At 62.4% G+C, this 106755-nt stretch carries 93 protein-coding genes, 1 tRNA gene, 2 pseudogenes and 2 riboswitches; of the genes and pseudogenes, 40 read left to right on the forward strand and 56 right to left on the reverse strand.

The annotated features are described in order from the left end of the window. The first annotated feature begins 44 nt into the window (after window positions 1-44). The 4 genes from ccmB to C5J24_RS29600 all read left to right on the forward strand — a co-directional run bounded on the left by ccmB (window position 45) and on the right by C5J24_RS29600 (window position 2338). Complete coding sequence (gene ccmB / locus C5J24_RS29585) at window positions 45-704, forward strand: heme exporter protein CcmB (protein WP_037081467.1); 660 nt, start codon at window positions 45-47, stop codon at window positions 702-704. An 89-nt stretch (window positions 705-793) separates the two neighbouring features. Beyond that, on the forward strand, window positions 794-1564 hold the full coding sequence (locus tag C5J24_RS29590; RefSeq protein ID WP_105423182.1) for a heme ABC transporter permease: 771 nt from the start codon (window positions 794-796) through the stop codon (window positions 1562-1564). 4 nt (window positions 1565-1568) lie between these two features. Next, window positions 1569-1739 (forward strand): heme exporter protein CcmD, encoded by a 171-nt coding sequence (gene ccmD, locus C5J24_RS29595; RefSeq protein WP_105423184.1) that lies wholly within the window; start codon window positions 1569-1571, stop codon window positions 1737-1739. After that, window positions 1736-2338: a DsbE family thiol:disulfide interchange protein gene (locus C5J24_RS29600; protein WP_105404541.1), complete on the forward strand. Its 603-nt coding sequence runs from the start codon at window positions 1736-1738 to the stop codon at window positions 2336-2338. Before ccmD ends, C5J24_RS29600 begins: the two co-directional genes overlap by 4 nt. 401 nt (window positions 2339-2739) lie before the next feature. On the opposite strand, the gene C5J24_RS29605 is transcribed toward C5J24_RS29600, so the two are convergent. From C5J24_RS29605 to C5J24_RS29645, 9 genes are all read right to left on the reverse strand, one after another. Continuing rightward, window positions 2740-3327: a DUF2585 domain-containing protein gene (locus C5J24_RS29605; protein ID WP_105423186.1), complete on the reverse strand. Its 588-nt coding sequence runs from the start codon at window positions 3325-3327 to the stop codon at window positions 2740-2742. After that, a complete protein-coding gene (locus tag C5J24_RS29610; protein ID WP_105423188.1) occupies window positions 3324-4007 on the reverse strand; it encodes a septation protein A in 684 nt (227 codons plus the stop codon). Before C5J24_RS29610 ends, C5J24_RS29605 begins: the two co-directional genes overlap by 4 nt. Before the next feature lie 64 nt (window positions 4008-4071). Next, on the reverse strand, window positions 4072-5673 hold the full coding sequence (gene ftsY, locus C5J24_RS29615) for a signal recognition particle-docking protein FtsY (RefSeq protein ID WP_105423190.1): 1602 nt from the start codon (window positions 5671-5673) through the stop codon (window positions 4072-4074). Window positions 5674-5688: 15 nt separating this feature from the next. Then, window positions 5689-6975 carry a tRNA (N(6)-L-threonylcarbamoyladenosine(37)-C(2))-methylthiotransferase MtaB gene (gene mtaB, locus C5J24_RS29620; RefSeq protein ID WP_105423192.1) on the reverse strand — a complete coding sequence of 429 codons (1287 nt, stop codon included), beginning with the start codon at window positions 6973-6975 and terminating at the stop codon, window positions 5689-5691. Further along, window positions 6972-7907 carry a diaminopimelate epimerase gene (gene dapF, locus C5J24_RS29625; RefSeq protein WP_105423194.1) on the reverse strand — a complete coding sequence of 312 codons (936 nt, stop codon included), beginning with the start codon at window positions 7905-7907 and terminating at the stop codon, window positions 6972-6974. Before dapF ends, mtaB begins: the two co-directional genes overlap by 4 nt. Before the next feature lie 114 nt (window positions 7908-8021). After that, on the reverse strand, window positions 8022-8612 hold the full coding sequence (locus C5J24_RS29630; protein WP_105423196.1) for a biliverdin-producing heme oxygenase: 591 nt from the start codon (window positions 8610-8612) through the stop codon (window positions 8022-8024). Window positions 8613-8684: 72 nt separating this feature from the next. Next, complete coding sequence (locus C5J24_RS29635; RefSeq protein WP_105423198.1) at window positions 8685-9779, reverse strand: MBL fold metallo-hydrolase; 1095 nt, start codon at window positions 9777-9779, stop codon at window positions 8685-8687. Between the two features lie 63 nt (window positions 9780-9842). Beyond that, on the reverse strand, window positions 9843-10280 hold the full coding sequence (locus C5J24_RS29640) for a type II toxin-antitoxin system VapC family toxin (RefSeq protein ID WP_105423200.1): 438 nt from the start codon (window positions 10278-10280) through the stop codon (window positions 9843-9845). Then, a complete protein-coding gene (locus tag C5J24_RS29645) occupies window positions 10280-10522 on the reverse strand; it encodes a type II toxin-antitoxin system VapB family antitoxin (RefSeq protein WP_037081435.1) in 243 nt (80 codons plus the stop codon). The genes C5J24_RS29640 and C5J24_RS29645 overlap by 1 nt, the downstream gene beginning before the upstream one ends. A gap of 295 nt (window positions 10523-10817) precedes the next feature. Here C5J24_RS29645 and ffh point away from each other — a divergent pair, with 295 nt between their 5' ends. The 5 genes from ffh to trmD all read left to right on the forward strand — a co-directional run bounded on the left by ffh (window position 10818) and on the right by trmD (window position 14549). Further along, window positions 10818-12398: a signal recognition particle protein gene (ffh, locus tag C5J24_RS29650; protein WP_105403861.1), complete on the forward strand. Its 1581-nt coding sequence runs from the start codon at window positions 10818-10820 to the stop codon at window positions 12396-12398. A gap of 14 nt (window positions 12399-12412) precedes the next feature. Continuing rightward, window positions 12413-12727 (forward strand): chorismate mutase, encoded by a 315-nt coding sequence (locus tag C5J24_RS29655; RefSeq protein ID WP_046665132.1) that lies wholly within the window; start codon window positions 12413-12415, stop codon window positions 12725-12727. Window positions 12728-12805: 78 nt separating this feature from the next. Continuing rightward, on the forward strand, window positions 12806-13171 hold the full coding sequence (rpsP, locus tag C5J24_RS29660; protein ID WP_105403860.1) for a 30S ribosomal protein S16: 366 nt from the start codon (window positions 12806-12808) through the stop codon (window positions 13169-13171). 119 nt (window positions 13172-13290) lie between these two features. Further along, on the forward strand, window positions 13291-13857 hold the full coding sequence (rimM, locus tag C5J24_RS29665) for a ribosome maturation factor RimM (RefSeq protein WP_105423202.1): 567 nt from the start codon (window positions 13291-13293) through the stop codon (window positions 13855-13857). Between the two features lie 5 nt (window positions 13858-13862). Further along, window positions 13863-14549: a tRNA (guanosine(37)-N1)-methyltransferase TrmD gene (gene trmD / locus C5J24_RS29670; protein ID WP_105423205.1), complete on the forward strand. Its 687-nt coding sequence runs from the start codon at window positions 13863-13865 to the stop codon at window positions 14547-14549. 131 nt (window positions 14550-14680) lie between these two features. On the opposite strand, the gene C5J24_RS29680 is transcribed toward trmD, so the two are convergent. Then, entirely contained in the window at window positions 14681-15427 is a 747-nt protein-coding gene (locus C5J24_RS29680) for a sulfite exporter TauE/SafE family protein (RefSeq protein WP_105423207.1), read from the reverse strand. A gap of 263 nt (window positions 15428-15690) precedes the next feature. On the opposite strand from C5J24_RS29680, the gene rplS reads away from it, so the two are divergent. Beyond that, window positions 15691-16245, forward strand: coding sequence for a 50S ribosomal protein L19 (rplS, locus tag C5J24_RS29685; RefSeq protein WP_046605196.1), 555 nt, complete (start codon window positions 15691-15693; stop codon window positions 16243-16245). A gap of 66 nt (window positions 16246-16311) precedes the next feature. On the opposite strand, the gene C5J24_RS29690 is transcribed toward rplS, so the two are convergent. Further along, window positions 16312-16812, reverse strand: a complete 501-nt coding sequence (locus C5J24_RS29690) for a nuclear transport factor 2 family protein (protein WP_245446853.1) — start codon at window positions 16810-16812, stop codon at window positions 16312-16314. 135 nt (window positions 16813-16947) lie between these two features. Then, complete coding sequence (locus tag C5J24_RS29695; protein WP_105403856.1) at window positions 16948-18228, reverse strand: MFS transporter; 1281 nt, start codon at window positions 18226-18228, stop codon at window positions 16948-16950. Window positions 18229-18395: 167 nt separating this feature from the next. Here C5J24_RS29695 and C5J24_RS29700 point away from each other — a divergent pair, with 167 nt between their 5' ends. Continuing rightward, window positions 18396-19190, forward strand: a complete 795-nt coding sequence (locus C5J24_RS29700) for a transporter substrate-binding domain-containing protein (RefSeq protein WP_046637386.1) — start codon at window positions 18396-18398, stop codon at window positions 19188-19190. Between the two features lie 4 nt (window positions 19191-19194). Then, window positions 19195-20013, forward strand: a complete 819-nt coding sequence (locus C5J24_RS29705) for an amino acid ABC transporter permease (protein ID WP_105423211.1) — start codon at window positions 19195-19197, stop codon at window positions 20011-20013. A gap of 85 nt (window positions 20014-20098) precedes the next feature. Here C5J24_RS29705 and ppk2 read toward each other — a convergent pair whose 3' ends face one another. Continuing rightward, a complete protein-coding gene (gene ppk2, locus C5J24_RS29710; RefSeq protein WP_105403853.1) occupies window positions 20099-21013 on the reverse strand; it encodes a polyphosphate kinase 2 in 915 nt (304 codons plus the stop codon). 323 nt (window positions 21014-21336) lie between these two features. Between ppk2 and leuC the strand changes: the two genes are divergently transcribed. After that, entirely contained in the window at window positions 21337-22746 is a 1410-nt protein-coding gene (leuC, locus tag C5J24_RS29720) for a 3-isopropylmalate dehydratase large subunit (RefSeq protein WP_105403852.1), read from the forward strand. A 256-nt stretch (window positions 22747-23002) separates the two neighbouring features. Here leuC and C5J24_RS29725 read toward each other — a convergent pair whose 3' ends face one another. Then, the gene (locus C5J24_RS29725) at window positions 23003-23554 is read right to left on the reverse strand and encodes a L,D-transpeptidase (RefSeq protein ID WP_105423213.1); all 552 of its coding nucleotides are present in this window, start codon (window positions 23552-23554) and stop codon (window positions 23003-23005) included. A gap of 213 nt (window positions 23555-23767) precedes the next feature. Here C5J24_RS29725 and C5J24_RS29730 point away from each other — a divergent pair, with 213 nt between their 5' ends. After that, window positions 23768-24451 carry a response regulator transcription factor gene (locus C5J24_RS29730; RefSeq protein WP_046637381.1) on the forward strand — a complete coding sequence of 228 codons (684 nt, stop codon included), beginning with the start codon at window positions 23768-23770 and terminating at the stop codon, window positions 24449-24451. 9 nt (window positions 24452-24460) lie between these two features. Continuing rightward, on the forward strand, window positions 24461-24916 hold the full coding sequence (locus tag C5J24_RS29735; protein ID WP_105403850.1) for a cyclic nucleotide-binding domain-containing protein: 456 nt from the start codon (window positions 24461-24463) through the stop codon (window positions 24914-24916). A gap of 195 nt (window positions 24917-25111) precedes the next feature. On the opposite strand, the gene C5J24_RS29740 is transcribed toward C5J24_RS29735, so the two are convergent. The 6 genes from C5J24_RS29740 to tesB form a co-directional block, all read right to left on the reverse strand. Continuing rightward, window positions 25112-25915, reverse strand: a complete 804-nt coding sequence (locus tag C5J24_RS29740; RefSeq protein ID WP_105423215.1) for an exodeoxyribonuclease III — start codon at window positions 25913-25915, stop codon at window positions 25112-25114. 113 nt (window positions 25916-26028) lie between these two features. Beyond that, window positions 26029-26685 (reverse strand): outer membrane lipoprotein carrier protein LolA, encoded by a 657-nt coding sequence (locus C5J24_RS29745; protein ID WP_105423217.1) that lies wholly within the window; start codon window positions 26683-26685, stop codon window positions 26029-26031. Window positions 26686-26759: 74 nt separating this feature from the next. Continuing rightward, complete coding sequence (locus C5J24_RS29750) at window positions 26760-29459, reverse strand: DNA translocase FtsK (RefSeq protein ID WP_105423219.1); 2700 nt, start codon at window positions 29457-29459, stop codon at window positions 26760-26762. 243 nt (window positions 29460-29702) lie between these two features. Next, window positions 29703-31130: an ammonium transporter gene (locus C5J24_RS29755; RefSeq protein WP_105423221.1), complete on the reverse strand. Its 1428-nt coding sequence runs from the start codon at window positions 31128-31130 to the stop codon at window positions 29703-29705. 29 nt (window positions 31131-31159) lie between these two features. Then, the gene (locus tag C5J24_RS29760) at window positions 31160-31498 is read right to left on the reverse strand and encodes a P-II family nitrogen regulator (RefSeq protein WP_105403846.1); all 339 of its coding nucleotides are present in this window, start codon (window positions 31496-31498) and stop codon (window positions 31160-31162) included. 224 nt (window positions 31499-31722) lie between these two features. Further along, window positions 31723-32607, reverse strand: coding sequence for an acyl-CoA thioesterase II (gene tesB, locus C5J24_RS29765; protein WP_105423223.1), 885 nt, complete (start codon window positions 32605-32607; stop codon window positions 31723-31725). Between the two features lie 84 nt (window positions 32608-32691). Here tesB and C5J24_RS29770 point away from each other — a divergent pair. After that, window positions 32692-33909, forward strand: a pseudogene (locus tag C5J24_RS29770) (ubiquinone biosynthesis hydroxylase); the annotation flags it as partial. A 19-nt stretch (window positions 33910-33928) separates the two neighbouring features. Here C5J24_RS29770 and C5J24_RS29775 read toward each other — a convergent pair. The 4 genes from C5J24_RS29775 to C5J24_RS29790 all read right to left on the reverse strand — a co-directional run bounded on the left by C5J24_RS29775 (window position 33929) and on the right by C5J24_RS29790 (window position 36500). Next, a complete protein-coding gene (locus C5J24_RS29775; RefSeq protein WP_037081395.1) occupies window positions 33929-34117 on the reverse strand; it encodes a Trm112 family protein in 189 nt (62 codons plus the stop codon). An 11-nt stretch (window positions 34118-34128) separates the two neighbouring features. Beyond that, window positions 34129-34806, reverse strand: a complete 678-nt coding sequence (locus C5J24_RS29780; protein ID WP_105403843.1) for an LON peptidase substrate-binding domain-containing protein — start codon at window positions 34804-34806, stop codon at window positions 34129-34131. Window positions 34807-34957: 151 nt separating this feature from the next. Continuing rightward, on the reverse strand, window positions 34958-35932 hold the full coding sequence (trxA, locus tag C5J24_RS29785; RefSeq protein WP_105423227.1) for a thioredoxin: 975 nt from the start codon (window positions 35930-35932) through the stop codon (window positions 34958-34960). A gap of 58 nt (window positions 35933-35990) precedes the next feature. Continuing rightward, window positions 35991-36500 (reverse strand): prolyl-tRNA synthetase associated domain-containing protein, encoded by a 510-nt coding sequence (locus tag C5J24_RS29790; RefSeq protein WP_105423229.1) that lies wholly within the window; start codon window positions 36498-36500, stop codon window positions 35991-35993. A gap of 309 nt (window positions 36501-36809) precedes the next feature. Between C5J24_RS29790 and C5J24_RS29795 the strand changes: the two genes are divergently transcribed. The 5 genes from C5J24_RS29795 (at window position 36810) to C5J24_RS29815 (ending at window position 42389) form a co-directional block, all read left to right on the forward strand. After that, window positions 36810-37268 carry a (2Fe-2S)-binding protein gene (locus C5J24_RS29795; RefSeq protein ID WP_037081390.1) on the forward strand — a complete coding sequence of 153 codons (459 nt, stop codon included), beginning with the start codon at window positions 36810-36812 and terminating at the stop codon, window positions 37266-37268. 3 nt (window positions 37269-37271) lie between these two features. Then, window positions 37272-39425: a xanthine dehydrogenase family protein molybdopterin-binding subunit gene (locus C5J24_RS29800; protein WP_105423231.1), complete on the forward strand. Its 2154-nt coding sequence runs from the start codon at window positions 37272-37274 to the stop codon at window positions 39423-39425. Window positions 39426-39438: 13 nt separating this feature from the next. After that, on the forward strand, window positions 39439-40092 hold the full coding sequence (locus C5J24_RS29805) for an Isoquinoline 1-oxidoreductase subunit (RefSeq protein WP_105423233.1): 654 nt from the start codon (window positions 39439-39441) through the stop codon (window positions 40090-40092). Between the two features lie 193 nt (window positions 40093-40285). Next, a tRNA-Gly gene (locus C5J24_RS29810) sits at window positions 40286-40360 on the forward strand. A gap of 223 nt (window positions 40361-40583) precedes the next feature. Next, on the forward strand, window positions 40584-42389 hold the full coding sequence (locus tag C5J24_RS29815; RefSeq protein ID WP_105423235.1) for a PAS domain S-box protein: 1806 nt from the start codon (window positions 40584-40586) through the stop codon (window positions 42387-42389). 90 nt (window positions 42390-42479) lie between these two features. Here C5J24_RS29815 and C5J24_RS29820 read toward each other — a convergent pair whose 3' ends face one another. From C5J24_RS29820 to C5J24_RS29840, 5 genes are all read right to left on the reverse strand, one after another. Next, window positions 42480-43502 carry an aldose epimerase family protein gene (locus C5J24_RS29820; RefSeq protein WP_105423237.1) on the reverse strand — a complete coding sequence of 341 codons (1023 nt, stop codon included), beginning with the start codon at window positions 43500-43502 and terminating at the stop codon, window positions 42480-42482. Between the two features lie 83 nt (window positions 43503-43585). Beyond that, window positions 43586-44767 carry a VWA domain-containing protein gene (locus C5J24_RS29825; protein ID WP_105423239.1) on the reverse strand — a complete coding sequence of 394 codons (1182 nt, stop codon included), beginning with the start codon at window positions 44765-44767 and terminating at the stop codon, window positions 43586-43588. Between the two features lie 11 nt (window positions 44768-44778). Then, the gene (metA, locus tag C5J24_RS29830; protein WP_105423241.1) at window positions 44779-45699 is read right to left on the reverse strand and encodes a homoserine O-succinyltransferase; all 921 of its coding nucleotides are present in this window, start codon (window positions 45697-45699) and stop codon (window positions 44779-44781) included. Between the two features lie 56 nt (window positions 45700-45755). Beyond that, window positions 45756-45833, reverse strand: a riboswitch (SAM riboswitch). 52 nt (window positions 45834-45885) lie between these two features. After that, complete coding sequence (locus C5J24_RS29835; protein ID WP_105423244.1) at window positions 45886-46326, reverse strand: NUDIX domain-containing protein; 441 nt, start codon at window positions 46324-46326, stop codon at window positions 45886-45888. Then, window positions 46323-47162 (reverse strand): MoxR family ATPase, encoded by an 840-nt coding sequence (locus C5J24_RS29840; protein WP_105423246.1) that lies wholly within the window; start codon window positions 47160-47162, stop codon window positions 46323-46325. The genes C5J24_RS29835 and C5J24_RS29840 overlap by 4 nt, the downstream gene beginning before the upstream one ends. A gap of 94 nt (window positions 47163-47256) precedes the next feature. Between C5J24_RS29840 and C5J24_RS29845 the strand changes: the two genes are divergently transcribed. The 6 genes from C5J24_RS29845 (at window position 47257) to C5J24_RS29870 (ending at window position 53927) form a co-directional block, all read left to right on the forward strand. Continuing rightward, window positions 47257-47913 carry a thiamine diphosphokinase gene (locus C5J24_RS29845; RefSeq protein ID WP_205836989.1) on the forward strand — a complete coding sequence of 219 codons (657 nt, stop codon included), beginning with the start codon at window positions 47257-47259 and terminating at the stop codon, window positions 47911-47913. Between the two features lie 3 nt (window positions 47914-47916). Next, entirely contained in the window at window positions 47917-49737 is a 1821-nt protein-coding gene (locus C5J24_RS29850) for an ABC-F family ATP-binding cassette domain-containing protein (protein ID WP_105423250.1), read from the forward strand. A 160-nt stretch (window positions 49738-49897) separates the two neighbouring features. Next, complete coding sequence (locus C5J24_RS29855; protein WP_105423252.1) at window positions 49898-50347, forward strand: response regulator; 450 nt, start codon at window positions 49898-49900, stop codon at window positions 50345-50347. Window positions 50348-50444: 97 nt separating this feature from the next. Continuing rightward, window positions 50445-50552: riboswitch (TPP riboswitch) on the forward strand. 40 nt (window positions 50553-50592) lie between these two features. Beyond that, a complete protein-coding gene (gene thiB / locus C5J24_RS29860) occupies window positions 50593-51603 on the forward strand; it encodes a thiamine ABC transporter substrate binding subunit (RefSeq protein ID WP_105423253.1) in 1011 nt (336 codons plus the stop codon). Between the two features lie 4 nt (window positions 51604-51607). Next, window positions 51608-53227 (forward strand): thiamine/thiamine pyrophosphate ABC transporter permease ThiP, encoded by a 1620-nt coding sequence (gene thiP, locus C5J24_RS29865; protein WP_105423255.1) that lies wholly within the window; start codon window positions 51608-51610, stop codon window positions 53225-53227. Then, complete coding sequence (locus tag C5J24_RS29870; RefSeq protein ID WP_105423257.1) at window positions 53220-53927, forward strand: ATP-binding cassette domain-containing protein; 708 nt, start codon at window positions 53220-53222, stop codon at window positions 53925-53927. The genes thiP and C5J24_RS29870 overlap by 8 nt, the downstream gene beginning before the upstream one ends. Here the strand turns inward: C5J24_RS29870 and C5J24_RS29875 are convergent, their stop codons facing one another. Both C5J24_RS29875 and C5J24_RS29880 read right to left on the reverse strand, forming a co-directional pair. After that, entirely contained in the window at window positions 53928-55343 is a 1416-nt protein-coding gene (locus tag C5J24_RS29875) for an MATE family efflux transporter (protein ID WP_105423258.1), read from the reverse strand. Beyond that, entirely contained in the window at window positions 55340-55852 is a 513-nt protein-coding gene (locus tag C5J24_RS29880; RefSeq protein WP_105423260.1) for a helix-turn-helix domain-containing protein, read from the reverse strand. The genes C5J24_RS29875 and C5J24_RS29880 overlap by 4 nt, the downstream gene beginning before the upstream one ends. A 324-nt stretch (window positions 55853-56176) precedes the next feature. On the opposite strand from C5J24_RS29880, the gene C5J24_RS29885 reads away from it, so the two are divergent. Continuing rightward, window positions 56177-57691 (forward strand): M48 family metalloprotease, encoded by a 1515-nt coding sequence (locus C5J24_RS29885; protein ID WP_105423262.1) that lies wholly within the window; start codon window positions 56177-56179, stop codon window positions 57689-57691. A 15-nt stretch (window positions 57692-57706) separates the two neighbouring features. On the opposite strand, the gene C5J24_RS29890 is transcribed toward C5J24_RS29885, so the two are convergent. From C5J24_RS29890 to C5J24_RS29910, 5 genes are all read right to left on the reverse strand, one after another. After that, window positions 57707-58573 (reverse strand): RNA polymerase factor sigma-32, encoded by an 867-nt coding sequence (locus C5J24_RS29890; RefSeq protein WP_037081362.1) that lies wholly within the window; start codon window positions 58571-58573, stop codon window positions 57707-57709. Window positions 58574-58881: 308 nt separating this feature from the next. Continuing rightward, window positions 58882-59454 carry a CarD family transcriptional regulator gene (locus tag C5J24_RS29895; RefSeq protein WP_046605164.1) on the reverse strand — a complete coding sequence of 191 codons (573 nt, stop codon included), beginning with the start codon at window positions 59452-59454 and terminating at the stop codon, window positions 58882-58884. A 387-nt stretch (window positions 59455-59841) separates the two neighbouring features. Further along, entirely contained in the window at window positions 59842-60180 is a 339-nt protein-coding gene (gene fdxA, locus C5J24_RS29900; RefSeq protein WP_046637350.1) for a ferredoxin FdxA, read from the reverse strand. Window positions 60181-60383: 203 nt separating this feature from the next. Next, window positions 60384-60797 (reverse strand): RNA-binding S4 domain-containing protein, encoded by a 414-nt coding sequence (locus tag C5J24_RS29905; RefSeq protein WP_105423264.1) that lies wholly within the window; start codon window positions 60795-60797, stop codon window positions 60384-60386. A 5-nt stretch (window positions 60798-60802) separates the two neighbouring features. Beyond that, complete coding sequence (locus tag C5J24_RS29910; protein ID WP_245446855.1) at window positions 60803-64024, reverse strand: helicase-related protein; 3222 nt, start codon at window positions 64022-64024, stop codon at window positions 60803-60805. A 724-nt stretch (window positions 64025-64748) separates the two neighbouring features. On the opposite strand from C5J24_RS29910, the gene C5J24_RS29915 reads away from it, so the two are divergent. Then, window positions 64749-64904, forward strand: a complete 156-nt coding sequence (locus C5J24_RS29915; RefSeq protein WP_007775119.1) for a DUF3309 family protein — start codon at window positions 64749-64751, stop codon at window positions 64902-64904. A 41-nt stretch (window positions 64905-64945) separates the two neighbouring features. After that, window positions 64946-65203 carry a YMGG-like glycine zipper-containing protein gene (locus C5J24_RS29920; RefSeq protein ID WP_037081355.1) on the forward strand — a complete coding sequence of 86 codons (258 nt, stop codon included), beginning with the start codon at window positions 64946-64948 and terminating at the stop codon, window positions 65201-65203. A gap of 250 nt (window positions 65204-65453) precedes the next feature. Here C5J24_RS29920 and C5J24_RS29925 read toward each other — a convergent pair whose 3' ends face one another. Together C5J24_RS29925 and C5J24_RS29930 are read right to left on the reverse strand one after the other, a co-directional pair. After that, a complete protein-coding gene (locus C5J24_RS29925; protein WP_105403824.1) occupies window positions 65454-66182 on the reverse strand; it encodes a beta-ketoacyl-ACP reductase in 729 nt (242 codons plus the stop codon). A 141-nt stretch (window positions 66183-66323) separates the two neighbouring features. Further along, window positions 66324-67505, reverse strand: a complete 1182-nt coding sequence (locus C5J24_RS29930) for an acetyl-CoA C-acetyltransferase (RefSeq protein WP_105403823.1) — start codon at window positions 67503-67505, stop codon at window positions 66324-66326. 260 nt (window positions 67506-67765) lie between these two features. Here C5J24_RS29930 and phaR point away from each other — a divergent pair, with 260 nt between their 5' ends. Then, complete coding sequence (phaR, locus tag C5J24_RS29935; RefSeq protein WP_038546804.1) at window positions 67766-68341, forward strand: polyhydroxyalkanoate synthesis repressor PhaR; 576 nt, start codon at window positions 67766-67768, stop codon at window positions 68339-68341. Between the two features lie 12 nt (window positions 68342-68353). Here the strand turns inward: phaR and C5J24_RS29940 are convergent, their stop codons facing one another. The 4 genes from C5J24_RS29940 to mtgA all read right to left on the reverse strand — a co-directional run bounded on the left by C5J24_RS29940 (window position 68354) and on the right by mtgA (window position 70700). Beyond that, window positions 68354-68761, reverse strand: coding sequence for a hypothetical protein (locus C5J24_RS29940; protein ID WP_046637345.1), 408 nt, complete (start codon window positions 68759-68761; stop codon window positions 68354-68356). Between the two features lie 138 nt (window positions 68762-68899). Continuing rightward, window positions 68900-69085 carry a 50S ribosomal protein L32 gene (rpmF, locus tag C5J24_RS29945; protein WP_038546808.1) on the reverse strand — a complete coding sequence of 62 codons (186 nt, stop codon included), beginning with the start codon at window positions 69083-69085 and terminating at the stop codon, window positions 68900-68902. A 149-nt stretch (window positions 69086-69234) separates the two neighbouring features. Beyond that, window positions 69235-69882 carry a glutathione S-transferase family protein gene (locus C5J24_RS29950; protein ID WP_105423268.1) on the reverse strand — a complete coding sequence of 216 codons (648 nt, stop codon included), beginning with the start codon at window positions 69880-69882 and terminating at the stop codon, window positions 69235-69237. 71 nt (window positions 69883-69953) lie between these two features. Then, window positions 69954-70700 (reverse strand): monofunctional biosynthetic peptidoglycan transglycosylase, encoded by a 747-nt coding sequence (gene mtgA / locus C5J24_RS29955; RefSeq protein ID WP_371674853.1) that lies wholly within the window; start codon window positions 70698-70700, stop codon window positions 69954-69956. A 130-nt stretch (window positions 70701-70830) separates the two neighbouring features. Here mtgA and C5J24_RS29960 point away from each other — a divergent pair, with 130 nt between their 5' ends. After that, the gene (locus tag C5J24_RS29960) at window positions 70831-71745 is read left to right on the forward strand and encodes a polyprenyl synthetase family protein (RefSeq protein WP_105423272.1); all 915 of its coding nucleotides are present in this window, start codon (window positions 70831-70833) and stop codon (window positions 71743-71745) included. A gap of 19 nt (window positions 71746-71764) precedes the next feature. Beyond that, window positions 71765-72406, forward strand: coding sequence for a LysE family translocator (locus C5J24_RS29965; RefSeq protein ID WP_105423274.1), 642 nt, complete (start codon window positions 71765-71767; stop codon window positions 72404-72406). Window positions 72407-72436: 30 nt separating this feature from the next. On the opposite strand, the gene C5J24_RS29970 is transcribed toward C5J24_RS29965, so the two are convergent. From C5J24_RS29970 to C5J24_RS29995, 6 genes are all read right to left on the reverse strand, one after another. Further along, on the reverse strand, window positions 72437-73096 hold the full coding sequence (locus C5J24_RS29970; protein WP_105423289.1) for an OmpA family protein: 660 nt from the start codon (window positions 73094-73096) through the stop codon (window positions 72437-72439). A gap of 163 nt (window positions 73097-73259) precedes the next feature. Next, window positions 73260-74324: a histidinol-phosphate transaminase gene (gene hisC, locus C5J24_RS29975; protein WP_105423276.1), complete on the reverse strand. Its 1065-nt coding sequence runs from the start codon at window positions 74322-74324 to the stop codon at window positions 73260-73262. Window positions 74325-74327: 3 nt separating this feature from the next. Then, window positions 74328-75578: a flavodoxin-dependent (E)-4-hydroxy-3-methylbut-2-enyl-diphosphate synthase gene (ispG, locus tag C5J24_RS29980; protein ID WP_046626272.1), complete on the reverse strand. Its 1251-nt coding sequence runs from the start codon at window positions 75576-75578 to the stop codon at window positions 74328-74330. A gap of 125 nt (window positions 75579-75703) precedes the next feature. After that, on the reverse strand, window positions 75704-76894 hold the full coding sequence (locus C5J24_RS29985) for an MFS transporter (protein ID WP_105423291.1): 1191 nt from the start codon (window positions 76892-76894) through the stop codon (window positions 75704-75706). Window positions 76895-77141: 247 nt separating this feature from the next. Next, window positions 77142-80603 carry a pyruvate carboxylase gene (pyc, locus tag C5J24_RS29990; RefSeq protein WP_105423278.1) on the reverse strand — a complete coding sequence of 1154 codons (3462 nt, stop codon included), beginning with the start codon at window positions 80601-80603 and terminating at the stop codon, window positions 77142-77144. Window positions 80604-80722: 119 nt separating this feature from the next. Further along, on the reverse strand, window positions 80723-81463 hold the full coding sequence (locus tag C5J24_RS29995; protein WP_105403817.1) for a LuxR family transcriptional regulator: 741 nt from the start codon (window positions 81461-81463) through the stop codon (window positions 80723-80725). Window positions 81464-81774: 311 nt separating this feature from the next. On the opposite strand from C5J24_RS29995, the gene C5J24_RS30000 reads away from it, so the two are divergent. Then, the gene (locus C5J24_RS30000; protein ID WP_105423279.1) at window positions 81775-83547 is read left to right on the forward strand and encodes a glucan ABC transporter ATP-binding protein/ permease; all 1773 of its coding nucleotides are present in this window, start codon (window positions 81775-81777) and stop codon (window positions 83545-83547) included. A 91-nt stretch (window positions 83548-83638) separates the two neighbouring features. On the opposite strand, the gene C5J24_RS30005 is transcribed toward C5J24_RS30000, so the two are convergent. Then, window positions 83639-92224, reverse strand: coding sequence for a GH36-type glycosyl hydrolase domain-containing protein (locus C5J24_RS30005; protein ID WP_371674854.1), 8586 nt, complete (start codon window positions 92222-92224; stop codon window positions 83639-83641). 353 nt (window positions 92225-92577) lie between these two features. Here C5J24_RS30005 and C5J24_RS30010 point away from each other — a divergent pair, with 353 nt between their 5' ends. After that, entirely contained in the window at window positions 92578-93741 is a 1164-nt protein-coding gene (locus tag C5J24_RS30010; protein WP_245437582.1) for a M20 aminoacylase family protein, read from the forward strand. Window positions 93742-93839: 98 nt separating this feature from the next. Here C5J24_RS30010 and C5J24_RS32135 read toward each other — a convergent pair whose 3' ends face one another. The 6 genes from C5J24_RS32135 to C5J24_RS30035 form a co-directional block, all read right to left on the reverse strand. Further along, complete coding sequence (locus C5J24_RS32135; protein WP_172717064.1) at window positions 93840-93977, reverse strand: hypothetical protein; 138 nt, start codon at window positions 93975-93977, stop codon at window positions 93840-93842. A 180-nt stretch (window positions 93978-94157) separates the two neighbouring features. After that, window positions 94158-95132, reverse strand: coding sequence for a threonine/serine dehydratase (locus C5J24_RS30015; RefSeq protein WP_105423296.1), 975 nt, complete (start codon window positions 95130-95132; stop codon window positions 94158-94160). An 86-nt stretch (window positions 95133-95218) separates the two neighbouring features. Further along, entirely contained in the window at window positions 95219-96049 is an 831-nt protein-coding gene (locus C5J24_RS30020; RefSeq protein ID WP_046637333.1) for an endonuclease/exonuclease/phosphatase family protein, read from the reverse strand. Between the two features lie 63 nt (window positions 96050-96112). After that, window positions 96113-97573 carry a cardiolipin synthase gene (gene cls / locus C5J24_RS30025; protein WP_046637454.1) on the reverse strand — a complete coding sequence of 487 codons (1461 nt, stop codon included), beginning with the start codon at window positions 97571-97573 and terminating at the stop codon, window positions 96113-96115. Between the two features lie 75 nt (window positions 97574-97648). Then, window positions 97649-99004, reverse strand: a complete 1356-nt coding sequence (locus C5J24_RS30030) for an aspartate aminotransferase family protein (RefSeq protein WP_105423283.1) — start codon at window positions 99002-99004, stop codon at window positions 97649-97651. A 133-nt stretch (window positions 99005-99137) separates the two neighbouring features. Next, a complete protein-coding gene (locus C5J24_RS30035) occupies window positions 99138-100571 on the reverse strand; it encodes a M20 family metallopeptidase (RefSeq protein WP_105423285.1) in 1434 nt (477 codons plus the stop codon). A gap of 530 nt (window positions 100572-101101) precedes the next feature. Here C5J24_RS30035 and C5J24_RS30040 point away from each other — a divergent pair. The 5 genes from C5J24_RS30040 to C5J24_RS30060 all read left to right on the forward strand — a co-directional run bounded on the left by C5J24_RS30040 (window position 101102) and on the right by C5J24_RS30060 (window position 106513). Further along, entirely contained in the window at window positions 101102-102697 is a 1596-nt protein-coding gene (locus tag C5J24_RS30040) for an ABC transporter substrate-binding protein (RefSeq protein ID WP_046665194.1), read from the forward strand. A gap of 156 nt (window positions 102698-102853) precedes the next feature. After that, window positions 102854-103858 carry an ABC transporter permease subunit gene (locus tag C5J24_RS30045; protein WP_046637329.1) on the forward strand — a complete coding sequence of 335 codons (1005 nt, stop codon included), beginning with the start codon at window positions 102854-102856 and terminating at the stop codon, window positions 103856-103858. Between the two features lie 77 nt (window positions 103859-103935). Then, complete coding sequence (locus tag C5J24_RS30050) at window positions 103936-104802, forward strand: ABC transporter permease subunit (protein WP_046637453.1); 867 nt, start codon at window positions 103936-103938, stop codon at window positions 104800-104802. 2 nt (window positions 104803-104804) lie between these two features. Further along, window positions 104805-105662, forward strand: coding sequence for an ABC transporter ATP-binding protein (locus C5J24_RS30055; protein ID WP_105423287.1), 858 nt, complete (start codon window positions 104805-104807; stop codon window positions 105660-105662). Continuing rightward, entirely contained in the window at window positions 105659-106513 is an 855-nt protein-coding gene (locus tag C5J24_RS30060) for a dipeptide ABC transporter ATP-binding protein (RefSeq protein ID WP_371674855.1), read from the forward strand. Before C5J24_RS30055 ends, C5J24_RS30060 begins: the two co-directional genes overlap by 4 nt. Here C5J24_RS30060 and C5J24_RS32510 read toward each other — a convergent pair. Continuing rightward, window positions 106510-106755 (reverse strand): annotated as a pseudogene (locus C5J24_RS32510) (hypothetical protein); the annotation flags it as partial. The gene C5J24_RS30060 and the pseudogene C5J24_RS32510 overlap by 4 nt on opposite strands.

Raw genomic sequence — 106755 nt, forward strand, 5'->3', positions numbered from 1 at the left:
GTTGGGGAGGGGTCGTTGCCCATACGGCAAAGGGGGCAAATATCATGACCGCCCTCCTCCTCCGCGACCTCAAACTGTCGGTCCGCGCCGGCGGCGGTGCTCTGATCGGGGTTCTTTTCTTCATGACCGTCGTCGCCGTCATCCCATTCGGCGTCGGCCCGGATCTCAACCTTCTCTCCCGCATCGGCCCGGCGATCGTCTGGATCGGGGCGCTGCTGTCGGCCCTGCTTGGCCTCGACCGCCTGTTCCAGACCGAGCGCGAGGACGGCTCGCTCGACCTGCTGCTGATGCAGGAACACCCACTGGTGCTGACAGTGCTGGTCAAATGCCTCGCCCACTGGCTCGGCAACGGCCTGCCGCTGGTGATCGCATCGCCGCTGCTCGGCCTGTTCATGAACATGGACGAGGTGGCGATCGGCGCCACCATGCTGACGCTCTTGGTCGGCACGCCGGCGCTGACTTTCATCGGCGCGGTCGGCGCGGCGGTCGCGGTGGCCCTGCCGCGCGGCGGGCTGCTCGTCTCGATCCTGGTCCTGCCGCTTGCGATCCCCGTTCTGATCTTCGGCGTCAGCGCTTCCTATGCGGCGGTCGAGGATCCCGCCCCGTTTATGCCGCCTTTCCTGATATTGGTGGCGATCACGATGTTTTTTGCCGTGCTCGGCCCGCTCGGCGCGGCACTGGCGTTGCGCAATGCCGGCGATTGATTAGAATCGGATTGAACGGGATCGGATCGACGACCGGCGAATTGACCAGGATCAAGCTGATTTTTCCGCGCGCATATTAGAAAGTTCCCATGACCGACAGCCTTGCCATCAGCAAATTTTCCGAGCTGGCCAACCCGACGCGGTTTCTAGCGCTGGCGGCCCGCATCCTGCCGTGGATGGTGGCGGCGACTGTGATCCTCTTTGCGATCGGGCTCTATCTGAGCTTCACGACGGAAGGCGATTACCAGCAGGGCGCGACGGTGCGTATCATGTACGTGCATGTGCCGGCCGCCTGGCTGTCGATGATGTGCTACACGGTGATGGCCGTTTCGGCGATCGGCACGCTGGTCTGGCGCCACCCGCTCGCCGACGTCAGCCACAAGGCGGCAGCCCCGCTCGGCGCCGCCTTCACGCTGATCGCGCTCGCCACCGGCTCGCTCTGGGGCAGGCCGATGTGGGGCACATGGTGGGTGTGGGATGCGCGGCTGACCTCGGTCTTCGTGCTGTTCCTCATGTATCTCGGCCTGATCGCGCTCAACCGCGCAATGGACGATCCGTCGCGCGCGGCCCGCGTCTCCGCTGTGCTGATCCTTGTCGGCTTCGTCAACATCCCGATCATCAAGTTCTCTGTCGACTGGTGGAACACGCTGCACCAGCCGGCGAGTGTCATCCGCATGGGCGGCCCGACCATCGACCAGGAATTCCTTTGGCCGCTGCTGGTCATGGCGATCGCCTTCACCATGCTGTTCTTCACCCTGCACACAGCGGCGATGCGCAACGAGATCTGGCGCCGCCGCGTCGCCGCCCAGCGGCGGATGGCCGCGCGGATGGCCGGCCATGTAACCGGCTCGGAAGCGTGAGACCATGAGCCACACCTTCTACATCGCCATGTCCTATGCCGTTTCGGCTGCCGTCATCCTCTGTCTGATCGCCTGGACCTGGCTCGACGGCCGCGCCCGCAGGCAGGAACTGGCCGAGCTCGAAGCTTCCGGCATCCGTCGCCGCTCCGCCCAGGCAAAGGATGACCCGGCATGAGCATCGAGACCGAAAATCAACCCGCCGCGCGCAAAAGCCTTGCGCGTTATGCGCTACCGCTGATCCCGCTGGCGATTTTTCTCGGCTTTGCAGCGGTCGCCGGCAAGATGCTCTACGACCAGGACGTCAACGGCCGCGACGTCTCGGCCATCCCCTCGGCCCTGATCGGCAAAAAGGCGCCATCGCTGGCGCTGCCGCCGCTTGAAGGCTCGAACACCGCGGCACTGACGACCGCGGCTATCGCCGGCAAGCTGACGCTGGTCAACGTCTTCGCTTCCTGGTGCGTGCCCTGCCGGCAGGAACACCCGATCCTGAAGGAACTGGCGAACGACAGCCGGCTCACCATCGTCGGGATCAACTACAAGGACCGCAACGACAACGCGCTGCGTTTCCTCGGCGAACTCGGCAACCCTTACAAGGCGATCGGCGTCGATCCGAACGGCAAGGCGGCGATCGACTGGGGTGTCTACGGCATTCCGGAAAGTTATCTTGTCGCGCCTGATGGCACGATCCTCTACAAGAAGGTCGGCCCCTTCGACGAGCGCAGCTTGACGCAGGACCTGATGCCGGCGATCGAAAAGGCGTCCGCGGGACGTTAGCGATCCCGCAGCCGTGTGGGCCGATTGCGAATTTGGAAGAAGCACCTTTGGCCGCGCGGGACCTCTTGTCCGGCGCGGTTTTGGTTTGGGAATGGGGCAGGCGGTATCGGTTATGTGGGAGGTAGGTATTTGTGCCTGCCCCGACTGTTTCGATGGACTTTCGAGGATTGCCAGGCCCTCGCCACCCACCTTTGCAGCCATCACCGGAAACCGGGGTCCGAGAACCCTTGGACGAGGAGGCCGGTTCGCGAACCCGATTTCCCATCCGATGACGGGGTGATTATCGGATGGGCTCGAGAGGCGGGGATGAATGGGAAAGCGAATATGGCTAAAGCGTTGATGAGGTTGGGCGGGTTTTTCTTGGGGCGAGGAAATCCTCCCCAGTCAAAACCCGTCCCGTGCTACAGCCCACCCTGCCACACCCGCACCGCATCGACCGGCCAGACGAGCATCAGCACGTTGAGCGTCAGGTTGTCGTGGATGATGTAGCCGGTCGCCAGCTCGAAGAAAATGGCGATGGCGACCGTCAGCCAAACCGGCAGACGCGAGGCGGCGAAGAAGCCGAGCGCCATGAACACCGTATCCATCGCCGAATTGAGAATGCTGTCGCCGGTATAACCGAGCGCCATGGTCGCCGTGCGGTAGCGGTCGATGATCAGCGGGGAATTTTCGGCAATCTCCCAGGCAGCCTCGATCAGGATCGCCAGCGAAAGCCGGGCCGCCAGCGGAGCGCGGCGCAGGATCAGCCAGCCGAGACCATAGAACAGGAAGCCGTGGATGATATGCGACGGCGTGTACCAGTCGGAGAGGTGCTGAGAATTGCCGCTGGTATTCACTCCGCCTTCCCAAAACTTCACATAACCGCATTCGCAGATCGGAATGCGGCCGATCGCGTAGAGGATCGCGATCTGGAGCAGAAAGAGGATGAGCGCGGCGAGAAACCAACGCTTGGAGGATGAACTCGATGGAGAGAATTCCGCCGCCGTCACTTTTCGGCCTCGGCGTTGCCTGCGGTGTCCTGGACTGTGTGGCGCATGATCAGCGGCATCTGCGTCATCGTGAAGATCAGCGTGATCGGCATTGTACCCCAGACCTTGAAGGCTACCCAGAAGTTATCCGCCGCCTTGGCGTCGGGCAGGTAATAGGCGTTCGCGCCGCGCCAGACGATTTCGTTGAGGACGGCGAGGAACAGGAAGAACACGCCCCAGCGGATGGTCAGCTTGCGCCAGCCGGCATCATCGAGCTGGAAGGCCGCATTGAACACATAGCCGAGAAGCGATTTGCCGAACAGCAGGCCGCCGAGCAGCACGACGCCGAACAGCGTGTTGATGATGGTCGGCTTCATCTTGAAGAACAGCTCGTCCTGCAGCCAGATGCCGAGCCCGCCGAACACGAGGACAACGATGCCGGAAATGAAGGGCATCATAGGCAGATGCCCGAGAACGACCTTCGAGACGACGAGCGAGATGACCGTCGCGAGCATGAACAGGCCGCTGGCGATGAACAGCGGACCACCGAGCACCGAAAGCCACGGGAAGGTCGCGGCAAGCCATTCCCCGCGCAGATTGGCGAAGAAGAAGACGAGCAGCGGCCCCAGCTCGAGCGAGAGCTTCAACATCGGATGGTGCCGGTCGGCGGCGGTGGGCGTCGTATCGCTTTCGAATTTCATATACTGGTCAAACCTGCTTCGTCATGCCTTGGCCCTGCGCGAGTGCCAAGGCAGATTTGTGGCATCAATGGGCAATCCCGGCAATGGCGCGGGCAAAATCCTGCGCCTCGAAGGGTTCGAGATCGTCGACACCCTCGCCGACACCGATGAAATAGACCGGCAGCTTGTGCTTGGCGGCAATCGCCACCAGGATGCCGCCGCGCGCCGTACCGTCGAGCTTCGTCATGATAAGCCCGCTGACCCCCGCAACGTTCCGGAAAATCTCGACCTGGTTCATGGCGTTCTGGCCGGTCGTGGCGTCCAGCGTCTGCAGCACGGTGTGCGGGGCGTCGGGATCGAGCTTGCCGAGCACGCGGACGATCTTTTCGAGTTCGGCCATCAGCTCGGTGCGGTTCTGCAGCCGGCCGGCGGTATCGATGATCAGCACATCGCTCTTGTTGGCGCGCGCCTGCTCGTAGGCGTCATAAGCAAGGCCGGCCGCATCGGCGCCGAGCTTGGTCCCGACAAACCCCGAGCCAGTGCGGTCCGCCCAGATCTTCAGCTGCTCGATCGCGGCGGCGCGGAACGTGTCGCCGGCAGCGAGCATGACCTTGAGGCCGGAGCCGGAGAGTTTTGCCGCGAGCTTGCCGATCGTCGTGGTCTTGCCGGTGCCGTTGACGCCGACGACGAGGATTACATGCGGCTTGTGATTGAGATCGAGCGCCAGCGGTTTGGCAACCGGGCCTAAAACCCTGGTGATCTCCTCGGCCATGATCCGCGACACGTCCTCGCCGGTCACGTCCTTGCCGTAGCGCTCGGAGGACAGCGCCCCGGTGACGCGCATGGCGGTCTCGACCCCGAGATCGGCCTGGATCAGCAGGTCTTCGAGCTGTTCCAGCGTTTCCTCGTCCAGCTTGCGCTTGGTAAAGAGCGCGCTGATCTGGCCCGAGAGCTGCGACGACGTGCGCGCAAGGCCGGCGCGCAGGCGCTGGAACCAGGTGAGTTTCGCAGCCGGTGCGACGGGTTCGGGCGTGGGTTCCGGGCGGGCGGTGGAGAAGCCCTTGGGGAGGGTAGGTTCTGGGCGGAGCGTTTCGCTGGGAGCAGGAACCTCTTCGTCTGAAGGAACACCCCCCTCTGTCCTGCCGGACATCTCCCCCTCAAGGGGGGAGATCGAATCGCGGGGGGCTTCCTGCTCCAAAGTGAATCCGGAACCTGTGGCGGCCGGACCAGAGTCCATATCGCCGATATCGGATGCCGGAGCCGGCGGCTCATCCGTAATCTCCCCCCTTGAGGGGGAGATGTCCGGCAGGACAGAGGGGGGTGCTTCCGCGGCTGCAACGCCCTCTTCTTCTGCTTCTGCTTCCGCCTGCAATAGCGACAACGGCACCATCCCGATCTCGGATGCGGCTTCGACACCCGAAAGCAGCGCCGGCTCATCCTCTTCGGCAGCCTCCGGCTCGGCCGGCTCGACATTTTCCGCCGCCACATCCGCGACAGGCCCGCCGGCGGTCTCGATCTCGGCCGGTGCGACCGGATCGACGGGCGAGACCGGCAGGTCTTCGTCGCGCGACTTCGGCTCCAGTTCCGCCTGGATGGCAGCGACGTCCTCCGGCTTTACCGCATCGGGTGCCGGTTCCTCGGCGGGCTTGCCGAAGGTGAAGACGCGTTTGATGAAGCTCAATGCCATGAGAACCTGTTCCGGTTACGCCGCCCGAGACGGGGCAAGGGCGGACGCGACCTGCATTTCCAGATGTTTGCCGTTATGGCCGGTGATCATAACGCGCTTGAGTTCGCGGGGAACAAGGCGAGGCGCCGCCACCAGCGAAAAGTTTTCCGTATGGGCCATGCCGTTGTTCTCGACGATGATGGCCTGCTCGCTGCCGACCATGCGATCGAGGTGGAGCCGATGCAGCACGTCGCCCCGCGCCCGCAGCCGTGCCGCCCGGTCCTTGACGACCGCCCGGTCCACCTGCGGCATGCGCACAGCCGGCGTTCCAGGACGGGGGCTGTAGGGAAAGACGTGCAGGAACGAGATGCCGGCCTCTTCCGCCAGTGTCGCGGCATTCTCGAACATTTCTTCCGTCTCGGTCGGGAAGCCGGCGATCATATCCGCCCCGAAGGCGATCTCCGGGCGCAGGCGCCGCGCCTGCTCAGTGAAGGCGAGCGCCTCGGCGCGCGAGTGGCGGCGCTTCATCCGCTTCAGGATCATGTCGTCGCCATGCTGCAGCGACAGGTGCAGATGCGGCATGAAGCGCGGCTCGTCGGCGATCAGGTCCCAGAGATGTTTGTCCGCCTCGATGCTGTCGATCGAGGACAGGCGCAGGCGCAGGATTTCCGGCACCTGGCGAAGCAGCGTCTTGGCGAGGTATCCGAGCGACGGCTGGCCGGGAAGATCGGCGCCATAGCTGGTGGCATCGACGCCGGTCAGCACGATCTCGCGATAACCGCTTTCCGTCAGCCGCCGGGCCTGGTCGACCACGGCGCCCATCGGCACCGAGCGGGAATTGCCGCGGCCATAGGGAATGATGCAGAAGGTACAGCGATGGTCGCAGCCGTTCTGCACCTGGATGAAGGCGCGCACATGGCCGTCGATATGCTTCACCATCTGCGGCGCGGTGGCGCGCACGCTCATGATGTCGTTGACGCGCAGCTTCTCTTCCGCCGAGACGCCGAAATCCGGCAGCGCCCGGTAGGAGGCGCTGGTCAGCTTCTCCTCGTTGCCGAGCACGGCATCGACTTCCGCCATGCCGGCAAAAGTCTCTTTTTCGGTCTGGGCGGCGCAGCCGGTAACGATGATGCGCGCATGCGGATTTTCCCGCCTGGCCCGGCGGATCGCCTGGCGGGCCTGGCGCACGGCCTCGCCGGTCACAGCGCAGGTATTGACCAGGATCGCATTGTTGAGCCCGGCCTTTTCGGCCTCCGCCCGCATCACTTCCGATTCATAGGTATTGAGCCGACAGCCGAAGGTGATGACCTCGACGCCGCTCAATTGACCCGAGCCTCCGGCTCGTTCTCATGAGAAGATTGGGCCTCCGGCGCGTTAGCGTCACGCGTAAAACTGCCGTTCTGCGGATCGACCTTGCCGGACCATTCCCATTCCGCAGGACCGGTCATGACGACATGGTCGTCCCCGCGCCATTCGATGACGAGCGGCTGGCGGATCGGGCTGGAGGCAACGTCGATCGTCACCGTGCGCCCGGTGCGCCCGGTGCGGGCGGCGGAAACGGCGGCAGCACAGGCGGCCGAGCCGCAGGCGAGCGTCAGGCCGGCGCCACGTTCCCAGGTGCGGGTGCGCAGCGACGACTTCGACGTGACCTGCGCCAGCGTGATATTGGCCTTTTCCGGAAACATCGGATGGTTTTCGAGCAGCGGACCGAACCGCTCGAGGTCAAAACTCATCGGATCGCGATCGACCCAGAAGATCGCATGTGGATTGCCCATCGACATGGCAGACGGCGAATGCAGGATCGGCGCGTCGATCGGGCCGATCTGCAGTTCGATGCGGCTGGTATCGAAAAACTCCTCGGCAAGCGGGATGCGGTCCCACTCGAACACCGGCTTGCCCATGTCGACCGAGATCGTACCGTCTTCATGCTCGACGGCATTGAGGATGCCGGCGACGGTCTGAAAGGTAAAGGTCTTACGGCCGGTCTCGGCGCTCAGCGCCTGCACCACGCAACGCGTGCCATTTCCGCAGGCCTGCGCCATCGTACCGTCGGAATTGAGGATGTCGATCCAGACATCGGTGCCCTGAGCCTTCGGATCGTGGATGGCCATGATCTGGTCGAACTGGGTGGCCGGATCGGCATTGAGCGCGATCGCAGCCTGCGGCGTCACCTTGTCGGTGCGTCCGCGCATGTCGACGACCAGGATCTTGTTGCCAAGCCCGTTCATCCGCGCGAATTCCACCAGTTCCGTCATGACGCCAAATCCATTCCGGGCCGAATGCCCGACTATTGGGCTGTATATGGCGGAAAAGGCAGGGAATTACCAGTGGGTGGCGCGGGGTCAAGCCCCTGGACCCACGCCGAGCCATCAGCCGAAAAATTCGTCCACCAGCGCATGCACCCGCCGAAACGCCGACTTGGCGCCTTCGGCCATTTCCGCTTCCTCCGCCTCAGACATCTCGAAGCCGTTGAAAGCAGCAACGAAAGTGCGCCAGTGCAGGCCGCGGCCGGCGGGGTGGCCGGCGAGGTGGCGGGCGCCGAATTCTTCCGACAGGCCGAGCCTTGCCGCCTGCTTCAGGAGGAAGGCGGCACCGAGGTTCGAGCCTTCAGCAACGTACAGCCACCCGAGTGCGGCCGGGATGCCGAGCCCATCCGTGCCGGCGGTGAGCACGGCCGGCACGCTTCCGATCATGTCGGCGATATCCTGGCGCAGCGCTTCAAGCCGGACCCGGCTCGGAAGATCGGGGACGATGCGGTTGAGCCTCGGATCGAGATAGAGCGGATCGACATCCGCATGGAAATGATGCTGCACGGCGAGGAAGAGCGCGTAACGCTCGCGGCTGGCGAAGGGATCGGCCGCCATGATGCGTTTGTCGAGCCGCTCATGGGTGGCATCGGTGAGAGCCTTCAGACGCTGGATCCGGGTCGGTGCGGTGGGTGTTTCGAGTTCGATCTGCATAGGTCTTCCGTTCCGGGTATTCCTAGCCCGGCCCAGCTGAATTGTCGAATCCCGCAGCAACCCCAGACGTGCTCAGACGGAAATTGCCGGCACTTCGAAGACTTCGCCGGGGCGCATGGGTCGAAAACGGTCCCGGGAAACGCGGCGCGCATCGAGAGCGGCATGAAGCGCCGTCAGCGGCTCTTCGATCCCTTCATCGGTCAGCTTGAACGTGCCCCAATGATGGCCGGCGACGAAAGCCGCATCGCAGAGGAGCATGCCCGCCACCGCCTCGTCCGGGTTCTGGTGCTGCGCCTGCATGAACCAGCGCGGCTCGTAGGCGCCGAACGGCAGGTTGGCGAGCCGGAAAGCCCCGTGCTTCTCCCGCGCGGCGCGGTAGTTGATGCCCTGGTGGAAGCCCGTATCGCCGATATGGTAGATCTTGCCGGCCGGGGTTTCGAAAACGAAGGCGGCCCAGAGCGCCATGCGCCGGTCGCCTACGCCGCGCGCCGACCAGTGATGGCAGGGCTCGCAATGCAGGACGATGCCAGGACCGATATCTGCGGCGATCTCCTCGCGGCCGCCCCAATCCATCACCGTGATCTTCGCATCCGCGATACGCGAGCGGATGAGCGCGTCATTGCCGAGCGGCGTGACGAAATGCGGCTTGTCGCGGCCCTGCAGCACCCAGAGAGTCTCGAGGTCCATATGGTCGTAATGGTTATGGGTGACGAGCACCACATCGATCGGCGGCAGGTCGCCGATGCGAATGCCGGGCGGATTGACCCGTTTCGGGCCGGCGAAACGCACCGGGCTGGCGCGATCGTCCCAGACCGGGTCGGTCAGGATGTTGAGGCCGGCGACCTGGATCAGCATCGCCGCATGCCCGACCATGGTGACGGTCAGCCGGTCACCCGAGACCCGCGTTTCCGGCACGGCCTGAGGAAACGGGCTCGGAAAACTGTCGGGCCAGGCGATGTTATTGCCCCCGAGCTTCCACCGCAGCAGGTCGAGCCCCCCGCGCGGCTGCTCGCCACCCGGATTGAAGAAATAGGTTCCGTCGAAATGATCGGAGGCCGGACCGGAGTAATACTTGTTGGCAGCCATGGCTCCCCTTGCCGCGAACCCGCCCACGAGGGCGGTGATCGCACCGATGCCGGACCATTTCAGGAATTTTCGTCGGTTCATGGGAGATGTCTATCAGCGTGCTCTTACATCTGGGAAGAGACGTTGCATGGGCGAAGAACACATTTACGCGACTTCGACATCCGTTTTGGAGAAATCATCGCCAACGAAAAGGAGCGGCGACTGGAGCGTTTTCGCGGCGGCGTAGGAAAAGCAGTCACCGAAGTTTAGTTTGGCCGGGTGGCCGACGAACCTGCCGTAAGTACGTGCGGCTTCGAGGGCGACAGCATGCAACCCAGCGGGAATAGCAACTTCAATGGCGCCTATTTCCTTCAAAAAGCCCTCGACAGAAATTTCCGTCTTCGCAATGAGATCGGGCGGCGTTGAGGCGTGCTCGCCAAGCGTAGCTATCTTCCTTTGGCGCGACAAAGCGACGACCGCCTCAAAAACGGCAAGCGAGGAATAGTAGACCGGACCTTCCGCAGCCTCTATACGATCGAGCAAAGACGCTCCCGCATCTTCTTCTTGCAGGATTGCAACGATTGCGGAAGCATCGAGAAACATCAATACTCCCACATCTCATCCATAAAGGCCTTTTCATCGAAGTTCGGGTCGCGTGGACCAAGTTCGGCAATCTGGCGCTGGTATTTTTTGACCCGCTCCGCGAGCGGAATATCTTTATCGGCCCGCTTCAGCTCGTTCTCCAGCGCCACACGCACGGCCTCCGTCTTGGTCTTGGTGCCAAGCCGGCGCATGACTTCATCAGCGAGTTCATTCACTTTGGCGTCGCGTATATAGAGGGACATGGCTACCATCCACAGGTTTGAATATTCAATATAGAGCAATTGAATATTCCCGCAAGGCGAGGCACCGACCGCCCACCGGCCGGCAGACTTGACTTTCCCGCCCGCTTGCTGTTAAAGCCCGCCCATCTGCTGACAAGTTACGACTTGGAGCCGCCGACCGGGGCCGATAGACTGAGCCCGGAGGTCAACACCCGACAGCGCGTTGCGCCCTCGGGTGCTTTTTGGCTTTGTCTCTTGTTTTTGGCGGATGAGAACCCGACGTTTCGGTCATCCGAAACGCGAGAAGGAAGAAACGATGTTCGAAAGCCTCCAGGACCGTCTTGGCTCCATCTTGAGTGGACTGACCGGCCGTGGCGCATTGAGCGAAGCGGATGTGTCCGCCGCTCTGCGCGAGGTTCGCCGCGCCCTGCTCGAAGCAGACGTGGCACTGGAAGTCGTGCGCTCCTTTACCGACAAGGTGCGCGAAAAGGCCGTTGGCGCCGAAGTCCTGAAGTCGATCAAGCCGGGCCAGATGGTCGTCAAGATCGTCCATGATGAGCTGATCGAGATGCTCGGCTCCGAAGGGGTCGGCATCGACCTGCATGCGGTCGCCCCGGTGGTGATCATGATGGTCGGCCTCCAGGGCTCCGGCAAGACGACGACGACCGGCAAGATCGCCAAGCGGCTGACCGATCGCGAGCGCAAGAAGGTGCTGATGGCATCGCTCGACACGCGTCGCCCGGCCGCCCAGGAACAGTTGCGCCAACTCGGCGTCCAGACCGGCGTCGATACGCTGCCGATCATCGCCGGCCAGTCACCGACCGAGATCGCCGCCCGCGCCGTGCAGGCCGCCAAGCTCGGCGGCCATGACGTCGTCATCCTCGACACCGCCGGCCGTACCCATATCGACGAGCCGCTGATGGCGGAGATGGCCGAGATCAAGCGCCGCTCCAACCCGCATGAAATCCTGCTGGTCGCCGATAGCCTCACCGGCCAGGACGCCGTCAACCTCGCCCGCAATTTCGACGAACGCGTCGGCATTACCGGCCTCGTGCTGACCCGCATGGACGGCGACGGCCGCGGCGGCGCGGCGCTCTCCATGCGCGCGGTCACCGGCAAGCCGATCAAGCTGATCGGTACCGGCGAGAAGATGACGGAGATGGAGGAATTCCATCCCCGCCGCATTGCCGACCGCATTCTCGGCATGGGCGACATCGTTTCGCTGGTCGAGAAGGCCGCGGAGAATATCGACGCCGACAAGGCGCGCGCCATGGCCGAAAAGATGGCCAAGGGCAAGTTCGACCTCAACGATCTGGCCGAACAGCTGAAGCAGATGCAGTCGCTCGGCGGCATGGGTGGCATCATGGGGCTGATGCCGGGCATGAGCGGCATGAAGGACAAGCTTTCGGCCGCCGGCATGAGCGACAAGACGTTCGCCCGCCATATCGCCATCATCCAGTCGATGACCAGGGCCGAGCGCGCCAATCCCGACATGCTGAAGCACAGCCGCAAGAAGCGCATCGCCGCCGGCTCCGGCACGGATGCGGCCGAAATCAACAAGCTTCTGAAAATGCACCGCCAGATGGCCGACATGATGAAAATGATGGGCGGCAAGGGCAAGGGCGGCATGATGAAGCAGATGATGGGCGGCCTTGCCTCGAAGATGGGCCTTGGTGGTATGGGGGGCGGTATGGGTGGAATGGGCGGCATGCCCGATCTTTCCAAGCTCGATCCGAAACAGCTCGAAGCGTTGCAGAAGCAGGCCGAGGCCGCAGGCTTCAAGCCGGGCTCGATGCCGGGCATGCCGGGCGGTGGCATGCCGGGACTTGGTGCGCCCAAGCTGCCCGGTCTCGGCGGCGGTTTCCCGGGCCTTCCGGGCCTGCCGAAGAAGAAGTGAGGGAGGACACGCCGATGATTGACCCTGAGGTCAAGGCCAAGCTTTCAAGCTACCGCCAGTCGATCGACAACATCGACGCGGCGCTCGTGCACATGCTGGCGGAACGTTTCCGCTGCACCAAGGAAGTGGGCGTCCTCAAAGCCCAGTACGATTTGCCGCCGGCCGACCCGGCGCGCGAAGAATTCCAGATCGAGCGACTTCGCCGCCTGGCGAAGGAAGCGCATCTGGACCCGGATTTCGCCGAGAAGTTCCTGAACTTCGTCATCAAGGAAGTCATCCGGCACCATGAAGCCATTGCCGCCGAACACGTCGGCACGAAGACAGCATGAATCAGCCCGCCTGACGGCGGGTACAACAAGACCCCTGGTCCGCCGACGGCGGCCAAGAAAAACCTAGGAGTAATTGCAATGTCCCTGAAAATTCGTCTCGCCCGCGGCGGCTCCAAGAAGCGTCCGTACTACACCGTCGTCGTTGCTGACGCCCGTTCGCCGCGCGATGGCCGCTTCCTCGAAAAGCTCGGTTCCTGGAACCCGATGCTCGCCAAGGACGATGCCAAACGCGTCGAACTGAACGCCGAACGCATCCAGCATTGGATCGACAACGGCGCCCAGCCGACCGACCGCGTTCTGCGCTTCCTCGCTGAGGCCGGCATTGCCCAGCGCGAAGCCAAGAACAACCCTGGCAAGGGCCAGCCGGGCAAGAAGGCCCAGGAACGCATCAAGGAACGTGCCCAGAAGGCCGAAGAAGCAGCAGCCGCTGCCGCCGAAGCATAAGCTTCGCGACCATTCTTTCCTGAACGACGGGCGGCGCGGCAACGCGCTGCCCGTTTTGCTGTTTGCTTTTGATCGCGCAAAGCTTAAATGAGCGCACGACAACCGGGATCACGACCCTCATGACCAAGCTCGAAAATCCCGTTCTGATGGCGACCATCGGCGCAGCCCAGGGTCTCCGGGGCGAGGTGCGGGTGCGCACGTATACGGCCGATCCGACCGCGCTCGGCGACTACGGCCACCTGCATAGCGAGGACGGCCGGGTCTTCGAGATCCTCGAAATCCGCGAAGCCAAGAACATCGCTATCGTCCGTTTCCGTGGCATCAACGACCGCAACGCGGCCGAGGCGCTGGCCGGTCTCGAACTTTTCATCGAGCGCGACAACCTGCCTGACGACGAACTCGAGGAAGACGAGTTCTATTATGCCGACCTCGAGGGTCTCGAAGCAGTCGACGAGGAAGGCAAGAGTTACGGCACGGTGAGCGCCGTCTATGATTTCGGCGCCGGCGATCTCCTGGAGCTGAAAGGCCCCGGCCGCCGCCCTGCCCTCATCCCCTTCTCCGAGGCGGCAGTGCTGGAGATCGATCTCGAAGGCGGCAAGATCGTCATCGATCCGCAGGCCGCCGGCCTTGTCGAGAATCGGGAAGACGAGGGTCCAGCACCGGGCCTGCCCAAAAAGGGCAAATAGCAACGATGACCTTCCGCGCCACCATCCTGACGCTCTACCCGGAAATGTTTCCGGGACATCTGGCCTTGTCCCTGGCCGGCAAGGCGCTGGAGCGCGGACAATGGGCGCTCGATACGGTACAGATCCGCGATTTTGCGCAGGACCGGCACCGCACCGTCGACGACACGCCGGCCGGCGGCGGCGCCGGAATGGTGCTGAAGCCGGATATCCTGGCCAAGGCGATCGATAGCGTCTCCGAAAATGACTACTTGGCCCCGGTGCGCCCGCGTCTACTGATGAGCCCGCGCGGAAAACCGCTGACCCAGGAAAAGGTGCGCGAACTGGCGGCCGGTGACGGCGTGGTGATCGTCTGCGGCCGGTTTGAAGGCGTCGACCAGCGGGTGATCGATGCCCGCAATCTCGAAGAAGTATCGATCGGCGACTACGTCCTATCCGGCGGCGAGTCGGCGGCGCTGACGCTGCTCGACGCGGTCGTGCGCATCCTGCCGGGCGTCATGGGCAATGCGCTGTCAGGTACCCATGAAAGCTTCGAGAACGGGCTGCTCGAACATCCGCAATATACCAGGCCGCAGGTGTTCGAAGGCCGCGAGATCCCGGCCGTGCTGACCTCCGGCAATCATGCGGCGATCGAAAAATGGCGGCTGGAAGAAGCAAAGAAGCTGACGGCGGAGCGGCGCCCGGATTTGTTATAAGCCAAAGCAGCCCCCTCGGGCATCTTCTCCCCGAGGGGAGAAGATATTTGTGCCGCCACTTCGCTATTCCCTCCTCTCCCCTTGGGGAGAGGGTGGCCGAGCGTAGCGGAGGCCGGGTGAGGGGGCGCCGCTCACCCAGTCACGAAATAATAGATCGTCAACCCGACGCCGACGGCCACCACGCACCAGCGCAACACGGCCTGCGGCACCCGCCGCGCCATCCACACGCCTGCATAACCGCCAAGCGCACCGGCCGGGATCATCACCAGCGCTTCCGGCCAGGCAATCACCCCGCCGCCGACGAAGACGATGATGGCGACGGCCGCGATCAGGATCGCCAGCATGTTTTTCAGCGCATTGAGGTGGTGATAGCTGCCGCCAGTGGTGACCCCCAGCACGGCGAGCATCATGATCCCCATGCCTGCGCCGAAGAACCCGCCATAGATCGCCGTCAGGAACTGCCCGATGACGGAACCAGGAGAATTGGCCGGGCGCTCCGCTGATGCCTTGGGTTTCAGCCAGGGACCTGCGGCAAACACCGCCGTCGCGGCCGCCAGCAGCCAGGGCACCAGCGCGCGAAAGGACGGATTGTCGAGCGACAGCAGCAGGAAAGCGCCGGCGAAGGCACCGACGACCGAAACGATCGCCAGTACAAGCGCACTGCGCCAGCGGCTGGAGATCTCGTCCCAATAGGCGATCGTCGACGTGACATAGCCCGGAAACTGTACGATCGAAGACGTCGCATTCGCTAGGATCGGCGGAACGCCGGCAAGCGTCATCGCCCCGAAGGTCAGAAAAGTCCCGCCGCCGGCGATCGCGTTGACCGCACCGGACAGGAAGCCCGCCGCGGCGAGCAGGGCTATCATTGTGATTGTCATTGGTGTTTCCTCATCCCTGGCCTCCAGATAGCGGCTTCGGCGAAACGCGGCAATAGCGGGCTTTTTCGTCACAAAATCGCAATCAACGGGATGACAAACCCATGTCTTTCGTGTATTGGCCCAGCCGGAAATGGGAAATATCCCGTCGACCAGCAACAAAGAATGGTGAATTCGCTCTGCCGAAAAGGCAAATCCCGAGGCTTTGACCAAAGGGATATATCCGAGCGCTCTGGCTGTTTCAGAAGAACCAAAGGTTTGAGACGATGAATATCATCCAGGAATTGGAAGCCGAACAGGCAGCCAAGATTGCAGCCAAGCGCACGCTTCCGGAATTTTCCGCTGGCGACACCGTCCGCGTCAACGTGAAGGTCACGGAAGGCACCCGTACCCGCGTACAGGCTTATGAAGGCGTCTGCATCGCCCGTTCCGGCGGCGGCATCAACGAAAGCTTCACCGTTCGCAAGATCTCCTACGGCGAAGGCGTCGAGCGCGTATTCCCGGTCTACTCGCCGATGGTCGAGAGCGTCGAAATCGTTCGCCGCGGTAAGGTCCGTCGCGCCAAGCTCTATTACCTGCGCGATCGTCGCGGCAAGTCTGCCCGTATCGTCGAAGACACCGGCGTTCGCGCCCGCAAGCTGAACGACGCCGAGCGTCAGGCCGTTGCCGAAGAGAAGGCACGTATCGAAGCCGAGAAGGTTGCAGCAGCCCAGGCTCTCGCCGCCGAAAAGGCAGCAGCGGAAGCCGCTGAAGCAAAGGCCGCAGCGGAAGCTGCCGAAGCAGCCGAAGCCGCCAAGGCCGCTGAAGCTTCTGCCGAGTAAGCTTTTCATATCGAATACGGAAAAAAGGCGGCCTTCGAGCCGCCTTTTTTGTTGCGCGATACAGGTTTAATTCCTGACGGCCGAATCCCAGTGTTCGTCGGCCTTGCCGTTGACGATACGCCATGTGTCGTACCAGGTGCTGGTATAGCTCTTCGAAGGATCGCGAGGATCTTTCATTTCGCGCACCGTCCCTACGGTCACCAGATCGCCCTCCGCTGTGACAAAGGCGACCGGCGTTTTTATCTTGGTCGGAATGGGGCTCGGCTTCCGCTTCAGGACGTCGATGAAATAGCGCACCACCCCCTCGCGCCCTGACGCGGCATTCGGGTTGTGCTGGATGTAACGTTCAGTGAGATACTGATCGGCCTTGTCCCACTGATTGGCTTCCAGCAGGTCGCGGACGATGCCGTAGACAACCTGCTTGTTTGCATGCAGCTTGGGGTCCGTGCTGGTGAAAAGCGCGTCTTTGTCCGGGGCGGCCAGCACCGGCTCCTGTGCCAGCGAGGGCGGGGTAAGCGTGCCCAACGCGGCCCCGAACAGGGCCAAACCCAGAGCGGCATGTTTCAAGGCTCGTATCATCGATATTCTCTAAGCGTTTTGATCTGGCGTGCCAAAAGACATAGGAGAAACGCCGACGAGGCGGAAGCAGGCAGTTTTGCCGCCATTGGTTCCGCAGAGGGAACCAATGGCGGCAACATCCGGTCAGACGGAGATCGCCTGTCTCGCCGCCAACATTCGGCCGACGATGATGACGAGGACACCGGCGACGGCAAGGCAGACCGCCAGGAAGACCATCGGCAGGATATCGTTGCCGGTCGAATCCCGGATCCACGGGACGACGTTTTGTGCGACGAAGCCGCCGAGATTGCCGACCGAATTGATTGCCGCGATGCCGGCCGCCGCGCCCGCCCCCCTGAGGAAGCGTGAGGGAAGGCTCCAGAAGACCGGCTGGCCAGCGAAAATGCCGGCCGCGGCGACGCAAAGGAAAGTGAACTGCAAGGTCGGCGAGGTGACGAGCGCCGAAAGTGCCAGGCATATCGCGCCGACGAAGGCGGGACCGACAATATAGGGAGTTTTGCTCTCGGCCCGGTCTGCGGCGGCCGGCACCACCCATAGCGCGAGCGCGACGATCACCCACGGAATGATGTTGATGAAGCCGTTCGTCGTGTTCGAGACGCCGAACCCCCTGACGATGGTCGGCAGCCAGTAGCTGAGGCCGTAGGCAGCGAGCGGAAAGCCGATATAGCAGAGCGCCATCAGAAGCACTCGCGGATTGACGAGCGCCTTGAATCCGTTGTCTGCATGCTCCTCCATTCCGGAATTCTCACGCGCCAGCCGATCGTGCAGCCAGCGCTTTTCATCCTCCGTCAGGAATTTCGCCTTTTCCGGCGTGTCGTCGAGATAAAAGAAAGTGACGATCCCGGCGAGCACCGCCGGAATGCCGGTCGCCAGGAAGACCCATTGCCATCCCGCATGGCCAAGCAGCCCGTTGAGATCGAGCAGCATGCCGCCAATCGGGGCGCCCACGGCATTGGCGAGCGCGCTGAAGATCATGAACAGGCCGACCATGCGGCCGCGATAATCCTTCGGGAACCAGAGCGTCAGCAGGTAGAGGACGCCCGGGAAGAAGCCTGCTTCCGCAACGCCGAGCAGGAAACGGAGGATGTAGAACATCGTCGCGTTCTGCGTATAGGCGAGCGCCACGGTCACAATGCCCCAGGTGATCATGATGCGGGCGAACCAGCGGCTGGCGCCGAACCGGTTGAGGAAGAGGTTGCTTGGGACCTCGAACAGAAAGTAGCCGATGAAAAAAAGCGAGGCGCCGAGACCATAGGCATATTCGCTCATGCCAAGCGCGCCGACCATTTCCAGCTTGGCATAGCTGACGTTCTGACGGTCGATATAGGCAATCAGATAAAGGACGCCGAGGAACGGCATAAGCCGCCACACGATCTTTGAAATTAGCTCTTTTTCCTGAACCAAATTATTTACTCCAAAGCATTTGCCGCAGAGGAAGCAGCGTGTTTCGGTGAAGGGGATGTAGGGAACCCCCTTATGCGCGGCAAGAAAAAGATGCCCGCTGCCGGCCGCTTGCTATCGGCCGGCTTTTCATGAGAGGGATTCGCCAGCCATTTGTCAGGAGTGCCACAATGCTCTCACGCCGTATGCTGATTTCCGGCCTTGCCGCCCTTGCCTTTGCACCCGCCGCCAGCGCCGCCGAACTGCCGGACCTGAAGGGCCGGACGGTTGTCGTGGTCACGGAAAACGCCTATCCGCCGCTGCAATTCGTCGATCCCAAAAGCGGCAAGGCGATCGGCTGGGAATACGATGCGATGAACGAGATCGCCAGGCGGCTGAATTTCAAGCTCGAATACCAGGGCACCAGCTGGGACGCGATGATCCAGGCCGTTTCCGACGGGCAATACGACATCGGCATGACCGGCATCACCATCAAGGACGACCGCAAGGAGAAGGTCGATTTCTCCGATCCCTATATGCGCTCGCAGCAGTTGATGCTGGTGCGCGGCGACGAGAAGCGTTTCACCGACGCCAAGAGTTTTGGCGCCCTGGGGACCGGACTTATCGGCGCACAGCCGGGGACGAGCCCCTTCTACACGGCGGTCTACGAGATCCTCGACGGCAACGAGCAGAACCCGCGGATCAAGCTGTTCGAGACCTTCGGCGCGACGGTGCAGGCGTTGAAGGCGGGAGACGTCGACCTGGTGCTGACGGACAGCACCGCCGGTGACGGGTACGTCAAGGCTTCCGGCGGCTCCTTGAAACTGATCGGCCAGCCGCTCGGCACCGAGGATTTCGGCTTCATCTTCAAGAAGGGTTCGGATCTCGTTGCGCCGGTCAATGCCGCGATCGCCGCGTTGAAAGCCGACGGCACGCTCGATACGCTGAACAAGAAGTGGTTCCTCGACTACAAGATGGGCCAGTAAAGGCATGGCGCCTTCGCGTCGCAGAACGTCCCAGCCGCAGGATTTCCCCTGGTGGCTGGTCGCCTTCGCGATACTTTGCCTTGGCCTGGCGGCGGTCATCGCCCTCAACGACCTTTATTCCCAGGTCTTCAATGTCGTCGCCAAGGGCATCGGCATCACGGTCGGCGTGACGCTCGCCGCCTTTGTCCTGGCGACGCTGCTCGGGCTCGGCATCGCGCTTGCGGGTCTTTCCAACAATGTCGTGCTGAGGCAGGCGGCGCGTTTCTATATCGAGCTCATCCGCGGCATCCCGATCCTCGTGCTGCTCTTCTACATCGCCTTCGTCGGCGCACCGGCCTTTGTGACGCTCTACAATTGGGCACTGGCGCCGCTGATCGAGGGCGGCTGGCTCCAGGCGCTTCTGGTGCGCGACGTCTCGCTGCTCTGGCGGGCGATCATCGCGCTGACGATCGGTTATGCCGCCTTCATCGCCGAAATCTTTCGTGCCGGGTTCCAGGCCGTCGACATCGGCCAGATCGAGGCGGCAAAGGCGCTGGGCTTGACCCGCTGGCAGCGTTTCCGGCTGATCGTTTTCCCCCAGGCGATGCGGGTGATCCTGCCGCCGCTTTCCAACGACTTCGTCTCGATGGTGAAGGATTCATCGCTCGTCTCGGTACTGGGCGTCGCCGACATCACCCAGATGGCCAAGGTCTACGCAGCCGGCTCCTTCCGCTTCTTCGAGACCTATTCGATCGTCACCTATATCTACCTGCTGCTGACGATCGGCCTGTCGCTGGCCCTGCGCGGCATCGAAGGACGTTTGCGGAGGAGGACGGAGCGCTAACGCAAAAGGCGGCCCGAAGGCCGCCTCGCCGTTTCAGTCTCTGCCGAGCGCCTGCGGCGTCAACGACGGCAGGGCGCAGTTTTATTCAGTACACTTCCGGCACGTACATGTCCGCCGGCACCGGATGGCGGATGTAATCGTCGTTCCGGACGCGGCCCGGCAGGTCGATCTGCTCCTTCGGCACGGTCTCGTAAGGCACCTGGGCGAGAAGATGGGAGATCATGTTGAGCCGCGCCTTCTTCTTGTCGACGGCCTGCACCACCCACCAGGGCGCTTCCGGGATGTGGGTGCGCTGGAGCATCTCCTCCTTGGCCTTGGTATATTCTTCCCAGTGGACGCGGCTTTCGAGGTCCATCGGCGACAGCTTCCACTGCTTCAACGGATCGTGGATGCGCATCTTGAAGCGGAATTCCTGCTCTTCGTCGGTAATCGAGAACCAGTATTTGACGAGGATGATGCCCGAGCGGACCAGCATGCGTTCGAATTCCGGCACCGAGCGGAAGAACTCTTCCAGCTCGTCCTTGGTGCAGAAGCCCATCACCCGCTCGACGCCGGCGCGGTTGTACCAGGAGCGGTCGAACATCACCATTTCGCCGGCGGTCGGCAGGTGCGGGACGTAGCGCTGGAAATACCATTGGTTCTGTTCGCGCTCGGTCGGCGCCGGCAGCGCGACGACGCGGGCGACACGCGGGTTGAGGCGCTGGGTGACGCGCTTGATGGCGCCGCCCTTGCCGGCCGAGTCGCGACCTTCGAACAGCACGACCATCTTCAGCTTCTTGTACTGCACCCAGTCCTGCAGGCGGACCAGTTCGTGCTGGAGGCGGAAGAGCTCGCGGAAATAGATTCGGCGGTCGATCGTCGCCTCGGCGGGCTCAGACATGCCCTCGGCGACCAGCTCGTCGAGCCGGTCCTCTTCCATCTGCATTTCCAGCTCTTCATCGAAGCTGTCGGCGATCTCTTCCTTGATGCGGCTGAGCTGGTCTTGCATGGGTTCGGACATGGTGGGCATTCCTCCTTTTATGGAAACTCAGATCAACCACGTTTCCGCGAAAGCTTTATGACAGAGATGCGACAGATTTTCTGCGAAGCAATTCGATTGCCGATTTCTTCGGAAACTGCTATTGCAGCGGCCATGGGATCGAAATTCGGATGCCTCGCGAACCATATCGTCGTGCTGCAGGACCACAAACGTCTGCCGGCACGGTTTTTCGCGCGGGTATCCGGGGCGCTTTGCGACCGACTTAGCTGATTGTCTCAGCTTGCGGCAGCCCTAAGCTGCCGGACACCCATTTCCTGTTTCAGTCAGCTTTACGGACAGCAGCCATGAGCGCACCCCGCACCCTTTACGACAAGATCTGGGACGACCACGTCGTTTCCGAGGACGAGAACCACACCTGTCTTCTCTACATCGACCGTCACCTCGTTCACGAGGTGACGTCGCCGCAGGCTTTCGAGGGCCTGCGCATTGCCGGCCGCAAGGTCCGTGCACCGGAAAAGACGCTCGCCGTCGTCGACCATAACGTCCCGACCACGGCCGACCGCCACGAAGGCATCAAGAACGAGGAAAGCCGCATCCAGGTGGAAGCGCTTGCCCAGAACGCCCGTGATTTCGGCGTCGAATATTATTCGGAAAAGGACGTCCGCCAGGGCATCGTCCACATCGTCGGCCCTGAACAGGGTTTCACCCTGCCGGGCATGACCATCGTCTGCGGCGACAGCCACACCTCGACCCACGGCGCCTTCGGCGCGCTGGCGCACGGCATCGGCACGTCTGAAGTCGAGCACGTGCTCGCCACCCAGACGCTGGTGCAGAAGAAGGCGAAGAACATGCTGGTGCGCGTCGACGGCCAGCTGCCGCCGGGCGTCACCGCCAAGGACATCATCCTTGCCATCATCGGCGAGATCGGCACCGCCGGCGGCACCGGCCACGTCATCGAGTTCGCCGGTGAGGCGATCCGCGCGCTCTCCATGGAAGGCCGCATGACGGTCTGCAACATGACGATCGAAGGTGGCGCCCGCGCCGGCCTGATCGCGCCGGACGAAAAGACCTTCGAGTATATCAAGGACAAGCCGCGCGCCCCGAAGGGCAAGGCCTGGGACATGGCGCTCGACTACTGGAAGACGCTGCAGACGGACGAAGGCGCGCATTTCGACAAGGTGGTCGTGCTCGACGCCGCCAACCTGCCGCCGATCGTCTCCTGGGGCTCCTCGCCGGAAGACGTCATCTCGGTTGAGGGTTCCGTTCCGAACCCGGACGATATCCCGGACGAAACCAAGCGCACCTCGAAATGGCGCGCTCTGGACTATATGGGCCTGAAGCCGGGCACCAAGATCACCGATATCGCCATCGACCGCGTCTTCATCGGCTCCTGCACCAACGGCCGCATCGAAGACCTGCGCGCCGCGGCCAAGGTTGTCGAAGGCCGCACCGTTGCATCGACCGTGTCCGCCATGGTCGTCCCGGGCTCGGGCATCGTCAAGGAACAGGCGGAAGCCGAAGGCCTCGACAAGATCTTCAAGGATGCCGGTTTCGAATGGCGCGAGCCGGGCTGTTCAATGTGCCTGGCGATGAACGACGACCGCCTGAAGCCGGGCGAGCGTTGCGCCTCCACCTCAAACCGCAATTTCGAAGGCCGCCAGGGTTACAAGGGCCGCACCCATCTCGTCTCGCCGGCCATGGCCGCCGCAGCCGCGGTCGCCGGCCACTTCGTCGATATCCGCGAGTGGAAGTAGGCTTTTCGAGAATTTGACTTCGAAATGCCCGGCTTTCGCGCCGGGCATTTTCGTTTCGGGCAAGCGGTCCCCTCACTTGCGATTTCTAACACTTAGCTGAAGCTAAGATGTTGAAATCGCTTTCTCTCCCGCAAGGGGAGAGATAGAGCAGCCGCGCTGCCGCAGCCTACCTCTCCCCTTGCGGGAGAGGTTACAAAATCAAGATCTTAGCGCAGCTAAGTCTTAGATTTTGTTGGTGAGGGGGCAGGCCGCTATCTTACCCCAGCACCCTCACCACCGTACCCTTGCGCATGAAGCGGATCAGCCGTTTCATGTCGGGAAGGCTGACGGCGATGCAGCCGGCGGTCGGCTGGTAGCCGGGCTTGATCAGGTGGAAGAAGATTGCTGAACCCCGGTTGCGGGCTCGCGAGGTGACGTTCCAGTCGAGCACGAGGCAGATGTCGTAGAGCCCGTCGGCCCGCATCATCTCCTCATGGCTTGGCCGGAACGGTGCCCTCACCGGGCGATTATACGACGGGTGCTCCGGCTGGTCGCACCACAGCAGGTCTTTACCGATGCGCGTCATCGAAAGCGGCGTCGGGGGCAGCGTCACGCGGTCCCCACGGACATAGCCGTTGAGGAGGCGCATCGGCGCGATCGGCGTTGCACCGTCCCCTTCCCGCTTGAAGGGAGAGGTGCCGGACCGCCCGAGTGCCGCCGGCACGGTGATGCCGCCGAAGGAGACGATCGCACGGCCCCGGTCGCGCGGCGCGGTGCGAACGGTGACGACAGCCGTCTTTTTGTGATTTCCCTCGCGAAAACGCTGCATTTCTCTCACAAGGTTTTGCTTTGAATATGATTTCGTTTGAATTCATAGCACACTAAAGCGCTGCGCATATTGAATCGAAACATCGTACTTTCCGAAAATCGATTCCGATTTTTGGGTCGATGCTGTAGGGATTTAGGTCGAGGAGCCCTAAATGCGCTTCGATTGGCTGCAACAGCAGTCTGGACGCAACGGCGAGACGAAAGGCAAGAACGCATGGCAGCGCGCACGATACTCCTGGTGGACGACGACGACGATCTGCGCGAGACGCTTGTCGAGCAGTTGTCGTTCTATGACGAGTTCGCAATCCTCCAGGAGGCGAATGCGGCCAAGGCGCTGCAGACCGCCAAGAATGCCCAGATCGACCTGCTGATCATGGATGTCGGCCTGCCGGACATGGACGGCCGCGAGGCGGTGAAACTGCTGCGCAAGAATGGCTTCAAGGCGCCGATCATCATGCTGACCGGCCACGACACCGATTCCGACACGATTCTCGGCCTCGAAGCCGGCGCCAACGACTATGTGACGAAGCCCTTCCGCTTCGCCGTGCTGCTCGCGCGCATCCGTGCCCAGCTTCGCCAGTACGAGCAGAGCGAGGACGCCACCTTCACGGTCGGCCCCTATCTCTTCAAGCCGAGTCAGAAGCTGCTGACCACCGAGGACGGCAAGAAGATTCGCCTGACCGAAAAGGAAGCGGCGATCATTCGCTACCTCTATCGCGCCGGCCAGAAGGTAGTGACCCGCGATGTCCTCCTGGAGGAAGTCTGGGGCTATAATTCCGGCGTGACTACGCATACGCTGGAAACCCATGTCTACCGTCTTCGCCAGAAGATCGAGCGCGATCCGTCGAGCGCCGAAATCCTGGTCACTGAAAACGGCGGCTACAAGATCGTACCGTAAAGGGCCCTGATGTCGCTGACCGAAGATATCCGCCTGCTTTCGCAGGTTCCGCTGTTCCGGGACATGAACGACGACCAGCTGCGCCTCGTCGCCTTCGGTGCCGAGCGTCGGCAGGTGACGACCGGCCAGCAGCTGTTCCGGGAGAAATCCCCGGCGGAATCGGCCTTCATCGTCGCCAGGGGCCGTTTCGAGCTGCTGATGGCGGATCGGGGCGGCGAGTTGAAGGTGGAGGCGACAGTCGGTCCCGGTACGCTGCTGTCGGAGCTGGCGCTCGTGACCATGGTGGAGCGCAAGTTCACCGCGATTGCGATCGAGGATTCCGAGGCCTTGAAGATCAGCCGTTCGCTGTTCCACCGCCTGCTGGAGGAATATCCGCAGGTCGGCCGAGTGATCGAAAGCCGCATCCGCGACAACATCGCCAGCCTCGCCAGGGCGGCGGCGGCGATGCAGGACCGGTTTGCCTGAGGCTTCTTGCTAATCTAACCGAGCTCGCAGCCCCCTCACCCGGCCTCCGCTTTGCTCGGCCACCCTCTCCCCAAGGGGAGAGGAAGAACGGCCGCGGCGCGGCATATCTCTTCTCCCCAACGGGGAGAAGGTGCCGGCAGGCGGATGAGGGGGTCGCAGTCCCACAGCGAATCGCGATGGATAGATCCACCGATCTCAGAATTTAAACACCGCCGTCACCGGCACGTGGTCGGAAGGCTGGTTCCAGCCCCGGGCTTCCTTCAGCACGTCGATGCGGTCGAGGAACGGCCCGAGATCGGGCGAGGACCAGATATGGTCGAGCCGCCGGCCCTTGTTCGCCGCTTCCCAGTCCTTGGCGCGGTAGCTCCACCACGTGTAGATCTTTTCGGGCTCCGGCGTATGCTGGCGCATCAGGTCGAGCCAGCCGCCCTTGGCGATGATCTCCTTCATTCCGTCGGTCTCGACAGGCGTATGGCTGACGATCTTCAGGAGCTGCTTGTGCGACCAGACGTCGTGCTCCAGCGGCGCGATATTGAGGTCGCCGACGAGGACAGAGGAAATGCCGGGCATCGCGTCGGCCTTCAGCGCCTTCATCTCCTCGATGAAATCGAGCTTGTGGCCGAATTTCGGGTTGATCGTCCGGTCCGGCTCGTCGCCGCCGGCGGGCACGTAGAAATTATGCAGGCGGATCCGCCGCGAGCCGCGCTCGAAGAGCGCCGAGATGTGCCGGGCATCGCCGACATTGCAGTAGTTCTGGCGATGGTCTTCGAGGAGCGGCACTTTCGAGGCGATGGCGACGCCGTGATAGCCCTTCTGGCCGTGGATGATGATGTGCTGGTAACCGAGGTCCTTCAGCGGCTGCAGCGGGAACTCGGGCTCCTGGCACTTGATTTCCTGCAGGCAGAGAATGTCCGGCTTGTGGCGGACGAGGAACTGCTGGACGATCGGCATGCGCAGCCGCACGGAGTTGATATTCCAGGTCGCAATCGAAAATGTCATGATATCCCTCGGGGCTCTGCCCCGCGAGCTTTAGGGAATTTTGCCGTCCGTGAGAAGCAAAAAGGGCCGCCCAGCCAGGCGCAGCCCTTCATTGATTTCAGGCCCTGCCGCGGTCAGCCCTTGCGGACGTCCTCATAGGGGATGATGAAGACCTTATCGTCGAGTTTGACCCCGTTCTGGACGTTGTAGATCATCACCGACGTATCCTTGTTCTGGGCATCGGTGATCGTCCATTGGCGCAGATCGTAGGTCTTGGAATCGAACATCATGGTGATGGTCGAATCGCCGAACACGGTCTTGTTGCCGAGCACGATCGTAGTGAGGTCGGACTCTTCCTTGACGTTGCGGACCATCTGGTTGCCGAGGTCGATGCGGCTCGCCAAAAGCAGGCTGAGCGGCGTCTTGGAGAGCGGATAGATGTCCCAGGTCTTGAGCTTCATATTGCCGATGACGACGTTATTGCCGTCGGCTATGACGCGGATCGGCGAAGGATCCTCGAAGTTGAAGCGCAGCTTGCCGGGGCGCTCGATGAAAAATTTGCCGCCGGTCTGCTCTCCGCGCGGGCCGAACTGCACGAATTCGCCCATCATGGTTTTGACCGAGGAAAAATGGTCGGCGATCTTCTGTGCTGCCGCGCTGCCGGCGCTCTGGGCGAAGCCGAGGTTCGGCGCAAAGGCGGCCACGGCCAGGCCCGCAAGCCCCAGCGAAAACTGCCGGCGGCCGAGCACGCTGGAATTGACGTTTGAAAGGATGGTCTTTTCGTTCTTCATTCTGGTCTCCTTTCGTTACTCCTCCGCACCAAAGGCGGCGGCTTGATGGCCGGCCCGTGGCGATCACGAAAGCCTTACCGTTCGAGGATGTCACCCTCTGTCGGCACCAGGATTTCGCGTTTGCCAGCGTGGTTGGCCGGCCCGATCAGCCCTTCCTGCTCCATCCGCTCGATGAGCGAAGCGGCACGGTTGTAACCGATGCCGAGACGGCGCTGGACATAGGACGTCGACGCCTTGCCGTCCCGCAGCACGATCGCCACCGCCTGGTCGTAAGGGTCGTCCGACTCCGCGAGGTTGGACATGCCGGCCGGGCCGGAACCGTCACCGTCCTCGTCGTCATCGGCCGTGATCGCATCGAGATATTGGGGGTGCCCCTGAGTTTTCAAGTAGGCGACGATGTCTTCGACCTCCGTATCGGAGACGAAAGGCCCGTGGACGCGCTGGATGCGGCCGCCGCCGGCCATGTAGAGCATGTCGCCCATGCCGAGCAGCTGTTCGGCGCCCTGCTCGCCGAGAATGGTGCGGCTGTCGATCTTCGACGTCACCTGGAAGGAGATGCGGGTCGGGAAGTTGGCCTTGATCGTGCCGGTGATGACGTCGACCGACGGGCGCTGGGTCGCCATGATCACATGAATGCCGGCGGCACGCGCCATCTGCGCCAGGCGCTGCACGGCACCTTCGATGTCCTTGCCGGCGACCATCATCAGGTCGGCCATTTCGTCGATGATCACGACGATATAGGGGATCGGCTGGAGATCGAATTCCTCGGTCTCGTACATGGCTTCGCCGGTATGGCGGTCGAAACCGGTCTGAACGGTGCGGGTCAGCACCTCGCCCTTTTCCAGCGCCTGCTCGACGCGGCTGTTGAAGCCGTCGATATTGCGCACGCCAATCTTGGACATCTTCTTGTAGCGCTCTTCCATCTCGCGGACGGTCCACTTGAGCGCGACGACGGCCTTTTTGGGATCGGTCACGACAGGCGACAGGAGGTGCGGGATGCCGTCATAGACTGAGAGTTCGAGCATTTTCGGGTCGATCATGATCAGGCGGCACTTCTCCGGCGTATAGCGGTAGAGAAGCGACAGGATCATCGTGTTGATGGCGACGGATTTGCCCGAACCGGTGGTGCCGGCGACGAGCAGGTGCGGCATCTTGGCGAGGTCGGCCACGACGGGCTCGCCGCCGATCGTCTTGCCGAGCGCCATGGCGAGCTTCGCCTTGCTGCCCTCGAAATCCTTGGAGCCGATCATTTCGCGCAGATAGACCGTCTCGCGGGTGCGGTTCGGCAGTTCGATGCCGATCGCATTGCGGCCGGGAACGACGGCGACGCGGGCGGCGATCGCGCTCATCGAACGGGCGATATCGTCCGCAAGGCCGATGACGCGCGACGACTTGATGCCTGGCGCGGGCTCGAGTTCGTAAAGCGTGACGACCGGGCCGGGGCGAACATGGATGATCTCGCCCTTGACCCCGAAATCTTCGAGAACGCCTTCGAGCAGCCGGGCGTTCTGTTCCAGCGCATCGGCCGACAGCGAAGCGTCGCGGGCGACGGCCTTCGGTTCGTTCAGCAGATGCACGGAGGGAAGCTGAAAACCGTCCGGCGCGATGAACGAGCCCTGGGCTTCGCGGGCAACACGGGCGCTCGGCTTCGGCGGCGCGGCCGACGGCGCCACGCGCTGCTGGACGCGTACGCCGTTGACGGTCTGCGGTGCGCGCGAGGCGACGAACGGTGCATCATCGTCCTCGTCGTCATCGGCAAGGATGCCGGCCGGACGCGGCGGCATATCGTCCAGGTCGAAGGGCGGATCGTAGTCGTCGTCATCGTCATGGCGGGAAATCGGTGGAGCCGCCACCACCCGACGCGGCGAGGTGACCCGCTCGGCGGGACCGTCGAGCGAGGGCTCCATGCGACGGCCGGGGGTCACGGATGCCGCTCGCGCGCGGACCGGCTCGTTCAGCGTCCCGAACTCGTCCTCGTTGAAATCGTAGGGCTGGTCGAAATCCATCCGGCTGCGCGGCTTGATGCCGGCAAGGCGACGCAATCTGGCTTGGGCGATATACCAGTAGTGAGCGATGGCGCCGAACGCCAGGAAACCGGCAAACCGGTCCTCGTCGTCCTCTTCCTCGACCTCTTCACGCTTGGAACGGGTTTTTGCCGCCGCAACCGGCTGGTCGTCGTCCTCGGCATCCTCCTCGAAGGCTTCGCCGACAAGGCCGGAGGCAAACAGCATCAGCCAGGCGCAGGGGATGATGAACAGGCAACCGAGCACCATCGCCACGGTACCTGTCGGATAGGCGCCGACGAACAACGCCGGGAAGCGCAGGATCATGTCGCCGATGACGCCGCCGGTGCCGTTTGGGATCGGCCAGGTGAGCGGCGCGGGAAAGCAGCCCAATGTCGCGGAGGCGAGCAGCGTGCCGCCGCCCCAGGCCGCAAGGCGCGCCGGAACGCGGTCGTATTTGCGCCCGGCGATCAAAGCCAGGGCGAAAGCGAGCACCGGCAGCAGGGCGACGAGACTTGCAAGCCCGAGGAACTGCATCATCAGGTCGGCGAAGGCCGCACCCGGAAAGCCGAGAATATTGGTCGGTGCATTGTCGGTCGCGTAGGAGAAGCTCGGATCGGCGACGTTCCAGGTCGCCAGTGCAGCAACCGCCAGCGCCAATGCGAGGAAGATCCCGAAACCGGCGAGTGCCAGCGCCTGGCGCCACACGAAAGCGGTGAGCACCAGGCGGGTGGACCGGTTTGCCATAGCCGCTGAACTGCTTCTGCCCATCGTGTCTGTCCGCCGTCCTTAAACGCAACTCCAAGCGCGAATCGGCAGCCTGAGACCTGATTCACGCAATTCCAGCGGAGAATAGCGCGACGGTGGTTAATGTCCCTTTAACCAAAACGAGCCCGGCGAAGGCTGAAAACATGAATGAAAAAGCCCGGGTCGAAACCCGGGCCAATGCAGCTTGCGAGGAAGCTGCGGGGTGATCTGCCACGGCGGCGGTTGCCCGCCGCCGCAAATCGTTGATCAGGAGTGATAAGCGGCTTCGCCGTGGGTCGAAAGGTCGAGACCTTCGCGTTCGGCTTCGACGGTGACGCGCAGGCCGACGATCAGATCGACGATCTTGTAGAGGATCGCGGAACCGATGCCGGACCACAGGACAGTGACGATCACGCCCTTGAACTGAGCCCAGACCTGGGTTGCCGTGCCGGCATAGCTTGCAGCGAAGTCAGCCGTCGAATAGTCGACGATGCCTGCGCCACCGAGAGCCGGGTTGACGAACACGCCGGTGAGGATCGCACCGATGATACCGCCGATGCCGTGTACGCCGAAGACGTCAGCCGTATCGTCGTAACCGAACTTGTTCTTGACGGTCGAGACGAAGAAGTAGCAGACCGGCGAGACGATCAGGCCCATGATGATAGCACCCATCGGGCCGACGAAGCCGGCAGCCGGTGTGACCACGACGAGACCGGCAACAGCACCCGAAGCAGCACCCAGCATCGAAGCCTTGCCGCGAGCGAAGGTTTCAACGAGGGCCCAGGCAACGATAGCGGCAGCGGTCGCAACGAAGGTGTTCATCATTGCAAGAGCAGCGTAGGCATTGGCTTCGAGGTTCGAACCGGCATTGAAGCCGAACCAACCGACCCACAGAAGTGCTGCGCCGACCATGGTCAGCGTCATCGAGTGCGGAGCCATCATATCCTTGCCGAAGCCGGTGCGCTTGCCGACCATGATGGCGCCGACGAGACCTGCGATACCAGCGTTGATGTGGACGACGGTGCCGCCTGCGAAGTCGATCGCGCCGAAGCCGAAGATCAGGCCGGTCGGGCCGGAATAGGCGCTCGGGCCGCCCCAGAACCAGACCATATGGGCCATCGGGAAGTAGACGAAGGTGAGCCACAGGATGGTGAAGAGGATGACCGCCGAGAACTTGATACGTTCGGCAAACGCACCGATGATCAGCGCAGGGGTGATGGCCGCGAAGGTCATCTGGAAGCAAACGAAGGCGAGTTCCGGAATGGCCGCACCCTTGGTGAAGCTTTCCGACATCGTCGTCGTATCGACGCCTGCAAGGAACATCTTGGAGAAGCCGCCGATGAAGCTGTTGATCGAGCCGCCGTCAGTGAAGGCGAGCGAATAACCGTAGGTGACCCAGACAATCATCGCCACGGCAGCGATCATCATGACCTGCATGAGAACCGAGAGCATGTTCTTGGCGCGAACGAGACCGCCGTAGAACAGTGCCAGACCAGGCACGATCATCAGCAGGACAAGGATGGAAGAAATCAGCATCCAGGTCGTATCGCCCTTGTCGACCGTCATGGCCGGAGCTGCGGCTGCAGCTTCAGCGGCCGGTGCGGCAGCCGTCTGCGCAAAGGCGACGGCGGGCGCGAGAAGCGCCGCGGCAGCGGCACTCAGGCGCCCCAGAGTGGAAATCCTATTAAATTGCATAGCTAAAAAACTCCCCTGTCAAGCCGTGCTTAAAGCGCTTCTGTGTTGGTTTCGCCGGTACGGATGCGCACGGCCTGCTCGATCGAATAGACGAAGATCTTGCCGTCGCCGATCTGGCCTGTCTTGGCGGCCGAAGCGATCGCTTCCACGGCCTTTTCGACGAGGTCGGAGGGGACTGCGATTTCGATCTTCAGCTTTGGCAGAAAACTTACGGCATATTCGGTACCGCGATAGATTTCGGTGTGTCCCTTTTGGCGCCCGTAACCTTTGACTTCGGTCACGGTCAGGCCCTGGATACCGACAGCCGTGAGGGCTTCGCGCACCTCATCCAGCTTGAACGGCTTGATAATGGCCATCACGATTTTCATCTGGCTTTCCCATCCTTTGTTTGTCCTCGGCCAAGGCCGACTCTCCTCATCGACGTCAAGATCATGACAACGACTGACGAGATACATTCAAGGGGCGTGCCAGTTTCGATGACGTCTATAAGTTATTGAAATGTAAAGGTTTACAACGCAGGTCTCAAAAAACGGGCATTTGGATGGCGCAAATACGTCCAAAACTTGTGCAAAATTGAAAAATTGCACAACTATTAATCATTTGCCTTTTTCCGAATCAGTCCTTCCTGGGCGACCGAAGCGATCAGTGTGCCAGAACGGGTGTAAATGCTGCCGCGGGTCATTCCGCGGGCGCCGGAAGCGCTCGGGCTGTCCTGCGTGTAGAGGAGCCAGTCGTCGAATGTGGCGGGCCTGTGAAACCACATGGCGTGGTCGAGGCTCGCCGCCTGAAGCATCGGATCGAAGATTGACGTACCGTGCGGATAAAGCGACGCATCGAGCAGCGTCATGTCGGAGAGATAGGCGAGCACGGCTGCCTGATAGTGGCGGTCGGACGGCACCTCGCCGACAGTCCGGACCCAGATGTCCTGCCGTGGTTCGAGCTTGTCCCTGGTCAGATAATGCACGAGCGAGGTCGGGCGCACTTCGATCGGCCGCTCCCGGCTCCAGTAGCGACGCACGTTCTCCGGCGCCTTCTTGAGGAAGAGTTCTTTGAACTCCTTCTCCCCCATCAGATCCTCCGGCTGGGTCACCGAAGGCATGTCGATCTGGTGATCATAACCGCCCTCCTCCACCTGGAAGGAGGCGGACATGGCAAAGATCGCCTTGCCGTGCTGCACTGCCACCGCCCGGCGGGTGGTGAAGCTTGACCCGTCGCGGATACGCTCCACCTGATAGAGGATCGGAACGGAAGGATCGCCGGGGCGCATGAAATAGGCATGCAGCGAATGCACGAAACGATCGGCCTCGACGGTCCGCTGGGCGGCCATCAGGGCCTGGGCGATCACCTGGCCGCCGAATACCCGCTGCCAGCCGACATCGGGACTGGTGCCGCGATAGATGTTCTCCTCGAGCTTTTCGAGGTCGAGGGTGGCGATGAGCTGTTCCATGGCGGAGGGGGATTCGGTCTGGCGCGACATTATGACGAACTCCGGCGATAGGAAGCGGCTGTCGGATGATCTATATCCACCACATGATATTCTCAAGTCTCACGGGAGTTTAGGCAAATGCTGGACATGCTGGTTGTAGGAGGCGGTTATGTGGGTCTCGCCGCCGCCGTCGCGGTCAAGCAGGCGGCACCGCATCTGCAGGTCGAGGTGATCGAGGCGGCTCCTGCCGGCGTCTGGGAAAAGGACGAGCGGGCCTCCGCCATCATCGCCGCCGCAACCTGCATGCTCGACGTCATCGGCGTCTGGAACGAGATTGCCGTGGACGCCCAGCCGATCAACCGGATGGTCGTCACCGACAGCCGCACGTCCGATCCGGTGCGGCCGGTCTTCCTGACCTTCGACGGCGAAATCGAGGAGGGCAGGCCGTTTGCCCACATGGTGCCGAACGTCGCCATGGTGCGGGCCCTGCGCGGCGCCGCCGAACGCCTCGGGATTGCCATCCGCCACGGACTTTCCGCCACCGGCTTCCAGTCCGGCAGCACCCGTTGCACCGTATCGCTCTCCGACGGCTCGACGGTCGAGACCCGCCTTCTGGTCGCCTGCGACGGCGTGCGCTCCAAACTGCGCGACATGGCTGGCATCAAGACCGTCACCTGGGATTACGGCCAGTCGGGCATCGTCGCGACGGTTGCCCACGAGCGGCCGCATGAAGGCGTGGCGGAAGAACATTTCCTGCCGTCCGGCCCGTTTGCCATCCTGCCGCTCACCAACAACCGTTCCTCGCTGGTGTGGACCGAACGGACGGCGGAGGCCAACCGGCTGGTCGCCGCCGACGATCTGGTGTTCGAGGAAGAGCTGCAGCGCCGTTTCGGCCATAAGCTCGGCGAGCTGACGGTGGCCGGCGACAAACGCGCCTTCCCGCTCGGTCTGACGCTTGCCCGCGCCTTCGTGGCCCCGCGCGTCGCCCTTGCCGGCGATGCGGCGCACGGCATCCATCCGATTTCCGGCCAGGGCCTCAATCTCGGCTTCAAGGACGTCGCGGCACTCGCCGAGACGGTGGTCGAAGCCGACCGGCTCGGCCTCGACATCGGCGCGCTCAACGTGCTGGAGCGCTACCAGTCCTGGCGGCGGTTCGATACGTTCCGCATGGGGGTTACCACCGACGTGCTGAACCGGCTGTTCTCCAACGACATCACTCCGATCCGCATCGCCCGCGACTTCGGCCTCGGCATCGTCGAAAAACTCCCGAAGCTGAAGACCTTCTTCATCGACCAGGCGGCCGGAAAGAGCGGCGAAGAAGGCCCCAAACTGCTCGCGGGCGAGGCGATCTAACCACGCGTCCGACAGCCTCTCAGTCTTCGATCTTGCGGGCCTCGGAAATCAGCATGATCGGGATACCGTCGCGGATCGGGTAGGCAAGTTGCGCCTTCTGGGAGATGAGCTCGTTGGTCTCCCGGTTGAGGGACAGCCGGCTCTTGGAGAGCGGGCAGACGAGCAGGTCGAGCAGTTTCGGATCGACCTTGCTGAGTTTCTCGTCCATGCGCTTGGGCCTTACTGGAGGATGGTGTCGGAATCGCCGAAATCGCGCGCCAGCAGGATTTCCGTGATGGCGATCAGCGTTTCGGCGCGCGTGCGCAGGTCCGGCGCTTCGAGGAGGGCCTGCTTCTCGGCAGGCCCGAAGGGCGACATCATCGACAGGGAGTTGACGAGCGTGCGGTTGCCGGCGCGCTCGACGCTTTCCCAATCCGCCTCCAGCTTGTTGGCGTCGAGATAGGCGCGGAAGACGCGCAGCAATTCGGCGCGGTCGACCGTACCCTCGTCGTCCTCGGTGGAGAGGTCCGTCATCATCGGCGCGATCTTGAAGGTGCGATAGGGATGGCCGTGGCCCACTTCTTCGATGAGCCGGAACCGGCAAATGCCGCTGATCGAGGTGATGTATCGGCCGTCGCCGGTTTCGGCAAACGATGTGATGCGGCCGATGCAGCCGACCGTCGAGAGCGGAGCCCGCGGGCCTTCGACGGCCTCGCCGGATTCAAGCAACGACGGCTGTACGATACCGATCAGCCGGTTACCTGCAAGCGCCGCGTCGAACATGGCGAGATACCGTGGCTCGAAGATGTTGAGCGGCAGCTGTCCGCCCGGCAGAAGCAACGCGCCGGTAAGAGGAAAGACAGGAACCGTCTCCGGCAGATCCTCCCGCTTCAGATATCTCGCATTTCCCACATGCATGGGTCCGACACCTCCCAGACGACCACTGGCTCAGACCAAAGATTCGCCGCTCGGAATAATGTGGGGCACCCACCGGAGAACGCAAGGCCAATCCTTGAGGATTGGCCTTGGCTGCGAACACGGACCCGTGTTTACGAAAACAGGTCCCCGTCTACGAAAACAGGATTGAGGACAGGCGGCGGCGGGCGGCGATCGTCGCCGGATCCTTCGGTCCCCAGACATCAAAGAATGCCAGGAGCTGGCGGCGGGCGCCGTCGTCGTCGAACGTGCGGTCCTTGCGCATGATCGTCAGCAGGTGCTCGGCAGCCTTGTCCCGTTCGCCCTGGACGTTGAGGATCTTGGCGAGCTTCAGGCGGGCATCGTGGTCGTCCGGGTTGGCATCGAGCTGGCGCTCGAGAGCCACCGGATCGCCGAGCTTGCGGGCTTCCTCGATCTGCTCGAGCTTCTTGGCGACCGCCTGGATCGCCGGTTCCTTGGCAAGCTCTTCCGGCAGGGAGGCGAGCATCTGGCTGGCACGCGCCGTCTCGCCCGTGGCGATCAGGCACTGCATCATCCCGGCGGCAGCCTTGGCATTTTCCGGATCGGCCTGCAGGACGGCGCCGTAAAGCTGGGCGGCTTCCTGGATTTCACCGCCGGCAAGCAGGGTCTCTGCTTCGGCGAGAGCCGCTTCGATCTCGGCAGCCTGATCGGCGCCTGGAGGTCCTGCGAGCTTGTCGATGAACTGGCGAACCTGGCTTTCCGGCACCGCGCCCATGAAACCGTCGACCGGACGGCCGTCGACGAAGGCGATGACGGCCGGGATCGACTGGATGCCGAGCTGGCCCGGGATCGACGGGTGATCATCGATATTCATCTTGACGAGCTTGACCCGGCCCTGGCCTTCGTTGACGACCTTTTCGAGCACCGGCGTCAGCTGCTTGCATGGACCGCACCAGGGCGCCCAGAAATCGACGAGAACCGGCTGGCGGCGCGATTCTTCGAGCACGTCCTTGGTGAAGCCGGCGGTGCTGGTGTCGGATACATAGACCCCGGCAGGACCCGATGCGGCCGGCGCCGCCCCAAAGCTTGCCGAAGCAGTCATCTGCCCGCCGTAGGAACCGCCATAGGGGTTATTGCTGCCGCTCATGAATGTTCTCCCGGGAACGCTTTCGCATCTTTGCCATATAGGCTGCAAAGATCGTATGTCAGTCTGTCACTTTCAAGACAAGCGGCGCGTGGCCGGTCGCCTCGAGAAAGCGGATGAGATCGCTGCTGGCAATGGAGGTCGTGGCATCGTTCGACAGCGGATGGCCATTGATGATGTCGTGCTTCAGGAGGTCTTCGTCGAGCACGAAGGTAACATTTCGGCCCGTATCGTTGAACGCGCCGAATACCGTCACCGAACCGGGAACCACGCCGAGATATTCCAGAAGCATTTCGGGCCGGCCGAACGAGACGCGGCTCGACGCTCCGATCACCTTGTGCACGGTCTTCAGGTCGACCGTCGCGCGCTCCTCGACCGTCAGGACGAAATACTGGTCCTTCTTGTCCTTCACGAACAGGTTCTTCGTATGGCCTCCGGGGATTTCGTCACGCAGGCTTTCGGATTCCGCCACGGTGAAAACCGGCGGGTGCGTCTTGGTCGAATGGGGAATATCCAGGCTGTCGAGGAAACGGAAAAGATCCTCGGCGGTTTTCGGCTTTGTCTCTGTCATGCTGATGGAATTGGCTCTGTTGGCGGGCGGGCGGACTATAACCGGAATGGTTGGGCCGGCCAAGGCAGGTGCACACGATCTCGTGAGGCGCTTGACCTGGTCTGACGGCCGACCATCTAATCAGACGTGGAACCGGTCTGCGGCATCCGATCGGCGGTCGGCAGCCAATTGATAAATAATAAAGACTCCAGTTCACTCAGGTTTTTTCGCGCACTGTTTCGCGCCCTCGATACCGGCCCCGGCCGATATTAGCCGCTCAATCTCCAAGGCCGGCGCAGCGCCCGGCTTCTTAACTGAAAGGTCTGCCTCATGGTCACCTTCACGCTCAACGGACAGGAAAGAACGTTCGACGGCGACCCCGACACCCCACTTCTCTGGGTCATCCGCGACTTCGAAAAACTCACCGGCACCAAATACGGCTGCGGCGTCGCCCAGTGCGGCGCCTGCACGGTACATCTGGACGGTATGCCGCGCCGCTCCTGCGTGACCCCAATCGCGACGATCGAAGGTTCGGACGTGGTCACCATCGAAGGTGTTTCCGGCAAGGAAGCCGATGCGGTGAAGACGGCCTGGGCGGGCCTTGACGTGCCCCAATGCGGTTACTGCCAGTCCGGACAGGTCATGTCGGCAGTCGCCCTGCTGCAGATGGTGCCGAAGCCGACGGATGCCGATATCGACGGCGCGATGACCGGCAATATCTGTCGATGCGCCACCTACCATCGCATCCGCGCGGCAATCCACAACGCCGCCAATTCGATGGAGGGCTGAGCAATGACCATCCAGGACATCAACACCACCCGCCGCGGTTTTCTCGCCGGCTCCGGCCTCGTCATCGGCGTCGCGATTGCGCCAAAGATGCTCTCCGCTGCCCAAACCGGCGTGCACGCCGGCGGCGATCCGGCGCTTGCGCCGATGAATGCCTTCGTCAAGATCGGCACCGACGACACCGTGACCGTGCTTTCCAAGCACATCGAATTCGGCCAGGGCCCATTCACCGGCCTTGCCACGCTGGTGGCAGAAGAACTCGATGCCGACTGGAGCCAGATGCGCGCCGTCCATTCGCCGACCGACAACAAGGTCTATGCCAACCTGAGTTTCGGCCTGCAGGGAACCGGCGGTTCGAGCGCGATTGCCAATTCCTACGAGCAGATGCGCAAGGCAGGCGCCACCGCGCGGGCGATGCTGGTCGCGGCCGCCGCCGAAGACTGGAAGGTGCCGGCCTCCGAGATCACCGTCCAGAAGGGCCGCATCAGGCACGCCGGCTCCAACAAGGAGAGCGGTTTCGGCGCATTTGCCGAAAAGGCTACCCGCCAGACGCCGCCTGCCGAGCCGAAACTCAAAGACCCCAAGGATTTCGTGCTGATCGGCACCGACCTGCCGAAGCTCGACACCCACGGCAAGACCAACGGCACGGCGATCTTTACGCTCGACATCACGCCGGACAACCTGCTGATCGCCGTCGTCGCCCATCCGGAGCATTTCGGCGCGACGGTGAAGAGCTTCGACGATGCCGAAGCCCGCAAGGTGCAGGGCGTGGTCGACGTGAAGCAGGTGCCGTCGGGCATTGCCGTTTATGCGGACAACACGTTTGCGGCGCTCAAGGGCCGCGATGCGCTGAGCATCGAATGGGACCTCTCCAAGGCCGAAACCCGCTCCTCGGAAGAACTTTCCGCCGATTACCGGAAGCTCTTCGCCGAAAAGGGGCTTGAAGCGACCAATAACGGCAATGTCGACGACGCCTTCAAGGCGTCCGGCCTGCAGACCGTGGAAGCCGAGATCGTCTTCCCCTTCCTGGCGCATGCGCCGATGGAACCGCTCGACGCCGTCTTCATCAAGGCGGCCGACGGATCGGTCGATATCTATAACGGCGCCCAGTTCCCGGGCATGGACCAGTCGGTCGCCGCCAAGGTCCTCGGGCTCGACGAGGCGAAGGTCAGGGTGAACACCCAGCTCGCCGGCGGCAGCTTCGGCCGCAAGGCGCAGTTCGGCTCGCCCTACATACAGGAAGCGGCAGCCGTCTATGCCGCCACCGATCGTAGCCGCCCCCTGAAGCACATGTGGACCCGCGAGGACGACATTCGCGGCGGCTTCTACCGCCCGATGTATGCCCACAGGATGCGTGGCGCCATCAATGCGCAGGGCCAGATCACGGCCTGGGAACAGGTGATCGTCGGCCAGTCGATCATGGGCAAGGCGGATCTCGACGAGAGCTCCGTCGAAGGTGCTTCGAACCTGCCCTACACGATCCCGAACCTGAAGGTCAGCGCCCATAACGTCCAGCTCTCCATCCCGCCGCTCTGGTGGCGATCGGTCGGCCACACCCATACCGGCTTTGCAGTCGAGACCTTCGTCGACGAGCTGTTCCAGAAGATCGGCAAGGATCCGGTCGAGGGACGGCTTGCGCTGCTTGGCGAAAAGCCGCGTCATGCAGGCGTGCTGAGGAAGGCTGCTGAAATGGCCAACTGGGGCTCGCCGGCTCCGGAAGGCCGCGCCCGCGGCGTTGCGGTGGTCGAGAGCTTCGGCAGCTTCGTCGGCCAGGTCGTCGAAGTCTCGATCGGGCCGGAAGGCGCACCGCGTGTCCACAAGGTCTGGTGTGCGGTCGATTGCGGCGTCGCCGTCAATCCGAACGTCATCAAGGCGCAGATGGAAGGCGGCATCGGCTACGGCCTCGGCGCGGTTCTCTTCGACGCGGTGACGTTGGCCAAGGGCGGCAAGATCGTGCAGTCGAACTTCCACGACTACCGCTCCATCCGCATCAACGAGATGCCGGACGTGGCGGTGGAGATCATCAAGTCGAGCGAAAAGCCGAGCGGCGTCGGCGAACCTGGCGTGCCGCCTGTCGGTCCGGCGGTTGCCAATGCCTGGCGTCGCCTGACGGGAGCGCCGGTCCGGCAGCTGCCTATCGTCAACATCGTTTCGTCCTGAGGATCAAACCCCGATGAATTGGAAACTCGCTATCACCGGCGTCGCTACCCTCTGTCTTTTCGTGGGCGCCGGCACGCTGCTGTCGCCCACCTCGGTCGCCCAGGACGCCAAGACAGACGCCAAGACGCTGAAGCCCGCCGCGTCCTTCGAGACGATCGCCAACCAGCGGGAACGCTCCGTGGCGCTCTTCCAGGAGGCCGGCAAGGTCATCCAGCACCCGCGCTGCGTCAACTGTCACCCGGCGACCGAACGGCCGCTGCAGGGCGCCAACATGCACCCGCACCAGCCGCCGGTGGTCCGCGGCGACGGCGGCATGGGCCTGCCAGGCATGCAATGCACCACCTGCCACAGTGCGGAAAACACGCCCGTTGTCGGCCAGGCCGACACGATCAAGAGCATTCCGGGCAATCCCGCCTGGCATCTCGCACCGATCGAAATGGCCTGGGTCGGCAAGTCGCTCGGCCAGATCTGCCAGCAGATCAAGGACCCGGGCCGTAACGGCGGCAAGACCATGGATCAGATCGTCGAGCACATGGCGCATGACGAACTGGTCGGCTGGGGCTGGAACCCGGGTGCCGGACGCGAACCGGTGCCGGGCACCCAGGCCGAATTCGGCGAGCTGATCAGCGCCTGGGTGAAGTCCGGAGCGGCCTGTCCGGCCTCCTGAGAATGAAGCAGCCGCCGGTTCTGGCCGGAACCGGCGGTTTGCAGGGGCTTTGGCGGGATCGCAATTTTTCTTGGCGCCAATCGTCATTTCCCTGTTGCATTTGAAAAAGGACTGGGCCATATAGCGCCCGTCGCCGGCAACGAGCCACGACGCCACGGTCAAGCTTTACTACCACGGACCGGTGGATTGATGAGCGGGTGTAGCTCAGTGGTAGAGCACAACCTTGCCAAGGTTGGGGTCGAGGGTTCGAATCCCTTCGCCCGCTCCAAATTCCCTTTTGAGACTATACTCTACCAGCCCGGCCACAGGGCCAAGACGCTCGACAGCGACGCCCCGATTGCAGACGCAAAGCGGGCGCTTTCGCTCCAGCACCTTTCCCCATGAATTTAATGATTCCCGCATGTTCACCGAATGCGCGAGATGGCATATTAGTTGCAACCGTCCATGCGATCGCACCAGTGATTCGGCGGTTGAACTGGAGATCTGCCGTCATGGAATCTCGCCCGCACCACCCAAAGCTCAGTGAGAAAACCGCTATTGAAACCATGCGACGCCTCGAGGGCATCGTCGCTTCTGCAATGGACGGGATCATCACTATTGACGACGAACAACGGGTGATCCTGTTCAATCCGGCCGCAGAGCGCATGTTCGGGCTGGCGGCCAACGAGGCGCTTGGCCAGCACATCTCCCGTTTCATGCCGGAACGCCATCGCCCGACCCACGCGGCGCATATTCATCGTTTCACCGAAACCGGCGTGACCACCCGGCAGATGGGATCGCTGGGTGCCATCAGCGGTTTGCGCGCCGACGGCCAGGAATTTCCGATCGAGGCGTCGATCTCGCAGGTGGAGATCGGCGGCGAGCGCCTGGCCACCGTCATCCTGCGCGACATCACCGAGCGAAAGGCCGCCGAGGATGCCCTGCTGGAAAGCCGGCGACGCATGGAGGGGATCGTGGAATCGGCGATGGATGCGCTGATCACCGTCGATGAAGGCCAGCGGATCGTGCTGTTCAACCCGGCCGCCGAGCGCATGTTCGGCATCGCAAGCGAGGATGCGATCGGCTCGCCGATCGAACGCTTCATCCCCGAGCGGTTTCGGCATGGGCATGCCGAACATATCCGCCTCTTCAAGGAGACCGGCGTTACAAACCGCCGGATGGGTGCATTGGGGGCGATCAGCGGGCTGCGCGCCAATGGCGAGGAATTCCCTGTCGAGGCATCGATCTCGCAGGTACAGATCGGCGACGGAAAGCTGGCAACGGTCATCTTGCGCGACATCACCGAACGCAAGGCCAACGAGGATTCCCGCCAGTTGCTGGCCCGCGAGGTCGATCACCGGGCCAAGAACGCCCTGGCGGTTGTGCAGGCGCTGGTCTCTCTGACCCGTGCCGAAACCAAGGAGGCTTTCATCGTCGCAGTTCGAGGCCGCGTTTCGGCACTGAGCCGCGCCCACTCGCTGCTCGCCCAGAACCGTTGGCAGGGCGGAGACCTCGCTGCGGTCCTCACCGAGGAAACCCGGGCCTATCAGAACGTCAATCAGCTGATGATCGGCGGGCCCGCCGTCACTCTCACCCCCAATACCGTGCAGCCGGTCAGCCTCCTCATCCACGAGCTTGCCACCAACGCCGTCAAATACGGGGCGTTGTCGGTCACGGAAGGGCGCGTCGATGTCTCCTGGCGCATCCTGCCCTCTCTGGAACTGGAGCTCCGCTGGACCGAGACCGGCGGGCCAGCGGTGCAGAAGCCGGAATCCAGGGGTTTCGGCTCCACCTTGGTGACGGAAGTCGCCACCCGTCAATTGGCGGGCGAACTCGACATCAGCTGGCCGCCAACCGGTATGCGCCTGATCGCGACTCTGCCCCGATCCGTCTACCGTCCCGACATTTCGGCCGGCTCGGTCCTCGGCGAGGAGGTCGCGCCGAGGTCATCGGAACCCGGCTCGGCGGGGCGGATACTTGTCGTCGAGGACGAGACCCTCATCGCCATGGAGCTCTGCAGCGAACTTGAATCGCGCGGCTGGGAAATTGTCGGACCGGCGGCAACTGCCGATGAAGCCATGCGCCTGGTCGACGGCTCGCAGCTTCCCGACGTCGCAGTCCTCGATGTCAATCTCGGGGGAAAGCCCGTCTACCCATTTGCGGAATGGCTGCAGACCCATGGCGTGCCCTTCCTGTTCTGCACCGGATATGAGCAGCTCGATGATCACCACGGTTTCAGAAACCGGACGACCATCCGGAAACCAGTAAACATGGCGCTGCTGGAAGGCGAACTGCGCCGCATGATCCAGCCGACATAACCGGAAAACGGCAAACGCCGCCGGCTTTCGGGCCGGCAGCGTCGTCAATTCGGTCACAGATAATCCCGATCCGGGCGGCGCCGGCGGCAATTATTGCTTTGAAAAGACATAGTCCGTTTCCTGCAGCAACACCTCGCCCGGCCACAGCACCGCATTCGGGAAGTTGGCGTGGTTGATGGCGTCCGGCCAGACCTGGGTTTCCAGGCAGAACCCGGCAAAAGCCCCATACCGGCGTCCATCGAGGCCCTCTGCAGGGATCTGCTGCAGCTTGAAGGCGGCATAGAGCTGCACGCCCGGCTCGGTGGTGCGAACTTCCAGCGACACGCCGGAATGGATGCTGCGCGCCAAAGCCACAGATCGCTTGGCCATTCGCTCCGGCGACAGGCAGAAGTTATGATCGAACAGGACCTGGGCATCGCCGTCGAACCGCTTCATCGGCCCCATGTCGCGCAGGTCGAAGGGCGTGCCCGCGACCGCCATCAGTTCGCCGGTCGGCACCTGCTTGTCGTCAAAGACGAGCACGTGGTCGGCGGCGATCATGATGTCGTGATCGAGCGCATCCTCGCGGCCGTCGAGATTGAAATAGGTATGCTGGCAGATATTGGCGAGCGTCGGCTGATCCGTGGTGGATTGGTAGACAACGGAAAGAACGCCGTCACTCTTGAGTTGGTACGTCGCCGTGACCGTGCAGTTTCCCGGATAGCCGGCACGGCCGTCCGGATCGGTGATCCGCAGCACGACCTTGTCCACGGCATGTTCGACAATCGTCCAGTTGCTGCGGCCGATGCCGTCCGAGCCGCCATGGAGGTGGGTCACGCCCCGCTCGTTCAGTTCCAGCTGATATTGCTTCCCATCCAGCGTGAAACGACCACCGCCGATACGATTGGACGAACGGCCGGGCGTCGCGCCGAAATAGGGAGAATGGTTCAGGTAATCGTCAAACTGTTCGAAGCCGAGCACGAGCGGCGGCTGGTGGCCGTCGAGCCTGAGGTCCTGGATCACCGCGCCCCAGGTGATGACGCTCGCAGTGAGCCCGCCGCCGGAGATCCTGACACGATAGACGGTTTCGCCCTTTTCCGTGGTGCCGAAAACTTCGAAATTCTGGTCCGCCATGAGATTGCTCCTCCACCGATATGTTTGCGGCAACCTGCGCGATTTGGCGGCGACCCGCAACGCCGCGGAGAAGAAAAAAGGCTCTATCGCGTGAGCGCACGCGTCGCCTGTTCCAATCCGCCGAGCGTCAGCGGGAACATCCGCTCGGTCATCAGCTGCCGCATGAAGCCGATTGAGGTCGTATGGCTCCAATGGTCCTGCGGCACCGGGTTGAACCAGACGCAGCGATGGAAATGCTCGGTGACGCGCCTTATCCAAGCCTCGCCCGGCTCCTGGTTCCAGTGCTCCACGGAACCGCCCGCATGGGTGATCTCATAGGGGCTCATCGAGGCATCCCCGACGAAGATCACCTTGTAGTCGGCGCCATAGCTGCGGATCAGCTCGAGCGTCGGCGTCCGGTCCGACCGGCGGCCGTTCTCCTTCCACACGCCTTCGTAAAGGCAGTTGTGGAAGTAGAAATGCTCCATATGCTTGAACTCGGCGCGAGCTGCCGAGAACAACTCCTCGACCACCCGGATATGGTCGTCCATCGAGCCGCCGACATCGAAGAACATCAGCAGCTTGACCGCATTGCGCCGTTCCGGCCGGGTCTGAACGTCGAGATAACCGTGTTCGGCGGTGGAGCGTATCGTGCCGGCCAGGTCGAGTTCCTCGACCGCCCCTTCCCGCACCCAGCGGCGCAGCCGCTTCAGCGCCAGCTTGATGTTGCGGGTACCGAGCTCCACCTTGTCGTCGAAATCGGCAAATTCCCGCTTGTCCCACACTTTTACCGCCCGGCGATGGCGGGACTGGTTCTGGCCGATCCGCACCCCTTCCGGATTATAGCCATAAGCGCCGAAAGGTGACGTGCCGCCGGTGCCGATCCATTTCGAGCCGCCCTGATGCCGGCCCTTCTGCTCCTCCAACCGATGGCGCAGCGTCTCCATCAGCTTCTCGAAACCGCCGAGCGACTCGACGAGCTTCTTCTCTTCGTCGGTGAGATGTTTCTCGGTGAGCCTGCGCAGCCATTCTTCGGGGATGCTGGCGACGTCCAGGCCAGGCTCCCCGGAGACCGCCTCGAGCCCGCGGAAATAGGACGAAAAGACCCTGTCGAACTTGTCGATATGCCGCTCGTCCTTCACCAGCGCCATGCGGGCGAGAAAGTAGAAGGCTTCCACGTCGAAATCCGCGATCCCTTCCTCCATGCCTTCGAGAAGGTCGAGGAATTCCCGGAGTGTCACCGGAATCTTCGCTTCCTTGAGGTGAAGGAAGAAGGGAATGAACATCGCGTCGAAACCTATCCGGTACCGATCTTCTCCAGGTCGTAAGGCGTCGTCTGGTAGATCTCGTTGATCCAGTTGCCGAACAGAAGATGTGCATGGCTGCGCCAACGGTTCAAGGGCGTCAGCGTATCGTCGTTATGCGGGAAGTAGTTATGCGGCATCTTGATCGGCACGCCGGCGTTGACGTCCCGGAAATATTCGTCGGCGAGCGAGGTCGAGTCGTATTCCACGTGATTGAACATGTAGAGCCGCTTGCCGGCTTTCTCATGCACCAGGCAGATGCCCATTTCCTCGGATTCCATCAGGATTTCGAGGTCCGGGTGCTTTTCGATATCGGCGCGGCGGACTTCCGTCCAGCGCGACACCGGAACCTGAAAATCGTCCGAAAAGCCGTTGAGATAGATCGAGGACGGCACGAGGTTGCGGTGGCGATAGACGCCGAACGCTTTTTCCTTGAGCTCGTATTTCGGCACGCCATGAAAATGATAGATCGCCGCCATGGCGCCCCAGCAGACATTCATGGTCGAATGCACGTTGGTCGCCGTCCAGTCGAGGATCTGTCTCATCTCGTTCCAATAGGTGACGTCCTCGAAGGAAAGCGTCTCGATCGGTGCGCCGGTGATGATGAAACCGTCGAACTTGCGGTGCTTCACCTCTTCCCAGGTCTCATAGAAGGACAGGAGGTGATCTTCCGACGTGTTCTTGGCCTTGTGGCCACCGACGCGGATCAGGGAGAACTCGACCTGCAGCGGCGAGGCGCCGACGAGGCGCGCCATCTGCAGCTCGGTCTTGATCTTGTTCGGCATGAGATTGAGGAGCCCGATCTGCAGCGGGCGAATGTCCTGCCGCACCGCCATGGTTTCGGTCAGCACCCGCACGCCTTCGGAAACGAGCGTAGTGAATGCGGGCAGCGTATCGGGAATTTTGATCGGCATGTCTCAACCCAACAAAAATAAAACCGGCGGCAAAAAATCGCGACCGGTCCGTGGGAAGACATCTTCTCGCGGCCCTTTAGCGACTTTTTTAACGTGGCTGCAAGCCGGCCGGCCAAATCACCACGAATTCACAATGCTCAAATACGCCTTGCTACAGGCCCCGTCAATGGGAGCAAAATCTTGCCTCTACCGCCCGTCCTTGAGAACGAGCGGAAGAGCGTCCGCCAGCCCGCCGCCAAGCCGGCGCGCCGCCTCGTCCAATCGCATCCAGGAAAAGCGAAAACGGATGGGATCGCCGCCATCGAAGCGATGTTCCTCAATATGAATCCAGGTATCGGCATAATCCCCCATCAGTCGATGCAGGAAATAATGCCGGCGATGGCAGATCTCGCTGCCATCCTTCTGGAAACGGTAATCGTGAACCATGAGCGGATGCAGCGGAACATCGACGACAAGACCTGTCTCTTCGTGAAATTCACGGGCGGCGGCGATATCCGGCGCTTCCCCGAGCTCGATCGTACCGCCCGGCACCTGCAACCACTGATCGGGAAAGTCCGGCTCGTCGAAAACCAGCAACCTATTCTGCCAGACGGCGTAGATCAGCACCTTGAACGCATCGGGCATCATCTTTCCCGCCGCGCCAGGAAGGCCATCCGCTCGAAGAGATGCACGTCCTGCTCGTTCTTGAGGAGAGCGCCATGCAGCTTCGGCAGCGCGGTCTTGACGTCGCCGCGCAGGTCCGACGGGTCGATATCGTCCGAGACCAGCAGCCGGATCCAGTCGAGCGCTTCAGAGGTCGAGGGCTTCTTCTTCAGCCCCGGCATCTCGCGGATCTCGTAGAATTGCGTGAGCGCGTTGCGCACCAGCGCCTGCTTGATGCCGGGATAATGGACCTCGACGATGCGGGCGAGCGTATCCACGTCCGGGAAGCGGATATAGTGGAAGAAACAGCGGCGCAGGAAGGCGTCCGGCAGTTCCTTCTCGTTGTTGGAGGTGATGATGACGATCGGCCGGACCTTGGCGCGGACCATCTCGCCGGTCTCGTAGACATGGAATTCCATGCGGTCGAGTTCCTGCAACAGGTCGTTCGGGAACTCGATATCGGCCTTGTCGATCTCGTCGATCAACAAGACGAGCTTCCTGTCGGAGGCAAAGGCCTGCCACAGCTTGCCGCGGCGGATGTAATTGGCCACGTCGTGGACACGTTCGTCGCCGAGCTGGCTGTCGCGCAGCCGCGAGACGGCGTCGTATTCGTAGAGCCCCTGCTGTGCCTTGGTGGTGGACTTGATGTTCCACTCGATCAGATCGAGCCCGAGGGCGGCGGCCATCTGCCGCGCAAGCTCGGTCTTGCCGGTGCCGGGCTCGCCTTTCACCAGCAGCGGACGTTCGAGCCGGATCGCAGCATTGACCGCCACCATCAGATCCTTGTCGGCAATATAGTCCGCTGTACCCTGAAACTGCATCTCGTGATCCTGATCGGTAAACGCGCCGCAAACTAAAAGCTCACCCGTGACGGCGCAACAGCTTTCCCTTTCCACCGGCTTTGCGCTATGGGCAATGCGCATGACCCATTCGACCTTCACCATTCTGCTCGGCGGCAACTTGCGCGTCACCGACCGCCTGCGGGACACGATCGCCGGCAGCCGCTTTATCGCGGCCGATAACGGCATGCGCCATGCGGCAGCACTCGGCGTGAAGCCGGAACTCTGGGTCGGCGATTTCGATTCCTCCGACGCCGCGCTGATCGCGCAGTTCCCGCACGTCGAGCGGCAGGCCTTTCCGCCAGCCAAGAACGAAACGGACGGTGAGATCGCAACGGCCGAAGCCATCGAACGCGGCGCGACAAGGCTGATCCTTGCCGGCGCGCTCGGCGGCGAGCGCAGCGACCATGCGCTTCAGCATCTCTTTCACGCCATGAGCCTGGCCGAACGCGACCTCGACATCCTGCTGACGTCGGGCGACGAGGAGGCCGTGCCGCTGCTGCCGGGCACAAAGACCCTGGACCTGCCGAAGGGTTCGCTGTTTTCAGTCATCGGTTTTTCCGACCTGGAAGGGCTCGATATCATCGGCGCACGTTATCCGCTCGACAACTTCTCGCTCCCCTTCGGCTCCTCGCGCACCGTCTCGAACGTTGCAGAAGGCCGGGTGGAATTCCATTTGAGGAAAGGCAAGGCCATGATCCTTGCCCGCCCCCACGACTTTACAGGAGCCTGACTGTTGGCGCCCCCAATTCTGAAACTTGACGATATTTTCCTGAGCTTCGGCGGCGCGCCGCTTCTCGCCGGCGCCGGCATGCAGGTAGAGCCGGGCGACCGCATCTGCCTGGTCGGCCGCAACGGTTCCGGCAAGTCGACGCTGATGAAGATCGCCGCCGGGATGGTCGAGCCCCAGTCGGGCGAGGTGTTCCGCCATCCCTCCTCGACCATCCGCTATCTCGAACAGGCGCCGGATTTCGCCGATTATTCGACGGTGCAGGCCTATGCCGAAGCGGGCCTCGGCCCGGGCGACGATCCTTATCGCGTCACCTATCTGCTCGAACATCTGGGCCTCACCGGCCAGGAACACCCGAACACGCTCTCCGGCGGCGAGGCCCGACGCGCAGCACTTGCCCGCGTCATGGCGCCCGAACCCGACATCCTGATGCTGGACGAGCCGACCAACCATCTCGACCTGCCGACCATCGAATGGCTGGAAGACGAGCTGCGCAAGACGAGAAGCGCGCTGGTGGTGATCTCGCATGACCGTCGTTTCCTCGAAAAGGTCTCGAATGCCACGGTCTGGCTCGATCGCGGCACGTCGCGACGCCTGAACCGCGGTTTCGGCGAGTTCGAAGCGTGGCGCGACGAAGTGCTGGAGGCGGAAGAGCTGGAACAGCACAAGCTCGGCAAGGCGATCGAGCGCGAGGAACACTGGCTGCGTTATGGCGTGACCGCGCGCCGCAAGCGCAACATGCGCCGCCTCGGTGAGCTGCAGACGATGCGCGGCAATTACCGCGGCCATAAAGGACCGCAGGGCACGGTGCAGGCGAGCGTCAGCGAAGGCCGTGAATCCGGCAAGCTTGTCATCGAGGCCGAGAACATCACCAAGAGCTACGACCGGCCGATCGTCGCGCCGTTCTCGATCCGCGTGCATCGCGGCGACTGCATCGGTCTCGTCGGCCCGAACGGTGCCGGCAAGACGACGCTTCTGAAGATGCTGACCGGCCAGCTGACGCCCGACACCGGCACCGTCAAGCTCGGCACCAACCTGGAAATCGCCACGCTCGACCAGAAGCGCGAGGACCTGGACCCCGAGGACACGCTGTCCCACCATCTGACGGATGGACGCGGCGAGACGCTGCTGGTCAACGGCGAACAGCGGCATGTCGCAGGCTACATGAAGGACTTCCTGTTCCAGCCGGAGCAGATCAGGACACCGATCAGGAACCTTTCCGGCGGCGAGCGCGCCCGGCTGATGCTCGCCCGCATCATGGCCCGGCCGTCCAACCTCCTGATATTGGACGAACCGACCAACGACCTCGACATCGAGACGCTGGACCTGCTGCAGGAAATCGTCGCCGGCTATACCGGCACCGTCATCCTCGTCAGCCACGACCGTGACTTCCTCGACCGCACCGTGACCTCGACCATCGCCCCCGCCAATCCGGACGCACCGGACGGCCGCTGGATCGAATATGCCGGCGGCTACACGGATATGCTGGCGCAGCGGAAGGGCGCGCTGGAGGAAAGGCGCCGCACGGAAAAAGCTGACAGGGCAAAAACCGATACTGCAGCATCGGTTTCCGGCATCCCGAAGGGCAAAGGCAAGCTTTCCTTCAAGCAGAAATTCGCGCTCGAGAACCTGCCGAAGGAAATGGCAAAAGCCGAGGCCGAGATCGCCGCCCGCGAGAAGAAAATGGCCGATCCCAACCTCTTCACCAAGGATCCCGCCGCCTTCAACAAGCTGGCTGCGGAGATGGAAAAGCTGCGCCAAAGCATCAGCAAAATGGAAGAAGAATGGCTGGAGCTCGAAATGCTGCGTGAGGAAATTGAAGGCTGATTTGCAATTTGTTAAGCTTAACAGATAGTTAGCTAAAAAAATATTTGTCGCGGAGCGGAACATATGATGTCCCGGGGCGTTCTGGGGTGTGAGTAGTGGTCGAAATGTCCCGGGGACGGATCGGCCTGCCCGGAACCGATCAACCGAATGGGGACATCCAATGCTGACAAATGTTACGCGTCGTCGGCTGGCCACTGAGGCGATGAATCAAAGAGTTATGATTGTCGAAGACGAGTTTCTGATCGCGCTCGATGTAGCCGAGACGATCGAAGCCATGGGCCTGAAAGTCGCCGGTTTTGCCAATGCCCGCAAACACGCCCTGGCGCTCGCCGCCTATGCCGATATTGCCCTGGTCGATGTCAATCTTTCGGACGGCCGGACTGGTCCAGAGATCGGGCGCGAGCTTGCCGAGCAATATGGCATCACCGTCGTCTTCATGACGGGTAATCCGGACGATGTGGAAGCCGGCGTCCAAGGCTCGCTCGGCGTTCTCACCAAACCGGTCATGCCCGATGTGGTCGAGAAGACTATCGACTACGCCGTTGCCAACCGGCTGGGCGGCATGGCGATCGTTCCGCGTGAACTGAAAGTGTTTCCGCAGAACCACTGAGCAATGAACCACTGAGTCATGTTGCTCCTGCCGAATGCGCCTTGAGCCGGCCGCAGACCGCCTCTTGCCAGCCATTCGCCTCGCCGCTAAATCTGATCCTGCTCTAACGGGGTGCCGCGCGTTTTCGTGCGGCTGAGAGGCCTTTGGCTAACCCGCGGAACCTGATCCGGTTAACACCGGCGGAGGGATTAGACGGCTCTTCATCAGCGCCTATTCCCCTTTGTCACCACAACGAGGAGACGCTGATGCGCAGCACCATTCTTTCGATATTCGCGGCCGCTGCCGCCTTTTCCCTTTCCGCGCCGGCCGAAGCGCAGGAAAAGACGTTGACCGTCTACACCTACGAGAGCTTCATCTCCGATTGGGGGCCGGGTCCCAAGGTGAAAGAGGCGTTCGAAAAGGCCTGCGCCTGCAAGCTCAATTTCGTCGGCGTCGCAGACGGCGTGGCGCTTCTGACCCGCCTGAAATTGGAGGGCAAAGGCACCGACGCCGATATCGCGCTCGGCCTCGATACCAACCTGATCTCCGAGGCGAAGGCGACCGGCCTGTTCGAGCCGCACGGGCTCGACGCCGCCGCGGCCAAGGTCCCCGGCAATTACAGCGACGACACGTTCATCCCCTACGACTACGGCCATTTCGCCGTCGTCTATGACACGCAGGCAATGAAGAACCCACCCAGAAGCCTCAACGAACTGGTGGACGGCGATCCCGCGCAGAAGATCGCCATTGAGGACCCGCGCACCTCGACACCCGGCCTCGGCCTGCTGCTCTGGGTGAAATCGGTTTATGGCGACCAGGCACCGGAGGCCTGGGCGAAGCTCAGGAAACGCGTGCTGACCGTCACGCCCGGCTGGTCGGAGGCCTATGGCCTGTTCACCAAGGGCGAAGTGCCGATGGTATTTTCCTACACGACCTCGCCCGCCTATCACATGGTCGAGGAGAAGACGGACCGCTATCAGGCCGCCGCGTTCTCCGAAGGCCACTACATCCAGATCGAGGTCGCCGGCATGCTGAAGGGGGCGAAGGAAAAGGACCTGGCGAAACAGTTCCTGAAATTCATGGTCTCGCCGGCCTTCCAGGACGTCATCCCGACCACCAACTGGATGATGCCGGCCGCCAAGACCTCCCAGCCGCTCCCCGACGCATTCAACAAGCTGGTGCAGCCGGCCAAGACGTTCCTGATGGGGTCGGACCAGGTGGCCAAGAACCGGCAGGCCTGGATCGACGAGTGGCTGACCGCCATGAGCATGAACTGATCCCATGCTGACGCGGGCGGAGCGGAGACGCGGGATTGGCTGGGGGCTGCTGAGCCTTGTCGGAATCGCCTTCTTCGTCGGCATCGCAGTCGCCGCCCTTCTCTCCTGGGACGCCGGCAACACCCAAAGCCGACTGTTCACCGCCTATACCTGGCGGATCCTGCGCTTCACCCTGCTGCAGGCGGTTCTTTCGACGCTGCTGTCGGTCGCCTTTGCCCTTCCCGTCGCACTTGCGCTCGCACGCCGCCCGCGCTTTCCGGGCCGTGTATGGGTCATTCGGCTGATGGCATTGCCGATGGGCCTGCCGGTGCTGATCGGCGCGCTCGGCCTGATCGGCATCTGGGGGCGGCAGGGGGTGATGAATAGCCTACTATTGAATCTTGGCCTCGAGCAACCGGTTAGCATTTATGGGTTTTCCGGCATATTGCTGGCACATGTGTTCTTCAACCTGCCGCTCGCCGCGAGACTGCTGCTTGCCGCGCTGGAGCGCCTGCCGGCGGAATATTGGCTGCTCTCCTCCAGCCTCGGGATGAAACCCTTCTCCGTTTTCCGCTTCATCGAGTGGCCTGCGGCCCGCCGCGTCATCCCCGGCATTGCCGGCCTGATCTTCATGCTGTGCGCCACGAGTTTCACGCTCGTCCTGGTGCTCGGCGGCGGGCCGGCCGCGACCACGCTCGAAGTGGCGATCTACCAGTCGCTGCGTTTCGATTTCGACCCTCCGCGCGCCATAGCGCTGTCGCTGCTGCAGATCGGCATGACGGCGTTGATCCTGATTGTGATTTCGCTTTTTCCGGCCCCTGACGACGCTGGCATCACGGCCGGCCGGGCGACCCGCCGGTTCGATGGCCGGACGTTGCCCGCGCGGCTTTGGGATGTGCTGGCGATCCTGCTTGCCACGATATTCCTGATCCTGCCGCTCGCCTCGATCGTCGGCGCTGGCGTCCAGGCCAATCTCTGGAGCCTCGTCAACAGCCCCGCCTTCCTGCGCGCCACCTGGACCAGTCTCATGATCGCGCTTTCCGCCGGCCTGCTGGCCGTTCTGACCTCCCTGGCTATCATTGCCGGGCGCGGAGCAATCTCAGACATGAAGACGCCTGGCGGAACGGCCAAGGCGTTTTCCGTGTCCTTGGGTGGGATGTCCTCGCTGGTGCTGCTCGTGCCGCCGGTCGTGCTGGGGACCGGCTGGTTCCTGATGCTGCGCCCGTTCGGCGATGTGGCGCACTTCGCCCCGGCGCTGGTGGCGATCATCAACATGCTGATGGCGCTTCCCTTTGTGATGCGCGTTTTGGCCCCGGCCGTGGAAACGCACCGCAAGCGGACAGGCAGGCTGTCGGCAAGCCTCGGCCTTTCCGGCTTTTCACGGGCATGGAGGATCGATCTGCCGGTTCTGGCAAGGCCGCTGCTGACGGCGCTGTCCTTCGCCATGGCGCTGTCGCTGGGCGATCTCGGCGCGGTGGCACTGTTCGGCTCCAGCGATCTCACCACCCTTCCCTGGCTTGTCTATAGCCGGCTATCCAGCTATCGGACCAACGATGCGGACGGACTGGCGCTCATCCTCGGCATCATCTGCCTGGCTTTGACGATGATCGGCACTGCCGGCCGAAGGGAAACAAACCATGGCTGACGGCATCGCGCTCAACAAGGTTGAACTGAAGCTCGGCATCAGGGAATTCCGCTTCGACTGTGCTTTGCCGGCCGGTGCCGTGACGGCGATTACCGGCCCATCCGGCTCCGGCAAATCGACCTTCCTCAACCTCGTTGCCGGCTTCGAGACGCCGGACCGCGGCCGTATCCTGATCGCGGGCGGCGATGTGACGGAAAAACATCCCTCCGAGCGTCCCGTATCGCTGGTCTTTCAGGACAACAATCTCTTCGCCCATCTGGACCTCGCCACCAATATCGGCCTCGGCATCAGCCCCTCGCTGAAATTGTCAGGCAGTGATCGGGCCGCCATATCGCAGGCGCTGGAGCGCGTGGGCTTGAGCGGCTTTGAGAAACGGATGCCGGGGACGCTTTCTGGTGGCGAAAGGCAGCGGGCCGCGTTCGCCCGGGCTCTGGTGCGCAAAAAACCGGTTCTGCTGATGGACGAGCCGTTCGCGGCCCTCGACCCCGGGCTCAGGCTTTCGATGGCCAGCCTGCTCATCGACCTGCATCGCGAGACGGGCAATACGGTACTGGTCGTGACCCATGATCCGGATGAGGTCGGCCGGCTGGCTGACCATGCGATCTTCATCGACCACGGCCATATCCTGTTGCAGGCGCCGGCCGAGGAATTCCTCGCCCGGCGCGATATTCCGGCACTTGCCGAATTTCTTGCCGGCTGATCAGGCAGCCTTTCCGCGGAACCAGACGCCGGAGCGGATGGCGAGGAACAGGATCCCACCATAGGCGACCAGACCAGCTGCCAGCGCAAAGAACAGACCGTTGAGCGATCCGGTAAATTCCAGCGCCAGCCAGCCCCCGAGACCTGCAATGGCGAGTCTCAGAAAACCACAGGCAAGCGGCCAGAGTAGCTGGCCCGCGCCTTGAGAGGCGAAATAGAGCGCCAACCCGCCGCCGAAGAAACCATAAACTGGCCCGACGATCTGCAGATAGGCGACTCCCGCATCGATCGCTCCATGCTCCTCGCTGAACAGCGAAATCCACGCGACGGGGAAGATCGCCGCGATCAGGCCAATCACTTCGGTGATGACGAAGGCAATGGCGGCGCCGGTGAAGGCGATGCGCATTGCGCGATCTTTCTGGCCGGCGCCCATGTTGGTGCCAACAAGCGCCACCATCGGCGCACCGATGCCGAAGATCACGGGGATCAGCAGATATTCGAGCCTCGCGCCGGTACCGAAACCGGCCACCGCCGAGACGCCCGCCTTTGTCGCCACCAGAGCCGTGGCAATGCCGATGGTCACATTGGTGAGAACGGAATTGATCGCCGCGGCAGCGCCGAGGCGGACGATATCCCGGAACATCGCCCAGCGAAGCGGTCCGACGCCGAAGCGCACGAGATTGCGGCCGGAGAGGATGTACCAGGCAAGCACCGCGGTGCTGCCGAAACTGTAGAGCACCAGAGCCAGACCGCCGCCAGCGATGCCGAGCCCCTGGAACGGACCGAAGCCGAAAATGAGAAGCGGCGATACGGGCACGAGGAGTGCGGCACCGACACAGGTAACCAGCGCCGGGAACAGCATATTGCCCGTGCCGCGCACCACGCTCGCCAGGCCGTTCATCAGCCAGACGAAGATCATGCCGCCGAACACCACGTTGGAATAGACGAGCGCAGCCTCGAGTTCCGCGCCTTCGCCGCCGAGCGCCCGATAGATCGGCCGGCCATAGGCGAGCATGATCGCCGAAAACAACAGCCCGATCGCGACATTGACGACGACGGCATGCCAGGCAAGCAGATCGGCATCGTCACGCCGGCCGCCACCGAGCGCGCGGGCGATTGCCGAGGAAATAGCTCCGCCGAAACCGCCGGCAGACATCATCTGCATCAGCATCACGGCCGGAAAGACCAGGGCCATGCCCGCCAGCGCCGCGGTACCCATATGCGAAATCCACCAGGTTTCGATAAGGCCTGTCGATGCCTGGGCGAGCATGATCAGGATATTTGGCCATGCGAGCCGGATCAGCATCGGCAGGATCGGATCTTGCAGCAGCTGCCGGGTCCGCGGATTGATCGGTGCCGCGTCCGCGTCTTCGAAAGGAGACGCCGCCTCGACGGCTTCGGTGGTTACGGCACTCATCGATCGGCCTCTCTATGCTGCATTGGCTCGTTCATGGACGGATAGCGGCGGCGGATGCGCTCGCTTGCCGCTGGGCCGGCCGCGTTGGTGAAGACCGGATCGCTCAGCGGCCGGCCGCTGCGGCGGTCGATCATCATTGGGTCGGCATGCTCGCCGGTCTCCCTGTTGACGATCACCACGCTTTCCCCTTCCGGCGCGAAATGCTGATTGCCGAAGGCAAGCAGCGCCTGCACCACAGGCTTGAAGTCGCGACCGCGCTGCGTGAGGTGGTATTCGTCCCGCGGCGGCCGCTCGGAATAGCGCCGGCGTTCCATCAGCCCGGATTCGACAAGCGAGTTCAACCGGCTGGTCAGGATATTCGGGGCGATATCGAGGTTACGCTGGAATTCGTCGAAACGTGTCGCACCTCCCAATGCATCGCGCAGGATCAGGAAGCTCCAGACCTCGCCGACATGTTTGAGACTGCGCAACACCGGGCAGCCGGTGTCGAGGGGACCTGTCCGTTTCATGGGTTCTTCTCCGGCAAGACGCTGCCTTGTGGCACAGGTAACTTGCAATTTGCAAGTTACTATTTGCGTAATCACGTTTGGCGACGGGGACGGCCGGACCGTTATGGAACTCGCCACAATTTGGACGTGCCGCGATGGCATCGCGGAAAAGGTAGCGGGGATTTTCATTGCAAACGCACCAGCAAGACATATTTCAACAAGAGCATCTGTGCATTCGACACGAAAATCGCTAAGCGACATAGAGAAGGAGCCGGCTTGGATCGAGAGGACCTCTGCCAAGCCGGATGGCGGACCTTGGGAATGATGGTGCGGAAGACGAGGACGATGAGGCGCGACACAGCGATCCCGGCTGTCTGGACGATTGTCCGTGCCCTGCCCGGTCGGCGGGCCTTGGGCGCCTTGCTGTTCAGCGGTGCGATCCTTTCCGGCTGCCAGTCGCTCTTCGACCAGGCCTATACGCCGAATGTTTCTCCCTCCGAATCGCCGCAGATCGTCGACGAGGTACAGAAGAACGATCCGCGGGCGCAGATGGGCGCGCGCGAGCATCCGCGCATCGTTGCGAGCTACGGCGGCGAATATCGCGACGCCAAGACCGAACGACTGGTCGCCCGCATCGCCGGCGCCCTGACGGCCGTTTCGGAAAATCCCAACCAGTCCTTCCGCATCACCATCCTGAATTCGCCGGCGATCAACGCCTTCGCGCTACCGGGCGGTTATCTTTACGTGACGCGCGGCCTCCTGGCGCTCGCCAATGACGCATCGGAAGTCGCAGCAGTGCTCTCCCACGAGATGGGCCACGTCACCGCCAACCACGGCATCGAACGCCAGCGCCGCGAAGAGGCGGAAGTGATCGCAAGCCGCGTCGTTGCCGAAGTCCTTTCCAGCGATCTAGCCGGCAAGCAGGCGCTCGCCCGCGGCAAGCTTCGCCTGGCGGCATTTTCGCGCCAGCAGGAACTGCAGGCCGACGTGATCGGCGTGCGGATGCTCGGCGAAGCGGGCTACGACCCGTATGCGGCGGCGCGTTTCCTCGATTCGATGGCGGCCTATGCCCGTTATTCGGCAGTCGATCCGGACAGCGACCAGAGCCTCGACTTCCTGTCGAGCCACCCGAACTCCACCCAGCGCGTCGATCTTGCCCGCCGCCATGCCCGCAATTTCGGCCAGGAAGGCACCGTCGGCGACAAGGGCCGTGATTATTACATCGCCGGCATCGATGGGCTGCTCTATGGCGACAGCCCGCAGGAGGGTTATGTCCGCGGCCAGACTTTCCTGCATGGCGGCCTCGGCATCCGTTTCGACGTGCCGCCGGACTTCCGGATCGACAACAAGGTGGAAGCGGTGCTGGCGACCGGCCCCGGCGAAACGGCGATCCGCTTTGACGGCGTTGCCGCGGGCGATAACGACAATCTGCCGAACTATCTGACGAGCGGCTGGGTCGCGGGCCTGCAGCCGGAGACGGTGCGGGAGATCCAGGTGAATGGCATGCCTGCGGCAACCGCAAGGGCTTCAGCCGAACGCTGGGATTTCGATGTGACCGTCATCCGCGTCGACAATCAGATCTTCCGCTTCCTGACGGCAGTGCCGAAGGGCAGTCCGGCGCTCGATACGACTGCCGAGATCCTCCGTTCGACCTTCCGCCGGATGACGCCTCCGGAAATCGCGACGCTGAAGCCGCTGCGGGTACGCATCGTCACGGCGACCAAGGACGACACCATCGCATCGCTGTCGGCGCGTGTAATGGGAACGGATCGCAAGCTCGATCTTTTCAAGATGATCAACGCATTGCCGGCCGGGGCAACGATCTCCCCGGGCCAGAAGTTCAAGATCATTTCCGAATGAGATCGGGGGGCCGCCTCAGCAGGCGGCCGCAGCCATCTGCGGATTGGCCGACACCAGCGCCGACTTGAGCTTTTCGATCGCCCGGCTTTCGATCTGGCGCACACGTTCCTTTGAAATGCCGAGTTCGGCGCCCAGCGCTTCGAGCGTCGCGCCATCGTCCGTCAGGCGGCGAGCGCGAATAATCTTCTTTTCCCGGTCGTTGAGCTTGGTGAGCGCGCCCTGCAGCCATTTCAGCCGCCGTTCGCCGTCGATCATCCCGGAAACCTGCTCATCCGGTAGCGGCTCGGCGCTGGCCAGCATGTCGAGCCGTTCGCCACTATCCGCATCGCCGGCGATCGACGGCGCCTGCAGCGAGGAATCGTTGCCGGAAAGGCGGGCATCCATGGTCTGGACATCGGAGACGCTGACGCCGAGTGCCACTGCGATCTCCTCGTGAATTGCCCGGGCGGTGAGATTGGAATCGCCGCGGGCGAGCTTGGCACGCAGCCGGCGAAGGTTGAAGAACAGCGCTTTCTGCGCGGAACTGGTGCCGCCCCGCACGATCGACCAGTTTCGAAGGATGTAATCCTGCATCGAGGCTCGGATCCACCAGCTGGCATAAGTGGAAAAACGCACGTCGCGGGCCGGTTCAAACCTTGCCGCCGCCTCGAGCAGCCCTACATAGCCCTCTTGTACGAGATCGCTCATCGGCAAACCGAAGCCACGGAACTTCGAGGCCATGGCGATCACCAGACGCATATGCGCAAGGGCAATCTGGTTTCGGGCATCCTGGTCCTGATCGTCCTTCCAGCGGACCGCCAGATCGCGCTCCTCCTCGCGGGCGAGATATGGAGCGGACATTGCTATCTTGATCATCGTGCGGTCTGCGGACATGGCTGTCATGGTGTTCTCCGTGAACGGTCTGATCCGACAAAAACAGCGAGGCACAAACCAGGGACACCGTGCACGCGACAAGCCCGAACGATGATGGAATGAATATCCTGCCGCTTTTGCTCCCCTCGTCTTATGTTCCGCGGGGGATTCACAACCGGCTCAAGAGACCGATCTTCCGCCCCGCACTTAGCTGTCCCGAACGCAAACCGACGCACATCAGTTCGCCGTTCCGGCGGGTTAACGCGGAGGCGGGGAAAAAGTTCCAATAAAAAACCCGGCTCGAAGGCCGGGTTTTTGGGAGAACTATGGATGGATGATCAGGCCGCTTCTTCCTGCGCCTCATCTTCCTCTACGTTCTTGCCGCGCTTGGGACCCTTGGCGAGATTGACCTCGACAAGACGGACGGCTTCGGTTTCGGACATCTTGTTCACGGCAGCGATTTCACGAGCCATGCGGTCGAGAGCGGCTTCGTAAAGCTGACGCTCGGAATAGGATTGTTCCGGTTGGTTGTCGGCGCGATAGAGGTCACGAACCACTTCCGCGATCGAGATCAGATCGCCGGAATTGATCTTTGCATCATATTCCTGGGCGCGGCGCGACCACATGGTGCGCTTCACGCGGGCCTTGCCTTGAACAACCTTGAGAGCGCGTTCGACAAAATCCGTTTCGGACAGCTTGCGCATGCCGATGCTGACGGCCTTTGCGACTGGCACCTTGAGGCGCATCTTGTCCTTTTCGAAATCGATTACGAAAAGCTCAAGCTTCATGCCGGCAACTTCCTGCTCTTCAATCGCAGAGATAGTGCCTACACCATGAGCGGGGTATACGATCGATTCACCAGTCTTGAAGCCCTGGCGTGCGGGAGAAGTCTTTTTCTGCTGAGTCGTCATTCGTTTCACAAACTCCCTGTTACTCACCCATTGCCGGGTCGGGGGAACCGGGTCTGTCAGGCCCGGATGAGACGGGGGAAACCGTCGGGTCACTCCATACTGGTCCGACCAACGCGAGCGAAAAAACACCCATCGGGGTACTGCGACCGACAACATTCAAGCGTTGCAATGTCACGGAAACCGCGCTTTGGGTGGTCTGTTGCTTTCGTGATGTTTTTTGGGCACGCACGTGCCGCCTTGTGGAACAGTTCTTATTGTCTACCACAAAAAAGTGCGGAAATCAATAATTTGCTTTTGCAGGTGCACAGAGCACTATAGCCGCGCTCTGCCCAACAAAAAGGCAAAGTGATTCGAAACTGCTTCCGAGCCATTCCGTCGCGGCAAATCTCAATCGCCCTTGCCGGGTTCGGCGGAGAAATACTGCTCGTACTTGTTGGTGACGCCGTCCATCTCCTTGGCCTCGGGCAGCGCATCGCGCTTGACCGTGATGTTGGGCCAGATCTGAGCGAACTCGGTGTTTATCTTGAGCCATTTGTCGAGGCCTGGTTCCGTGTCCGGCTTGATCGCCTCGGCGGGACATTCCGGTTCGCAGACGCCGCAGTCGATGCACTCGTCGGGATGGATGACGAGGAAGTTTTCGCCTTCATAAAAGCAGTCGACCGGGCAGACCTCGACGCAGTCGGTGTATTTGCAGCGGATACAATTGTCGGTCACGACATACGTCATGCGGCACTCCAGGACTATCGCGGATCAGCGGCACGTCGACGGATGGGAAGCGCCGGCACACCGGAAAGCCGGGAGAGGCGAAAACCCAACTGCAAAAATGACAGGAGGTAGGCGATCCGGCTTTTCGACAGTCAGGTAAAGCCTTTGGCTTGGCTTAGCAAGGATATCCGTGCTGAAAACCTGAGCGCAGCGGGTCGTTTTTTCTAATCTAGGTCCGCGTCGATACCCGGAAACAGCCGATCGGTGTCGCGCCGCTCCTTCTTGGTCGGCCGGCCGCTTCCCTGCGCGCGTTGCGCCTGTTCGAACAGCGTCAGCCTCTTGGCTTCTTCGGGAGGCGGACTGAGATCTTCGTAGAGCAGCCGGGCCTCTTCGAAAGGTCCTCGCCTTTCCCCGCCGGCCTTGACCACCAGCACGAGATCGCGACGCTCGAGCTTGAGGTCGATACGGTCCCCCGGCTTCACCTGGGAGCTGGGTTGGGACACCAGGTCTCCATTCACCCGCACGTGGTTCGAGCGGATGAGATCCTGGGCGATCGACCGTGACTTCGCCATGCGGGCAAAAAACAGCCACTTGTCGATGCGCTGGCGCGAACCGGATTGTGGCTGTTTTTCCGTCATGGGCCTTACTTCTTCATCTGCTCCTTGAGAGCTGCAAGCTTTGCAAAGGGCGAATCCGGATCGATCGGCTTCTCCTTGCGGGGCGGCTTGGCCTCGAAGCGCGCAGGCTGCGACCCTTTGCCGCGGTCGTTGCGGTCCGGACGCGGGCCACCTTCGTGGCGCTCCCCGCGGTTGGGGCGATCGCCCCCGCGGTTGTTGGTATTGTTGTTATCTGGCCGGCGGTTGTTGTCGCGGTTCGGCTTGCCGCCGTCCTTGCGTTCGCCACCGTTGCGCTCGCCACCACGTTCCCCGGCCGGGCGCGCATCACGCCGCTCGCCACCACCGTCGCGACGCTCATCACGACGGCCCTGGGCCGGCTGGCCGGCTTCGCCACCGGCATTGCTGCGCTGGCCGCCATGGCCACGGCGATCGCCATGCTGAGGGCGTCCGCCGCGCTGGTTGTTTTCACGGCCGCCGCCCGGACGCCACAGCAGGACCGGCTTCGGCTCTCCAGTCTCGGCAGCCTTTGCCTCGTCCGTGACGTCTTCAGCCGCAGCCTGCTCAGCCGGAGCTTCTTCCGAAGCAACCGGTTCTGCAGTAGCCGTCTCAGCCGGCGCAGCATCAGCCACGGCCTCTGCCGGGGCGGTTTCAGGCGCGGCCTCGGTCGAAGGGGTTTCTGCCGTTGTCTCGGCCGAAGCGTCGCTCGCATCGGCGTCATCGCCGTCGGAGGCTTCCGGCGCGTCTCCTGCCGACGCGGCTGCAGGAACAGCGCTCACGGAACCTGCATCCTGGCCCGCCAGGAATGCCTGCGCTTCTTCCGGCTTCACGGCGTCGGCACGATATCCGAGGCCCTTGAGGATTTCTTCCATATCGTCCGGCGTCGCGCCGAGAATGGAGAGCATTGCGGTCGTGGCCGTGAAGCGGCGGCCGTCATATGCCCCTTCCGGACGCGGCGTCGAGCCCGGCTTCCACTGCAGAAGCGGACGGATGAGATCGGCAAGCCGTTCCAGGATGTCGATCCGCACGGCACGCTTGCCGAGGAAGCGGAAACCCGCAAGCTTGTAGAACATCCGTTCGAACGTCGGATCGGCGACCACCGAAGTGCGCCCTGCGGCAAGCGCCGGGATGAGATCGCCGTAACCGGGCTTGTCGAGGCCGTCGTTCTTCAGCGCCCAGAGGAGCGTGATGAGCTCCGCCGGTGCGGGCTTCAGAAGCATCGGCATGAAGACGTGATAGGCGCCGAAACGGATGCCGTAGCGACGCATCGAGGCGCGCGCATCCTGATCGAGCGACTTCACGTCGTCCGCGACGTCACGCCTGAACAGCACGCCGAGACTTTCGACGAGCTGGAAGGCGAGCCCCTTGGCGAGGCCCTGCAGGTCTTCGGCGCGCGACAGATCGTCGAGCGGCTTCAGAACCGTGGCGATGTGATGGTTGACGAAGCGCTCGAGGCGGGCGAGCACATGTTCGCGGGCATTGCCGGTCAGCTGCTCGTCGGAGAGCAGGATGACGCGCGGCCGCATGACATGCTCGGTCGGCGCAAGACGGGCGATGGGCTCGCCGAGCCAGCGAACGGACCCGTCGGAGCCGACCGCCAGATCGCTGTTGCCGGAGGCATAAAGCCTCGCGGCCCGCGCCTCGAATTCGAGCGCCAGCGCTTTCTGAGCGGCACCCTGCACCGCCTTGGCGTCGGGCCCCTCGGTTCCCGAAACGGGCGTAAACCGGAAACCGGCCAATTGCCCGACGTGATGTCCCTCTACAAAGACATCGCCATTCACACTGATTTCAGCTTCCAGCATCGCATTCTCTCTCAGGCGCTTCATGAGCACAGATGTCCTGCGATCAACAAAGCGTTTCGTCAACCTTTCATGTAGCGCGTCCGATAACCTATCCTCTATTTCCCGTGTCTTTTCTTGCCAGTGTGTCGGATCGGCAAGCCAACCAGGGCGATTAGAGACGTAGGTCCAGGTCCGGATCTGCGCTATGCGGGCCGACAATGTGTCGATTTCACCATCGGTGCGGTCGGCGCGGCGGACCTGTTCCGCCATGAATTCTTCATTCACCGTCCCGAAGCGTACAAGATCGGAAAAAAGAGTCGAAATAAGGTCGGCGTGCTGCGCCGGCGCAATTCGTCGATAGTCCGGTAACGCGCAGGCCTCCCAGAGCTTCTCGACCCGCTGGGGAGTCGTCGCGATGTCCTTGATTTCGGGATAACGCGAAAGATAATCAAAGGCTTGGCTGTCGGTCGCTGGGAGCGCCCGTGTTAATCCTTGCAGCGTCGGAGAGGCATCGAGGCTTTCCCGCAGAGCCTTGAGCGACGAAAAATCGAGGGCCTTCGACCGCCATTGCAGCACTTTGACATGATCGAAGTGGTGGCTTTCGATTCGCTCGACCAATTCGTCCTCGAAAGGCGCGACCTGCCCCGTCACGCCGAACGTCCCATCCCTCACATGCCGCCCGGCGCGGCCGGCGATCTGCGCCAGTTCTGCCGGATTGAGGCTGCGGAACTGATAACCGTCGAATTTCCGGTCCTGGGCGAACGCGACGTGATCGACATCGAGATTGAGCCCCATGCCGATCGCATCCGTGGCAACGAGATATTCGACGTCGCCGGACTGGTAGAGACCGACCTGCGCATTGCGGGTACGCGGGCTGAGTGCGCCGAGCACCACCGCCGCGCCGCCGCGCTGGCGGCGGATAAGCTCGGCGATCGCATAGACCTCGTCGGCTGAAAACGCCACGATCGCCGACCGCTGCGGCAGGCGGGTGATCTTCTTCTGCCCGGAATAGAAGAGCTGCGAGAGCCTCGGCCGCTCGACGACGGTTATCCCCGGCAACAGCCTTTCGAGGATCGGCCGCATGGTCGCCGCCCCCAGAAGCAGCGTTTCGTCGCGGCCGCGCAGATGCAGGATACGGTCGGTAAAGATATGGCCGCGCTCGAGATCTCCCGCGAGCTGCACCTCGTCGATTGCGACGAACGAGGCTTTCGTCTCGCGCGGCATGGCCTCGACGGTGCAGACGGAAAAGCGGGCGTTGGGCGGCGTGATCTTTTCCTCGCCGGTGATAAGCGCCACCTGCGAGGCACCGACCTTCTCGACAAGGCGCGTATAGACCTCGCGCGCCAGCAGCCGGAGCGGCAGGCCGATCACACCGGTGCCATGCGCCACCATGCGCTCGATGGCATAATGGGTCTTGCCGGTATTGGTGGGTCCGAGGACGGCGGTGACGCCGCGCCCGCTGAGCATCATGGGCTGGAAATTCAATGCCTGGTTCCGCGCATCACATACGGCTTGGGTCTCGCGCCTTCGCCCAAAACTCAAAGCCACGCAACACATGGCGATCTAGTCAGGCAAACGCAAGCCTGAAGAATAGTTTTGCGGCCGAAGAGTGATCGCTGAAGGCCGCAAATCAACGCTCGGCGATTCGAATTTTAAACGTAAAGGAACAGACGCGAACGAATCGGAGACGAATCGCAGACTCAAGAAGATTCAGCTTTTGTTCACCGCTATATATTGATGCGACTCCGGATTTCCCCACGACATCGTGAATCTGCATCAAAATTAGATGCATACAACCGCGTGACTCATCCCGAAGCTGCGCTTTCACGAAGAATCGTAAGAGTCAATTCATTGATATGGTTAATGTTTCATCAACCGATTCAGGCTGTTCCGCCCTCCTTCAAGCACGAAATTAAGATTCAGGCCAAAGGCGGAACGAATCGCCGACGAATCACAGACATCTCTATCTTCGCTATTTGTTCTCACAAGATATGGTAGGTGTCATCATGAGAGACCCGCAAGAAAATCGTCGCGGTAAAGACTTCGGAAGCGAATGCGTTCAGGTGCCATTAACATTGGCTAACGCAGTTTAACCACACGTGAGAGCACACGTTTGCAAGCCGATGGAACAAAAATCACGGCGCTACGTTTCCTCGCCAAATCCATACTGGATTGTCTAGCGGAGTAGAAAATCATGCTCGGAACCGTGTTGCTCGTCATCCTCATCCTGCTACTCATTGGCGCGTTGCCGAATTGGGGCTATAGCCGAGGCTGGGGCTATGGTCCGTCGGGGGGATTGGGCCTTGTCGTGCTTATCATCATTATCCTGCTGCTGATGGGCAGGATTTAAAAGCGGCGTAGCCGTGTGTACCAAAGGGAAGGGAAACTGACATGATGAAGAAGATTCTGATTGCGGGCTGCATGATCGGCACGCTCGCCTCCTGTACTGCAACTGAACGCGGCACCGCAATCGGCGCCGGCACGGGTGCGGTTATCGGTGGCGCCGTGACGAATAGCTGGGGTGGCGCGGCGGTTGGCGCAGTTGCAGGCGGCCTTGTCGGCGCTGCGATCGGCCAGTCCTCTGAACGCCGCGGCTACTGCATCTATCGCGACCGTTACGGCCGTCGTTACGAGGCCCGTTGCCGCTAATCGCGAGCAACAATCCAGTCCCTCAGGACCGGCGCCCGAGCAATCGGCGCCGGTTTTGTTTTGCCTGAGAGGCCATCGGCATTAACCCTTGGCCAAAGCCGGAACGAATCGCCGACGAATCGGCGACATCACCCGTTTCGCGGTTTGTTCACCGCAAGATATCGTGCAAAAACAATTTGTTAACCATAGAGATCGACCGTTTCGGCGCACCACCATGCGCCGAAACCCGCTCAAAGGTTAATGGCGGAAATCAGCTCGCGAAGAACTGGCCGCCATTCGCCGTCAGCGTCGAACCGGTGATGAAGCCGGCATCGTCGGAGGCGAGGAATACGACGCAACGGGCAATCTCTTCCGGTTCGCCGAGGCGCCCGACCGGGATCAGCGGAATGATCCGCTCGTTCAGCACCTTTTCCGGCACCGCCCGCACCATTTCGGTAGCGATGTAGCCAGGGCAGATGGCGTTGACGGTGATGTTCTTTGAAGCGCCTTCCTGGGCCAGCGCCTTGGTGAAGCCGAGATCGCCGGCCTTGGCCGCCGAATAGTTCACCTGACCCATCTGGCCCTTCTGGCCGTTGATCGACGAGATGTTGACGACCCGGCCGAACCCGCGGTCACGCATGCCGTTCCAGATGGGATGCGTCATGTTGAAAAGGCCGGTCAGGTTGGTGCCGACCACCTCGTTCCACTGCTCAGGCGTCATCTTGTGGAACATGCCATCACGGGTGATGCCCGCATTGTTGACGAGCACCTCGATCGGGCCGAGCTCGGCCTCCACTTTTGCTATCCCGTCGACGCAGGCCTGATAGCTGGAGACATCCCACTTGAAGACCGGAATGCCGGTCTCGTCGTGGAAGGCTTTCGCCTTTTCCTCATTGCCCGCAAAATTTGCCGCGACGCGATAACCTGCCGCCTTCAACGCGACGGAGATGGCTGCCCCGATCCCACGCGTTCCTCCCGAAACCAATGCAACCCTGCTCATGCGGTCTTCCCCTTTTGAGTTGTGATCCGGTCCTTCTATGTGACTGGATACTTACCTAGTTGGACATGCTTTCGTCGGGGAGATAGGCCCGCCGCGAAGTTTTGCAACGCCGGCGGGATTATCCACAATCATCCTATCGCGTCACATGGCTTCGAGGCACATGGCAACGCCCATGCCGCCGCCGATGCAGAGCGTTGCGAGTGCCTTCTTTGCGTTGCGACGCTTCATCTCGAAAAGAAGCGTGTTGAGGATGCGCGCACCCGATGCGCCGATCGGATGGCCGATCGCGATCGCCCCGCCGTTGACGTTGACGAGCGACGGATCGAAGCCGAGATCCTTGGTGACGGCGCAGGACTGGGCCGCGAACGCCTCGTTGGCCTCGATGAGCTCCAGATCGGCGACGCGCCAGCCGGCCTTTTCGAGCGCCTTGCGCGAGGCCGGGATCGGTCCCGTTCCCATGATCTGCGGGTCGACGCCGGCAGTCGCCCAGGAGACGATACGGGCCATCGGCGTGATGCCGCGGCGGGCGGCTTCGGCTTCCGTCATCAGCACGGCAGCCGCCGCACCGTCGTTGAGGCCGGATGCGTTGCCCGCCGTGACCGTGCCTTCCTTGTCGAAGGCCGGCCGCAGCTTGGCCATCGAATCGAGCGTCGCGCCGGCACGGATGTATTCGTCGTTCTCGACGGTCACGTCACCCTTCCGCGTCTGGATGATATAGGGGATGATCTCGTCCTTGAAGCGGCCGGCGTTCTGCGCGGCTTCCGCCTTGTTCTGGGAAGAGACCGCAAACTGGTCCTGCTCCTCGCGGGAGAGCTGCCACTGGCGGGCGATGTTCTCCGCCGTGATGCCCATGTGGTAGCCGTAGAAGGCGTCGGTCAGGCCGTCCTTGATCATCGTGTCGATCATCTTGAAATCGCCCATCTTCACGCCGCCGCGAAGGTGCGCGCAATGCGGCGCCATGGACATCGATTCCTGGCCGCCGGCAACGATGATCTTGGCGTCTCCGAGCGCGATCTGCTGCATGCCGAGGGCTACGGCACGCAGGCCCGAGCCGCAGAGCTGGTTGATGCCCCAGGCGGTGGCTTCCTGCGGCACACCGGCTTTCATGGCCGCCTGTCGGGCCGGGTTCTGGCCCTCGCCCGCCGGCAGGACCTGGCCGAGGATGACCTCGTCCACCTCAGCCGCCTCGACGCCGGCGCGCGCGAGCGCACCCTTGATCGCCGCCGCACCCAGTTCATGCGCCGGGACATTGGCGAAGCCGCCATTGAAGGAGCCGACCGCCGTACGGCCAGCGGCTGCGATCACGATGGATGGATTGGACATGGACGTTTCCTCTTATCCGTTATTTGCCTGCGAGACTGGCAAAGCTTGAGCCGAGAGTCAAACGGCAGCCGAGGACCGCTGCCAACCCGTCGGGCGTTTCGAAAATGCCCGTTAGATTTCACGGGTTTGCTGCGCAACAAACCCGTCGCCGCGCCGCACAAATCGTTTGTAAGTCCTCGTCATTTAGGCTTACATTCCTGTCGGGAGAAGCATGGCAGTCGATAATGACCAAACCATATTGACGGGAGCAGGAGGCAATCATGGCAAAGACCGAAGGCGAAATCATAATCAAGAAATATGCCAACAGGCGCCTCTACAACACGGGCACCAGCACCTACGTGACGCTGGAAGACCTGGCGAAGATGGTGAAGAAGGGCGAGGAATTCACCGTTCAGGACGCCAAGAGCGGCGACGATATTACCCATTCGGTTCTGACGCAGATCATCTTCGAGCAGGAATCGAAGACCGGCAACACGCTGCTGCCGATTTCCTTCCTGCGGCAGCTGATTTCCTATTACGGCGACCAGATGCAGATGGTGGTCCCGACCTTCCTCGAACACTCGATGAAGGCTTTTACCGACCAGCAGGTTCAGATGCGCGAACAGATGACGCGCGCCTTCGGCGATACGCCGCTCAGCAAGAACCTGCAGATGCCGATCCAGATGATGGAAGAACAGGTGCGCCGCAACACGGACATGTTCCGCCAGGCCATGCAGATGTTCTCGCCGTTTGCGGGGCAGCCTCAGGCGCCTGCCGCCAAGAAGACCGACGCCAAGGATATCGACGAGTTGAAGGAACAGCTCCGCAACCTGCAGAGCCGCCTCGATAATCTCTGACCTGAAGGGCGCCTAGAGCCCGATCGACACGTCGCGGCCGGCCGAGCGGATTGCTACCGCAAAGCCGCCGATGACGTCGACGAAGGTGATCGTCATCAGGATGAAGAAGATCTGCGTCGCGGCATCCCGCACCAGCAGGAATTCGACCAGATAGGCGATGAAGACCAGCATCGACAGCATGTGGTTGATCAGCGAACCGCGGCCGTTGCGGCTTGCTTTGAGGATTTCCACGAACAGGAAGACCAGCGAGATGACGATGATCACGTCGCCGAGCGTCATGGTCCAGACGGCACCAGACAGCATCTGAAGCGAGCTGATGACGTTGCCGAGCGACGCGACCCCGCCGCCACCCAGAATGCCGAGCATGCCCAGGTTATAGAGAATGAACGGGATGATCATCAGCGGCAATGCGGCAAGCATGGTCTCGGACTCCAGTCGATATGGCCGGACTGTACGTGCTTGCCTTGCTTTCGCAAGTCTTGGGCGCGGCAAAACAAGTCTTCGCGCAACAAAAAAGGCCGGCAGAGCCGACCTTTGATGCAATAGAACGAAAAACGCTTATGCGCTTTCCTTCGGCGTCAGAACCTGACGGCCGCGATACATGCCGGTCTTCAGATCGACATGGTGCGGACGGCGCAGTTCGCCGGAGTTCTTGTCTTCGATATAGGTCGGAGCCTTGAGTGCGTCTGCGGAGCGGCGCATACCGCGCTTCGACGGGCTCGTTTTTCTCTTCGGTACAGCCATTTTCGTTACTCCACTTGCGTGCAAAACATAATCCCCGGCCGGAACTGAGGCCGATTGGACATGTCTCGATCTCGGAAATTTGGGCGGCTTATACATGCCCTACCGGGCTTTGACCAGTCCCTGCCCGGATTTTTTGAGAAATATGCGACTTAAGCCTCGTCCTCCGGGACGACCCAGGTTTCGGCAAGTGCGGCCTCCTGCCACTTGAGCCATGCCGGATGAGATTTCATTGCCGACATATAGGCGAGCGTCTCCACATTGCTCGTCAGATCGTAGACGTCGAAACGGCTGACGACAGGCGCAAACATCGCATCCGCTCCGGAAAATTCGCCGAACAGGAAAGGCCCGCCGGATTTCGCCCGCAGTTCGCGCCAGATCGTCTCGATGCGAGCAACGTCGTCCATCACTCCGTCGGCAAGTTCGATCCTGCCCTTCGGCCGGCGCATGTTCATCGGGCAGGCATTGCGCAGCGCCCGGAAGCCGGAAATCATTTCCATCGAGACGGAGCGCGCGACCGCGCGGTCGGCGGCAGCTTCCGGCCAGATGCCCTTCTCCGGGAAAAGCTCGGCGGCATATTCGATGATCGCCAGCGATTCCCACACCCGGATGTCTCCCTGGTGCAGCACCGGTACCTTGCCGGTCGGCGAGATCGGCTTGTATTTCGGATTGCCAGCGGGAAAATCGAACGGGATCAGCACCTCTTCGAAGGTAATGCCGGCCGCCGTCAGCGCAATCCAGGGACGGAAGGACCAGGAGGAATAATTCTTGTTGCCGATATAAAGGGTAAGCTTTTCCATGGGCCGCTCTCCGGTTGGTTTATTAGCCTATAGTGGCCCCTGCTCGGTGCGACCAATGAAAACGATAAACCTCACCCATAAATGCATTTGATGTAGTCGCCGGATCCGCGCGCCCGCCGCTCGACGACACCGGCCAGCCGCTGCACGCCGCGGCTCGGCCTGCTTGCAACGCGGGTGATCGGATTGGGAAGCGCCACGGCCAGAAGCGCCGCCTGCCGGGGGCTCAGTTTCGAAGCCGGCACCTTGAAATGATATTGCGCGGCCGCCTCCGCCCCATAGATGCCAGGCCCCCACTCGGCGATGTTCAGATAGATCTCCATCATCCGCCACTTCGACAGGACGAGGTCTGCGCCCAGTGCCAGGGGCAGTTCCATGCCTTTGCGGATGAAGGAGCGGCCGTTCCACAGGAACAGGTTCTTGGCGGTCTGCATCGGGATGGTGCTCGCGCCGCGCGTCGCCTCGCCATCGAGCGCATCCTCGACCACGCCGCGCATCTGGTTCCAGTCGACGCCCCCATGGAAGCAGAACTGGCCGTCCTCGGACATCATCACCGATCGGACGAGGTTGGGCGAAATCTCTTCGAGGCTTACCCAGCGCCGGTCGTATCCGCGAAACAGCGCGAGTTCCGACAGCATCAGCGTCGAGACCGGGCGGGTGAACGGCAGCGCGTAGACGAAAATCAACAGATAGGGCAACACCACCAGCGCGATCGCGATCTGCACGATCCGGCGGATCAGATTGCCGGACACCCGGCGCCGTCTCCACCCGGCCCTCACGGGCTCCTCCTCCTGCAACTGCTGTTCGGGTGTGATGTCCAATATCGCACTCGTCCCTCGTTTTGAGTTTCATAACCGTTCAACGTGGCCAAGGCGAGTCTGGCGCCGAAAACTTCGCACGTCCTGGTGAATCGCCGTTGCCAGCCAACACACGGCATGCCAAACAGCGGCCATGACGGACGCGAAAACGGCATTCGAAACACGCCTGCGGCAGAGCGCCGCCGAGACGGGAGCCCTGCTTTCGTCTCTCCTGTCCGATACCCCTCTTTCCGACGAGACGACCCGCCCGGCGCAGCTGATGGCCGCCATGCGGCATGGGTCGCTGAATGGCGGGAAACGGCTGAGGCCCTTCCTGGTGCGCGAGAGCGCGACGTTGCTCGGCGGGCCGGCAGAGGCAGCGCTTCGGGTCGGAGTGGCGCTCGAATGCCTGCATTGTTATTCGCTGATCCATGACGACCTGCCGGCGATGGACAATGACGACCTGCGCCGCGGCCAGCCGACCGTGCACAAGGCCTTCGACGAGGCGACCGCCATCCTCGCCGGCGACAGCCTGCTGACCTACGCCTTCGACATCGCCGCCGCACCGGAGACGGTACTCGCCGACCGGCTGAAGACGGAACTCGTCCTGTCGCTTGCCCGCGCCGCGGGACCAGGCGGCATGGCGGGCGGTCAGGCGCTTGATCTTGCCGCGGAAAAATCGCCGCCCGACGAGGCGGGCATCACCACATTGCAGGCGATGAAAACAGGTGCCCTGCTGCGGTTTGCCTGCGAAGCGGGCGCGATCATCGCCGGTTCCGAGCCGGAGCATCGCCAGCGGCTGCGGCTCTTCGGCCAGAAGATCGGCCTCGCCTTCCAGCTCGCCGACGATCTGCTCGACCTGACCTCGGATGCCGAAACCATGGGCAAGGCAACCGGAAAGGACGCCGGCCGCGGCAAGGGCACCCTCGTCGCCCTGCACGGCATCGGCTGGGCGGAGGAACGGCTGGACGTTTTGACGGCCGAGGCCGTGGAACTGCTTGCGCCCTACGGCGAAAGGGCGTCCATTCTGCAGGAGACCGCGCGCTTCATCGCCAGCCGGGAAAACTAGACAGGGATAGGAAACGAGAATGCCGGATGTCCTGAGTTATCTGCCCTACATGTGGCCGGCCTACGTCGCCTATGTCATCAACGTCGCGAGCCCCGGTCCGGCCAATTTCGCGATCATCGGCACCTCGATCTCGCAAGGGCGCCGCGCCGGCCTGATCACCGCGCTCGGCATCGCCAGCGGTTCGCTGACCTGGGCGACGGCCGCGGCACTCGGTCTTGCGGCACTGCTGCGCAACTATGCGATCGCGCTGGAGATCATGAAGGTGCTTGGCGGCATCTACCTGATTTATCTGGCTTGGAAGGCCTACAAGTCCGCGCGCCTGCCGGATTCCAAGTTCGCCCTCGGCAATGCCCGGACGAACTATACCGCCCGCCAGCTCTGGCTGCGCGGCTATGCGGTCCACGTCACCAATCCGAAGGCGATCTTTGCATGGCTGGCGATCATTTCGCTCGGCCTGCCGGAAAATGCGCCGACCTCGGCGATCCTTTTGATCATCGCCGTCTGCATGAGCTCGAGCCTGTTGATCTTCACCACCTATGCGATGGTGTTTTCGACATCCCACGCGCTGCGCGGCTACAAGGCCGCAAGGCGCTGGATCGAAGGAACGATGGCGGTTTTCTACAGCGTCGCCGGCCTGAAGTTGCTGACGAGCCGCATCTGAGCGGCTCGCCCTTTCATCAGACGTTTATGATCAGCCCTGGGTGAGCGGCGCGATCGCCACTTCGACGCGGCGGTTCTGCGCGCGACCGTCCGAGGTCGCGTTGGAAGCAACCGGCTGCGACGGCCCGAAGCCCATCGTCGACATGCGGCGCTGGTCCACGCCACGGCTGCCGAGGTAGTTGGCGACGGAACCGGCGCGGCGCTCGGAAAGCGCCTGGTTATGCTGCAGGCTGCCGGTCGAGTCCGTATGGCCGTTGACGTCGATCAGGGTGCGGTTGAACTTGTTCAGCACGATCGCGACGGAATCCAGCGTCCGGTAGAACGGCGGGATGACCTGGTCCTGATCCGTGGCGAACGTGATGTTCGACGGCATGTTGAGGATGATGCGGTCGCCGACGCGGGTCACCGAAACGCCGGTGCCCTGCAGCTGGGCGCGCAGTTCCGCTTCCTGATTGTCCATGTAGGCGCCGATGCCGCCACCGGCGAGCGCGCCGATACCGGCGCCGATCAGCGCATTGCGGCCCGCATGGCGTCCGCCGGTCAAGCCGCCGGCAAGCGCGCCGAGGCCTGCGCCGATGGCAGCACCGCCGGCCGTGTTGGAAACCTTCTGCTCACCCGTATAGGGGTCGGTCGTGGTGCAGGCGGAAAGATAGGTCGCGCAAAGTGCGACGATTGCGATTTTCTTCAGCATGTAAACAAATGTCCCCGTCGTCAGTGGTGCCACCTCATTTACCATGAATTGCGGCAATAGCGAGGAGGCCGGCATATCTTCGTCATTGACCACGAGCCCGGCCGGAACCGGGCCGATCAAGACACCCCCAAAGAGACCCGATGCAGCGAAAGAAGAGCTGCGATCAGCCACCCGCCGGCAGGTTCTTCAGGACGTCGAGCAGCCGGTCGCATTCAGCATCCGTGCCGATCGAAATGCGCAGATAGTCGTTTATGCGCGGCTTGTTCCAGTGGCGCACCAGCACGCCCTCCGCCCGCAAGGCCGAATAGACTTCGGCGCCCGATAGAGCCGGATGTTTGGCGAAGACGAAGTTCGCCTGCGACGGCAGAACATCGAAACCCATCGCCTGCAATTTGCCGCTGACCCGGTCGCGCGTCGCGATGATCTTCTGCCGGCAGGTCTCGAACCATGCGGCATCCTCGATCGCAGCCGTCGCGGCAACCTGAGCCAGCCGGTCGAGCGGATAGGAATTGAAACTGTCCTTCACCCGCTCCAGAGCATCGATCAGATGCCGCTGGCCGAGCGCAAAACCGACGCGCATTCCCGCCAGCGAACGGGATTTCGACAGCGTCTGGACGACGAGAAGATTCGGGTAGCGGCCGATGAGGCTGGCAGCCGTCTCGCCGCCGAAATCGATATAGGCCTCGTCCACCACGACCGGTACGTCGGGATGCGCCGCCACCAGCGCCTCGATCTCCGGGAGGGCAAGGCCGATCCCGGTCGGTGCATTCGGGTTCGGGATGATGATGGCGCCGCAGGGCCGGTCGTAGTCGGCAAGCCTGATCCGGAAGCCCTCATCGAGCGGAATTTCGACGACGTCGATATCGTAGAGCCGGCTATAGGTCGGATAGAAGCTGTAGGTGATGTCAGGATAGAGCAGTGGCTTGTCGTGCTTCAGCAGAGCCTGGAACGTGTGCGCCAGCACCTCATCCGAACCGTTGCCGACGAAGACCTGATCCGCCTGGACGCCGAAACGTGCAGCGATCGCTTCGCGCAATGCGGTCGCCGACGGATCCGGATAAAGCCGAAGGGCATCGTCCGCCGCCGCCTGTATCGCGGCGACCGCCTTCGGAGAAGGCCCGTAGGGGTTCTCGTTGGTATTCAGCTTGACGAGGTTCTGGATGCGCGGCTGCTCGCCCGCGACATAGGGTTTCAGCGTGCTGACGATTGGCGACCAGTATCGGCTCATGATTTATTCGGCAGCCGTGCGCTGGCCGAAGCGTTGCTCGATATAGTCGATGACGAGTTTTTCGAAATCGGCGGCGATGTTCACGCCGCGCAAGGTCAGCGCCTTTTTGCCGTCGATGAACACAGGGGCAGCCGGCGTTTCACCCGTGCCCGGCAGCGAAATGCCGATATCGGCATGCTTGCTCTCGCCAGGACCGTTGACGATGCAGCCCATGACCGCGACGTTGAGGGCTTCGACGCCCGGATATTTCTCGCGCCAGACCGGCATGTTCTTGCGCAGGTCGTTCTGGATGTTCTGGGCAAGCTCCTGGAACACCGTCGAGGTCGTCCGCCCGCAGCCCGGACAGGCGGCGACGACGGGAACGAACTGGCGAAAACCCATGACCTGCAGCAGTTCCTGCGCCACCTGCACTTCGCGGGTACGGTCGCCGTTCGGCTCCGGCGTCAGCGAAACACGTATCGTGTCGCCGATCCCGTGCTGCAGCACGTAGCCCATGGCGGCCGACGAGGCGACGATGCCCTTGGAGCCCATGCCGGCTTCGGTGAGACCGAGATGCAGCGCGTGGTTGGAGCGCTCTGTGAGCATCGAATAGACGGCGATCAGGTCTTGTACCTGGCTCACCTTGGCCGACAGGATGATGCGGTTGCGCGGCAGGCCGATCTGCTCGGCAAGCTCGGCGGAAATCAGCGCAGACTGGACGATCGCCTCGTGCATGACCTGGCGGGCCGACAGCGGCGAACCATCCGCCGCATTGCGGTCCATCAGCGTGGTCAGCAGGTCCTGGTCGAGCGAACCCCAGTTGACGCCGATGCGCACAGGCTTGTCGTAGCGGATCGCCATCTCGATGATGTCGGCGAACTGCTTGTCCTTCTTGTCCTTGAAACCGACATTGCCGGGATTGATGCGGTATTTTGCCAGCGCCTCGGCGCAGGCCGGATGATCGGCGAGCAGCTTGTGGCCGATATAATGGAAGTCGCCGATCAGCGGCACGTCCATGCCGAGACGCAGCAGTCGCTCGCGGATTTTTGGCACCGCGGCGGCACTCTCGTCGCGATCGACGGTGATGCGCACCAACTCGGATCCTGCCTTGTAGAGCGCCGCGACCTGGGCGACCGTTCCGTCGATATCGGCCGTGTCCGTATTGGTCATCGACTGCACGACGACAGGCGCACCTCCGCCGACGATGACGCCGCCGACATCGACGGCGACTGTGGCGCGGCGCGGTTTCGGGTCGTAGTCGATGGGTGCGGTCATCGGAAGTCTCGTCGCCTTGGGAATGAAGCGCCTTTCAGGTGGCGTATGGCTCGCGGCTTGTCAACCGCCGCGACGCTCACTTTATCGCACCGGCCTTTCCCGTTCCAGCCGGCAGGCTGACGCACCTAGTGATGCGCCGTGTCCGCATGTTTGGCGAGCGATGACAGCAGGAGGACCACGACGATCAGCGCCGACAGGCCGGCGAAAATGATGGCAAGCCCGGTATATTCGGCGATGAAGCCGATGGCGGAGGGCGCAACCAGGATGCCGGAATAGCCCATGGTGGTGACCACCGAGAGGCCGACGCCGGCTGCCATGCCCGGCAGGTTGCCGGCCGCCGAAAAGGCGATCGGCACGATGTTGGAAATGCCGATGCCGGTCAGTGCAAAGCCGGCGATCGCCATCGGTGCGTTCTGGGCAAAGCCGATCAGCAGCAGGCCGAAAATCGAGATGACGGCGCAGACCCGCAGCGTCTTGACCGCGCCGAAACGGTCGCGGATCAGATCGCCGGCAAACCTCATCACCGCCATGGTGAGCGAGAAGGCTGCGAAAGCGAAGCCGGAAAGTGTGACGGAAGCTGCAAGCTCGTTGCGGAGGTAGAGCGCACCCCAATCGAGGATCGCGCCTTCCGGGATCATGCAGAACAGCGCCATGATGCCGATCAGCCACGGCAGCGGCGAACGCGGCAGGCGGCTTCCGCCGTGCCTGGCTTCGTCCGGATGCGGCGCGTCGTGCAGGACGATCCGCCAGGCGGCGACGATCATTACCGCGGCCAGCACCGTGACCAGGATGGCATGCGCGGAGACACCGATATGTTCTATGAGGAAACCGCCCGTCGACGAGCCGAGCAGTCCGCCGAGGCTCCAGAAAGCATGGCAGGACGACATGATCGCACGGCGCATGCTCTTCTCGACCGAGACCGCGTTGGCATTCATCGCCACGTCCATGGCGCCGATCAGGCCGCCGAACAGGAAGATTGCCACGGCGCCTGACCAGATGCTGCCGACCAAGGTGAGAAGGAGCAATGTCGGCGTCAGCAACACCGAGGTGTATTTGGAAACCTGGCTCGACCCGAAGCGGGCGATCTGGCTGCCGGCAAGCGGCATCATCAGCAGCGAACCGAGGCCAAACGTCAGGATCATCAATCCGAGCGCGCTTTCGCTCAAGCTCAATCGGCTCGCAAATTCCGGGATTTTCGGCGCCCAGGCGCCGATCATGAAGCCATTCATCAGGAAGAGCAGCGACACGCCAGCCCTTTCGCGGGTGAAGAAAGCTCGGGAGCTGGAGGAGGCGTTTGAGGGTGCGCGACTGTCCATGGATAGGTTCCTTTCGATCGTCGCGAACATATTTAAATCGATTGAATTTGCAACGCCGCGAAGAAGCACTCCCTCTCACAAATTGTATCGAGGCGAAACCTGCAACGCGGAAAAAGTTCACGGCCCTATCACTCGCAGCGGGCCAGCATAGGGCCGGCGCAATCCTGAATGACGTCGCCAGCCTGATGCTCACCTTCGGCGAACGGCTCGGCTGGAAAGATCGGGCAGCTGGGGAAGGTGGCTGAAATCAGCCGCCATAAACGATCAGCAGATCCTTGGCGTCGATCTGGTCGCCCGCCTTGACGAGCACCTCGGCGATGGTTCCGTCCTTTTCGGCATGCAGCGCCGTTTCCATCTTCATTGCCTCGATGGAGAGCAGCACGTCGCCGGCCTTGACCGCCTGGCCGGTTGTCGCGAAGACGCGGCTGATGACGCCCGGCATCGGCGCGCCGAGATGGGCGACATTGCCGGTGTCGGCCTTGCGGCGCACCGCGCTGCCGGAAGCGCCATGCGCCCGGTCCGGCACCTTGATGCGGCGCGGCTGGCCGTTCAGCTCGAAGAAGACGGTGACCAGGCCTTGCGCATCGGTACCGCTCATCGCCTGGTTGACGACAACAAGCGTCTTGCCGCGCTCGATATCGGCGAACATTTCCTCGCCATCGCCGAGCCCGTAGAAATAGGCATGCGTCGGCAGCACCGAGACCGGGCCATAGGTATCGGACGCCAGCGCGAAGTCGGTGAACACCTTGGGATACATCAGGTAGGAGGCGAACTCGAAATCGTTGACCTTGCGCTCCAGCTTGTCCTCGATCGCCTTGCGCTCCGCAGCAAGGTCAGCCGGCGGGAGAAGCGAGCCGGGTACGGCCGTGTAGGGCGCCTCGCCCTTCAGCGCCTTTTTCTGCAGCGCCTCCGGCCATCCGCCGGGAGGCTGGCCGAGATCGCCCTTCAGCATCGATACGACCGAATCCGGGAAGGCGATGTCCTTCGCCGGATTTTCGACGTCGGCGACCGTCAGGTCCTGGGAGACCATCATCAGCGCCATGTCGCCGACCACCTTGGACGACGGCGTCACCTTGACGATGTCGCCGAACATCTGGTTCACGTCCGCATAAGTCTGGGCGACCTTGTGCCAGCGGGTTTCAAGCCCGAGCGAGCGGGCCTGTTCCTTGAGGTTGGTGAACTGGCCGCCGGGCATTTCATGCAGATAGACTTCCGAGGCCGGGCCTTTGAGGTCGCTTTCGAAGGCGGCATACTGGCCGCGCGCCGCTTCCCAGTAGAAGGAGATGCGGCGGATCCACTCCGGATCGAGGCCCGGGTCGCGCTCGGAGCCGGACAGCGCTTCGACGATCGAGCCGAGGCAGGGCTGTGACGTATTGCCGGATACTGCATCCATCGCCGCATCGACCGCATCGACGCCCGCGTCCACCGCGGCAAGCACGGTCGCGGCCGAAATGCCGGACGTATCATGGGTGTGGAAATGGATCGGCAACGAGGTTGCCTCGCGCAGCGCCTTGAACAGCACCCGCGCTGCAGCCGGCTTCAGGAGACCGGCCATATCCTTCAGCGCGATGATATGGGCGCCCGCCTTCTCCAGCTCTTCGGCCAGCGAGACGTAATATTTGAGGTCGTATTTCGGGCGCGCGGAGTTCAGGAGATCGCCCGTATAGCAGATCGCCGCCTCGCAAAGCTTGTTCTCTTCGTTGATCGCATCCATCGAGACCCGCATGTTCTCGACCCAGTTGAGGCAGTCGAAGACACGGAAGAGATCGATACCGCCTTTGGCGGCCTGGGCGACGAAATACTTCACCACGTTGTCGGGATAGTTCTTGTAGCCGACCCCGTTGGCGCCGCGCAGCAGCATCTGCAATAGCAGGTTCGGCGCATCCTCGCGGATCATCGCCAGGCGTTCCCACGGATCTTCGGTGAGGAAGCGCATGGAGACGTCGAAGGTCGCCCCGCCCCAGCATTCCAGCGAGAACAGGTTCGGAAGCGCCCGCGCATAGACGCCGGCGACCCGCGCGATGTCATAGGTGCGCATGCGGGTGGCCAGCAGCGACTGATGCCCGTCGCGCATCGTCGTATCGGTGATCAGCACGCGCTTTTCGTTGCGCATCCATTCGCCGAACTTTTTCGGACCGAGCGTGTCGAGAAGCTGCTTGGTGCCGTCCGGGACCGGGCCGTTGATATAGGGCAGGACAGGCTTGGCGCTATGTTCGGCCGGTGCCGGCCGGCCCTTGGTTTCCGGGTGGCCGTTGACGGTGACGTCGGCGAGATAGGTCAGGAGCTTGGTGGCGCGGTCCTGCCGCTTCACCTGCTCGAAGAGCTCCGGCGTCGTATCGATGAACCGCGTCGTATAGGAATTGTCGCGGAATTTCGGATGGCCGATGATCGCTTCGAGGAAGGTCAGGTTGGTGGCCACGCCGCGGATGCGGAATTCCCTGAGCGCCCGGTCCATGCGGCTGATCGCTTCGGCCGGCGTCGAGCCGGCGGCCGTCACCTTGACCAGAAGCGGATCGTAATAGCGGGTGATGACAGCACCGGAATAGGCGGTGCCGCCGTCGAGACGGATGCCGAAACCTGCTGCCGAACGATAGGCGGTGATGCGGCCGTAATCTGGGATAAAGTTATGCTCGGGGTCTTCGGTGGTGATCCGGCATTGCAGCGCGTGGCCGTGAAGGCGGATGTCTCCCTGGGCCGGCACGCCGGATTCAGGCGTGCCGATCGCAAAACCTTCGAGGATATGGATCTGCGCCTTGACGATATCGATGCCGGTGACGACCTCGGTCACCGTATGCTCGACCTGAATGCGCGGGTTGACCTCGATGAAGTAGAACTTGCCGGTATCGGAATCCATCAGGTATTCGACCGTTCCGGCACCGACATAGTTGGTCGCCGCCGCGATCTTCAGCGAATAGGCCGCAAGCTCGGCCCGCTGGGCCTCCGACAGATAGGGAGCCGGCGCACGCTCAACGACCTTCTGGTTGCGGCGCTGGATCGAACAGTCGCGCTCGAAGAGATGAACGACATTGCCGTGCGTGTCGCCGAGGATCTGGCTCTCCACGTGCCGGGCACGCTCGACGAGCTTTTCGAGATAGACTTCGTCCTTGCCGAAAGCGGCCATTGCCTCGCGCTTGGCTTCCACGACTTCCTTGGCGAGATCTTTCGGATCGCGAATGGCGCGCATGCCGCGCCCGCCGCCGCCCCAGGACGCCTTCAGCATCACCGGATAACCGATCTCCTCGGCCATCTTCGCGACTTCGGCCATGTCGTCCGGCAGCGGCTCGGTCGCCGGCACCACCGGCACGCCGACCGAAATCGCCAGGTTGCGGGCCGCAACCTTGTTGCCGAGTTGGCGCATCGTATCCGGCCGCGGGCCGATGAAGATGATTCCTGCATCGTTGCAGGCCTCCACGAACTCCGGACTTTCCGACAAAAGGCCGTATCCCGGATGAATGGCGTCGGCGCCGGAAAGCTTGGCGACGCGGATCACTTCCGGGATAGAAAGATAGCTTTCGATCGGCCCCATGTCCTTGGAAAGATGCGGGCCGCGGCCGACCTGATAGCTCTCGTCGGCCTTGAATCGGTGCAGCGAAAGCTTGTCCTCTTCCGCCCAGATCGCAACAGTCTTGATGCCGAGCTCATTGGCGGCACGGAAGACCCGGATCGCTATTTCGGAGCGGTTGGCAACTAGGATCTTGGAAATGGGCAAGACGGATCTCCTCAGACGCCATCGAGAATAATGCTGCACTGCAAAGAAATCAGTATTGCCTTAATCAGGCAAGCGCAATTTCTCGGGGAGACCGTATGCGTCGCAAAGAGAGCAATCGCTCAGGCGATGAGACCGAGGCGAAATGCCGAAGCGACCACATGCTGGCGGTTCTTGGCGCGCAGCTTCTCCTGAAGCCCGTTGATGTACCAGTCGACCGTATGGCTGGAGATATCCAGCGACTTCGCGACCTCGTTCGAGGTCAGGCCGTCGGCGAGTAGCACGATGACTTCCATCTCGCGGCGGGTAAGTTGGGTGTCCACCTTGGCGACGGCCTCCAGCTCTTCCGCCTGTCCGCGCAGGTCCAGAAAGCGCCAGAACACCTTCTTGGCGGCGGCATCGAACAGCGCCATTTCGGCGGGCGAGAGATCCACCGGGCGGCCGCCGAGCGTCATGTTGCCGAGCAGGCCGTTGCGGCCATGGACGGGAAACAGGTAGCCGTCCTGAAGGCCGTGACGTGCCCCTTCCTGCATCATCCGCTGCATGCGCTGTCGATGCGGATCGTTCCGAAGCCTGAGCACCGCATCCCGCCACCGGAACGGCCTTTGCGCGATGCTGAGCATGCGAACGGTCGGATCGACCAAGGCATATTTGCGGGCTTCGTAGATTTCCTGCCAGCCTTCCGGCCAACGGCCGGCCAGGACAAGGCCGCCCGGATTCTGAAGGGAGCGCGGCCGGATGACCAGTCCGTAATATTCGAATCCATAGGCTTTCAGCAGAGATTCGAGCTGGGCCGTGAGCTCCGCCTCGGTCTTGATTTCCCCGACGAGTACCAAGAGTTGCACGACCAGCTGAATGTTCAAGGCTTGCTCCCCGCCGCGTTCTTTCCGGGCGATTCTTGTCTTTATGTTAAATTTCAGTAACTTCCCTTATTCACAATCGATTAGCATAGTTATCATTCTTTGAAGGTATACCGCGAAATCTAGCCCTTGACGGTTTTGTGCAATAAGCCGTGGGTTGGTTCAAGACACTGAATGCGGGAAGCCTTGCCCTCGATGAAACATTTCTGGCAGAAGAGTATTATCTCCGGCTTCCGTCGCGGAATTGCCGTTTCCGATCACTAGATTACCGGCGCCGCCCCGATGGCGGCTCCACTTGAAAGAGGTTGCGCCAGTTGACGCTGTTCCAGGTTTACGCACGAGCCCTCCAATATCTGGCGAAGAACAAGTGGCGTGTCGCCGCGGTCGTCATCGCCAATATCGTGCTTGCCGTTATCACCATTGCCGAACCGATCCTTTTCGGCCGTATCATCGATGCCATTTCGTCCGGCACTACCGTTACGCCGGTGCTGATGTTATGGGCCGGCTTCGGTGTCTTCAATACCGTTGCCTATGTGCTTGTCGCCCGTGAGGCCGACAGGCTCGCCCATGGCCGGCGCGCATCGCTGCTGACCGAGGCTTTCGGACGCATCATCTCCATGCCGCTTGCCTGGCACCACACCCGCGGCACCTCGAACGCGCTGCACACCCTGCTGCGTGCGGCAGAGAGCCTGTTCGGCCTGTGGCTCGAATTCATGCGTACCCACCTCGCCACCGCAGTGGCGCTCGTCCTGCTGGTCCCCACGGCGATCTCGATGGACTGGCGGCTGAGCCTCGTCCTTCTGGTGCTGAGCATCCTCTACTGGATCATCGGCGTGACGGTGATGAACCGCACCAAGGAGGGGCAGGCGTCGGTCGAAAACCATTACCACACGGTCTTTTCCCACGTCAGCGACGCGATCAGCAACGTATCGGTGCTGCACAGCTACAATCGCATCGAGGCCGAGACCCTGGCGCTCAAGGACTATACCAAGGACCTGCTTGCCGCCCAGTATCCGGTACTCGACTGGTGGGCTCTGGCCGGTGCCCTGAACCGCACGGCCTCGACGGTGTCCATGGGTGTCATCCTGGTCATCGGCACGCTTCTGGTTCAGCGCGGCGAAATCCGGGTCGGTGATGTCGTGGCCTTCATCGGCTTCGCTAACCTGCTGATCGGACGCCTGGACCTCCTGCGCCAGTTCGCGACCCAGATCTTCGAAGCCCGCGCCAAGCTCGAGGATTTCTTTCACCTCGAGGATTCCGTCGAAGAGCGCGCCGAGCCGGCGGATGCCGCCGACCTCGGCGAGGTTCGCGGCGAGGTGGAATTCCGCGATGTCTCCTTTGGCTTTGCCAGCACGAGCCAAGGCGTCCACAACGTCTCCTTCACGGCGAAAGCCGGAGAGACCGTCGCCATCGTCGGGCCGACCGGCGCCGGCAAGACCACGCTCATCAACCTCCTGCAGCGTGTCTACGACCCGCAGGAAGGCAAGATCCTGATCGATGGCATCGACATCGGCAAGGTGACGCGGAAATCGCTGCGCCATTCGATCGCCACCGTCTTCCAGGATGCAGGCCTCCTGAACCGGTCGATCAGCGAGAACATCCGCCTCGGCCGCGAGGGCGCCAGCGAAGAGGACATCGCCAGGGCAGCGGAAGCCGCCGCCGCGACCGAGTTCATCGAAACGCGGTTGAACGGCTACGAGACCCCGGTCGGCGAGCGCGGCAACCGGTTGTCCGGCGGCGAACGCCAGCGTATCGCCATTGCCCGCGCCATCCTCAAGAACGCGCCGATCCTTGTGCTCGACGAGGCGACCAGTGCGCTGGACGTCGAGACCGAGGCTCGCGTCAAGACGGCCATAGACCGCCTCCGCGAAAACCGCACCACCTTCATCATCGCCCACCGGCTTTCGACCGTCCGCGATGCGAACAAGGTGATCTTCCTCGAGAACGGACGCGTCGCCGAAATGGGCAGCTATGAGGAACTCAGCGCCAGCGGCGGACGCTTCGCATCGCTGCTGAAGGCAAGCGGCATCCTGACCGACGACGAGGAAGCGGCGGACCCTGGCGGGTCGCTGGCACAGCCCGCCTGATCGCTAAGAAACTTCAATGAAAAACCCGCCGCCATTCGCATGGCGGCGGGTTTTCTTTTGACAGCTTAAAGCTTCCCGGTCGGCCGAGGCCTCAGCTGTTGGCCGGTTCCGGCAGACGCTTGGCAGCGGCTCCGGCAAGAAGGAAGCCTTCCGTTTCATTGACCGCCTGACCGTCGATCGTGACCTTGTCGCCTTCGACGGTGATCTTGTGCACCGTGTCGTCGATGGTCAGTTCGGCGGTAAAGCCATCCCACTCGGTCGGCAGCGCCGGATTGACGAACAGCCGGTCGCCCTGGCGGCGGATGCCGAGAATGCCCTCGGTCGCCGCACGGTAGAGCCAGCCCGCAGAACCCGTATACCAGGTCCAGCCGCCGCGGCCGGTATGGGAACCGTGACCATAGACATCGGCCGCGACCACATAGGGTTCGACGCGATAGGTCTCGGCCGAATCGCGGTCCAGCGCATGGTTGATCGGGTTCAGCATCTGGAAGCACTTCCAGGCATCGTCGCCCCGCTTCAGAGCTGCCAGCGCCAGCACGACCCAGATCGCCGCATGGGTATACTGGCCACCGTTTTCACGAACCCCCGGCGGATAGGCCTTGATATAGCCCGGGTCCTTGCGGGTATCCTGGAACGGCGGCGTGAACAGGCGGATGATGTCTGCCCGGCTGTCGACCAGCTTTTCGAGCACCGCATCCATCGCCTGGGCGGCACGTTCCGGATCGCCTTCGCCCGAGAGCACGCTCCAGGACTGGGCGAGCGAGTCGATGCGGCATTCGTCGCTGGTGCTCGAGCCGAGCGGTGAGCCATCGTCGAAATAGCCACGGCGATAGTAGGTGCCGTCCCAGCCGGCCTTTTCGAGCGCCTGCTTGAGCGTCTCGATATGATCCGTCCAGCGCTGAATGCGCTTCTTGTCCTTGCGGGCTTCCGCATAGGGCAGGAAGTTGCGCAGCGCCGCGGCCAGGAACCAGCCGAGCCAGACGCTCATGCCGCGGCCGCCGATGCCGACGCGGTTCATGCCGTCATTCCAGTCGCCCCCGAGGATGAGCGGCAGGCCCTTGTCGCCGGTGCGCGTGATCGCCAGGTCCAGCGCCCTTGCCGCATGCTCGTAGACAGTCGCGATCTCAGTCGAGATCGTCGGCTGGAAGAAGGAGTCGTGCTTGTTCTTTTCGAGCACCGGACCATCGATGAACGCCAGTTCCTCGTCGAGCAGCGATGCATCGCCGGTTACCGAGACATACTGGTGGATACCGTAGGCGAGCCATACGACGTCGTCGGAGATCATCGTCCGGACGCCGGCACCGGAGCCGGGCAGCCACCAATGCAGCACATCGCCTTCCTTGAACTGCCGCGAGGCGGCGTTGACGATCTGGCGGCGGGCGAGCGACGGCTCGTGCACCAGGAAAGCCAAGGTATCCTGCAGCTGATCGCGGAAGCCGAAGGCGCCGGATGCCTGGTAGAAGGCGGTGCGGGCCATGATGCGGCAGCCGAGCGCCTGGTAGGGCAGCCAGTGGTTGACCATGTTGTCGAGCGACTTGTCCGGCGTCGAGATCTTCAGGCGGCCGGTAAAGCCGGTCCAGAAGTCGCGGTTCGCCGCAAGGATCGGAGCGAACTCCTCGCCGCGCAGCTGGGCCGCCAACGCCTGAGCCTCTTCCTTCGTATCGGCATCGCCGAGATAGAAGGTGACCGTCCGCTCTTCGCCCGGCGCGAGCTCGATGTCGTAGGCGAGCGCCGCGCAGGGGTCGCCGTCGAGATCGAGAGCGTTGCTGAGCGCAGAAGCGGACATCACCGCCGCCGGCATCTGGACCGAACCGAAGCGGCCGATGAATTCGCGGCGGCTCGCCGTGAAGCCTACCGGCGTCTCCTTCATGCCCATGAAGGCAAACCGGCGGTAGTCGATGCTGTAGGAGTTGGTGGCGAAGAGCGTCCCCGTCTCCTCGTCTCGGCTGGAGAGGATGAATGGGATGGAGCGAGCCGGATTGGCGCCGAGCAGCCATTCCACATAACCGTAGACGCGCAGCCTGCGGGTTTCCGAACCGCCGTTATGGAGGAGGATGGACGAGAGCTTTGCCGCCCGTGTCCGGTCGACCGTCTGGGTCAGCCTGATCTTCAGGCCTTCTTCTTCGCTCGAGAAGACGGAGTAACCAAGGCCGTGCCGGGCCTCGAACTTGACCTCCGGCTTGCGCGACAGGACTGCGAAGGGCGTCATGACAGCGCCGTTGTCCCGGTCGGCGATATAGAATGCCTCGCCGGGACGGTTGATGACCATGTCGTTGGTCCAGGTCGTCAGCTGATAGTCGCGGGAGTTCTTGGCCCAGGTGAAGCCTGAACCTTCCGCCGAAATGTGGAAGCCGAACTTGTCGTTGGAGATGATGTTGATCCACGGCTGCGGCGTCGACTGGCCGCCGTGCAGACGCACCACATATTCGCTGCCGTCCTTGGTGAAACCGCCGAAACCGTTCCAGAAGTCGAGATCCGCCGGTGCCTCGATCGGAGCCGGGGGCTGGAAGATCTCGCCGTTCAGCAGCGGACGACGATCGACCTCGATCTGCTGGTCCTTCGGCGGCGCGAAGATCGTTGCCGTGCGGTTGAGCTGGTCGCTGATCTTGCCGTTGCGGGCGTGCAGAACCACGCGGGATGCGGCGATCAGGCCTTCCGAACCCTCGTCGTCCATGATGTCGCGGCGCAGCGAGAAGACGTGCTGGCGCTGGCCTTCCTGCTGGCTGAGGCGGCGGGCGCTCTCGGAGAGATGTTCGAGCGCCTGCTGCATTTCCTGCGCGTAGGAGGCCGCCCGCTCGTTGAAGATCACGAGATCGGTGATGACGCCGCGCGAGCGCAGATATTCCTGGGCGCTCATCGCTTCCTTGGCGACCGGCATGTCGTTGTCGTCGTTGATGCGCAGCGTGAAGATCGGGAAGTCTCCCGAAACAGACGACGGCCAGAGCGACGACTGCTGCTGCATGCCGGCGTGGATGGTCGCCTGGTCGGCGCGCAGCTGCATGTCCGGATAGATGAGATAGCGCGCCAGGTGCTGGAACGCCGCGGCATCCTGCGACGAAACGCCGAGATGGCGCATCTGCACCTGGGTGCGTGTCCAGGCCTGCGTGAGCTCGGTCTGGAAGGCATCCGGATGCCGATAGCGTTCGATCGCCTGGTCGAGCTCCTCGCGCTTGGGCGCTGCGATCGTCCAGAAGATGACGCTCACCTTCTTGCCGGCCGGCACCCGCACGACGCGGCGCAGCGACAGGATGGGATCGAGCGTGAAGCCGTCGGTACCCGACAGCGTCGCGCCGGGATCGAAGGCTGCAGCTTCCGAAAGCGTGCGGCCGCGGCCGAGGAACTTGCGGCGGTCGGTCTCGAATTCGGTCGGGCGAGCCGAACCGGCATTGTCGGCGGCCAGATGGGCGATCACCATGTCCGGCTCGTTCGGCGCGCGCTTGTTACGCCATGCACGGATGACGTCGCCGCGGCGACCGATTTCCGTGTGGACGAACATCCGCTGGAAGACCGGGTGGGCGTTGTCGTCGTCCTCGGTGGTCAGCACGGGCTCCATATAGGAGGTCACTTCAATGAAGCGATCCTCGGTACCCATGTTGAGCAGCGTCAGGCGGCGGCCTTCGGCATCGTGTTCGCTGGCGACGATGCACTCGACCGTGCTCGTGAGGTCGCCGACCGTCTTGTGGAATTCAGCCCGTTCGTCGGAGAAGATCGCCCTGGTCTTTTCGCCTTCGATACGTCGCGGCTCGGCGGTGGCAGACCACCATTCACCGTTCGTGGTGTCGCGCAGGAACAGGAACTGGCCCCAGCGATCTTCGGTCGGGTCGGGTTTCCAGCGGGCGACAGACAGTCCGTTCCAGCGGGAATATCCCGAGCCGGTCGCGGTGAGCATGACCGAGTAGTGACCGTTGGAGAGCAGCGCCAGTTCCCGGTCCTTGGTGGCCGGGTTGGTGATGGTGCGGATTTCCGAGCGCAACAGTTCGCCTTGGCCCTTGCCGGGGGTTTCTTCGTGCTTGGCGCTCATCACCGGAATGTCGCGGGGAGCCTTTTCCTGCAGCAGCAGTTCGGCAGCCTCGATGGTCGGGTCGGAATGGAAGAGCTCGCGCAGCAGGCCGTTCATCACGACGTTGGCGATGGCGGCGATCGACATGCCGTGGTGGTGGGCATAATAGTTGAACACCACCGCATAGCGCTTGCCTTCCGGCACGCGGGTCGGCGTGAAATCCACCGCGTCGTAGAAGCCGAACACCCCGAGCGCTCCGAGCGAGCGCAGTTCCGTCAGGTTTTCCGAGGCAGCGATCGGGTCGTACTGGCTGGCCAGGATCGACGCATAGGGAGCGATGACGGCGTTTTGCCCGAGACCGCGCTTGAGGCCGAGCGTCGGCACCCCGAAGTTCGAATATTGATAATACATCTGATGGTCGAGAGCGTTGAACGCCGCTTCCGAGATGCCCCATGGCGTGCCGAGGCGGCGGCCATGGTTCATCTGTTCCTTCACGATCAGATTGTTGGTCTGGTTGAGAATGCCCCCCTGGCGCTCCTGCATGACGAGCGGCGGCATGAGGTATTCGAACATCGAGCCGGACCAGGAGACCAGGGCGCCTCGCGCACCGATCGGCACCACCTGGCGGCCGAGCTTGTACCAGTGCTCGGTCGGCAGATCGCCCTTGGCAATCCCGAACAGGCTGGTCAGGCGCGCTTCGGATGCGAGCAGGTCATAGCAGGCTTCGTCGATCTCGTTGGTTTCGACACGGTAGCCGATCGACAGAAGACGGCGCTCCTTGCGGAACAGGAAGCTGAAATCCATCGCGAAAGCGAGGCGGCGGGTTCGGTCGCGCAACACGCCGAGCCGCTCCCGCAGCGATTCGATATTGGCATTGTCGAAGACGCTGTCGGCGATATGCGCCTCGCAGGCGGCGACGAGAGACGCCGTCCAGCGGGTAACTTCGTCGCTCTGCGCCGAACGGACTTCCTGGTCGAGGTTGACCGCGAGCTTCTGGATGTCGCGGGCAAGCACGGCGAGGTTGATGATCCGGATCGATGCGAATTCATGCTCGCGCTTCACCGCGGCAAGCGCGTTGCCGAAGCCGACGATACGCTCTTCCAGACGGCGACGCAGCGGGCGCACGGTCTTGCGGTCGTCCGGCAGAGCCTTCAGCGTTTCGGCCAGAATGCCGCAAACGTCACCGATGCCGTCGAGATTGCCCTGAAGGTGCGCCGAAGGTGCCTCGGCCCAGATACGCAAAGCCGACGAGATGGCGATCAGATGGCCGGCGAAGTTGCCGCTGTCGACCGACGAGACGTAGCGAGGCATCAGCGGCTGCAGCGTGTCGGTATGATACCAGTTGTACATGTGGCCGCGGAACTTGTCGGCTCTCTCAACTGCCGAGATCGTCTGCTCGATGCGCTCGATCGTGTCGGTGAAGCTGATCCAGCCGAAATGCCGCGCCGAGATCGTCGACAGCAGATAGACGCCGATATTGGTCGGCGACGTGCGCTTGGCGATGACCGGGTTCGGCTTCTCCTGGAAATTGTCCGGCGGCAGGTAGTTCTGCTCCGCGGTCACGAAGGTCTCGAAATACCGCCAGGTGCGGCGGGCGATCTTGCGCAATTCGACCGACACGGGCTCCGGCACGAACAGCCGGTCTTCGGTCTCGGCCGACTGGCTGACATACCAGGCGACGAGCGGTGAGAATATCCACAGCACGGCGAACGGGATGCCGACCAGGAACGCGTTGTCGCCCGGCATGGCCGCCAGGATGATGCTAAGCACCGCGATCGCCGGCGCATGCCACATCGTCTTGTAATAATCCTGCGGGCTGCCTTGTGCGCTCGACTGGATCGAGGCGGCGGTGCGCCATTCCAGCATCAACTTGCGGCTGAAGAACAGGCGGTAGAGAGACCGGGCGATCGCATCGGTCATGATGCAGGCGGAATCCGCGATGAAGACGACGCGGAGCGCGACCTGCGCATTGGCCGAACGCATGTCCGACCAGACGGAATAGAAATGCGCGCCCGGAACGATGTCGGTGGAGCCCGGCAGGAGACCGGTGACCAGGCTGAGGGTCGGCGCGACGAACAGCGAGAAGATCAGCAGGATCTGCCAGATCAGCGCGCCGAGCGGATCCATGAAGTACCAGCCGAGCACGGAAGCGAAGAACCAGGCGATCGGGGTCAGCGACCGGCGCAGGTTGTCGACCATCTTCCAGCGGCCAAGCGCGGTCACGCCGCGCTTGGGATCGAGGATGTAGGGGAGGAGCTGCCAGTCGCCGCGGGCCCAGCGATGCTGACGCGAGACTTCGACCTCGTAGCGGACCGGAAAGTCCTCGACCAGTTCCACGTCGGTGACGAGGGCGCAGCGTGCGAACGAACCTTCGAGAAGGTCATGCGAGAGGACCGAATTCTCGTCGATCCGGCCCTTGAGCGAAGCCTCGAATGCATCGACGTGATAGAGACCCTTGCCGGTGAAGCTGCCTTCGCCGGTCAGGTCCTGATAGACGTCGGAGACGGTGAAGACGTAAGGGTCGAGACCGCGGCCGACGGAGAAGACGCGCTGGAAGACCGAAGCTTCCTTGCCGGTCGTCAGCGACGGCGTCACGCGCGGCTGCATCAGACCATAGCCATGGATGACGCGGTTGGTTTTCGGGTCGAGCACCGGCTGGTTGATCGGGTGGTGCATCTTGCCCACGAGCTTGGTCACCGCATCGCGCATCAGGCGGGTGTCGGCATCGAGCGTCATGACATACTGGACGTTGGCCGGCACGGTGTTGGCGCCCGTAAGATAGCTGGTATCGCGATCGCCGCGTAGCAGCATGTTGAGCTCATGCAGCTTGCCGCGCTTGCGCTCCCAGCCCATCCATGCGCCTTCGGCGGGATTGAACAGGCGGCGGCGATGCAGCAGATAGAAGCGCACCCTGCCGTCTTCTCCATACTTGGCGTTGAGCGCCGCGATCTCGCGCTTCGCATAATCGAGGATTTCGAGGTCGGTATCGGTCTCCTCGAATTTGCTGTCGCGCCAGTCGCTGAGCAGCGAGAAATAGATCTCGCCATGCGGATTGGCGAGATAATGGACTTCGAGGTTGCGGACGAGTTCGTCCACGGTGTCGCGGTCGGTGATCAGGCAGGGTACGGCGACGAGCGTTCTTGCCGCTTCCGGAATGCCTTCCTTGAATTCGTAGCCGACCAGCCGGGCCGGCCTCACCACATAGGTCACCAGCGTATTGAACAGGCCGGTCGCGCCTTCGGAAGCCGGCAGCGCGAACATCAGCAGGAAGAAGAAGACGACCGGCAGCGGAATATCCGCCTGCACCAGGAACCAGCCCGCGATCGCCATCGCGAGAACGGTAATGAGGATGACCGGGCCGGCGATCGCAAACCAGTTGAGGCGGCGGACAAGCCGGACAAACCTCTGGACGAACAGCAGATCATAACCGACTGCCGCTTCAAGCTCCCGGCGGCGGCGGCCGACCACGAAGGCGCCGACATTGGTCTCGCGCGGATCGGCATTTTCTTCCGCCGCGGCCTTTTCGGCGAGCTGGATGGCAGCTTCCGCAACCTCGGCCTCGCTCTTGCGTGAGCGGCGGGCGATCTGTTCGATACGGTTGCGATAGGCGTTGCGCGAGCCGAAATCGAGCGCCTGATAATCGGTGCGAAGACGGAAGATCTTGTCGATCTGCGAAACGTCTTCGAACCAGACGCTCCATTCCGTATCGTCGATCTCGCGCAGGCTCTTGATGATGTTGCCCATCGTCACGTTGCCGGACGAAAGGCGGTTCTGCTCGGCGAGCATCACCTCTTCGACGTCGGTGCCCGCCTGTTCGAGACGCTGCTCGAGCCAGGCGACGGCAAACCCCGATGTCTGCGAGGCGTTGCGAAGGCGATAGAGGAACTGTGCCGTGAACGTATTGTCGTTCGTCAGGCTCTCGATGCCCTTCAGGACATCGGCGCTCGCCTCCTCGTTATTGAGGCGGATGATCTCGTCGGCCGTCTCGTTGGCGCGGCGGCGCATGTTGCGCGAGCGATCGACGCGGGTCGCGATGCGGCGCAGGTTCTCGATCAGCACGAAACGGATGAACGAGGGCAGCGCCCAGAGCTCGCCGATCTCGAGCGGTTCCTTGACCTGGAAACCCTGGACCATGGCGGCCAGCGCCTCGCGGGAAACGCTGCTGTGCGTATGGGCGACATAGAGCCAGGCGAGCACCAGTACACGCGGCAATTCCTGGCCACCGACCGTCATCGTGGGCAACTGGCGGAAGAATTTTTTCGGGAAGTCGCGGCGGACTTCCTGGATCGCCTCTTCGGCGATGTAATAATTGTCGAGCAGCCATTCGGCGGCGGGCGTGATCGACGCGCCGGCATCGACGTCGGTCGCAGTCGCCCGATAGACCCGCAGGATTTCCTTCTCGTTTTCATGATGCCGCTTGAAGAACTCGAACTCCATCAGGCCCGGCAAGCTGGGCGTGCCCTCCTTGCCGAGTTTCTCGCCGCATTCCCGCAATGCATCGATGTTGAAATAGGTCGAGCGGATCGAATCGTTGTGATCGATCTGCTTGGCTTCGGTTTCGCGCGAGGAAGCTGACGGCGGAGTGTGAAATGACATGGATACGGGCTTCTGCTGAAAACTCTGAGGGGTTTGTCGGCCTCGCCTTACTCGGCCTGCATCGGAAGCGCCAGTCATCATTTGGATTATGGTGACCGGCAGGATGCAAGCCCGCGAGGATGGGAAATAGAGAGCAGTCCGGATATTGCAAATGACTGACTGGAATCTATTGCTCACTTCCTGCGGATTGACACATATTCCGGCTCTATCGAGCCTAGCCTGAATGAAACCTGAACGGAAGCAGGCCCTTGATAATTCGAGGAATTCCGCACTTGCGCAACAGGCGCGCCAGAACGTCTTGCGGCAACCCAACCGAGCAAAATTTAACACCGAGGGTTACCTTCCAAGGGCCGCGCTGCTATTCATCTCGTGACACAAGGGCGATCTCGTCGTGCCCCGCAACCAATCCAATCGAACTTTCGGTGTTTTGAGCAATGACGATCCAGTTTTCCAATGACATGGCCGACGTGGTGGCCACCCGCCGTTACCTTCATCAATATCCGGAACTCGGCCTGTCGGAGTTCAACACATCCGATTTCGTCGCCAGGCAGCTCACGGACCTCGGATATGAAGTCACCCGCGGCCTCGGCAGGACAGGCGTTGTCGCCACGTTGAAGAACGGCACCGGCGGCCGGTCGATCGGCATCCGTGCCGATATGGACGCACTGCCGATCGAGGAAGAGACCGGCGCCGAGTATGCCAGCAGGAACAAAGGCCTGATGCATGCCTGCGGCCACGACGGCCACACCGCGATGCTGCTGGGTGCCGCTAAAATCCTTGCCGAGAGGAAGAATTTCGACGGCACGATCCATCTGATCTTCCAGCCGGCGGAGGAGAATTTCGGCGGCGCGAGACTGATGATCGAGGATGGCCTCTTCGAGCGCTTTCCATGCGATGCCGTGTTCGGCCTGCATAACGATCCCAGCCTCGCCTTTGGCCAGATCGGCGTCAAGGAAGGTCCGATGATGGCGGCGGTCGACGAATGCCGCATCACGGTCAATGGCCACGGCGGCCACGGCGCCGAGCCGCAGGATACGTCGGATCCGATCGTCTGCGGCGCGAGCATCATCATGGCGCTGCAGACGATCGCCTCGCGCAACATCCACCCGCTCGACCAGATGGTGATCACCGTCGGCGCCTTCCATGCCGGCATGGCGAGCAACGTCATTCCCGAGCGGGCGGAAATGCTGCTCACCATCCGCTCCTTCGACCCGGACGTCCGCAACGAGCTCGAAAGGCGCATCCGGATGGTCGCCGAAGGCCAGGCCGCCAGCTACGGCATGAGCGTCACGCTCGATTACAAGCGCGGTTACGAGGCGACCGTCAACCACAAGGCGGAAACGGATTTCGTCCGCGATCTCGCCCGTCGTGTCGTCGGCGAGGACAAGGTCGTCGACCTGCCCCGCCCGTCCATGGGCGCCGAGGATTTCGCCTATATGCTGGCGGAGCGGCCGGGCACCTATTTCCTGCTCGGCACCAAGCGCACCGACAACGATCCGCCGCTGCACCACCCGCGTTTCGACTTCAACGACGACGCACTGCCGATCGGGACGAGCTTCTGGGTGGAGCTTGCCGAAGCCTATCTCCCGGCGAAATAGGCCCTTAAACGAAAACACCTCCCGGGCGGCGAAGCGCGGGAGGTGTTTTCGGTCTTGGGGGACCAAGCCCGAATTTCAAAAGGCGAAGCCCGAAGGCCTCAGGGGAAAAGGCCGAGTGTCACGGCGCCGACGAAGATGAAGGCTGCCGTCACCAGGGCGGTATTCGCCGCCCACTGCCATTTGCCCGCGATACCGCGGTTTGCGAAAGACCGTGTCTGATGCTCAATATGACGCATTGGATGTCTCCCGGGTTCTGCTTTCGCCCTTTTCGGACGTTAAACCTATCCTAGCTTATCTATACCAAGCCGATAGAGATAATGTTCCAAGCTGCCACCAGTTCCGTAGAAAATCCTTTTTTCTTAACGGCCCTTCCGGGTGTTTAACGGTTTATTATACCCAGGCCTCTTGCGAGCCCCTCAGGCGCCGAAACGATCCAGCGCCAAACGGAAGATATCCGGGTCGATATTGCCGCCCGAGCAGACGGCAATCACGGTATCGCCCAGCGTCTCGCCATGGAAAAGAGCGGCCGCCAATGCCACCGCGCCACCCGGTTCCACGACGATCTTCAGCCGGCTGAAGGCAAGCGCCACCGCATGCAACGCTTCGTCGTCGGTCACCACGAGACCCGCGCCGCAAAGCCGCGACATGATCGGGAAGGTGATATTGCCCGGCTGCGGCGTGACGATCGCATCGCAAAGCGAACCGCCTTGGGTCGCATTGCGCTCGATCTGTCCCGAGACCAGCGACCGCGTCACGTCGTCGAAGCCTTGCGGCTCGCAGGGGTGGACGACAAACCCCGGCGCCTTGGCGTTCAAGGCCAGCGCGACGCCGGAAATGAAGCCGCCGCCGCCCGTCGGCACCAGCACGTCGGCCTTCTCGATGCCTTCCTCCCTGGCCTGTTCGGCGATTTCGAGCCCGGTCGTACCCTGGCCGGCAATCACCAGCGGCTCGTCGAACGGCTTGATCAACGTCAGGCCGCGCTCCTGCGACAGCCGCGCGCCGATCACATCGCGATCCTCGTTGAGGCGGTCATAGAGCACGACGTCGGCGCCATAGGCGCGGGTATTCTCGATCTTGATGCGCGGCGCATCGGACGGCATGATGATCACGCTCGGAATGCCGTGCATCCTGGCCGCCAGCGCCACGCCCTGGGCATGGTTGCCCGAGGAGAAGGCGATCACGCCCTTGGCCCGGACGTCGGGCGACAGCGCCGAGATCGCCGACCAGGCGCCGCGAAACTTGAACGAACCGGTGTGCTGCAGGCATTCCGGCTTCACGAAGATGCGCCGCCCGGCGATGTCGTCAAGGAAGGGCGAGGACAAAAGCGGGGTGCGGCGTGCGTGGCCGTCGAGACGGGCACGGGCGGCTTCGATCATGGCAATATCGGTCATGCGGGAAATTCCGTTCGGAGGGCGAGGCGGTGAGGCCGCAAACCTATCGGCGGTTTCCATTTCGGTAAAGACCGGAAAGGGTCGGTTCAGCCGGCTTCCGCTCCTTGGGACAACGGCAGGGAACCGAGCTTCACCACCGCCTTGATGGGCAGGTGGTCGGATGCAAGCCGCGCAAGCGGGCTGTCATGAGTTTCGACGGCATCGATCAGCCCGGGCTGGTTCGCCATAATGCGATCGAGCGCCAGCACCGGCAGGCGCGATGGGAAGCTCGGCACCGCAGCCGGGAGACCGAAGACGGTCGCAAGCGTGTTCAGGGAGGAGCGGTCGCCAAGCCGCCATTCGTTGAGGTCGCCCATGAGCACGGTCGGCTGCTCGTCACGCGAACGCAGAATGTCGAGGATCATGCGGGCCTGCTGCTGACGCGAACGGTTGAGCAGTCCGAGATGAGCGGCGATGATCCGAAATGCGCTGCCGTCCTTGAGCTCCAGTTCGGTGATCAAGGCACCGCGCGGCTCGAGCCCCGGCAGCTTGACCTGATGAACGTCGCGCACCAGGCCTTCGCGAAAGAGGATCACATTGCCATGCCAGCCATGCGCCTTGGCGACACCGGAAACCGGCACCGGGAAAAGCCCCGTCTCCCGCTCCATCCACGCAAGGTCGAGCAGACCGCGCCGCTCGCCGAACCGGGAATCCGCTTCCTGCAGCGCGATCACATCGGCGCCGATCTCGCGGATCACGTGGCTGGTGCGGGCGGGATCGAACCTGCCGTCAATACCCACGCATTTGTGAACGTTGTAGGAGGCGATCAGCATGCCGTGACCGCGTTCGCGCCCCTCATGCGTTCCAGCGCCGCGGTTCCTTCGAGCCCGGATGGAAGCCAGAATGCTTTTTGGAAGATTGGGACGTTTTTCCCGCATGGTTCTTTTGACTATTCGCCGATCAATGAAATTTATAGGGCAAGCGGCCCATCTATCCAGCAACTAGAGATAGGGTGATCCCAGCCAGAACACGCGTTCGATGAGACGCACGAGGAAGGGCCTTGCCATCAACCCATCGAGCGTCACTTCGGTTGCGGAAGAAATGGCCAGGTCTATCCTTCGTTCCAAAGCTTCCGCGAAAGGGCAATCCAGGACTTCGAGATCGACCTCGAAATTGAGCCGGAGAGATCGCGGATCGAGGTTCGAGGAACCGACATAGGCCCAGCGCCCGTCGATCACCAGAAGCTTGGAATGGTTGAACGGCCCGGATGCCCGCCAGATCCGGCAGTAGTTCTTCAGCATCTGGTCGAACTGGGCTGTCATCGCCCGATCGACCAGAACGAGATTGTTGGCGGTCGGCACGACGATATCGACCTCCACCCCGCGCCGGGCAGCCGTGACGAGCGCGGTGATCAGTTCGCGGTCCGGCAGGAAATAGGGCGACACGATGCGGATCGAGGAGCGCGCCACGGAAAACGCGCCCATCAGCATCTTGTGGTTCGTCTCGACGCTCCGGTCGGGGCCGGAGGAAACGGCGCGCATGATGACCGGCGAACCGGGCTCCGTCTCCGGCGCCTGCAGCGCCCAGGCCGCGCCCTCCAACGCCTCGTCGGCGGCATATCGCCAATCGGCGGCGGCAATTGCAAACAGGTCCGCGACAACCGGCCCGGTTACCTTGAAATGGGTGTCGAACGAACATTTGTTGCCGCTGAATTCGCTCGAAAAACCTTCGCGGATGTTCATGCCGCCGGTAAACGCCACCCGGCCGTCGATGACCAGGATCTTCCGGTGGGTGCGCAGGTTCGCGTAAGGCAGCCGCAGCCCCATGATAACGTTGCCGTTGAAGACATCGGCGGTGACGCCGCCGTCTCTCAGCATGCCGAGCACGCTCGGAACAGAATATCGGGCGCCGACCGCATCGATCAGCACCCGCACCTCGACGCCGCGCTTGACCGCGGCAATCAGGGCCTCCGCGAACCGGATGCCGATCCTGTCCCGGTCGAAGATATAGGTCTCGAGGATGAGGCTGCGTTTCGCCTTGGCGATCGCCTTCAGCATCGCCCCATAGGCTTCGTCGCCGGTATCGAGCGCGACGATCGTATTGCCGGTCGTCAGCCGGTGGCGCGTCACCCGGTCGCCGAGCGTCTTCATCGCCCGGAAGCGGTGTCCGAAATCCTCGATGATCCGGTTGTTCGTCGCGTCGTAGGAAACCACATGCGCGCGGATTTCTCCCTGCAGCAGCGCGCGGCGGTCGCTGATCACCGATCGGCGGATGCGGTTTATACCGGCGACCAGGTAAAGCAGCGCGCCGACGATCGGAGACAGAACGATGACGCCGACCCAGCCGATCGCCGAGCGGACTTCTTCCTTGGTCATCGCTGCGTGAATCGCAGCTGCGGCCCCCATCAGGACCGACAAAACGAAGAGGATATGCGGCCAGTAGGGTTCGATGAGATCGAGCATGGCGAGCAATATAGGCGCGCTTCGCGCAATCGCAATCGGAGCCGCACCAATAGGTTAGCGCGGCTCCGGCAGGTATCAGGCGGCGAGCTGCTTCTCGAAGACCTCGAGCGAAGCTTCGAACGTGTCGAAGATCGTGTCGATCTGTTGCTCGTTGATGATCATCGGCGGGCAGAGCGCCAGCGAGTCGCCGATCGCCCGCGAAATCAGGCCTTTTTCGAGCATGATCGCCAGCAGCTTGGGACCGAGCTGGCCGGCCGCGAAACCGTCGCGTGGCTTCAGCTCCAGGGCGCCGATCAGGCCGACGCCGCGTGCTTCGATCGCCAGCGGATGGCTTTCCAGCGCCTTCAACCGGCTCTGGAACTTCGGTGCGAGCGCCCGGACATTGCCGACGAGGTCGCGTTCCTCGATGATCGCCAGGTTTTCCAGCGCGACCGCCGCGGCGACCGGGTGGCCGGCCGCGGTCACCCCATGGCCGAACGTGCCGATCTTCGCCGATTCGTCGGCAAGCGGTCCGTAGACGTTCTCGTTGATCAGCAGCGCCGAGATCGGCTGGTAGGACGACGAAATCTGCTTCGACAGCGTCATGATGTCCGGCTGCAGGGAATAGGTCGTGGTGCCGAACATCTCGCCGGTGCGCCCGAAGCCGCAGATCACCTCGTCGGCGATCAGCAGGATGTCGTATTTCCTGAGCACCTTCTGGATCGCATCCCAGTAACCGGCCGGCGGAACGATGACGCCGCCCGCCCCCATGACCGGCTCGCCGATAAAGGCGGCGACGGTTTCCGGACCTTCCCTGAGGATCAGGTCTTCGAGGTCCTTGGCGCAGCGCTCGACGAAGGCCCCCTCCGTCTCGTTTTCCTGTTTGAAGGCACGGTAATGCGGGCAGGTCGTGTGGAAGACGCCGGCAAGCGGCAGGTCGAAGGAGCGGTGGTTGTTCGGCAGGCCGGTCAGGCTGGCGCTGGCGATCGTGACGCCGTGATAGCCCTTGATGCGCGAAATGATCTTCTTCTTTTCCGGCTTGCCGAGCGCGTTCGAGCGATACCAGACCATCTTCATGGCGGTGTCGTTGGCCTCGGAACCGGAATTGGTGAAATAGGCCTTCGACATCGGCACCGGCGCCATCTGGATCAGCTTCTCGGCAAGATCGATCGACGGGCCGTGACTGCGGAGCGTAAAGGTATGGTAATAGGGGAGCTTCGCCATCTGCCTGGCGGCCGCTTCGACGAGCCGGCTTTCGCCGAAACCGACGCCGACGCTCCAGAGCCCGGCCATGCCCTCGATATATTTGTTGCCGTTCACGTCGTAGACATAGATGCCCTCGCCGCGGTCTATCACCAGCGATCCGTCACGCTCCAGCGCGCGGGCATTGGTGTAGGAGTGAAGCTGGTAAGCCTTGTCCCGGGCTTCGATGGAATTGGGCTGAATAGTCACGACGGACCTCCTGTGAGACACGCAACGGCGTATAAATTTCATAGGCGGAAACGGCGATATTGGACAGCCCAAATCGCCGTTTTCAGAGGGGCCGACCGTTCAAAATAGTTGACGCGTCGATCAGTTTATTTGGTCATTTCAGCGTCATTGCCGCGACCGGAGGTTCGGCGCCGGCCGGAATGGGGCTTTTGTAGTCCTGTCCCTTGCGCCGCTTCTTGAGATCGGCCCAGGCCGCCTCGCGGAGCTGATCGCTTGTCATGGCGGCCAGGCCGGTCGCGGCCATCGCCTTGGCGACGGAAACCATGCCCTTGTGGGCAAGCGGGCTCTTGCCCTGCGCCACCACCTGCCAGGTATGAAGCTGGGTGCCGACGGCAAGCGTCGCGCCATAGGCCTGCACGGTCGGCACCACCCAGCTGACATCGCCGACATCCGTCGAACCGCCCATCTGGCGGTTTTCGGTGTGCGCCGGCAGAATGAAGTCGGCAAGCGGAACATCCCGCTGTTCCAGGCGCTCCTGGTTCCAGCTTGCCGCAATGTCTTCCGGCGTCAGCGTGGCACGGATCTGTTCGGCAAATTCGATATCCACGGCGTCGAACGGCGGCGGGCCCATGCTGTCCCAGACATCCTGCATGACGTCCATCAGCGGTGTGTTGACGACGAGGTTGGAAACGCCGGCCAGGATCGTGCTCTCAACCTTGGTCTCGGTCATCAGCGCCGCACCTTCGGCGACCTTCTTGACCCGTCCGATCAGCGTGAAAAGGCCGGGCAGATCCGCGGAGCGGACGACGTAGCGTACCTTGGCATGCGCCTGCACGACGTTCGGCGAGATGCCTCCGCTATCCAGGACCGCATAGTGGATGCGGCTATCGGACGGCATGTGCTCGCGCATATAATTGACACCGACGCTCATCAGTTCGACGGCATCGAGTGCGCTGCGGCCGAGTTCGGGCACGGCCGACGCATGCGCGGCGCGGCCCGTGAAGGTGAAATCGATCCGGCAGTTGGCAAGCGAGGTCTCCCGCTGCACGCCGGCGAAATTGCTCGGATGCCAGCTGATTGCGATGTCGACATCCTCGAAGGCACCGGCCCGCACCATGAACGCCTTGGCAGCACCGCCCTCTTCCGCCGGGCAGCCGTAATATCGCACGCGGCCGGGAGTGCCGGTCTTTTCCAGCCAATCCTTCAGCGCGGTCGCGGCCAGCAGCGATGCGGAACCGAGAAGATTGTGGCCGCAGCCATGGCCGTTGGCACCAGGGGTCGTCGGGTCATGCCGGGTGACGCCGGCCTTCTGGCTGAGACCGGCCAGCGCATCGTATTCGCCGAGGAAGGCGATCACCGGACCGCCCTCGCCCGCCTCGCCGATCAGTGCGGTCGGAATGCCGGCGACGTTCTCGGTGATCTTGAAGCCCTGCGCCTCCAGCATTTCGCGATGCGCGGCAGCCGAAAGCGTCTCCATGTAGCAGGTTTCCGGCGTCTCCCAGACGCGGTCCGCGAGTTCCGTGAAGACCTCTTTTTTGCGGTCGATGAAATCCCAAACGAGCGGGAGATTGGAATTGCCTGTCGTCATGAAACCATTGCCTCGATAGATTTATGCTGGTCGGAAGGCCCGAACCGTAGCCAATTCCTGGCCGATGGCAATGCGGCATTGCAGCAAAAACAGGCTGTGCGGAGGGATGGAGGGGAAGGAATGCGGATGTGATTGGCACGCGAATGTTAGTATCTCGACAACCGGATCATAATCGTTATGCTCCCGCGCCACGGCCCGCAGGCAAATCTACGAAACGCGCCGAAACCAATAAGAATGCACCGAGATTTGGCCAATTTTGTGGAAAATTTTCTAAAGAATGAAGCGGGCGTGAAATTCGATACGGCGGGAGGCCGTTGATCGGAATCAGGTAACAGGGGCATGCACGGCCTAAAGGCCGGAGCGGACCCGCCAGGAGAAACGCATTTTGTAGGCCGGCCGCAGCGAAATATCGCCGGCCAGGAGGTGAACACGGGAATACCAGTCGTTGGGCGCTATATACGCGCCATTCCAGCTGAAGACATCCACCGGGTACGGCGTATAAGCCGGCCACAGGTCATCGGGAGATCCAAATGAAATACAAACTCACCCTTGCCGCAGCGCTGCTGTCGGCAACATTCTTCGCAAGCGGCGCCAGCGCCAAGACCTTCGTATATTGCTCGGAAGGTTCTCCGGAAGGCTTCGACCCCGGCATCTATACCGCCGGCACGACCTTCGACGCTTCGGCGCATCCGATCTACAACCGCCTGCTCGAGTTCAAGTCGGGCACGACCCAGCCGGAAGCAGGCCTCGCCCAGAGCTGGGAGATTTCCGCTGACGGCACGGTCTACACCTTCAAGCTGCGTCCGAACGTCAAGTTCCAGACGACCGACTTCTTCAAGCCGACCCGTAACCTGAACGCCGACGACGTCGTCTTCTCGATCGGCCGCCAGATCGACGAGAAGAACGCCTGGAACAAGTACATTTCCGGCGCGACCTGGGAATATGCCGACGGCATGGGCTTTCCGAAGCTGATCAAGTCGATCGAGAAGGTCGACGACCTGACCGTCAAGGTCACGCTCAACCGTCCGGAAGCACCGTTCCTCGCCAACCTCGCCATGCCGTTCGCCTCGATCGTGTCGAAGGAATATGCCGACAGCCTCGACAAGGCCGGCAAGAAGGAACAGCTGAACCAGATGCCGGTCGGCACCGGTCCGTTCACCTTCGTCGGCTACCAGCAGGACGCCGTCATCCGCTTCAAGAAGAACGCCGATTTCTGGGGCCCGGCTCCGAAGATCGACGACCTCGTGTTCGCGATCACCACCGACGCCGCCGTTCGTTACCAGAAGCTCAAGGCCGGCGAATGCCACCTGATGCCCTATCCGAACGCTGCCGATGTGAAGGCCATGAAGGCTGATCCGAGCCTCCAGGTTCTGGAGCAGGAAGGCCTGAACGTCGCCTATCTCGCCTACAACACGACCAAGGCTCCGTTCGACAAGCTGGAAGTCCGCAAGGCGCTGAATAAGGCGATCAACAAGAAGGCGATCGTCGATTCCGTCTTCCAGGGCATGGCGACACCTGCCGTCAACCCGATCCCGCCGACCATGTGGTCCTACAGCAAGGCCACCCAGGACGACACGTACGACCTCGAAGCGGCCAAGAAGATGCTAGCCGACGCAGGCGTCAAGGACCTTTCCATGAAGGTCTGGGCGATGCCGGTTTCGCGTCCCTACATGCTGAATGCCCGCCGCGCGGCCGAAATCATCCAGGACGATTTTGCTAAGATCGGCGTCAAGGTCGAGATCGTTTCCTTTGAATGGGCAGAATACCTGCAGCGTTCGAAGGACAAGAACCGCGATGGCGCCGCCATCATGGGCTGGACCGGCGACAACGGCGATCCGGACAACTTCCTTGATACGCTGCTCGGCTGCGACGCCGTCGGCGGCAACAACCGCGCTCAGTGGTGCAACAAGGAGTTCGACGCTCTGGTGAAGAAGGCCAAGGTCGTCTCCGACCTGGCCGAGCGCACCAAGCTCTACGAAGAGGCTCAGGCGATCTTCAAGAAGGACGCTCCCTGGGCAACCATCGATCACTCCCTCTCGGTCGTACCGATGCGCAAGGGCGTGACCGGCTTTACCCAGAGCCCGCTCGGCGACTTCACCTTCGAAGCGGTCGATATCGCGCAGTAATTTCTGCTTCACGACGATTTTGCCGCGGGACGCGTTGCGTTTCCCGCGGCATTTTCTTATGAGACGCCAAAATTTGGCGAAGACGCCACGATTGCCGTCTTCATGGCTTGACAAAACCGTGAATCGGCCACGAACCAAAAACCACGAAGGTTTCGAATGTTTGGCTTCCTGTTGCGGCGTATCGCCGTGTTGATCCCGACTTTCATCGGGGTCTCGATCATTGCTTTTTCATTTATCCGACTTCTGCCGGGTGATCCGGTTGCGCTTCTTTCCGGCGAGCGCGTCATGTCGCCGGAGCGGCATGCCCAGATCAGTGCCCAGCTCGGCTTGGATCGGCCGCTGGTCGTCCAGTATTTCGATTATCTCGGCGGCGTGCTGACCGGCGATTTCGGATCGTCGATCGTGTCCAAGAAGCCGATCCTCGACCAGTTCTGGGCGCTGTTTCCGGCGACCGTGGAGCTTTCCTTCTGTGCCATCGTCATCGCCGTCGCGCTCGGCATTCCTGCCGGCGTGATCGCCGCGATCAAGCGCGGCTCGATCTTCGACCAGGGGCTGATGGGCATCGCGCTTGTCGGTTATTCGATGCCGATCTTCTGGTGGGGCCTGCTGCTGATCATCCTGTTCTCCGGCACCCTGCAATGGTTCCCGGTTTCCGGCCGCATCTCGCTGATGTTCTTCTTCCCGCCGGTCACCGGCTTCATGCTGATCGATTCGCTGCTGTCGGGGCAGAAGGGCGCCTTCGCCTCGGCGATCAGCCATCTTGCACTTCCGTCGATCGTGCTTGCGACCATTCCGCTCGCCGTCATCGCCCGTCAGACGCGTTCCGCCATGCTGGAAGTGCTCTCGGAAGATTATGTCCGCACCGCCCGCGCCAAGGGCCTCTCGCCCTTCCGCGTCGTCGGCATCCATGCGCTGCGCAACGCCATGATCCCGGTCATCACCACGATCGGCCTGCAGATCGGCGTCATGCTCGCCGGCGCCATCCTGACCGAGACGATCTTCTCCTGGCCGGGCATCGGCAAGTGGATGGTCGACAGCGTCTTCCGCCGCGACTACGCCGTCATCCAGGGCGGCCTGCTCCTGATCGCGGCCATCATCATGTTCGTCAATCTCATCGTTGATCTGCTCTACGGCCTGATCAACCCCAGAATCCGACACTGATCCGGCATCAAGAAGGAGAAAATCCCGTGGCCGATACCACTGTTACCAAGATCGCCGAACCGGTTTCCAGCGCCGCGATGCGCCGCCAGATGCTCCGCGAGTTCTGGTTCTACTTTTCCGAAAATCGCGGCGCCGTTCTGGGCCTCGTCATTTTCGTCGCCCTCGTCATCGTGGCGATCTTCGCGTCGTTCATCGCCCCGCATTCGCCGTTCGAGCAGTATCGCGATTTCGCCCTGCTTCCGCCGGCCTGGGCCGAGGGCGGCAACCCGTCCTATCTGCTCGGCACCGATCCTGTCGGCCGCGATATCCTGTCCCGCCTGATCTATGGCGCGCAGTATTCGCTGTTCATCGGCGTCTTCGTGACGACGCTGTCGCTCACCGGCGGCATCATCGTCGGCCTGATCGCCGGTTATTACCGCGGCTGGATCGATACCGTCATCATGCGCCTGATGGATATCATCCTTGCCTTCCCGTCGCTGCTGCTCGCCCTCGTGCTCGTCGCGATCCTCGGGCCGAGCCTCACCAACGGCATGATCGCCATCGCGCTCACCCTGCAGCCGCATTTCGTGCGCCTCACCCGCGCCGCCGTGATGGCCGAGAAGTCCCGCGACTATGTGACCGCCGCAAGGCTTGCCGGCGCCGGCCCGCTGCGCCTGATGTTCCGCACCATCCTGCCGAACTGCACCGCGCCGCTGATCGTCCAGGCGACGCTCTCCTTCTCGAACGCCATTCTCGATGCAGCCGCTCTCGGCTTCCTCGGCATGGGCGCCCAGCCGCCGGCACCGGAATGGGGCACGATGCTTGCCGAAGCGCGTGAATTCATCCTGCGCGCCTGGTGGGTCGTCACCTTCCCCGGCGTTGCCATTCTCGTCACCGTTCTCGCCATCAACCTAATGGGTGACGGCCTGCGCGATGCGCTCGACCCGAAACTGAAGAGGTCCTGATCATGGCGCTCTTGCAAATCGATAACCTCATCGTCGAATTCGAAACCGCAACCGGCTGGTTCCGCGCCGTCGACGGCGTCTCCGTCTCGGTCGAAAAGGGCGAGGTTCTGGCAATCGTCGGCGAATCCGGCTCCGGCAAGTCCGTCGCCATGCTCGCCGTCATGGGGCTGCTCCCGTGGACCGCCAAGATCACCGCCGACCGCATGCTCTTCGAAGGCCGCGACATCCAGAACATCAGCCCGGCCGAGCGCCGCAAGCTGATCGGCAAGGACATCGCGATGATCTTCCAGGAGCCGGTCGCCAGCCTCAACCCGTGTTTCACGGTCGGCTTCCAGATCGAGGAAGTGCTGCGCATCCATCTCGGCCTGGACAGCAAGGCCCGCCGCGCCCGCGCAATCGAGCTGTTCAGCCAGGTCGGCCTGCCCAACCCGGAAGAGCGGCTGAACCACTTTCCGCACCAGATGTCGGGCGGCCAGTGCCAGCGCGTGATGATCGCGATCGCAATCGCCTGCAATCCGAAACTGCTGATTGCCGATGAGCCGACCACCGCGCTCGACGTGACGATCCAGAAGCAGATTCTCGACCTGATCATGGCGCTGCAGGCCAAGAACGGCATGGGCCTGATCATGATCACCCATGACATGGGCGTGGTCGCCGAGACCGCCGACCGCGTCATCGTGCAGTACAAGGGCCGCAAGATGGAGGAAGCCGATGTGCTTTCCCTCTTCGAGAGCCCGAAGAGCAACTATACCAAGGCGCTGCTGGCGGCCCTGCCGGAAAACGCGACCGGCGACCGCCTGACCACCGTTTCCGCCTTCTTCGACGGCAATCCGGAACCCGCGCCGGAGGCACGCGCATGAGCCATAATATGACCGATAACACCATGCTCGAAGTGCGCGACATCAAGCGCGATTACGAACTGCCGGGCGGCCTCTTCAAGCCGAAGAAGATCATCCATGCGGTGAAGGGCGTTTCCTTCAAGCTCGAACGCGGCAAGACGCTGGCGATCGTCGGCGAAAGCGGCTGCGGCAAATCCACCCTTGCCCGCATGCTGACCTTCATCGACGAACCGACCGGCGGCGACCTGCTGATCGACAACAAGAAGGTCGATACCCGCCCCGGCCACCTGACCCAGGAAATGCGCCAGAAGGTGCAGATCGTCTTCCAGAACCCCTATGGCTCGCTGAACCCGCGCCAGAAGATCGGCGATGTGCTGGGCGAACCCTTGGCGATCAACACCGACATGTCGGCCGGCGAACGCCGCGACCGCGCCAGCGAAATGCTGACGAAGGTCGGCCTCGGCCCGGAACACTATAACCGTTATCCGCACATGTTCTCGGGCGGCCAGCGTCAGCGCATCGCGATCGCCCGCGCGCTGATGATGAACCCGAAGCTTCTCGTGCTCGACGAACCGGTTTCGGCGCTCGACCTTTCGGTGCAGGCCCAGGTACTGAACCTGCTCGCCGATCTTCAGGACGAGTTCAACCTCACCTACGTCTTCATCAGCCACGACCTCTCCGTCGTGCGCTACATCGCCGACGAGGTGATGGTGATGTATTTCGGCGAGGCCGTGGAATACGGCACCCGCGAAGAGGTGTTTTCCGACCCGAAGCACGAATATACCCGCACGCTTTTCAAGGCGACGCCGAAGGCGGATATCGAGTCGATCCGTGCCCGCGTGGCGAAGAAGAAGGCGACAGCGGCAGCTTAGGCTGAGCACCTGGCTACCGGGCGCTTCCAAGCTTGGAAAATCTGCTGTTTGAGGAAGCCCGCGAGCCGAGCCACCCCCATCTCAAGCGGATCGCCTATGAATGTATGGGACGGCGCGCGGGCGATCGCGATCATCACGCGCTGGCACTGGCCGCCCGACATCTGGTGCGGAAAGTGGTTCAGCCGCTCTTCCGGGTTGGGCAGGCCGACCTGGCTGAACAGCTCGATTGCGCGGGCGCGGCG

It is taken from the genome of Neorhizobium sp. T25_27 (genome assembly GCF_002968565.1).
Taxonomy (GTDB): domain Bacteria; phylum Pseudomonadota; class Alphaproteobacteria; order Rhizobiales; family Rhizobiaceae; genus Neorhizobium; species Neorhizobium tomejilense.

Bases quoted from the DNA above. Each gene is read 5' to 3' on its own strand.
- C5J24_RS29640 (WP_105423200.1), bottom strand. From the start codon at position 10,280: ATGTTTCTCGATGCTTCCGCAATCGTTGCAATCCTGCAAGAAGAAGAT.
- C5J24_RS29740 (WP_105423215.1), bottom strand. From the start codon at position 25,915: ATGACATTTTCGATTGCGACCTGGAATATCAACTCCGTGCGGCTGCGC.
- C5J24_RS30015 (WP_105423296.1), bottom strand. From the start codon at position 95,132: ATGACCGATATTGCCATGATCGAAGCCGCCCGTGCCCGTCTCGACGGC.
- C5J24_RS29790 (WP_105423229.1), bottom strand. From the start codon at position 36,500: ATGACAGAGACAAAGCCGAAAACCGCCGAGGATCTTTTCCGTTTCCTC.
- C5J24_RS29825 (WP_105423239.1), bottom strand. From the start codon at position 44,767: ATGTTCATTCCCTTCTTCCTTCACCTCAAGGAAGCGAAGATTCCGGTG.
- C5J24_RS29965 (WP_105423274.1), top strand. From the start codon at position 71,765: ATGCCGGATGTCCTGAGTTATCTGCCCTACATGTGGCCGGCCTACGTC.
- C5J24_RS29885 (WP_105423262.1), top strand. From the start codon at position 56,177: ATGAGGCGCGACACAGCGATCCCGGCTGTCTGGACGATTGTCCGTGCC.
- C5J24_RS29680 (WP_105423207.1), bottom strand. From the start codon at position 15,427: ATGACAATCACAATGATAGCCCTGCTCGCCGCGGCGGGCTTCCTGTCC.
- C5J24_RS29800 (WP_105423231.1), top strand. From the start codon at position 37,272: ATGACCATCCAGGACATCAACACCACCCGCCGCGGTTTTCTCGCCGGC.
- C5J24_RS29780 (WP_105403843.1), bottom strand. From the start codon at position 34,806: ATGCATGTGGGAAATGCGAGATATCTGAAGCGGGAGGATCTGCCGGAG.
- C5J24_RS29635 (WP_105423198.1), bottom strand. From the start codon at position 9,779: ATGAACCGACGAAAATTCCTGAAATGGTCCGGCATCGGTGCGATCACC.
- C5J24_RS29630 (WP_105423196.1), bottom strand. From the start codon at position 8,612: ATGCAGATCGAACTCGAAACACCCACCGCACCGACCCGGATCCAGCGT.
- ffh (WP_105403861.1), top strand. From the start codon at position 10,818: ATGTTCGAAAGCCTCCAGGACCGTCTTGGCTCCATCTTGAGTGGACTG.
- C5J24_RS29855 (WP_105423252.1), top strand. From the start codon at position 49,898: ATGCTGACAAATGTTACGCGTCGTCGGCTGGCCACTGAGGCGATGAAT.
- C5J24_RS29890 (WP_037081362.1), bottom strand. From the start codon at position 58,573: ATGACAGCCATGTCCGCAGACCGCACGATGATCAAGATAGCAATGTCC.
- ppk2 (WP_105403853.1), bottom strand. From the start codon at position 21,013: ATGTCCGAACCCATGCAAGACCAGCTCAGCCGCATCAAGGAAGAGATC.
- C5J24_RS29895 (WP_046605164.1), bottom strand. From the start codon at position 59,454: ATGACGACTCAGCAGAAAAAGACTTCTCCCGCACGCCAGGGCTTCAAG.
- C5J24_RS29940 (WP_046637345.1), bottom strand. From the start codon at position 68,761: ATGCTTGCCGCATTGCCGCTGATGATCATCCCGTTCATTCTCTATAAC.
- C5J24_RS30010 (WP_245437582.1), top strand. From the start codon at position 92,578: ATGACGATCCAGTTTTCCAATGACATGGCCGACGTGGTGGCCACCCGC.
- ccmB (WP_037081467.1), top strand. From the start codon at position 45: ATGACCGCCCTCCTCCTCCGCGACCTCAAACTGTCGGTCCGCGCCGGC.
- dapF (WP_105423194.1), bottom strand. From the start codon at position 7,907: ATGACGGAACTGGTGGAATTCGCGCGGATGAACGGGCTTGGCAACAAG.
- C5J24_RS29610 (WP_105423188.1), bottom strand. From the start codon at position 4,007: ATGAAATTCGAAAGCGATACGACGCCCACCGCCGCCGACCGGCACCAT.
- C5J24_RS29920 (WP_037081355.1), top strand. From the start codon at position 64,946: ATGATGAAGAAGATTCTGATTGCGGGCTGCATGATCGGCACGCTCGCC.
- hisC (WP_105423276.1), bottom strand. From the start codon at position 74,324: ATGAGCCGATACTGGTCGCCAATCGTCAGCACGCTGAAACCCTATGTC.
- rpmF (WP_038546808.1), bottom strand. From the start codon at position 69,085: ATGGCTGTACCGAAGAGAAAAACGAGCCCGTCGAAGCGCGGTATGCGC.
- C5J24_RS29845 (WP_205836989.1), top strand. From the start codon at position 47,257: ATGCGCATGACCCATTCGACCTTCACCATTCTGCTCGGCGGCAACTTG.
- C5J24_RS30005 (WP_371674854.1), bottom strand. From the start codon at position 92,224: ATGATGACTGGCGCTTCCGATGCAGGCCGAGTAAGGCGAGGCCGACAA.
- C5J24_RS29880 (WP_105423260.1), bottom strand. From the start codon at position 55,852: ATGAAACGGACAGGTCCCCTCGACACCGGCTGCCCGGTGTTGCGCAGT.
- ftsY (WP_105423190.1), bottom strand. From the start codon at position 5,673: ATGGCATTGAGCTTCATCAAACGCGTCTTCACCTTCGGCAAGCCCGCC.
- C5J24_RS29910 (WP_245446855.1), bottom strand. From the start codon at position 64,024: ATGATGCTCAGCGGGCGCGGCGTCACCGCCGTCCTCGGACCCACCAAT.
- C5J24_RS29590 (WP_105423182.1), top strand. From the start codon at position 794: ATGACCGACAGCCTTGCCATCAGCAAATTTTCCGAGCTGGCCAACCCG.
- thiB (WP_105423253.1), top strand. From the start codon at position 50,593: ATGCGCAGCACCATTCTTTCGATATTCGCGGCCGCTGCCGCCTTTTCC.
- C5J24_RS32135 (WP_172717064.1), bottom strand. From the start codon at position 93,977: ATGCGTCATATTGAGCATCAGACACGGTCTTTCGCAAACCGCGGTATC.
- phaR (WP_038546804.1), top strand. From the start codon at position 67,766: ATGGCAAAGACCGAAGGCGAAATCATAATCAAGAAATATGCCAACAGG.
- C5J24_RS29970 (WP_105423289.1), bottom strand. From the start codon at position 73,096: ATGCTGAAGAAAATCGCAATCGTCGCACTTTGCGCGACCTATCTTTCC.
- C5J24_RS29735 (WP_105403850.1), top strand. From the start codon at position 24,461: ATGTCGCTGACCGAAGATATCCGCCTGCTTTCGCAGGTTCCGCTGTTC.
- C5J24_RS29705 (WP_105423211.1), top strand. From the start codon at position 19,195: ATGGCGCCTTCGCGTCGCAGAACGTCCCAGCCGCAGGATTTCCCCTGG.
- rpsP (WP_105403860.1), top strand. From the start codon at position 12,806: ATGTCCCTGAAAATTCGTCTCGCCCGCGGCGGCTCCAAGAAGCGTCCG.
- ispG (WP_046626272.1), bottom strand. From the start codon at position 75,578: ATGACCGCACCCATCGACTACGACCCGAAACCGCGCCGCGCCACAGTC.
- thiP (WP_105423255.1), top strand. From the start codon at position 51,608: ATGCTGACGCGGGCGGAGCGGAGACGCGGGATTGGCTGGGGGCTGCTG.
- C5J24_RS30060 (WP_371674855.1), top strand. From the start codon at position 105,659: ATGAGCCATAATATGACCGATAACACCATGCTCGAAGTGCGCGACATC.
- C5J24_RS29835 (WP_105423244.1), bottom strand. From the start codon at position 46,326: ATGATGCCCGATGCGTTCAAGGTGCTGATCTACGCCGTCTGGCAGAAT.
- C5J24_RS29730 (WP_046637381.1), top strand. From the start codon at position 23,768: ATGGCAGCGCGCACGATACTCCTGGTGGACGACGACGACGATCTGCGC.
- trxA (WP_105423227.1), bottom strand. From the start codon at position 35,932: ATGAGCGGCAGCAATAACCCCTATGGCGGTTCCTACGGCGGGCAGATG.
- C5J24_RS29645 (WP_037081435.1), bottom strand. From the start codon at position 10,522: ATGTCCCTCTATATACGCGACGCCAAAGTGAATGAACTCGCTGATGAA.
- C5J24_RS29760 (WP_105403846.1), bottom strand. From the start codon at position 31,498: ATGAAAATCGTGATGGCCATTATCAAGCCGTTCAAGCTGGATGAGGTG.
- C5J24_RS29700 (WP_046637386.1), top strand. From the start codon at position 18,396: ATGCTCTCACGCCGTATGCTGATTTCCGGCCTTGCCGCCCTTGCCTTT.
- C5J24_RS29930 (WP_105403823.1), bottom strand. From the start codon at position 67,505: ATGTCCAATCCATCCATCGTGATCGCAGCCGCTGGCCGTACGGCGGTC.
- C5J24_RS29745 (WP_105423217.1), bottom strand. From the start codon at position 26,685: ATGAAGAACGAAAAGACCATCCTTTCAAACGTCAATTCCAGCGTGCTC.
- C5J24_RS29950 (WP_105423268.1), bottom strand. From the start codon at position 69,882: ATGGAAAAGCTTACCCTTTATATCGGCAACAAGAATTATTCCTCCTGG.
- C5J24_RS29725 (WP_105423213.1), bottom strand. From the start codon at position 23,554: ATGCAGCGTTTTCGCGAGGGAAATCACAAAAAGACGGCTGTCGTCACC.
- C5J24_RS29985 (WP_105423291.1), bottom strand. From the start codon at position 76,894: ATGGACAGTCGCGCACCCTCAAACGCCTCCTCCAGCTCCCGAGCTTTC.
- rimM (WP_105423202.1), top strand. From the start codon at position 13,291: ATGACCAAGCTCGAAAATCCCGTTCTGATGGCGACCATCGGCGCAGCC.
- C5J24_RS29755 (WP_105423221.1), bottom strand. From the start codon at position 31,130: ATGCAATTTAATAGGATTTCCACTCTGGGGCGCCTGAGTGCCGCTGCC.
- C5J24_RS29915 (WP_007775119.1), top strand. From the start codon at position 64,749: ATGCTCGGAACCGTGTTGCTCGTCATCCTCATCCTGCTACTCATTGGC.
- C5J24_RS29870 (WP_105423257.1), top strand. From the start codon at position 53,220: ATGGCTGACGGCATCGCGCTCAACAAGGTTGAACTGAAGCTCGGCATC.
- C5J24_RS30055 (WP_105423287.1), top strand. From the start codon at position 104,805: ATGGCGCTCTTGCAAATCGATAACCTCATCGTCGAATTCGAAACCGCA.
- C5J24_RS29775 (WP_037081395.1), bottom strand. From the start codon at position 34,117: ATGGACGAGAAACTCAGCAAGGTCGATCCGAAACTGCTCGACCTGCTC.
- rplS (WP_046605196.1), top strand. From the start codon at position 15,691: ATGAATATCATCCAGGAATTGGAAGCCGAACAGGCAGCCAAGATTGCA.
- C5J24_RS29905 (WP_105423264.1), bottom strand. From the start codon at position 60,797: ATGACGGAAAAACAGCCACAATCCGGTTCGCGCCAGCGCATCGACAAG.
- ccmD (WP_105423184.1), top strand. From the start codon at position 1,569: ATGAGCCACACCTTCTACATCGCCATGTCCTATGCCGTTTCGGCTGCC.
- leuC (WP_105403852.1), top strand. From the start codon at position 21,337: ATGAGCGCACCCCGCACCCTTTACGACAAGATCTGGGACGACCACGTC.
- C5J24_RS29795 (WP_037081390.1), top strand. From the start codon at position 36,810: ATGGTCACCTTCACGCTCAACGGACAGGAAAGAACGTTCGACGGCGAC.
- C5J24_RS29750 (WP_105423219.1), bottom strand. From the start codon at position 29,459: ATGGGCAGAAGCAGTTCAGCGGCTATGGCAAACCGGTCCACCCGCCTG.
- tesB (WP_105423223.1), bottom strand. From the start codon at position 32,607: ATGTCGCGCCAGACCGAATCCCCCTCCGCCATGGAACAGCTCATCGCC.
- fdxA (WP_046637350.1), bottom strand. From the start codon at position 60,180: ATGACGTATGTCGTGACCGACAATTGTATCCGCTGCAAATACACCGAC.
- C5J24_RS29925 (WP_105403824.1), bottom strand. From the start codon at position 66,182: ATGAGCAGGGTTGCATTGGTTTCGGGAGGAACGCGTGGGATCGGGGCA.
- C5J24_RS29820 (WP_105423237.1), bottom strand. From the start codon at position 43,502: ATGGCGGACCAGAATTTCGAAGTTTTCGGCACCACGGAAAAGGGCGAA.
- C5J24_RS29655 (WP_046665132.1), top strand. From the start codon at position 12,413: ATGATTGACCCTGAGGTCAAGGCCAAGCTTTCAAGCTACCGCCAGTCG.
- C5J24_RS29600 (WP_105404541.1), top strand. From the start codon at position 1,736: ATGAGCATCGAGACCGAAAATCAACCCGCCGCGCGCAAAAGCCTTGCG.
- C5J24_RS29960 (WP_105423272.1), top strand. From the start codon at position 70,831: ATGACGGACGCGAAAACGGCATTCGAAACACGCCTGCGGCAGAGCGCC.
- C5J24_RS29840 (WP_105423246.1), bottom strand. From the start codon at position 47,162: ATGCAGTTTCAGGGTACAGCGGACTATATTGCCGACAAGGATCTGATG.
- C5J24_RS29875 (WP_105423258.1), bottom strand. From the start codon at position 55,343: ATGAGTGCCGTAACCACCGAAGCCGTCGAGGCGGCGTCTCCTTTCGAA.
- C5J24_RS29805 (WP_105423233.1), top strand. From the start codon at position 39,439: ATGAATTGGAAACTCGCTATCACCGGCGTCGCTACCCTCTGTCTTTTC.
- C5J24_RS30045 (WP_046637329.1), top strand. From the start codon at position 102,854: ATGTTTGGCTTCCTGTTGCGGCGTATCGCCGTGTTGATCCCGACTTTC.
- cls (WP_046637454.1), bottom strand. From the start codon at position 97,573: ATGCTCGATCTCATCGAACCCTACTGGCCGCATATCCTCTTCGTTTTG.
- C5J24_RS29815 (WP_105423235.1), top strand. From the start codon at position 40,584: ATGGAATCTCGCCCGCACCACCCAAAGCTCAGTGAGAAAACCGCTATT.
- C5J24_RS30050 (WP_046637453.1), top strand. From the start codon at position 103,936: ATGCGCCGCCAGATGCTCCGCGAGTTCTGGTTCTACTTTTCCGAAAAT.
- metA (WP_105423241.1), bottom strand. From the start codon at position 45,699: ATGCCGATCAAAATTCCCGATACGCTGCCCGCATTCACTACGCTCGTT.
- C5J24_RS30035 (WP_105423285.1), bottom strand. From the start codon at position 100,571: ATGACGACAGGCAATTCCAATCTCCCGCTCGTTTGGGATTTCATCGAC.
- trmD (WP_105423205.1), top strand. From the start codon at position 13,863: ATGACCTTCCGCGCCACCATCCTGACGCTCTACCCGGAAATGTTTCCG.
- C5J24_RS30020 (WP_046637333.1), bottom strand. From the start codon at position 96,049: ATGCGGGAAAAACGTCCCAATCTTCCAAAAAGCATTCTGGCTTCCATC.
- C5J24_RS30040 (WP_046665194.1), top strand. From the start codon at position 101,102: ATGAAATACAAACTCACCCTTGCCGCAGCGCTGCTGTCGGCAACATTC.